The organism is Micromonospora sp. NPDC005194 (assembly GCF_040608335.1).
Taxonomy (GTDB): domain Bacteria; phylum Actinomycetota; class Actinomycetes; order Mycobacteriales; family Micromonosporaceae; genus Micromonospora.
The window spans coordinates 1-99,267 of sequence record NZ_JBEXIA010000024.1 but is presented as its reverse complement, the minus strand read 5'-3'; the positions used below and the strand labels follow the sequence as shown (position 1 = coordinate 99,267).

98 protein-coding genes and 1 riboswitch are annotated in these 99,267 nt (G+C 72.6%); of the genes, 34 read left to right on the top strand and 64 right to left on the bottom strand.

Annotated features, from left to right (window positions below):
- Nucleotides 1-505: 505 nt before the first annotated feature.
- The 4 genes from dusB to ABZU53_RS20895 form a co-directional block, all read right to left on the bottom strand.
- Nucleotides 506-1,678, bottom strand: a complete 1,173-nt coding sequence (dusB, locus tag ABZU53_RS20910) for a tRNA dihydrouridine synthase DusB (RefSeq protein ID WP_355067077.1) — start codon at nucleotides 1,676-1,678, stop codon at nucleotides 506-508.
- Nucleotides 1,679-1,742: 64 nt separating this feature from the next.
- Entirely contained in the window at nucleotides 1,743-3,122 is a 1,380-nt protein-coding gene (locus ABZU53_RS20905; RefSeq protein ID WP_354854648.1) for a glycine--tRNA ligase, read from the bottom strand.
- A gap of 115 nt (nucleotides 3,123-3,237) precedes the next feature.
- Complete coding sequence (locus ABZU53_RS20900; RefSeq protein ID WP_354854650.1) at nucleotides 3,238-3,717, bottom strand: hypothetical protein; 480 nt, start codon at nucleotides 3,715-3,717, stop codon at nucleotides 3,238-3,240.
- A 24-nt stretch (nucleotides 3,718-3,741) separates the two neighbouring features.
- Nucleotides 3,742-4,083: an antibiotic biosynthesis monooxygenase gene (locus ABZU53_RS20895; protein WP_355067076.1), complete on the bottom strand. Its 342-nt coding sequence runs from the start codon at nucleotides 4,081-4,083 to the stop codon at nucleotides 3,742-3,744.
- A 27-nt stretch (nucleotides 4,084-4,110) separates the two neighbouring features.
- Here ABZU53_RS20895 and ABZU53_RS20890 point away from each other — a divergent pair, with 27 nt between their 5' ends.
- The 8 genes from ABZU53_RS20890 to ABZU53_RS20855 all read left to right on the top strand — a co-directional run bounded on the left by ABZU53_RS20890 (nucleotide 4,111) and on the right by ABZU53_RS20855 (nucleotide 8,877).
- Nucleotides 4,111-4,368 carry a hypothetical protein gene (locus tag ABZU53_RS20890; RefSeq protein ID WP_355067075.1) on the top strand — a complete coding sequence of 86 codons (258 nt, stop codon included), beginning with the start codon at nucleotides 4,111-4,113 and terminating at the stop codon, nucleotides 4,366-4,368.
- A gap of 54 nt (nucleotides 4,369-4,422) precedes the next feature.
- Complete coding sequence (locus ABZU53_RS20885) at nucleotides 4,423-5,373, top strand: metal ABC transporter substrate-binding protein (RefSeq protein WP_355067074.1); 951 nt, start codon at nucleotides 4,423-4,425, stop codon at nucleotides 5,371-5,373.
- Nucleotides 5,370-6,131 (top strand): metal ABC transporter ATP-binding protein, encoded by a 762-nt coding sequence (locus tag ABZU53_RS20880; protein WP_354854657.1) that lies wholly within the window; start codon nucleotides 5,370-5,372, stop codon nucleotides 6,129-6,131. The genes ABZU53_RS20885 and ABZU53_RS20880 overlap by 4 nt, the downstream gene beginning before the upstream one ends.
- A 2-nt stretch (nucleotides 6,132-6,133) precedes the next feature.
- Nucleotides 6,134-7,000, top strand: a complete 867-nt coding sequence (locus ABZU53_RS20875; protein WP_354854658.1) for a metal ABC transporter permease — start codon at nucleotides 6,134-6,136, stop codon at nucleotides 6,998-7,000.
- Nucleotides 7,001-7,042: 42 nt separating this feature from the next.
- Complete coding sequence (locus ABZU53_RS20870; protein WP_354854660.1) at nucleotides 7,043-7,342, top strand: metalloregulator ArsR/SmtB family transcription factor; 300 nt, start codon at nucleotides 7,043-7,045, stop codon at nucleotides 7,340-7,342.
- The gene (locus ABZU53_RS20865) at nucleotides 7,339-7,737 is read left to right on the top strand and encodes a Fur family transcriptional regulator (protein ID WP_203150761.1); all 399 of its coding nucleotides are present in this window, start codon (nucleotides 7,339-7,341) and stop codon (nucleotides 7,735-7,737) included. The genes ABZU53_RS20870 and ABZU53_RS20865 overlap by 4 nt, the downstream gene beginning before the upstream one ends.
- 204 nt (nucleotides 7,738-7,941) lie before the next feature.
- The gene (locus tag ABZU53_RS20860) at nucleotides 7,942-8,550 is read left to right on the top strand and encodes a hypothetical protein (RefSeq protein WP_355067073.1); all 609 of its coding nucleotides are present in this window, start codon (nucleotides 7,942-7,944) and stop codon (nucleotides 8,548-8,550) included.
- Between the two features lie 159 nt (nucleotides 8,551-8,709).
- Nucleotides 8,710-8,877: a hypothetical protein gene (locus ABZU53_RS20855; RefSeq protein ID WP_234587259.1), complete on the top strand. Its 168-nt coding sequence runs from the start codon at nucleotides 8,710-8,712 to the stop codon at nucleotides 8,875-8,877.
- 174 nt (nucleotides 8,878-9,051) lie between these two features.
- Here the strand turns inward: ABZU53_RS20855 and ABZU53_RS20850 are convergent, their stop codons facing one another.
- The 5 genes from ABZU53_RS20850 to ABZU53_RS20830 all read right to left on the bottom strand — a co-directional run bounded on the left by ABZU53_RS20850 (nucleotide 9,052) and on the right by ABZU53_RS20830 (nucleotide 13,853).
- On the bottom strand, nucleotides 9,052-11,058 hold the full coding sequence (locus ABZU53_RS20850; RefSeq protein ID WP_355067072.1) for an acyl-CoA dehydrogenase family protein: 2,007 nt from the start codon (nucleotides 11,056-11,058) through the stop codon (nucleotides 9,052-9,054).
- Between the two features lie 121 nt (nucleotides 11,059-11,179).
- On the bottom strand, nucleotides 11,180-11,683 hold the full coding sequence (locus tag ABZU53_RS20845) for a DUF6328 family protein (protein ID WP_354854666.1): 504 nt from the start codon (nucleotides 11,681-11,683) through the stop codon (nucleotides 11,180-11,182).
- Between the two features lie 253 nt (nucleotides 11,684-11,936).
- On the bottom strand, nucleotides 11,937-12,686 hold the full coding sequence (locus ABZU53_RS20840) for an SIS domain-containing protein (protein WP_354854668.1): 750 nt from the start codon (nucleotides 12,684-12,686) through the stop codon (nucleotides 11,937-11,939).
- Nucleotides 12,683-12,952, bottom strand: coding sequence for an AAC(3) family N-acetyltransferase (locus tag ABZU53_RS20835; RefSeq protein WP_354854670.1), 270 nt, complete (start codon nucleotides 12,950-12,952; stop codon nucleotides 12,683-12,685). Before ABZU53_RS20835 ends, ABZU53_RS20840 begins: the two co-directional genes overlap by 4 nt.
- Nucleotides 12,953-13,022: 70 nt before the next feature.
- On the bottom strand, nucleotides 13,023-13,853 hold the full coding sequence (locus ABZU53_RS20830; RefSeq protein WP_355067071.1) for an alpha/beta fold hydrolase: 831 nt from the start codon (nucleotides 13,851-13,853) through the stop codon (nucleotides 13,023-13,025).
- A 107-nt stretch (nucleotides 13,854-13,960) separates the two neighbouring features.
- Nucleotides 13,961-14,065: riboswitch (TPP riboswitch) on the top strand.
- A 77-nt stretch (nucleotides 14,066-14,142) separates the two neighbouring features.
- On the opposite strand from ABZU53_RS20830, the gene ABZU53_RS20825 reads away from it, so the two are divergent.
- The 3 genes from ABZU53_RS20825 (at nucleotide 14,143) to ABZU53_RS20815 (ending at nucleotide 17,105) form a co-directional block, all read left to right on the top strand.
- On the top strand, nucleotides 14,143-14,730 hold the full coding sequence (locus tag ABZU53_RS20825; RefSeq protein ID WP_355067070.1) for an ECF transporter S component: 588 nt from the start codon (nucleotides 14,143-14,145) through the stop codon (nucleotides 14,728-14,730).
- Between the two features lie 147 nt (nucleotides 14,731-14,877).
- Nucleotides 14,878-16,308 carry an ABC transporter ATP-binding protein gene (locus tag ABZU53_RS20820; protein WP_354854675.1) on the top strand — a complete coding sequence of 477 codons (1,431 nt, stop codon included), beginning with the start codon at nucleotides 14,878-14,880 and terminating at the stop codon, nucleotides 16,306-16,308.
- Nucleotides 16,305-17,105, top strand: coding sequence for an energy-coupling factor transporter transmembrane component T (locus ABZU53_RS20815; protein WP_355067069.1), 801 nt, complete (start codon nucleotides 16,305-16,307; stop codon nucleotides 17,103-17,105). The genes ABZU53_RS20820 and ABZU53_RS20815 overlap by 4 nt, the downstream gene beginning before the upstream one ends.
- 118 nt (nucleotides 17,106-17,223) lie before the next feature.
- On the opposite strand, the gene ABZU53_RS20810 is transcribed toward ABZU53_RS20815, so the two are convergent.
- A complete protein-coding gene (locus ABZU53_RS20810) occupies nucleotides 17,224-17,604 on the bottom strand; it encodes a hypothetical protein (protein WP_355067068.1) in 381 nt (126 codons plus the stop codon).
- 291 nt (nucleotides 17,605-17,895) lie between these two features.
- On the opposite strand from ABZU53_RS20810, the gene ABZU53_RS20805 reads away from it, so the two are divergent.
- A complete protein-coding gene (locus tag ABZU53_RS20805) occupies nucleotides 17,896-18,192 on the top strand; it encodes an MTH1187 family thiamine-binding protein (protein ID WP_354854679.1) in 297 nt (98 codons plus the stop codon).
- 145 nt (nucleotides 18,193-18,337) lie between these two features.
- Nucleotides 18,338-19,780 (top strand): NADP-dependent phosphogluconate dehydrogenase, encoded by a 1,443-nt coding sequence (gndA, locus tag ABZU53_RS20800; protein ID WP_355067067.1) that lies wholly within the window; start codon nucleotides 18,338-18,340, stop codon nucleotides 19,778-19,780.
- Between the two features lie 137 nt (nucleotides 19,781-19,917).
- Here gndA and ABZU53_RS20795 read toward each other — a convergent pair whose 3' ends face one another.
- The 5 genes from ABZU53_RS20795 to recO form a co-directional block, all read right to left on the bottom strand.
- Nucleotides 19,918-20,679: a pirin family protein gene (locus ABZU53_RS20795; protein WP_355067066.1), complete on the bottom strand. Its 762-nt coding sequence runs from the start codon at nucleotides 20,677-20,679 to the stop codon at nucleotides 19,918-19,920.
- Nucleotides 20,676-20,876, bottom strand: a complete 201-nt coding sequence (locus ABZU53_RS20790) for a thioredoxin reductase (RefSeq protein ID WP_354854685.1) — start codon at nucleotides 20,874-20,876, stop codon at nucleotides 20,676-20,678. The genes ABZU53_RS20795 and ABZU53_RS20790 overlap by 4 nt, the downstream gene beginning before the upstream one ends.
- 276 nt (nucleotides 20,877-21,152) lie before the next feature.
- Nucleotides 21,153-21,338, bottom strand: coding sequence for a hypothetical protein (locus ABZU53_RS20785; RefSeq protein WP_121655421.1), 186 nt, complete (start codon nucleotides 21,336-21,338; stop codon nucleotides 21,153-21,155).
- Nucleotides 21,339-21,406: 68 nt separating this feature from the next.
- Nucleotides 21,407-22,207 carry an isoprenyl transferase gene (locus ABZU53_RS20780; RefSeq protein ID WP_354862036.1) on the bottom strand — a complete coding sequence of 267 codons (801 nt, stop codon included), beginning with the start codon at nucleotides 22,205-22,207 and terminating at the stop codon, nucleotides 21,407-21,409.
- Between the two features lie 8 nt (nucleotides 22,208-22,215).
- Nucleotides 22,216-23,091 (bottom strand): DNA repair protein RecO, encoded by an 876-nt coding sequence (gene recO / locus ABZU53_RS20775; protein WP_355067065.1) that lies wholly within the window; start codon nucleotides 23,089-23,091, stop codon nucleotides 22,216-22,218.
- 102 nt (nucleotides 23,092-23,193) lie between these two features.
- Between recO and ABZU53_RS20770 the strand changes: the two genes are divergently transcribed.
- Nucleotides 23,194-24,000 carry a DUF4097 family beta strand repeat-containing protein gene (locus ABZU53_RS20770; protein ID WP_355067064.1) on the top strand — a complete coding sequence of 269 codons (807 nt, stop codon included), beginning with the start codon at nucleotides 23,194-23,196 and terminating at the stop codon, nucleotides 23,998-24,000.
- On the opposite strand, the gene ABZU53_RS20765 is transcribed toward ABZU53_RS20770, so the two are convergent.
- The 8 genes from ABZU53_RS20765 to ABZU53_RS20730 form a co-directional block, all read right to left on the bottom strand.
- Nucleotides 23,987-25,123, bottom strand: coding sequence for an acyltransferase (locus ABZU53_RS20765; RefSeq protein ID WP_354862023.1), 1,137 nt, complete (start codon nucleotides 25,121-25,123; stop codon nucleotides 23,987-23,989). The genes ABZU53_RS20770 and ABZU53_RS20765 overlap by 14 nt on opposite strands.
- A 163-nt stretch (nucleotides 25,124-25,286) precedes the next feature.
- Complete coding sequence (gene era / locus ABZU53_RS20760; protein ID WP_354862025.1) at nucleotides 25,287-26,192, bottom strand: GTPase Era; 906 nt, start codon at nucleotides 26,190-26,192, stop codon at nucleotides 25,287-25,289.
- Entirely contained in the window at nucleotides 26,189-26,575 is a 387-nt protein-coding gene (locus ABZU53_RS20755; protein ID WP_234587216.1) for a cytidine deaminase, read from the bottom strand. The genes era and ABZU53_RS20755 overlap by 4 nt, the downstream gene beginning before the upstream one ends.
- Nucleotides 26,568-27,992, bottom strand: coding sequence for a hemolysin family protein (locus ABZU53_RS20750; protein WP_354862038.1), 1,425 nt, complete (start codon nucleotides 27,990-27,992; stop codon nucleotides 26,568-26,570). Before ABZU53_RS20750 ends, ABZU53_RS20755 begins: the two co-directional genes overlap by 8 nt.
- Nucleotides 27,968-28,441: an rRNA maturation RNase YbeY gene (gene ybeY, locus ABZU53_RS20745; protein WP_007463954.1), complete on the bottom strand. Its 474-nt coding sequence runs from the start codon at nucleotides 28,439-28,441 to the stop codon at nucleotides 27,968-27,970. The genes ABZU53_RS20750 and ybeY overlap by 25 nt, the downstream gene beginning before the upstream one ends.
- A 15-nt stretch (nucleotides 28,442-28,456) precedes the next feature.
- A complete protein-coding gene (locus ABZU53_RS20740) occupies nucleotides 28,457-29,515 on the bottom strand; it encodes a PhoH family protein (protein WP_354862027.1) in 1,059 nt (352 codons plus the stop codon).
- A gap of 131 nt (nucleotides 29,516-29,646) precedes the next feature.
- Entirely contained in the window at nucleotides 29,647-31,032 is a 1,386-nt protein-coding gene (locus ABZU53_RS20735; RefSeq protein WP_355067063.1) for a serine hydrolase domain-containing protein, read from the bottom strand.
- Entirely contained in the window at nucleotides 31,029-31,388 is a 360-nt protein-coding gene (locus ABZU53_RS20730) for a histidine triad nucleotide-binding protein (RefSeq protein ID WP_354862031.1), read from the bottom strand. The genes ABZU53_RS20735 and ABZU53_RS20730 overlap by 4 nt, the downstream gene beginning before the upstream one ends.
- Nucleotides 31,389-31,435: 47 nt before the next feature.
- Here ABZU53_RS20730 and ABZU53_RS20725 point away from each other — a divergent pair, with 47 nt between their 5' ends.
- A complete protein-coding gene (locus tag ABZU53_RS20725; protein ID WP_355067062.1) occupies nucleotides 31,436-32,197 on the top strand; it encodes an SDR family oxidoreductase in 762 nt (253 codons plus the stop codon).
- A gap of 201 nt (nucleotides 32,198-32,398) precedes the next feature.
- On the opposite strand, the gene ABZU53_RS20720 is transcribed toward ABZU53_RS20725, so the two are convergent.
- The 3 genes from ABZU53_RS20720 to hrcA form a co-directional block, all read right to left on the bottom strand.
- Nucleotides 32,399-33,133 carry a 16S rRNA (uracil(1498)-N(3))-methyltransferase gene (locus ABZU53_RS20720; RefSeq protein WP_355067061.1) on the bottom strand — a complete coding sequence of 245 codons (735 nt, stop codon included), beginning with the start codon at nucleotides 33,131-33,133 and terminating at the stop codon, nucleotides 32,399-32,401.
- A gap of 1 nt (nucleotide 33,134) precedes the next feature.
- Nucleotides 33,135-34,280 (bottom strand): molecular chaperone DnaJ, encoded by a 1,146-nt coding sequence (gene dnaJ, locus ABZU53_RS20715; protein WP_172899204.1) that lies wholly within the window; start codon nucleotides 34,278-34,280, stop codon nucleotides 33,135-33,137.
- A gap of 73 nt (nucleotides 34,281-34,353) precedes the next feature.
- Nucleotides 34,354-35,376, bottom strand: a complete 1,023-nt coding sequence (hrcA, locus tag ABZU53_RS20710) for a heat-inducible transcriptional repressor HrcA (protein WP_354862040.1) — start codon at nucleotides 35,374-35,376, stop codon at nucleotides 34,354-34,356.
- A gap of 226 nt (nucleotides 35,377-35,602) precedes the next feature.
- On the opposite strand from hrcA, the gene ABZU53_RS20705 reads away from it, so the two are divergent.
- Nucleotides 35,603-36,241 carry a DUF4870 domain-containing protein gene (locus ABZU53_RS20705; RefSeq protein WP_355067060.1) on the top strand — a complete coding sequence of 213 codons (639 nt, stop codon included), beginning with the start codon at nucleotides 35,603-35,605 and terminating at the stop codon, nucleotides 36,239-36,241.
- A 113-nt stretch (nucleotides 36,242-36,354) separates the two neighbouring features.
- Here the strand turns inward: ABZU53_RS20705 and hemW are convergent, their stop codons facing one another.
- Nucleotides 36,355-37,578 (bottom strand): radical SAM family heme chaperone HemW, encoded by a 1,224-nt coding sequence (gene hemW, locus ABZU53_RS20700; protein ID WP_355067079.1) that lies wholly within the window; start codon nucleotides 37,576-37,578, stop codon nucleotides 36,355-36,357.
- Nucleotides 37,579-37,597: 19 nt separating this feature from the next.
- Here hemW and ABZU53_RS20695 point away from each other — a divergent pair, with 19 nt between their 5' ends.
- From ABZU53_RS20695 to ABZU53_RS20685, 3 genes are all read left to right on the top strand, one after another.
- On the top strand, nucleotides 37,598-38,407 hold the full coding sequence (locus ABZU53_RS20695; RefSeq protein ID WP_355067059.1) for an enoyl-CoA hydratase-related protein: 810 nt from the start codon (nucleotides 37,598-37,600) through the stop codon (nucleotides 38,405-38,407).
- A 259-nt stretch (nucleotides 38,408-38,666) separates the two neighbouring features.
- Nucleotides 38,667-39,527 (top strand): hypothetical protein, encoded by an 861-nt coding sequence (locus tag ABZU53_RS20690; RefSeq protein WP_355067058.1) that lies wholly within the window; start codon nucleotides 38,667-38,669, stop codon nucleotides 39,525-39,527.
- A 220-nt stretch (nucleotides 39,528-39,747) separates the two neighbouring features.
- On the top strand, nucleotides 39,748-40,650 hold the full coding sequence (locus tag ABZU53_RS20685; protein WP_354857982.1) for a phytanoyl-CoA dioxygenase family protein: 903 nt from the start codon (nucleotides 39,748-39,750) through the stop codon (nucleotides 40,648-40,650).
- Nucleotides 40,651-40,818: 168 nt separating this feature from the next.
- Here the strand turns inward: ABZU53_RS20685 and ABZU53_RS20680 are convergent, their stop codons facing one another.
- The 8 genes from ABZU53_RS20680 to ABZU53_RS20645 form a co-directional block, all read right to left on the bottom strand.
- Complete coding sequence (locus tag ABZU53_RS20680) at nucleotides 40,819-41,460, bottom strand: MOSC domain-containing protein (protein ID WP_355067057.1); 642 nt, start codon at nucleotides 41,458-41,460, stop codon at nucleotides 40,819-40,821.
- Between the two features lie 91 nt (nucleotides 41,461-41,551).
- Nucleotides 41,552-42,382, bottom strand: coding sequence for a carbohydrate ABC transporter permease (locus ABZU53_RS20675; RefSeq protein ID WP_355067056.1), 831 nt, complete (start codon nucleotides 42,380-42,382; stop codon nucleotides 41,552-41,554).
- Complete coding sequence (locus ABZU53_RS20670; protein WP_355067055.1) at nucleotides 42,379-43,365, bottom strand: sugar ABC transporter permease; 987 nt, start codon at nucleotides 43,363-43,365, stop codon at nucleotides 42,379-42,381. Before ABZU53_RS20670 ends, ABZU53_RS20675 begins: the two co-directional genes overlap by 4 nt.
- Nucleotides 43,362-44,648 carry a sugar ABC transporter substrate-binding protein gene (locus tag ABZU53_RS20665; RefSeq protein ID WP_355067054.1) on the bottom strand — a complete coding sequence of 429 codons (1,287 nt, stop codon included), beginning with the start codon at nucleotides 44,646-44,648 and terminating at the stop codon, nucleotides 43,362-43,364. The genes ABZU53_RS20670 and ABZU53_RS20665 overlap by 4 nt, the downstream gene beginning before the upstream one ends.
- A 224-nt stretch (nucleotides 44,649-44,872) precedes the next feature.
- A complete protein-coding gene (locus ABZU53_RS20660; RefSeq protein WP_344360793.1) occupies nucleotides 44,873-45,157 on the bottom strand; it encodes a GlsB/YeaQ/YmgE family stress response membrane protein in 285 nt (94 codons plus the stop codon).
- 382 nt (nucleotides 45,158-45,539) lie between these two features.
- Nucleotides 45,540-45,824, bottom strand: a complete 285-nt coding sequence (locus tag ABZU53_RS20655; protein WP_053656080.1) for a transglycosylase — start codon at nucleotides 45,822-45,824, stop codon at nucleotides 45,540-45,542.
- Nucleotides 45,825-46,207: 383 nt separating this feature from the next.
- Entirely contained in the window at nucleotides 46,208-48,082 is a 1,875-nt protein-coding gene (lepA, locus tag ABZU53_RS20650) for a translation elongation factor 4 (protein ID WP_355067053.1), read from the bottom strand.
- A gap of 117 nt (nucleotides 48,083-48,199) precedes the next feature.
- Entirely contained in the window at nucleotides 48,200-48,736 is a 537-nt protein-coding gene (locus tag ABZU53_RS20645; RefSeq protein ID WP_354857963.1) for a DUF4240 domain-containing protein, read from the bottom strand.
- A gap of 61 nt (nucleotides 48,737-48,797) precedes the next feature.
- Between ABZU53_RS20645 and ABZU53_RS20640 the strand changes: the two genes are divergently transcribed.
- Together ABZU53_RS20640 and rpsT are read left to right on the top strand one after the other, a co-directional pair.
- Nucleotides 48,798-49,784: a phosphotransferase gene (locus ABZU53_RS20640; RefSeq protein ID WP_355067052.1), complete on the top strand. Its 987-nt coding sequence runs from the start codon at nucleotides 48,798-48,800 to the stop codon at nucleotides 49,782-49,784.
- A 206-nt stretch (nucleotides 49,785-49,990) separates the two neighbouring features.
- On the top strand, nucleotides 49,991-50,257 hold the full coding sequence (gene rpsT / locus ABZU53_RS20635) for a 30S ribosomal protein S20 (RefSeq protein WP_007464006.1): 267 nt from the start codon (nucleotides 49,991-49,993) through the stop codon (nucleotides 50,255-50,257).
- A 132-nt stretch (nucleotides 50,258-50,389) separates the two neighbouring features.
- Here the strand turns inward: rpsT and ABZU53_RS20630 are convergent, their stop codons facing one another.
- The 4 genes from ABZU53_RS20630 to ABZU53_RS20615 form a co-directional block, all read right to left on the bottom strand.
- Nucleotides 50,390-50,803, bottom strand: coding sequence for a hypothetical protein (locus ABZU53_RS20630; protein ID WP_355067051.1), 414 nt, complete (start codon nucleotides 50,801-50,803; stop codon nucleotides 50,390-50,392).
- Nucleotides 50,800-51,780 carry a DNA polymerase III subunit delta gene (gene holA / locus ABZU53_RS20625; protein ID WP_355067078.1) on the bottom strand — a complete coding sequence of 327 codons (981 nt, stop codon included), beginning with the start codon at nucleotides 51,778-51,780 and terminating at the stop codon, nucleotides 50,800-50,802. The genes ABZU53_RS20630 and holA overlap by 4 nt, the downstream gene beginning before the upstream one ends.
- A gap of 201 nt (nucleotides 51,781-51,981) precedes the next feature.
- Nucleotides 51,982-54,390 carry a ComEC/Rec2 family competence protein gene (locus tag ABZU53_RS20620; RefSeq protein ID WP_355067050.1) on the bottom strand — a complete coding sequence of 803 codons (2,409 nt, stop codon included), beginning with the start codon at nucleotides 54,388-54,390 and terminating at the stop codon, nucleotides 51,982-51,984.
- Nucleotides 54,387-55,241, bottom strand: coding sequence for a helix-hairpin-helix domain-containing protein (locus ABZU53_RS20615; RefSeq protein WP_355067049.1), 855 nt, complete (start codon nucleotides 55,239-55,241; stop codon nucleotides 54,387-54,389). The genes ABZU53_RS20620 and ABZU53_RS20615 overlap by 4 nt, the downstream gene beginning before the upstream one ends.
- Before the next feature lie 395 nt (nucleotides 55,242-55,636).
- On the opposite strand from ABZU53_RS20615, the gene ABZU53_RS20610 reads away from it, so the two are divergent.
- A complete protein-coding gene (locus tag ABZU53_RS20610) occupies nucleotides 55,637-57,115 on the top strand; it encodes an arabinofuranosidase catalytic domain-containing protein (RefSeq protein ID WP_355067048.1) in 1,479 nt (492 codons plus the stop codon).
- Between the two features lie 66 nt (nucleotides 57,116-57,181).
- Here the strand turns inward: ABZU53_RS20610 and ABZU53_RS20605 are convergent, their stop codons facing one another.
- The 5 genes from ABZU53_RS20605 to nadD form a co-directional block, all read right to left on the bottom strand.
- Nucleotides 57,182-57,955, bottom strand: a complete 774-nt coding sequence (locus ABZU53_RS20605; protein WP_354857946.1) for an SDR family oxidoreductase — start codon at nucleotides 57,953-57,955, stop codon at nucleotides 57,182-57,184.
- 4 nt (nucleotides 57,956-57,959) lie between these two features.
- Nucleotides 57,960-58,814, bottom strand: coding sequence for a DegV family protein (locus tag ABZU53_RS20600; protein ID WP_355067047.1), 855 nt, complete (start codon nucleotides 58,812-58,814; stop codon nucleotides 57,960-57,962).
- Between the two features lie 72 nt (nucleotides 58,815-58,886).
- The gene (locus ABZU53_RS20595) at nucleotides 58,887-59,516 is read right to left on the bottom strand and encodes a histidine phosphatase family protein (protein WP_354857940.1); all 630 of its coding nucleotides are present in this window, start codon (nucleotides 59,514-59,516) and stop codon (nucleotides 58,887-58,889) included.
- Nucleotides 59,513-59,920: a ribosome silencing factor gene (rsfS, locus tag ABZU53_RS20590; RefSeq protein WP_354857937.1), complete on the bottom strand. Its 408-nt coding sequence runs from the start codon at nucleotides 59,918-59,920 to the stop codon at nucleotides 59,513-59,515. The genes ABZU53_RS20595 and rsfS overlap by 4 nt, the downstream gene beginning before the upstream one ends.
- A 110-nt stretch (nucleotides 59,921-60,030) precedes the next feature.
- Nucleotides 60,031-60,627, bottom strand: coding sequence for a nicotinate-nucleotide adenylyltransferase (nadD, locus tag ABZU53_RS20585; RefSeq protein WP_203178711.1), 597 nt, complete (start codon nucleotides 60,625-60,627; stop codon nucleotides 60,031-60,033).
- 129 nt (nucleotides 60,628-60,756) lie between these two features.
- On the opposite strand from nadD, the gene ABZU53_RS20580 reads away from it, so the two are divergent.
- Together ABZU53_RS20580 and ABZU53_RS20575 are read left to right on the top strand one after the other, a co-directional pair.
- Nucleotides 60,757-61,416, top strand: a complete 660-nt coding sequence (locus ABZU53_RS20580; protein WP_355067046.1) for a PadR family transcriptional regulator — start codon at nucleotides 60,757-60,759, stop codon at nucleotides 61,414-61,416.
- A gap of 159 nt (nucleotides 61,417-61,575) precedes the next feature.
- Nucleotides 61,576-62,790 carry an FAD-dependent monooxygenase gene (locus ABZU53_RS20575; RefSeq protein WP_355067045.1) on the top strand — a complete coding sequence of 405 codons (1,215 nt, stop codon included), beginning with the start codon at nucleotides 61,576-61,578 and terminating at the stop codon, nucleotides 62,788-62,790.
- Between the two features lie 92 nt (nucleotides 62,791-62,882).
- Here the strand turns inward: ABZU53_RS20575 and pepN are convergent, their stop codons facing one another.
- Complete coding sequence (gene pepN / locus ABZU53_RS20570) at nucleotides 62,883-65,399, bottom strand: aminopeptidase N (RefSeq protein WP_355067044.1); 2,517 nt, start codon at nucleotides 65,397-65,399, stop codon at nucleotides 62,883-62,885.
- 68 nt (nucleotides 65,400-65,467) lie between these two features.
- On the opposite strand from pepN, the gene ABZU53_RS20565 reads away from it, so the two are divergent.
- Complete coding sequence (locus ABZU53_RS20565; protein WP_007464035.1) at nucleotides 65,468-65,686, top strand: DUF397 domain-containing protein; 219 nt, start codon at nucleotides 65,468-65,470, stop codon at nucleotides 65,684-65,686.
- 51 nt (nucleotides 65,687-65,737) lie between these two features.
- On the opposite strand, the gene ABZU53_RS20560 is transcribed toward ABZU53_RS20565, so the two are convergent.
- Nucleotides 65,738-66,127, bottom strand: a complete 390-nt coding sequence (locus ABZU53_RS20560) for a hypothetical protein (RefSeq protein ID WP_354857924.1) — start codon at nucleotides 66,125-66,127, stop codon at nucleotides 65,738-65,740.
- Nucleotides 66,128-66,345: 218 nt separating this feature from the next.
- On the opposite strand from ABZU53_RS20560, the gene ABZU53_RS20555 reads away from it, so the two are divergent.
- Both ABZU53_RS20555 and ABZU53_RS20550 read left to right on the top strand, forming a co-directional pair.
- Entirely contained in the window at nucleotides 66,346-67,590 is a 1,245-nt protein-coding gene (locus ABZU53_RS20555) for a cytochrome P450 (protein ID WP_354857922.1), read from the top strand.
- Between the two features lie 92 nt (nucleotides 67,591-67,682).
- A complete protein-coding gene (locus ABZU53_RS20550; RefSeq protein ID WP_355067043.1) occupies nucleotides 67,683-68,717 on the top strand; it encodes a glycosyltransferase in 1,035 nt (344 codons plus the stop codon).
- A gap of 108 nt (nucleotides 68,718-68,825) precedes the next feature.
- Here ABZU53_RS20550 and ABZU53_RS20545 read toward each other — a convergent pair whose 3' ends face one another.
- Genes ABZU53_RS20545 through ABZU53_RS20535 form a run of 3 tightly spaced genes read right to left on the bottom strand, consistent with a single transcriptional unit; the run spans nucleotide 68,826 to nucleotide 70,844 of the window.
- Nucleotides 68,826-69,476 (bottom strand): DUF3618 domain-containing protein, encoded by a 651-nt coding sequence (locus tag ABZU53_RS20545; RefSeq protein ID WP_355067042.1) that lies wholly within the window; start codon nucleotides 69,474-69,476, stop codon nucleotides 68,826-68,828.
- Nucleotides 69,473-69,940 carry a phage holin family protein gene (locus ABZU53_RS20540; RefSeq protein ID WP_354857914.1) on the bottom strand — a complete coding sequence of 156 codons (468 nt, stop codon included), beginning with the start codon at nucleotides 69,938-69,940 and terminating at the stop codon, nucleotides 69,473-69,475. Before ABZU53_RS20540 ends, ABZU53_RS20545 begins: the two co-directional genes overlap by 4 nt.
- Nucleotides 69,941-69,971: 31 nt before the next feature.
- Nucleotides 69,972-70,844 carry a hypothetical protein gene (locus tag ABZU53_RS20535; protein ID WP_355067041.1) on the bottom strand — a complete coding sequence of 291 codons (873 nt, stop codon included), beginning with the start codon at nucleotides 70,842-70,844 and terminating at the stop codon, nucleotides 69,972-69,974.
- Between the two features lie 232 nt (nucleotides 70,845-71,076).
- On the opposite strand from ABZU53_RS20535, the gene ABZU53_RS20530 reads away from it, so the two are divergent.
- Complete coding sequence (locus tag ABZU53_RS20530; protein WP_354857909.1) at nucleotides 71,077-71,568, top strand: DUF4383 domain-containing protein; 492 nt, start codon at nucleotides 71,077-71,079, stop codon at nucleotides 71,566-71,568.
- 52 nt (nucleotides 71,569-71,620) lie between these two features.
- On the opposite strand, the gene ABZU53_RS20525 is transcribed toward ABZU53_RS20530, so the two are convergent.
- From ABZU53_RS20525 to ABZU53_RS20490, 8 genes are all read right to left on the bottom strand, one after another.
- The gene (locus ABZU53_RS20525; RefSeq protein WP_354857907.1) at nucleotides 71,621-72,070 is read right to left on the bottom strand and encodes a GNAT family N-acetyltransferase; all 450 of its coding nucleotides are present in this window, start codon (nucleotides 72,068-72,070) and stop codon (nucleotides 71,621-71,623) included.
- 70 nt (nucleotides 72,071-72,140) lie between these two features.
- Entirely contained in the window at nucleotides 72,141-73,616 is a 1,476-nt protein-coding gene (gene obgE, locus ABZU53_RS20520; protein WP_355067040.1) for a GTPase ObgE, read from the bottom strand.
- A 95-nt stretch (nucleotides 73,617-73,711) separates the two neighbouring features.
- Nucleotides 73,712-73,966: a 50S ribosomal protein L27 gene (gene rpmA / locus ABZU53_RS20515; protein WP_007464062.1), complete on the bottom strand. Its 255-nt coding sequence runs from the start codon at nucleotides 73,964-73,966 to the stop codon at nucleotides 73,712-73,714.
- A gap of 11 nt (nucleotides 73,967-73,977) precedes the next feature.
- Entirely contained in the window at nucleotides 73,978-74,292 is a 315-nt protein-coding gene (gene rplU, locus ABZU53_RS20510) for a 50S ribosomal protein L21 (protein ID WP_007464063.1), read from the bottom strand.
- Nucleotides 74,293-74,458: 166 nt separating this feature from the next.
- Nucleotides 74,459-74,971, bottom strand: coding sequence for a hypothetical protein (locus ABZU53_RS20505; protein WP_355067039.1), 513 nt, complete (start codon nucleotides 74,969-74,971; stop codon nucleotides 74,459-74,461).
- Nucleotides 74,972-75,089: 118 nt separating this feature from the next.
- A complete protein-coding gene (locus tag ABZU53_RS20500) occupies nucleotides 75,090-78,128 on the bottom strand; it encodes an Rne/Rng family ribonuclease (protein ID WP_355067038.1) in 3,039 nt (1,012 codons plus the stop codon).
- Nucleotides 78,129-78,259: 131 nt separating this feature from the next.
- Nucleotides 78,260-78,979 (bottom strand): TIGR03936 family radical SAM-associated protein, encoded by a 720-nt coding sequence (locus ABZU53_RS20495; RefSeq protein ID WP_354857991.1) that lies wholly within the window; start codon nucleotides 78,977-78,979, stop codon nucleotides 78,260-78,262.
- 178 nt (nucleotides 78,980-79,157) lie between these two features.
- On the bottom strand, nucleotides 79,158-81,134 hold the full coding sequence (locus tag ABZU53_RS20490) for a TIGR03960 family B12-binding radical SAM protein (protein ID WP_354857897.1): 1,977 nt from the start codon (nucleotides 81,132-81,134) through the stop codon (nucleotides 79,158-79,160).
- 155 nt (nucleotides 81,135-81,289) lie between these two features.
- On the opposite strand from ABZU53_RS20490, the gene ABZU53_RS20485 reads away from it, so the two are divergent.
- The gene (locus ABZU53_RS20485; RefSeq protein ID WP_355067037.1) at nucleotides 81,290-82,672 is read left to right on the top strand and encodes a hypothetical protein; all 1,383 of its coding nucleotides are present in this window, start codon (nucleotides 81,290-81,292) and stop codon (nucleotides 82,670-82,672) included.
- 421 nt (nucleotides 82,673-83,093) lie between these two features.
- Here the strand turns inward: ABZU53_RS20485 and ABZU53_RS20480 are convergent, their stop codons facing one another.
- The 3 genes from ABZU53_RS20480 to ABZU53_RS20470 form a co-directional block, all read right to left on the bottom strand.
- Nucleotides 83,094-83,783 carry a lysophospholipid acyltransferase family protein gene (locus tag ABZU53_RS20480; RefSeq protein WP_354857892.1) on the bottom strand — a complete coding sequence of 230 codons (690 nt, stop codon included), beginning with the start codon at nucleotides 83,781-83,783 and terminating at the stop codon, nucleotides 83,094-83,096.
- Between the two features lie 98 nt (nucleotides 83,784-83,881).
- Nucleotides 83,882-87,028 carry an isoleucine--tRNA ligase gene (ileS, locus tag ABZU53_RS20475; RefSeq protein WP_355067036.1) on the bottom strand — a complete coding sequence of 1,049 codons (3,147 nt, stop codon included), beginning with the start codon at nucleotides 87,026-87,028 and terminating at the stop codon, nucleotides 83,882-83,884.
- A gap of 393 nt (nucleotides 87,029-87,421) precedes the next feature.
- Nucleotides 87,422-88,972, bottom strand: coding sequence for an alkaline phosphatase D family protein (locus ABZU53_RS20470; RefSeq protein WP_355067035.1), 1,551 nt, complete (start codon nucleotides 88,970-88,972; stop codon nucleotides 87,422-87,424).
- 174 nt (nucleotides 88,973-89,146) lie between these two features.
- Here ABZU53_RS20470 and ABZU53_RS20465 point away from each other — a divergent pair, with 174 nt between their 5' ends.
- From ABZU53_RS20465 to sigJ, 3 genes are all read left to right on the top strand, one after another.
- Entirely contained in the window at nucleotides 89,147-90,316 is a 1,170-nt protein-coding gene (locus ABZU53_RS20465; protein ID WP_354862405.1) for an acyltransferase, read from the top strand.
- 79 nt (nucleotides 90,317-90,395) lie between these two features.
- Nucleotides 90,396-90,839 (top strand): carboxymuconolactone decarboxylase family protein, encoded by a 444-nt coding sequence (locus ABZU53_RS20460; protein ID WP_354862407.1) that lies wholly within the window; start codon nucleotides 90,396-90,398, stop codon nucleotides 90,837-90,839.
- Nucleotides 90,836-91,711, top strand: coding sequence for an RNA polymerase sigma factor SigJ (gene sigJ / locus ABZU53_RS20455; RefSeq protein WP_355067034.1), 876 nt, complete (start codon nucleotides 90,836-90,838; stop codon nucleotides 91,709-91,711). The genes ABZU53_RS20460 and sigJ overlap by 4 nt, the downstream gene beginning before the upstream one ends.
- A gap of 18 nt (nucleotides 91,712-91,729) precedes the next feature.
- Here sigJ and ndk read toward each other — a convergent pair whose 3' ends face one another.
- Nucleotides 91,730-92,155: a nucleoside-diphosphate kinase gene (gene ndk, locus ABZU53_RS20450; protein WP_354862410.1), complete on the bottom strand. Its 426-nt coding sequence runs from the start codon at nucleotides 92,153-92,155 to the stop codon at nucleotides 91,730-91,732.
- A gap of 142 nt (nucleotides 92,156-92,297) precedes the next feature.
- On the opposite strand from ndk, the gene ABZU53_RS20445 reads away from it, so the two are divergent.
- Nucleotides 92,298-93,836 carry a VOC family protein gene (locus tag ABZU53_RS20445; RefSeq protein WP_354862412.1) on the top strand — a complete coding sequence of 513 codons (1,539 nt, stop codon included), beginning with the start codon at nucleotides 92,298-92,300 and terminating at the stop codon, nucleotides 93,834-93,836.
- Nucleotides 93,837-93,878: 42 nt separating this feature from the next.
- On the opposite strand, the gene ABZU53_RS20440 is transcribed toward ABZU53_RS20445, so the two are convergent.
- Genes ABZU53_RS20440 through ABZU53_RS20430 form a run of 3 tightly spaced genes read right to left on the bottom strand, consistent with a single transcriptional unit; the run spans nucleotide 93,879 to nucleotide 98,313 of the window.
- Nucleotides 93,879-94,367 (bottom strand): DUF4233 domain-containing protein, encoded by a 489-nt coding sequence (locus ABZU53_RS20440; RefSeq protein WP_355067033.1) that lies wholly within the window; start codon nucleotides 94,365-94,367, stop codon nucleotides 93,879-93,881.
- Nucleotides 94,364-95,698, bottom strand: coding sequence for a folylpolyglutamate synthase/dihydrofolate synthase family protein (locus tag ABZU53_RS20435; RefSeq protein WP_355067032.1), 1,335 nt, complete (start codon nucleotides 95,696-95,698; stop codon nucleotides 94,364-94,366). Before ABZU53_RS20435 ends, ABZU53_RS20440 begins: the two co-directional genes overlap by 4 nt.
- Entirely contained in the window at nucleotides 95,695-98,313 is a 2,619-nt protein-coding gene (locus ABZU53_RS20430) for a valine--tRNA ligase (protein ID WP_355067031.1), read from the bottom strand. The genes ABZU53_RS20435 and ABZU53_RS20430 overlap by 4 nt, the downstream gene beginning before the upstream one ends.
- A gap of 69 nt (nucleotides 98,314-98,382) precedes the next feature.
- Here ABZU53_RS20430 and ABZU53_RS20425 point away from each other — a divergent pair, with 69 nt between their 5' ends.
- Nucleotides 98,383-99,069 carry a hypothetical protein gene (locus ABZU53_RS20425; protein ID WP_355067030.1) on the top strand — a complete coding sequence of 229 codons (687 nt, stop codon included), beginning with the start codon at nucleotides 98,383-98,385 and terminating at the stop codon, nucleotides 99,067-99,069.
- The last annotated feature ends 198 nt before the right edge of the window (nucleotides 99,070-99,267 follow it).

The following is a 99,267-nucleotide window of genomic DNA, read 5'->3' as shown; positions in this document are numbered from 1 at the left end:
CGCCACCCGCGGCTACGCCACCAGCTGACCCCACCCCAGCACCACCACCGACAAGGGCCGGACCCCACCACGGGGCCCGGCCCTTTCGGCATGCCGTCAGCTGGCAGCGAGGTAGGCACGAAGGGCCCCTCCGCCCCCAGCACCGAGTAATCCGACAAGGACCGGACCCACCACAGGGCCGGCCCTTTCGGCATGCCGTCAGCCGGCAGCGAGGCAGGCACGAAGCGCGCCTCCGCGCCGAGTGGCCCGGTTCCTCAGCCCACCTGCCTTAAGACATGAGCAGATCTTGGACAGTTTCCGTTATCGGCTAACGGAAACTGTCCAAGATCTGTGCGTTCAGGCTGCGGCGGTGCGGTCGGAGACGGGTGAGAGGCGGGTGAGGCGGCCCCTTGGCCGCTCCGAGCCACGTCGGCGTCGGCGTGGGCGTCGGCACGCACGACCGGCGGCTCTGGCGCATGGTCCGACGCGGCTACCGCGCGCCATGGCGCACACAGCCGGTTGCGGGTCAGCCGCCGGAGTCGTCCATCTCGGCGCCCTCGGGGACGGTGTCGTCGTCCCGGCTGGCCAGCCAGCCGTCCGGGAGAAAGACCTTGCCCGGCGAGTTGGTACGCCCGCGCGGCTGACCCAGTGCGGCCACCGGAAACGGCTCCGCCGGGTCGAGCTTGCCGAGCAGGTCGTCGAGCTGGGCCAGGCTCTCGATCATCGCCAGCGAACGGCGCAGCTCGCCGCCCACGGGGAAGCCCTTCAGGTACCAGGCGACGTGCTTGCGGAAGTCGGTGCAGCCGTCGCGCTCACCCCGGGCGGGGTTGCGGGCGCCCGCCACGAACTGGTCGACGAGCAGCTCGGCGTGCCGGCGCATGGTCACCGCCACCTCGCCGAGGCTGGGCAGACGCCGTTCGGGCCGACCGTTGAAGGCGGCCTCCAGGTCGGCGAAGAGCCACGGCCGGCCGAGGCAGCCCCGGCCGACCACCACGCCGTCGACCCCGGTGTGGGCGACCATCCGCAGCGCGTCGTCGGCCTCCCAGATGTCGCCGTTGCCGAGGACCGGCACGTCGAGGGCCTGCTTCAAGGTGGCGATCGCGTCCCAGTCGGCGGTGCCCGAGTAGCGCTGGGCGGCCGTCCGCCCGTGCAGGGCCACCGCGGCGACGCCGGCGTCCTGGGCGGCGAGCCCCGCTTCGACGTACGTCAGGTGGTCGTCATCGATGCCCTTGCGCATCTTCACGGTGACCGGCACCCCGGAGGGTGCGGCGGCGTCCACCGCGGCCCGCACCAGGCGGGCGAAGAGCCGGCGTCGCCACGGGAGCGCCGCGCCGCCGCCGCGCCGGGTGACCTTGGGTACGGGGCAGCCGAAGTTGAGGTCGATGTGGTCGGCCAGGTTGCGCTCGACGACGATCCGCACGGCGGCGGCGGTGACCTCCGGGTCGGTGCCGTAGAGCTGGAGGCTGCGCGGCTGTTCGTCGTCGCCGAACGCGATCATGCGGAGCGTCTTCGGGTTGCGCTCGACCAGCGCACGGGTCGTGATCATCTCGCAGACGTAGATGCCGCCGCCCTGCTCGCGGCAGAGCCGGCGGAACCCGACGTTCGTGATCCCGGCCATCGGCGCGAGCACCACCGGCGGCGACACCTGGTACGGCCCGAGGGCCAACGGGCGCAGCGCGGGAACGGTCGAGGCGGTCACCGCACAAGTGTACGGGGCCCCGACCGGCGCTTTCCGCGTCGGCCGGGACCCCGTGCCCACCGTCTCAGCAGCCGGGGAGGCGCTCGATCAGGTAACGCTCGACCTGGTCCAGCGAGACGCGCTCCTGGCCCATGGTGTCCCGGTTGCGCACCGTCACGGCGTTGTCGTCCAGCGTGTCGAAGTCGACGGTCACGCAGAACGGGGTGCCGATCTCGTCCTGCCGGCGGTAGCGGCGGCCGATCGCCTGCGAGTCGTCGAACTCCACCACCCAGCGCTTGCGCAGCAGCGTGGCGAGGTCCTTCGCCTTGGGCGACAGCGCCTCGTTGCGGGACAGCGGCAGCACCGCCACCTTCACCGGGGCCAGCCGAGGGTCGAACCGCATCACCGTGCGCTTGTCGACGCCGCCCTTGGTGTTCGGCGCCTCGTCCTCGTCGTACGCCTCCAGCAGGAAGGCGAGCACCGCGCGGGTCAGACCGGCGGCCGGCTCGATGACGTACGGCATCCAGCGCTCGCCCTTGGTCTGGTCGAAGTACGACAGGTCGACGCCGGAGTGCTTGCTGTGCGTGGAGAGGTCGAAGTCGGTGCGGTTGGCGACACCCTCCAGCTCGGCGAACTCGGTCCCGCCGAACTGGAAGCGGTACTCGATGTCGACAGTGCGCTTCGAGTAGTGCGAGAGCTTCTCGGCAGGGTGCTCGTACAGGCGCAGGTTGTCCGCCGACAGGCCGAGGTCGAGGTACCAGTTCCAGCGCTCCTGGAGCCAGTACTCGTGCCACTCTTCGTCGGTGCCCGGCTCGACGAAGAACTCCATCTCCATCTGCTCGAACTCGCGGGTCCGGAAGATGAAGTTGCCCGGGGTGATCTCGTTGCGGAACGACTTGCCGGTCTGCGCGATGCCGAACGGCGGCTTCTTGCGGGCGACCGTCTCGACGTTCTTGTAGTTGACGAAGATGCCCTGCGCGGTCTCCGGGCGCAGGTAGTGCAGCCCTTCGTCGCTCTCCACCGGGCCGAGGTAGGTCTTCATCAGGCCGTTGAACATCTTGGGCTCGGTGAAGGTGCCCTTGTTGCCGCAGTTGGGGCAGTTGATCTCGGCGAGCGAGGCCGGCGGGTGGCCGTGCTTGGCCTCGTACGCCTCCTCCAGGTGGTCGGCCCGGAACCGCTTGTGGCAGAACTGGCACTCGGTGAGCGGGTCGACGAACTCGGCGATGTGGCCGGACGCCTCCCACACCTTGCGGGCCAGGATCACCGCGGAGTCGAGGCCGACGACGTCGTCGCGCTGCTGGACCATGGTCTTCCACCACTGCCGGCGGACGTTCTCCTTCAGCTCCACACCGAGCGGACCGTAGTCCCACGCCGATCGGGTGCCTCCGTAGATCTCGCTGGAGGGGAAGACGAAGCCTCGGCGCTTGGCGAGGCTGACGACGGCGTCGATACGGTCGACTGGCATGTTTCCTCCTACGCCGGCTGGCGGTCGGCGGGGGCGAGATGTGGATGGATCGGGTCGGTTCGGGACAACGGTACGACCACCGGCGTCCCGAGCCCAGCAGAATACCGGGGGCGGGTCAGCTCACCCCGCACACCTCCATGCCGCCGGTCTGACCGTCCTGGCCCAGGCTGACCTGCTGTCGCTCCCGGTCGCCGCCGTCGAGGGTCACGTCGACTCCGACGGTCAGGTTGGTGGTGTCCACCTCACCCACCCGGAACGCGGTGACCTGCGGCTCGGCGGCCGCCCGCCGCTCGAACTCGGGGCGGGACTCGCGCCGCTGCGCGTCGTCGCAGAGCTGGTCGTACGCCCGGCCGTAGTTTCGCTCGACGAGCGCCTGGTAGTAGTCGCCGGTCACCGTGCGGCCCTGCTCGCGTACCGCCTGCACGCCGCTCACGGCCAGGCCGACGACGGCCGCGCCTCCTCCGCCACAGCAGAGCAGCACGGCGAGGGCGCCGACGCCGAGGCCGATCCAGAGCCGGGTCCGGCGGCCCTCGGTGGGCGGCGCGGCGAACGGCGGAGCCACACCGGGACCGGGCGGCGGGGCGGGTGCGGTCATAGGAGCAGGGTAGTGCCCGGCGGCTCAGCGGTAAGGACCAGCAGCCCGATCACTCTCGGCGACCACCACGGCTCCCCCGGGCGCGGCGCTGGCCAGCGCCTCGTACGCGGACGGCTCGTCGACCGACTCGGCGAGCAACGGCACCGCGGTCACCTTGACCTCGAAGGCGCCCAGCGCCCGCCGGTAGGTGCCGACCGACTCCCACTCGGTGACGAGTGACCAGTACCGGGGGTCGTCCAGGGCTCGGACCAACTGGCCACGCAGGTAGCCGCGGCAGGCGGCCAGCGCGGTGAGGGCGGCGTGCGCCCGTTCGGTGAAGCCGTCGGCGACATCGACGTCGACCACGAACCGGTTGGTCACCAGCACGGGGTTCCTCCTCGTAGAGTCTGAGGGATGCAGCGTACGCAGCGCCCTCTGCTGGCCCGGTTGGCCGTGGCGAACCCGACGTCGGTGTTCCTGCTCACCCTTGTGGTGGTGCTGGTGGCGTTCTTCACGCCGGGGGTGGTCGGCGGGCTGCTGACGCTGGCCCTCGCCGCCGCCCTGATCGCCCTGTTGGCGACCACCTGGCCGGTTCAGGCCCCGCAGACCCGGCTGATCCGGCTGCTGATGCTGACCCTGCTGGTCACGGTGGGCCTCGCGAAGCTGCTCTGACATGCAAGCATGCGTTTTTGACAATCATTGTCGTTACCACGGACAGTTGGGGACATGACCAACCGCACCACGTCCCGCGTCCTGGCCGCCGCGACCGCCCTGCTCGCCCTGGGCGCCGTCGCCGGCTGCTCCACCGGCGGCGCGGCCGGCGCCGATCCCCAACGGGTCGACGTGGTCGCCGCGTTCTACCCACTCCAGTTCATCGCCGAGCGCGTCGGCGGTGACGCGGTCCACGTGACCAACCTGGCCAAGCCCGGCGCCGAGCCGCACGACCTGGAGCTGAGCCCTCGCCAGGTCGGCCAGGTCACCGAGGCCGAGCTGATCGTCTACCTGAAGGGCTTCCAGCCCGCGGTGGACGAGACGGTCGCGCAGGACGACGACGCCCGGGTGTTCGACGTGGCCGGCGTGCAGCCGCTGTTGGACGCGAGCGCCGGCGGCCACAACCACGAGGGTGCGGAGGAGCAGGGCGAGGAGCAGCACGCTCACGCCAAGGACCCGCATGTCTGGCTCGACCCGACCCGGCTCGCCGCAATCGGCGACCAGCTCGCCCAGCGGCTCGGCGAGGTCGACGCGGACCACGCCGTCGACTACACCGCCCGGGCCACGGCGCTGCGCGCCGACCTGACGGCCCTCGACGGCGAGTTCACTAAGGGCCTCGCGACCTGCCAGCGGCGGGAGATCGTGACCAGCCACACCGCGTTCGGCTACCTGGCTGACCGCTACCGGCTCGAACAGGTCGGCATCACCGGGTTGAGCCCGGACGTCGAGCCCTCGCCGCAGCGGCTCGCCCGGGTCATCGAGGATGCGGAGGCGCACCACGCCACCACGATCTTCTTCGAGGCGCTGGTCAGCCCGAAGGTCGCCGAGACCATCGCCGGTCAGGTCGGCGCGAAGACCGCGGTGCTCGACCCGATCGAAGGACTCGCCGCGGGCAGCGGCTCGGACTACCTTTCGGTGATGCGTACCAACCTGCAGACCCTGCGGACGGCGTTGAGCTGCTCGTGAGCACCCCCGTCATCACCGTCGAGCACGGCGCGGTCGGCTACGACGGCCGCCCGGTGCTCCGGGACGTCTCGCTCACCGTGACCGCCGGGGAGGTGGTCGCGGTGCTCGGCGCCAACGGCTCCGGCAAGTCCACGCTGATCCGCGCGATCCTCGGCCTGGTGCCGCTCACCGCCGGCTCGATCACCCTCTTCGACCGGCCGTTGCGCCAGTTCCGCCAGTGGCAGCGCATCGGGTACGTCCCGCAGCGCCTCGGCGCCGGCGGAGGCGTGCCCGCCACCGTCCGCGAGGTGGTGGCGTCCGGCCGACTGGCCCGCCGCGGGATCCTGCGCCCGCCCGGCGCGGCCGACCGGGCCGCCGTCGACGCGGCCCTGCGCGCGGTCGGGCTCGCCGACCGGGCCACCGACCCGGTGTCCACCCTCTCCGGCGGTCAGCAGCAGCGCACCCTGATCGCCCGTGCGCTGGCCGGCCGGCCGGAGCTGCTGATCCTCGACGAGCCCACCGCCGGGGTGGACGCGGCCAGCCAGGAGGCGTTCGCGGGCGCGCTGCGCGACTTCGTCGCCGACGGCGGGACGGTGCTGCTGGTGGCACACGAGCTGGGCCCGCTGCGACCGGTGATCAGCCGGGCGGTCGTCGTCCACCAGGGCGGCGTCTGTCACGACGGCCCGGTTCCGGACCCGGCCGGCCACCACGCGGAGCCCGACCACGACCACGTGCACCCGCACGGTCCCGACGAGCCCGCCGGGCTGTGGAGCAACTGACCATGGAACTCTTCCAGTACCCCTACATGCAACGCGCCCTGATCGGCGCGCTGGTGATCGGCCTGGCCGCGCCGGCGCTCGGCATCTACCTGGTGCAGCGCCGACTGACGCTGATCGGCGACGGCATCGGCCACGTGGCGTTGACCGGCGTCGGCGCAGGCCTGCTCCTCAACCGCTCGCCGGTGCTGGTGGCGGTGATCGTCGCCACGGTCGGCGCGATCGCCATCGAGGTGGTCCGCGCGCGCGGGCGGACCTCCGGCGACCTGGCCCTGGCGCTGCTCTTCTACGGCGGCATCGCCGGCGGCGTCCTGCTGGTCGGCCTCTCGGACGCGACCAGCGCCAACCTCAACGCCTACCTGTTCGGGTCCCTGCTCTCCACCTCGACCACCGACCTGATCACCGTCGGCGTGCTCGGCGCGGCGATCCTGCTCACCATGATCGTGCTGCGGCCGGCGCTCTTCGCGATCAGCCACGACGAGGAGTACGCCCGCGTGTCCGGCCTGCCGGTGCGCACCCTCAACCTGCTGATCGCGGTCACCACAGCGGTCACGGTGACCATCGCGATGCGGGCCGTCGGAGTGCTGCTGATCAGCGCGCTGATGGTGGTTCCGGTGGCCACCGCCCAGCAGGTCACCCGGGGCTTCCGCAGCACGATGGCCGCCGCGATGGCGCTCGGGTTCTTCGCTGCCGGCTCCGGCGTCTGGGTGGCGGCCACCGCCGACACCCCGCCCGGCGCCTCGGTGGTGCTGCTGGCGATCGCCTCGTTCCTGGTGGTGGCCGTGGCTGGCGCGCTCTGGCGGGCGGTACGCCGCCGCACCGCGCCGGCCCCCGTACCGGCGCCGGAACCGCACGAGGTCGTCCTGCACTGAGCCCGATCGGCGGATGTCGGTGGTATTGGTTACCGTTGCAAGATGACCAGCGCAACAGGCTACGAGGGTTTCGACGGAGCCAGCGAGTTGCTCCGGGCCCTGTCGGCGCCCATCCGGCTGGCCATCGTCAGCGAGCTGGCCAGCGGCGAGCGGTGCGTGCACGAGCTGGTGGAGAAGCTGGGCGCGGCACAGCCGCTGGTGTCCCAGCACCTGCGGGTGCTGCGCGGGGCGGGCGTGGTGCGGGGCTCCCGCCGGGGCCGGGAGATCGCCTACAGCCTGGTCGACGAGCACGTCGCGCACATCGTGGCGGATGCGGTCAGCCACGCCGGGGAGGGATCATGAGCGAGAGCGGCGCCGCGGTGCGCAACACCCGGCAGCGCTCGGCGGTGAGCGCGCTGCTGGGCGAGATGGAGGGCTTCCACAGCGCCCAGGACCTGCACGCGATGCTCCGGCAGCGCGGTGAGCGGGTCGGCCTCACGACTGTCTACCGCACCCTGCAGGGGCTGGCCGACGCGGGCGAGATCGACGTGATGCGCCCGCCGGGCGGCGAGCACCTCTACCGCCGGTGCAGCGAGGGGCACCACCACCACCTGGTCTGCCGGGCCTGCGGGCGTACGGTCGAGGTGGCCGGCCCCGCGGTGGAGAGCTGGGCCGACCGGGTCGCCGCGCAGCACGGCTACGCCGACGTCAGCCACACCCTGGAGATCTTCGGCACCTGCCCGGCCTGCGTCCGCTGACCAGCGTGGCCGACCTTCGGTTCCGCCCGGTCCAGCCGGTGGGCGACACCGTCGCGTTCGGGGGCCTGCGGCTCGCCTGATCGCCGATCCCCCGGCCGGGCGTCGGTGGCGGGGAGCGGAGCCTGCGGCGCCCCCGGGCCGGGGTCACCCCGGCCACCGATCGACGGGTGCCGGGCGGGGACCGTTCGTGGCACGCTGTCCGGCGTGAAGATCTACGCCGATCGGTTTCCGACCGCCGTCCGCCAGTTGCTCACCGACCTGCTCGTCGTCGCCTGGGTGTACGTCGCGATCCGCGCCGCGCTCTGGCTGCACGACCTGGTGCAGAAGCTCGCCGTACCCGGGCAGAAGCTGGAGGGCGCCGGCAGTGGCCTCGCCGACAACCTCGCCGACGCCGGCGGCAAGGTCCGGCGGGTGCCGCTGGTCGGTGACGAGCTGACCGCGCCCTTCCAGCGGGCCGCCGACGCCGCCCGGGGTCTCGCCGACGCCGGCCGCGACCAGCAGCACCTGGTCGACCAGCTCGCCCTCGCCCTCACCGTCGCGGTGCTGATCTTCCCGCTCGGCCTGGTGCTCTTCGGTTGGCTGCCGCTGCGGCTGCGCTGGATGCGCCGGGCCGGATCGGCCGCGAAGCTGGCCGCCGGGCCGGCCGGGCGGGATCTGCTCGCGCTACGCGCGCTGGCCACCCAGCCGCTGGGCCGGCTGACCCGGATCGCGCCGGACGTCGCCGAGGCGTGGCGACGTGGCGACGACGACACCGTCGAGGCCCTGGCCGCCCTGGAGCTACGCCAACTCGGCCTGCGCAGCAGAGGCCGCTGAACCTGCGGTACGCCCCTGGCTTGATCCACACCAGATCGCCGATGTGGGTCTGTCCGGGCCGCCGGATGCCCCCACCTCGGCGACCTGGTGTGGATCGACCACCAGCTGCCGTCGCGTGCCACAACCTGCGTGCGGCACGCCGGCCGTTAAGGTCTTCGGGTGTTCTACTTCCTGATCGTCATCGCCGTACTGCTGCTCGGCTACGCCGCCGTCCTGGTCTCCCTCGTCCGTCGGGGCAGGAAGATCCCACCCGCGGCGTACCTCGCCCTGGCCGGGCTCAACGGTCTGATCCTGGCGGGGGTGCTGGCCTGGGCGGTCGCCCGCTGACAGCGCGCCGGGCAGCCAGGCCACGCCGCGGCGGCACGGCACGCGCAAACGCCGGCACGGCAAGCGCGGCCGGCACGGCAAGCGCGGCCAACGCGACCAGTCCGGCCGGCGCGAACAGCGGCGAGGGGCGGCCCGGCGGGCGGGCCGCAGGGGGTCAGGCCGCGGGGTCGGAGGTTACGGCTTCGGCGGGATGCGGCGGCGGACGTCCTCGGCGGTGGACGGGCCGGGCGACCAGCGGGCCACCCAGGGCAACTCGTCGGACGGGGTGACGACCCCCTCCTCCAGCCCGGCGTAGCGACCGGCGAGGATCCGCTTGGCCGCGGCGGTGTCGACGGAGTCGGTGTTGTCCCAGAGTGCCGTGAACAGCGCGTCCACCCGGACCAGGGCCTGCCGGCAGAACAGGTCGGCCAGCTCGACGTTCTCCGGCCGCGTGTCGCGCTCGGCGGACGCCCGGACGCAGACGGCGGACATCGCGAACAGCTCCGCGCCGATGTCCACGACGCGCCCGAGGAACGCCTGCTTGCGTTCCATTTTTCCCTGCCAGCGGGACATCGCGTAGAACGTCGACCGGGCCAGCTTGCGCGACGACCGTTCCACCTGGCGCAGGTGCGCGGCCAGGGGCCCGAACTCGGCGTACGCCGACGGGCTCTGGCCCTTGCCGACCGCGAGGGTGGGCAGCCACCTCGCGTAGAACGCGCCCGCACGGGCGCCGGCGCGGGCCTTGCGGCCGAGCCCCGCCTCCGGGTCGATGATGTCGCCGGCCACCGAGAGGTGGGCGTCGACCGCCTCCCGGGCGATCAGCAGATGCATGATCTCGGTCGAGCCCTCGAAGATCCGGTTGATCCGCAGGTCGCGGAGCACCTGCTCGACGTTGGCCGGGCGTTCGCCGCGGGCGGCCAGCGAGTCGGCCGTCTCGTAGCCGCGCCCGCCCCGGATCTGGATCAGCTCGTCGGCGATCTTCCAGGCCATCTCGCTGGCGTACAGCTTGACCAGCGCCGCCTCGATCCGGATGTCGTTGCGGTCATCGTCGGCGAGCAGGCAGCACAGGTCGAGCATGGTCTCCATGGCGTACGTGGTGGCGGCGATGAAGGAGAGCTTCTGGGCGACCGCCTCGTGCTCGCCCACCGGCCGGCCCCACTGGACGCGGTCGGCGGCCCACCCCCGGGCCACGTTCAACGACCACTTGCCGGCGCCCACGCACATGGCCGGCAGCGAGAGCCGACCGGTGTTCAGCGTGGTCAGGGCGATCTTGAGCCCCTTGCCCTCACCGCCGATGACGTTCTCCGCCGGCACGAACACGTCGTGGAACCGGGTCAGGCTGTTCTCCAGACCACGGAGGCCGACGAACTCGTTGCGCCGCTCCACGGTGATGCCCGCGCTGTCGCCGTCCACCACGAACGCGGTGATCCCGCCGCGCCGACCCTCGGCGGCGGGCACCCGGGCCATCACCACCAGCAGGGTCGCGACGATGCCGTTGGTGGCCCAGAGCTTGACCCCGTTGAGTCGGTAGCCGGTGCCGTCCTCGGTCGGCTCGGCGGTGGTGGCGAGCCGGGCCGGGTCGGAGCCCACGTCCGGCTCGGTGAGCAGGAACGCGGAGACCTCGCCCGCGGCGAGCCGGGGCAGGAAGCGCTGCTTCTGCTCGGCGGTGCCGAACATCTTCAGCGGCTGCGGCACCCCGATCGACTGGTGGGCCGAGAGCAGCGCGCCGATCGCCGGGCTGACCGAGCCGGCCAGCATCAGCGCCCGGCAGTAGTGCAGGTTGCTCAGCCCGAGGCCGCCGTACTTGCGGTCGATCTTCATGCCGAACGCGCCGAGGTCGGCCAGCCCGTGGAACACGGCGTCCGGAATGGAGGCGTCCCGTTCGATGGCCGCGCCGTCCACCTCGGAGGTGAGGAAGGCGCGGAACCGACCAAGGAACTCCTCGGCGCGGGCCACGTCGTCCGGGTCGGAGCGGGGCCAGGGATCGATCAGGTCGAGCCGGAACCGCCCGAGGAACAGCTCCTTGCCGAAGCTGGGCCGATCCCAGGTGGACTCCCGGGCGGCCTCGGCGACCTGCCGGGCCTCCTTCTCGGAGACCTGCCCCGCCTCCGCCGGCAACGGCCCGGTGCTGCCCGGTGTGACGCTGCCGGCTTCGGAGTCGGGGCCGTCCGGTGCCGGTCGGCCATTCTGCGTCGTGGTCACGGCTGCCCCCTCGAACCTCGGTTGCGGCTGCGTCGACGTGCGCGACTACCGTCACGCTACCCCCGGTTGTTACCCAGGGGTAGCGCTGCGTGCGGATCGTCTGCTCGCTGCTCCGGCGGGGTCAGCGGCCGCTGAGCGTGTCCGGGTCGTCATCGTCGTCGTCGATGTCGTCGTCCCCCCAGTTGCGGCGGGCGAACGGCAGGATCACCCAGAACAGGAGGAACCAGAGCCCGGCCAGCGCGCTGAGCAGGAACGCGATCGGCCGGTCCAGCACGAAGTCGGTGATCAGCAGGACCGCGCTGACCATCGCGATCAGCATGAAGGCGAGGCCGCCGGTGGCCATCCGGTGCGCGAACCGCACCAGCTCCGGCTTGCGCCCCTGACGGAACAGCGCCCGGTGGAACGCCACCGGCGAGATGATCATCGCGGTGGCGGCGGCCGCGGCGAGCAGCGCGACGATGTAGACGTCCCGCTGGAACTCGCTGGTCCGGGTGAACCCGTTGCTGAACGGCAGGGTGAGCAGGAAGGCGAAGAGGATCTGCACGCCGGTCTGGGCGACCCGCAGCTCCTGCAACAGGTCGGCGAAGTTGCGCTGCCAACGCTGCTTCTCGGTCTCCTTGGACACGCGCTACCTCCGGTCAGACGGTACTGCCGGCGGTCCCAGCCGCCGGCAGCAACGCCAATGCCCCACACGGCCGAGCGCGAAACAGGCTCACGACACGTTCCGGCCATCTCCCCGTCGCCCGCCGGTCATCGCCCGGTCGCCACGCCGTCGCCCGCCCGCCCCAAGCCGAGCCGCCCGCGCCACCCGCCGTGCCGTCGCCCGCCCGCGCCATGCCGAGCCGCCCGGGTCGCGCCATCGCCCGCGCCGCCGGGGGTCAGGAGCCGCGGCGGATCCGGCCGGCGTATCTGGCCTCCAGGGCCGTGTTGTGCGCGTCGCCGTCCGGGATGTTCGCCGACAGGTAGACCGGGGGCCGCTCCCCCGCCGCCAGCAGCCGGGCGACGACCTCCACGGTGATCTGCTGCGCCAGCAGCGCCGCCGTGATCGAGGAGACCGCGCCGACCGCGCCACCGCCGGGCAGCGGCAGGGTCGCGTCGCCGTACGGTGCGCCGTTGTCGAGCACCACGTCGGCGAGGTCGGCCAGCTTGCGCCCGGACGGGTGGCGGGACGTCATCCGGCCGGAGTGCTGCGCCGAGGTGATCGCCACCAGCGGATGACCATGCTCCTTGACCAGCGTGGCGAACTCGACCATCGCGCCGTTGACCCCGGAGTTCGACGCGAGCACGAAGACGTCGGCAGCCTGTACGGGGGCCAGCTCCCAGAGCCGGTGCGCCACCGCCGGGTCCCGCTCCAGCAGCGGCCCGAGACGATCGGCCGGTTCGCCGCCGAGCAGCACCAGGTCACGCAGCGCGATCCGGTTGGTGGGCACCAGACCACCCGCCCGACCGGCGATCTCCATGGCGAGGGCCTCCGAGTGCCCGGTGCCGAAGGCGTGCACCACCCCGTCGGCGCGTACCGCTTCGGCGATCAGATCGGCGGCCCGCCCGACCGCATCCCGCTGGCTGGCGGCCACCCGGCCGATCGTCTCGGTCACCACGGCCAGGTAGTCCTCGGCGCTCACACTCATGCGTCCTCCGTCGTCCGGTTGCGGGCCATCCACTGCACCGCGAAGTCGACCGCCGCCCGCTGGCGTACCAACCTCCCCGTCCCCGCGCCCACCGGGCCGCAGCGCACCGCCCCGGTGGCCTCCAGGTCCCGACCCAACGCGCCGAAGTCGCCCGCGTCGAGCCGGGGCGTACACCCAGCAGGCGCAGCTGCGCGGCGAGCGAGCGACGGGTGTCCGGCCCGCCGGCAGGTGCCGTCACGGCGCTCCTCCGCCCGGCGCCGGCCCACCCGGCGCCCGTCTGCCCGGCGTTCGTTGGCCCGGCGCTCGTTGGCCCGGCGCGTCTCGGCACGGCACGGCTCAGGCCGTCCCGGCGATCCGGGCCAGGACCGCCTCGGCCAGCGCGGCGGGTGCGGCGTCCGGAATCCAGTGGCTCACCCCGGGCAGCGGTACGAAGCGGTAGTCACCTGTGACATTGGCCTCGCACGCCTCGGCGGCGGTCCGCCCGATGGCGACGTCCCGGTCGCTCCAGACGTAGGTGGTGGGTACCGCGACCGGGCCGACGCCGGCCAGGTCGGCACGGGACATGGCCCGGTACCAGTTCAGGGCGGCGGTGAGCGCACCCGGCTCGCGCATCGGGTCGGCGTAGCGGTCCACCCGGGAGGCGTCACCCACCCCGCCGAGCATCTTGCGCAGCGCCGTCGCGTGCCACGCCAGCAGCACCTTCTCGGCCTTGCCCGGCTTGCGGAACAGCGCGATGTACGACGAGCGCGCCTTCTGCTGGCCGTCGGTGGCGAGAGCGTGCGCCATGGCCGCCGGATGCGGCACGGACACCGCGGTCAACGTACGGACCCGCTCGGGGTGCGCGGCGGCCACCGCCCAGGCCACGATCGCGCCCCAGTCGTGGCCGACCAGGTGGACGGCGTCCACATCGAGCGCGTCGAGCACCGCCACCACGTCGGCGACCAGTTCCGGAATCCGGTACGCGACCACCGCCTCCGGCCGGGCACCCGGCGAGTAGCCCCGCTGGTCCAGCGCGTACGTGCGCAGCCCGGCGGCGTGCAGTGCCGGCACGACGTCGTCCCACTCGCCGCTGTGCTGCGGGAAGCCGTGCAGCAGGAGGACGGGAATGCCGTCGGCCGGGCCGCCGGTGCCTATCTCGAACGTGAGACCTCGCGCGTCGACCTGCATGATCGGCAGCCTACCCAGCCGGCCGAGCGCCGGCCCTGATGCGCGGGCGGCCGAATGCCCTGCTGGGCCGTTACCCCTGGTCGGTGCTAGCGTCACCGAGACAACTTCACATCCGACAGGGGAGCGCACAGCGCTGAGAGTGCGGGCACGCCCGCAGACCCTCGAACCTGATCTGGGTAATGCCAGCGCAGGGAGTTCGGTCGACCTCCAGCCGCGCCGTGAGTCCGGTGCCACCGGGCGCGCGGCGTGCGTCTTCTCCTGGTTCGTTCCACTGAACTGGGAGCACAGCATGGACAACACCACCAGCCGTTGGCGCACCATCGACATCGTGGTCGCCTCGGTGATCGCGGTCGCCTTCGGCGTCATCTTCTGGGCCTGGGGCCTGGTCTGGAGCGCCACCGAGGGCGCGTTCGCCTTCTTCCCGCCCGCGCAGACGCTGATCTACGGCGTCTGGCTGCTGCCGGCCGTCGTCGGCGGCCTGGTCATCCGCAAGCCCGGCGCCGCGCTCTACTGCGAAACGGTGGCCGCGGTCGTCTCCGCGCTGCTGGGCAGCCAGTGGGCCGGCACGGTGATCCCCCAGGGCATCGTGCAGGGCATCGGGGCCGAGCTGGCGTTCGCCGCTTTCCGGTACCGGTCGTACCGGCTGCCGACCGCCGTGCTGGCCGGCGCGCTGACCGGTCTCAGCGCGGCGCTGTTCGACTTCTTCGTCTGGAACGTCGACTACGCGCTGGGCGACTACCGCATCCCGTACGCCCTGCTCACCATCGTCAGCGCCACGATCATCGCTGGCGTGGGCGGCTGGCTGCTCACCCGCGCCCTGGCCAACACCGGCGCGCTGGACCGCTTCCCGGTAGGCCGAAACCGCGCCCTCATCTGAGGGCGCGACTGTCCCCGTGATCAAGAGGTTTGCGTCAACGGAAGCCGGAATTCTGACGCAAACCTCTTGATCACCGGCGGGGAGACGGCGGGGAGACGGCGGGAGGACGGCCGGGAGTGGCAGGGAGTGGCAGGGAGGGGGTGTTGGGTGGGCGGGGTACTGCTGCGGGGGTTCGGGTGGCGGCATGCCGGGCGGCGGGCCTGGGCTGTGCGCGGGGTGGATCTGCGGGTCGAGGCCGGAGAACGGGTGCTGCTGCTCGGGCCCTCGGGGGCCGGTAAGAGCACCCTGCTCACCGCGCTGGCCGGGCTGCTGCCCGAGGATTCCGGTGAGCAGGAGGGCACCGTCGAGATCGACGGGCTCGACCCCCGTAAGGCGCGGGAACGGGTCGGCATCGTCTTCCAGGACCCGCAGACCCAGCTGGTGATGGCGCGCAGCGGCGACGATGTCGCGTTCGGGCTGGAGAACCGGGGCGTGCCGACGGACGAGATCTGGCCCCGGGTCGACGAAGCGCTGCGGCGGGTCGGTTTCCCGTACCCTCGCGACCGCAGCACTGCCGCGCTCTCCGGCGGCGAGCAGCAACGCCTGGCCCTGGCCGGCGCGCTTGCCCTGCGGCCCGGCCTGCTGCTGCTCGACGAGCCGACCGCCAACCTCGACCCGGACGGGGCCGCCCTGGTCCGGGGCGCGGTGGCGGGCGCGCTGGACGCCGACACCACAGTGATCCTGGTCGAACACCGGGTCGCCGAGGCGCTGCCACTGGTCGACCGGGTGGTCGTCCTGGAGCCCGGCGGCGGGGTCCGCGCGGACGGGACGCCCGAGGCGGTCTTCGCCGCGCACGGCGCTGCCCTCGCCGCCGAGGGCGTCTGGGTGCCCGGTCACCCCATCGCGCCCCGCACGGCCACCGCGGCCCCCGGCGACCTGCTGCTCACCGCCGACCGGCTCGGCCTGCCGCCCCGGCTGGGCCCCACCGACCTGGCGGTACGCGCCGGAGAGGCACTCGCCGTACGCGGACCCAACGGCGCCGGCAAGTCCACCCTGGCGCTGCTGCTCGGCGGCCTGCTCAAACCGGGCGCCGGCCGCGTCACCGCCTCGGCCGAGTTGGCCGGCGCCGACCACCGCGCTCCCCCGCACCGCTGGCGAGCGCCCGCGCTGGCCCGACGGATCGGGTCGGTCTTCCAGGACCCGGAGCACCAGTTCGTCACCGGCACCGTCTTCGACGAGCTGGCGCTGGGGCCACGCCGGACGGGTCAACCCGAGGCTGCCGTCCGGGAGACCGCCGCGGGGCTGCTGGACCGGCTGCGGCTGACCCGACTCGCGGCCGCCAACCCGTACACCCTCTCCGGTGGGGAGGCGCGGCGACTGAGCGTGGCGACGGCCCTGGCCACGGCGCCCCGCCTGCTGATCTGCGACGAACCGACCTTCGGGCAGGACCGGCGGACCTGGCGGGAGCTGGTCGACCTCTTCGCCGACCTGCGGGACGCCGGGCACGGCGTGGTCACGGTCACCCACGACCTCGACTTCGTCGCCGCGCTCGCCGATCGCACGGTCACCCTCCAGCGGGCACCGGACGGCGCCCGGTGATCAGCATCGAGCCGATCGCCGCGCCCGGCGCCCCGCTGGCCCGGCGCAACCCGGTGGCGAAGGTGGCCGCCGCGCTGGTCTTCTCGTTCACCCTGCTGGCGACGCTCGACCCGGTGGCGCCGGCGATCGCCATCGCGGTCGAACTGGCCGTCCTGCCGCTGTTCGGCGTCCGCTACCGGATGCTGGCCCGGCGGGCCCTGCCCCTGCTGCTCAGCGCCGCCGGCATCCTGGTCACCCTGGTGCTCTTCGCCGCCGACCAGTCCGGCCGGATCCTGCTGGACGCCGGGCCGGTGCTGGTGAGCACCGGCGTGCTGCGCACCGCTCTCGGCCTGGTGCTGCGGGTCTTCGCGGTGGCCCTGCCCGGCGTGATCGTCTTCGCCACCACCGACCCGACCGACCTGGCGGACGCGCTGATCCAGAACGCGAAGGCGCCGGCGCGGTTCGCCGTCGGGTCGCTGGCCGCGTTCCGGCTGGTGCCGCTGCTCGGTCAGGAATGGCAGATGATCAGCATGGCCCGGCGGGCACGCGGCGTCGACGCCGGACGCAACCCGGTGGCGAAGCTGCGGCTGTTCGCGTCCACGGCGTTCGCGCTGCTGGTCGGGGCGATCCGCCGGGGCACCCGGCTGGCCGTCGCCATGGACGCGCGCGGCTTCGACGGCGACACACCCCGTACCGTCGCCCGACGCCAGCGCTTCGGCCTCGCCGACGCGCTGCTGATCGCCGGGGCGGCCGCGCTGGCCGGAGCAGCCCTGACCACAAGCGTGCTCCTCGGCACCTTCCGCCCGCTGATCGGCTGAGCGGGCCGCTCAGCCAGTCGAGACGATCCGCACCACCTCGGTGATGCGGTGGTCTCCTGCACTGCGCAGGCCACCACATCACCGACATTGGTGCCACCGCCCCGACGGGTCGGGTCGGTCAGCTCCGGCGGAAGGCGTACCGGCGGGGCTGGCCGGCCCGTTGGCTGCGGCCACCGCCCGAGCGGTTACCGCCGGCCTGCGGTGGCCCGGCCGTCGGTGCCGTCGGTCGCCCGGCGGTCTTCGGCAGATCGTCCACCGTCGGCGCGTCGACCGCCGCCGGCACGTCGACGGCCAGCGCCGGCTCGACCAGCGCCGCAGGCAACGCGGGCTCCACCGGCGCCGCCGGCTCGGTCAGCACGGCTGGCAGCGCCGGCTCGATCGGTTCGACCGGGAGGTCGGGGCGGGTGGGTGGGAGCGGGCCGTGGCCGGCCGCCGGGTCGGTGCCCAGCGGCGTCGGCGCGGGCGTACGGGTCTTCTTCGGATTGCGCCTGGCGGGCATCCGGGCCTCCTTCGGTGCCGACCTTCCCGGCGGTCCCGCGCTCCCGCGGTCGGTCGGATCGGCTGGTGACCGTGGCAACGCGACGGTCGAATGGGAAGGGACTGCTCACCGGGGATCGGGCTGGGTCAACACCGCCGAACGGTGGACGGAGACGCGCGACGCCCGGGAGCGCACGGACCGCGATCGCGGGGCGGCGGGCCGGCTCGGGAAGTGGGGCGTCAGTTACGCATGCCCGAACCCTAACCACCGCCCGATGAGACGCGCACCCGAATTTCCTGGCACGATCGGCGCATGCTGATCGCGTTCTCGATCACTCCGCTCGGTGCCGGCGACTCCGTGGGTGACCTGGTTGCCGAGGCGGTACGGGTGGTCCGCGAGTCCGGGTTGCCCAACCGGACCGATGCCATGTTCACCACCGTCGAGGGCGAGTGGGACGAGGTGATGGCGGTGGTGAAGCGGGCGGTCGACGTGGTGGCCGCGCAGGCGCCCCGGGTGAGCGTCGTCCTGAAGGCCGACGTTCGGCCCGGGGTCACCGATGCGCTCACCGCGAAGGTGGCGCGTGTGGAGGATCGACTGGCCCAGGGGTGAGCGTGGCTGCCGGTCGAGGTGTGGACGCGCCGGGCGAACGGGCCGCGACCAGGCGGTGACCCGCCGTGGGACGACCCGCCCACGATGCCGCGCGCCGCGATACGGTCGCAGCAGGATAGTTCGACGGCGAGAGGTGGCGGCACGAATGGCTGAGCAGGCGACGGCGCAGATCGGCGTGACCGGGCTGGCGGTGATGGGCCGAAACCTGGCCCGCAACCTGGCCCGCAACGGCTTTACCGTGGCGGTGCACAACCGGTCGCCGGAGCGCACCCGCAGCCTCGTCGCCGAGCACGGTGACGAGGGCTCCTTCGTGCCCGGTGAGTCGATGGCCGACTTCGTGGCGTCGCTGGAACGGCCCCGCGCGGTGATCGTGATGGTCAAGGCCGGTGCGCCCACCGACGCCGTGATCGACGAGCTGGTGCCGCTGCTGGAGGAGGGCGACATCATCGTCGACTGCGGCAACGCCCACTTCGCCGACACCCGTCGCCGGGAGGAGTCGCTGCGCGCGCAGGGGCTGCACTTCAGCGGCACCGGCGTCTCCGGTGGTGAGGAGGGCGCGCTGCTCGGGCCGAGCATCATGCCGGGCGGTTCCGCCGAGTCGTACGCCAAGCTCGGGCCGATGTTCGAGAAGATCGCCGCCCACGTGGACGGCGTGCCGTGCTGCATGCACGTCGGGCCGGACGGCGCCGGGCACTTCGTCAAGATGGTGCACAACGGCATCGAGTACGCCGACATGCAGCTCATCGCCGAGGCGTACGACCTGCTCCGGTCCGGCCTGGGCGCGAAGCCGGCGGAGATCGCGGAGATCTTCCGCGACTGGAACAACGGCGAGCTGGAGTCCTTCCTCATCGAGATCACCGCCGACGTGCTCGCGCACACCGACGCGGCGACCGGCCGCGCGTTCGTCGACGTCGTGCAGGACCGGGCCGAGCAGAAGGGCACCGGCCGGTGGACGGTGCAGAGCGCCCTCGACCTGGGCATCCCGATCACCGGGATCGCCGAGGCGACGTTCGCCCGCTCGCTGTCCGGGCACGTCGACCAGCGCGAGGCGGCCCGGCGGGCGTTCCCGGACGCCGGTGAGAAGTGGCAGGTCGCCGACCGGGACGCGTTCGTGGAGGACGTGCGCCGGGCGCTGCTCGCTTCCAAGATCGTCGCGTACGCGCAGGGCTTCGACCACATCCGGGCCGGCAGCCAGGAATACGACTGGGACATCGACCTCGGCGGCACGGCGACCATCTGGCGGGGCGGCTGCATCATCCGCGCCCGCTTCCTGAACCGCATCCGCGAGGCGTACGACGAGCAGCCCGACCTGCCGACGCTGCTCGTGGCGCCGTACTTCGCCGAGGCGGTCGCGGCCGGCGTGCCGAGCTGGCGGCGGGTCGTGGCCGACGCGGCCCGGGCGGGGGTGCCGACGCCGGCGTTCTCGTCGTCGCTGGCGTACTTCGACGGGCTGCGCGCCGAGCGGCTGCCCGCCGCGCTGATCCAGGGCCTGCGGGACAACTTCGGCGCGCACACCTACCAGCGCGTCGACCGCGAGGGCTCGTTCCACACCACCTGGGCCGGCGAGAAGACCGAGTCCCCGGCGTAGCCGGAATCGCCCCGCGCGCCGCGCCCCGCAAGATCGTGCTCGATCCATGATGTGGTGGCCTTCCGACAACGGGAGGCCACCACATCCATGTTCGAGCATGATCATGGGACCAGACGGCAGGTACGCGCGGGCACCCGTCAGGCGACAGTGGCGTGCATCTCCCAGACGAGGATCTCGGCCGGCTCGTCGGCGGTCACCCGCCGGCCGCCGGTCATGGTGAGCCGGGCGGCGTCGCCGGTGCCGAGCGGGCCGCTGTCCTCCAGGGTCACCGTGCCGTTCGGCACGTACAGGTGCACGAAGGGCGCGTCCGGGAGGGTGACCTCGTCGCCGGGGCCGAGTCGGGCGGCGTGCAGGGTCGCGTACCGGTTGCGGATCCGGATCGCGGACGCGCCGTCGTAGCGGTCCATCCCGGACGCGATCGGCACCAGGCCGCCGCGCAGCAACTCGTCCTCGATCTCCAGCTGCTCGTAGCCGGGGTCGACGCCCTGTTCGTCGGGGAGCACCCACATCTGCACGAAGTGCACGGGGTCGCTGTGCGGCTCCTGGTTGTTGAGCCGCCAGGCGTCGTTCTTCTCCGAGTGCAGGATGCCGGTGCCGGCGCTCATCCGCTGCGCCAGGCCGGGGTAGATCACCCCGGAGTGGCCGGTGGAGTCCTGGTGCACGAGTGAGCCGCGCAGCACCCAGGTGACGATCTCCATGTCCTCGTGCGGGTGGGTCTCGAAGCCGGCGCCGGGCCGGACCACGTCGTCGTTGTTCACCAGCAGCAACCCGTGGTGGGTGTTGGCCGGGTCGTAGTGCCGGGAGAACGAGAAGGAGTGCTTGGAGTCCAACCAGGAGATCCGGGTGGCGAACCGGTCCTCGGCCCGACGCAGGTCGACCGACGGCGCGGGTGCGGTCACCAGGCACGCTGCCCGGCGTCGGGGGTCGACGGCGCCCAGGTCAGGGCCGGTTCACCGGTGACCAGTTCGGCGATCTCACCGGTGCGCAGCTGCGGCGTGTGACCGAACTCCGCGCAGTGCTGCTCGGCGATCTCGGCGCAGATCTCGGCGACCTGTTCGCAGATCGGGTCGCCCAGATCCGCCGCGTTCAACGCCATGATCATTTTGTACCGGAGATCCCGCATATCCACCCCCAGCCGCCGATTCCCGCCGAGTCCCGCCACCTCCGGACCCTACCTGCCCCCACCTCCCCGAACCCCGAAACAACCAACCCAGACCCCCCACCCCGGCCGCGTCGATCATGGAGTTGTGGCGGTGAACGAAAGTCGTGAATGCGACCGAACCGGCCACCACAACTCCATGATCGACAGGGTGAGACGCCGGCGCCGCCCCGCACGTCGTGTGCGGGGCGGCGCCGGGAGGGTGGTCTCGCGTTACCAGAACCGGCGGCGCTTGGCCTTCTGCGGGCGGATCAGATCCGCGCCCCTGGTCAGCAGCCGGGTCGCCCCGGAGGGACCACGCCGGGCCTCCAGGGTGTGGCTGAGCCGGCGGGCGCCGGCCGCGGCCAACGGCACCGCGATCGCCATCACCGCCCACTGGGCAATGCGCTTCTGGATCATGTGGGTTCACCTCCGTCAGTGGCTTCTGACGTTCCTGATACCCAGCGTGACGGGTGGATAAGCCTCGCTCAGACCGTCGGGGCGACCGGGTTGGGCAGCGCGCCGCCGAACCGCCGGTCCCGCTGGGCGTACAGCTCGCACGCGTACCAGAGGTGGCGGCGGTCGAAGTCCGGCCAGAGGGTGTCCAGGAAGACCAGCTCGGCGTACGCGGTCTGCCAGAGCAGGAAGTTGGAGATCCGCTCCTCGCCGGAGGGCCGCAGGAACAGGTCCACCTCCGGGATCTCCGGGTGGTACAGGTATTTCGCGACGGTCTTCTCGGTGACCTTCGACGGGTCCAGTCGACCGGCCGCCACGTCCCGGGCGATCGCCGCGGCGGCGTCGCCGATCTCGGCCTGCCCGCCGTAGTTCACACAGAACTGCAGGGTCAGCGTCGAGTTGCCCCGGGACATCTCCTCGGCGGTCTGCAACTCGGAGATGACGCTCTTCCACAACCGCCCCGGCCGCCCCGACCAGACCACCCGGACGCCGAGGTCGACCAGCTGGTCGCGGCGTCGACGGATCACGTCCCGGTTGAACCCCATCAGGAACCGGACCTCGTCGGGCGAGCGCCGCCAGTTCTCGGTGGAGAACGCGTACGCCGACAGGTAGGGGATGCCCATCTCGATCGCGCCCTCGATGGTGTCGAAGAGGCTGTGCTCCCCCGCCTCGTGGCCCTTGGTGCGGGGCAACCCGCGCTCCTTGGCCCACCGGCCGTTGCCGTCCATCACGACGGCCACGTGCTTCGGCACCGCCTCGCTCGGCAGCGCCGGCGGCCGGGCACCGGACGGGTGCGGCGTCGGTGGCGTCGGCTCCCGCCGGCCGGACCTCATCGATCGGATCACTCGGCTCTCTCCCTGCTCGTGCCGTCCGCACCGGCCTCGACGTCACCGCGCGGCCGGAGCATCGCAGCCCCACCGCCGCCCGGCGGCGGGACCGTGCCGGCGACCGAGGGCCCCCGGTCGACCAGCGGCAGCGAGCGTAGCGCGCGTTCCAGATGCCACTGGAGGTGCGCCGCGACCAGCCCGCTGCACTCCCGACGTACACCGGTCTCGGTGGCGTCGGCGACCACCCAGTCGCCGGTGGTCAGCGCGGACATCAGGTCGATGGTGGCCGGCGCGGGATGGGCCGCGCCGGGCGGCCGGCAGTCCGGGCAGACCGCGCCGCCGGCCGGCACGGAGAACGCGCGGTGCCGCCCGGGGGTGCCGCAGACCGCGCAGGCGATCAGCGCCGGAGCCCAGCCCGCGAGAGCCATCCCGCGCAGCAGGTACGCGTCGAGCACCAGCGTGGTCGCGTGTTCGCCCCGGGACAGCGCCTTCAACGCCCCCACGGTGAGCTGGAACAGCCGCAGCGACGGCTCCCGCTCGACCGGCGTCAGCCGCTCGGCGGTCTCGGCGATCGCGCTGGCCGCCGTGTAGCGGGGATAGTCCCCGAGGAACCGCTTGCCGTACAGCTCGATGCCCTCGACCTGGCTGACCGTGTGCAGCGAGCTGCCGTGGTTGCCCTTGGGGTCACCGGCGAGTTGGAGGTCGACGTGACCGAACGGCTCCAGCCGGGCGCCGAACTTGCTCATCGTGCGCCGGACCCCCCGGGCGACCGCCCGCAGCCGGCCGTGCCGGCGGGTGAGCAGCGTGATGATCCGGTCGGACTCGCCGAGCTTCTGCACGCGCAGCACCACCGCGTCGTCGCGGTAGAGCTGTCGGCGGTACCCGGCCATCGGACCATTCTCCCTCGGGGTGTGAAATCAGGGTTGGTTCGGGGTGGACGCGCGGACGAACCCCGATGCGCCCGGCTCGTCACCGGCCGTAGCGTGCTCGCCATGGCACTGCACGAGACCACCGCCGCCCGTCGTCGCCACGCCACCGCGCCCGTCGCGTTGGGGCTGGCCACCGCCCTCATCCTGCTCGCCGGGTGCGACAACCTGTCCTTCCGCCGGCTCGACTACGACAACACCGAGGCGGTGAAGATCAGCACCATCCGGGTGCAGGGGGGCTCCGGAGACGTGATCGTCCGAGGCGGCGGCACGGCGGGCGAGGCACGGATCAAGCGGGTCGTGCGCTATCAGGGCGGCGAACCCAAGGCCCGGTACGAGATCAAGGACAGCGAGTTGGTGCTGGACACCGACTGCGGCGACCGGTGCAGCGTCTCGTACGAGGTGACCGTCCCCGAGGGCGTGACCGTGCAGGGCGAGAGCGGCTCGGGTGACGTCGAGCTGACCAGGGTTGGCGCGGTGAAGCTGCGACTGGGCTCGGGCGACGTGCGGATCAGCGACGTCGCCGGTGCGATCGACGTGGAGACCGGCTCCGGCAACATCGAGCTGAGCGAGGCCCGTTCGGCCGTACGACTGCGCGCCGGCTCCGGCGACATCACGGCTCGCCGCGTGGGCGGAACGACGGACGCCGAGGCCGGCTCCGGCAACGTCGTCGTCGAGCTGGAGACCGCCGCCTCGGCGCGTCTGCACGCCTCCAGCGGGGACGTCTCGCTGGTGGTGCCGGCCGGCAGTTACCGGGTCCGCTCCAACACCGGCTCCGGCGACGCCCGGATCACCGTCGCCGACGACCCGGCCGCCTCCCTGGTGCTCGACGGCTCGGCCGGCAGCGGCGACGTGTCGATCAGCCAGCGTTGATCTCGACGGTCGCCGCCGCACCGGACACCCGCTGCGCCGGTACGGCCGCCCGTCCGACGGTCTCGCCGACTCCGAGACGACCCGCCGGGCCACCGTCGGAGGGGGCCGGCGGGACGGTCGGGCGGGGCGGCCCGCCCGGGATCAGCTCCGGGCGGCGACGGGCGGCGACGTCCTCGACCCAGCCGACGGCCAGGGTGACCAGACCGACAAGCGCGAAGACCAGCAGCACCCGGACAGCCAGCCCCACCGGGTCCTGGTGCGACCAGCCGACCACGTCGACCAGCGGGGTGAGCGCCACCACGAACGGCATGTGCCAGAGATAGATGGTGAGCGCCCGCCGGTTGAACACGGTCACCACCCGTTCGGCCAGCCGGCTGCGCTCCAGCCAGGCCACCCCGGCCGGCGCCCGACCCAGCACGACCAGGATGAACGCGGCCGACCAGAGCGCGTTGCCGAGGTGGTTGTCGTTGAGGTCGTACCCGCGCGGGCCGGGATGCGTGACGATCCAGGCCCCACCGACGACCGCGAGGCCCAGCGACAGCGGGTACAGCACCCGGCCGGTGAGTCGACGCAGCATCCCGGCGTGGTGGGCGAAGCCGAGCAGCCACGCGCCGAAGTACAGGCCGAACTCGCGCACCACCGGCGGCGCCGGGTAGATCCCCACCTCGATCGTCACCAGCACCACGTACGGGGCGAGCAGGGTGGGCAGCGGGGCCCGCCGGAACAGCCAGAGCGCGACCGGCGAGGCGAGCACGAACCACAGGTAGTCCCGCAGGTACCAGATGATGCTCAGCGCCAGGGCGCCCCAGTTGTTCGCCGGCGGGTCGGTGATCGGGAACAGCCACAGCAGCACCCGGGGCGACAGCGCCAGCCCGGTGAGCAGCATGGCCGGCACGAAGACGGCCGCCAGCACCCACAGCGACGGCAACAGCCGGCGCAACCGGCGGCCGACCGCCACCGGGCCGGACCGCGCGAGCGAGGCGGCCATCAACGAGCCGGCCAGCGCGAACATCACCGACATGGCGGGGAAGACGAGGGTGAGGGTCGCCCAGCCGGTGACGTGGTAGACGACCACCCGGACGATGGCGAGGAAACGGAGCAGATCGAGGTATCTGTTGCGCATCAGCCTGCATCTGGATCGGGGACGCGGTGCTTTCTCCCCTACCCTTCGCGGCCCGCGCGCCAAACGACGCCGACCCCGGCCGATCGTGAGGCTGCCCATGGGGCCGACCGGAAACGATCAGGCCGACCGGCACCCGCCCCTCAGCAGGGCCGCCGGATGACGCTCAGAAGCCCAGCTTGCGCAACTGCCTCGGGTCGCGCTGCCAGTCCTTCGCGACCCGCACGTGCAGGTCGAGATAGACCCGGCTGCCCAGCAGCTCCTCGATCTGCCGGCGGGCGTTCGTGCCGACCTCCTTGAGCCGGCTCGCCTTGTGACCGAGGACGATGGCCTTCTGGCTGGGCCGTTCCACGTACAGGTCGGCGTAGATCTTCATGACCTGACCCTCGGGGATCATCTCCTCGACCACCACGGCGATGGAGTGTGGCAGCTCGTCGCGGACGCCCTCCAGGGCCGCCTCCCGGATCAGCTCGGCGACCATCACCTGCTCCGGGTCGTCGGTCAGCATGTCGTCCGGGTAGAGCTGGGGCGACGGCGGCAGGTATTTGGTCATCACGTCGACGAGCGTGTCCACCTGGTGCCCCGAGACGGCGCTCACCGGCACGATCTCGGCGAACTCGCCCAGCTCGCTGACCGCGAGCAACTGCTCGGCCAGCCGGCGCTTGTCCACCAGGTCGGTCTTGGTGACCACCGCCAGCACGGTCGCCTTCAGCTCGGCCAGCTCGCCGGTGATGAACCGGTCGCCGCGCCCCACCGGCTCGTCCGCCGGGATGCACAGGCCGATCACGTCGACCTCGGTCCAGGTCGAGCGGACCAGGTCGTTGAGGCGCTCACCGAGCAGCGTACGGGGGCGGTGCAGACCCGGCGTGTCCACCAGAACCAGCTGCGACTCCGGACGGTGCAGCACCGCCCGGATGACGTGCCGGGTGGTCTGCGGCTTGTTCGAGGTGATCGCGATCTTGGTGCCGACGATGGCGTTCGTCAGGGTGGACTTGCCGGCGTTGGGCCGGCCCACGAAGCAGCCGAACCCGGCCCGGTACGGACGCGGCTCCGGATCCCGGACGGGGCTCACTGGGTCACCGTGCCGAGCACGGTGCCGTCCGGGGCGGCCACGTGGATCGGCGCGTCCACGGCGAGGTCGCGTACCGCGGCGTGCCCGGCGCCGTCAAGCGTCGACGCCTCGGTCACCACCACCGCCGCCTCCAACCGGCCCGCACCGGCGGCCACGGCAGAGGCCACCGCCAACTGCAGGGCCGTGAGAGTCAGCGAGGGCAGCGCGACGCTGGCCGCCGCGTACGTCCGGCCGTCGGAGTCCCGGACCGCGGCCCCCTCCACGGCACCGACCCGCCCGCGGGCGCCCCGGGCCAGGACGACGAGCTTGCCGTCCTCGGCGCTCAGCGGTCCCGGTGCGGTGGGGGTGGGCCGGGCGGCGGGCGCGGCGGGTGTCTCAGGCATCGGCGGCTTGCCTCTCCTCGTCTCGGTAATGATCCGGGTCGTCCCCGGGGCCGGCATGGTCGCCGCGCCCGGTGCTGTCCTGCTCGTCGCCCGACTCCACCCTGCTGACCAGGACGGTGTCGATCCGGTTGCGCCGGCCCGTGGTGCCCTCGGCGACCAGCCGGAGGCCGGCCACCTCGGCCTGCGCTCCGGGGATCGGCACCCGTCCCAGCGACTGGGCGAGCAGGCCACCGACCGTCTCCACCTCGTCGGTGGGCAGATCGGCGCCGAACATCTCGCCCAGGTTCTCCACCGGCAGGCGGGCGGTCACCCGCACCGAGGAGTCCGCGAGGCGTTCGACCGGCGGGCGTTCGACATCGTACTCGTCGGTGATCTCACCGACGATCTCCTCCAGGATGTCCTCGATGGTGACCAGACCACCGGTGCCGCCGTACTCGTCGACCACGATGACCAGGTGGTTGCGGGCCGCCTGCATCTCCGACAGCAGATCGTCGACCGGCTTGGACTCCGGGACGAAGGTGGCCGGGCGCATCAGCTCGGCCACCGGCAACTGCTCGGCGTCCGGGTCGCCGCCCCGCGACCGCCGGATCAGGTCCTTGAGGTAGAGCACCCCGAGCACGTCGTCGACGCTCTCCCCGATCACCGGAATGCGGGAGAAACCCGACCGCAGGAAGAGCACCAACGCCTGGGCGAGGGTCTTGCCCTCCTCGATCCACACCATCTCGGTACGCGGGACCATCACCTCGCGGGCGATGGTGTCGCCGAGCGCGAAGACCGAATGGATCATCTGACGCTCGCCGTGCTCCACGACGCCGCGCTGCTCGGCCAGGTCCACCAGCTCACGCAGCTCCACCTGGCTGGCGAACGGCCCCTCCCGGAAGCCGCGCCCCGGGGTGACCGCGTTGCCGATCAGGATGAGCAGCGACGCGAGGGGGTTGAGCGCGCGGCCCAGCCAGCGGACCAGCGGCGCGACCGCCCGGCCCACCGCGTACGCGTGCTGCCGGCCGATGGTGCGCGGCGCGACACCGACCACCACGAAGCTGACCACGGTCATCGCGCCGGCGGTGACCAGCGCGGCACGCCAGCCGGCGCCGAAGCTGTCCACCGCGACCAACGCCACCAGCGTGGTGGCGGTCAGCTCGGCGAGCAGCCGCAGCAACAGCAGCAGATTGAGGTGCCGGACGACGTCCGAGGCCACGACCTGGAGGGTCCGGGCGCCGCGCACACCGTCCCGGGCCAGCTCGGCGGCCCGGGCCGGCGAGACCGCGGCGAGCGCCGCCTCGGTCATGGCGATCACACCGCCCAGCACCACCAGGCCCGCCGCGAAGACGATCAGTTGCAGGTCGGGAAGGCCGGCCGTGGGGCCGACCGCGAGTAACGAAGGAGTGGACATCACTGGGTGCGGGTCGACCGCCAGCTCGCCAGCAGTCGAGCCTGCAGAGCGAACATCTCGCGCTCCTCCTCCGGCTCGGCGTGGTCGTAGCCGAGCAGGTGCAGCACCCCGTGAACGGTGAGCAGGTGCAGCTCGTCGGCTGAGGCGTGCCCGGCGGTCGCCGCCTGCTTGGCCGCGACCTCGGGGCAGAGCACGATGTCACCGAGCAGGGCCGGCTCGCCGCCGGCGGGGGCGCTCTCGCCCGGACCGTGGTCGACGCTTCCCTCGTCCATCGGGAAGGCGAGCACGTCGGTCGGGCCGTCCCCACCCATCCAGCGGTGGTTCAGCTCGGTCATGTAGTCGATGTCGACCAGCAGCACGGAGAGCTCGGCGAGGGGGTTGACCCCCATCTCGTCGAGGGCGTGCCGGGCGACGGCGAGCACGGCGTCGGTGTCGACCTCGACACCGGACTCGTTGGCGATCTCGATGGACAACTGCTTTCCTCTGCTTTAGCGGCGGCGGCCGGACCGGCCGCCCTGGGCGGGTCGCCCGGGAACGGCGTGGACGCCCTGCGCCTGCTGGGTCTCCCGCTCGGCGTCCCAGCGGGCGTACGCGTCGACGATTTCCCCGACCAGCCGGTGGCGAACCACGTCGGAGCTGGACAACTGGGAGAAGTGCACGTCGTCGACGTTCTCCAGGATCTCCCGGACCACCCGCAGGCCGCTGCTCGTCCCGCCGGGAAGGTCCACCTGGGTGATGTCACCCGTCACGACGATCTTGGAGTTGAAGCCGAGTCGGGTGAGGAACATCTTCATCTGCTCGGGCGTCGTGTTCTGCGCCTCGTCCAAGATGATGAACGCGTCATTCAACGTCCTGCCCCGCATGTACGCCAGGGGCGCGACCTCGATCGTCCCGGCGGCCATCAGCTTCGGGATCGACTCCGGGTCGAGCATGTCGTGCAGCGCGTCGTAGAGCGGGCGCAGGTACGGGTCGATCTTCTCGTTGAGCGTGCCGGGCAGGAAGCCCAGCCGCTCCCCCGCCTCGACCGCCGGTCGGGTCAGGATGATGCGGTTGACCTGCTTGGCCTGGAGCGCCTGGACGGCCTTCGCCATCGCCAGGTAGGTCTTGCCGGTGCCGGCCGGGCCGATGCCGAAGACGATGGTGTTCGAGTCGATCGCGTCGACGTACCGCTTCTGCCCGAGCGTCTTGGGGCGGATGGTGCGCCCGCGACGGGAGAGGATGTCGAGGGTCAGGACCTCGGCGGGCCGCTCGGCGCTGCCCTGCTCGAGCATGCCGACGGTACGCCGGACGGCGTCAGTGGTCAGGGTCTCGCCTTTCTCGATGAGTTCGAGCAGCTCACTGAAGACCCGCTCGGCGAGGGCGTTGTCCGCGGGGGCGCCGGTGATCGTGATCTCGTTGCCCCGGACGTGCACGTCACTGGCGACCGAGCGTTCGACGAGTCGCAGGATCTCGTCGCCCGCGCCGAGCAGATTGACCATGATCTTGGAGTCGGGCACGGTGATCCTGGTCTGCACCCGGGGCGGGCCGGGAGGTGGGGTGCCGGTCATAGGTCGGGCCGAAGGGCCCTGCGCACCTGCTCTCGATCTCGGCGCCGGCCCTGCTGGCACGGCGTGCGGACGTTACACCCATCGTATCGGGTCAACGCGGGCCGCATCGCGCCCATTTCCGCTGGCCGCGATCAACTCCCGGCCCGGAAGTCGTACCGGTCGAAGGTCTCCTGGTGGCGGGTGAACCGGTAGGTCGCCCAGTGCATCCGGACCACCGTCTGAGCTTCGTCCCGGGTCAGCCGCAGCAGCTCGCCGACCTCCCGGCCGGAGACGGTCCGGAACACGTCCGGCCGGTCCGGCAGCGGTGCGAAGACCGCCGGGGGGCGGCCGGCCGCATCCCCGGCCCCGCGCGCCCGCAGGGCGCCGTCGTGCCAGGAGAAGACGTACTCGAAACCCTCGCCCCACCAGCGGCCGAGCACCCCCCGCAGGGCCGCCGGAGCGGGTGCGCCGGGCGTCCACGGCTCGATGTCGGCGGGATCGTGCTCGACCGCCTCGGTGAGCAGCCGGTGCGGCAGTTCGAGCAACTCGGCCGCTGTGCCGGACGAGCCGAGCACCGCGGCGCCCATCGCGCCGGCCGTGCCGTCGCCACCCCGCCGGCCGTACACGCCGGCCAGGAAGCCGGGCATCGCCCCGTCGTGCCCCACGTGCACCACCCGCTCGCCCTGCGGGACGAGGATCAGGCCGAGCCCGAAGCCGGCGCCCCAGAGCGTCTCGTCGGTCGTGGTCAACGGCCAGCGCATCTCGTCCAGGGTGCCCGGGGCGAGCACCGCGCCGGCCGGGTCGAGCGCCGCCGGGTCGGCGAGGAACGCCGCCCAGCGGGCCATGTCGGTCGCGGTGCTCCAGAGCTGGGCGGCCGGGCCCACCGCGCCGAAGTCGGTCGGCGGCTCCGGGTGCGCCTCGTCGGAGTACGCGTCGACCAGGTAGCCGGTGGCCGCCGAGGGCCGAGGGGTCACGGTCGTGTCGGTCAGCCCCAGCGGCGTCAGCACCCGCTCGGCGAGCACCTCCGCCCAGCTGCCCCCGCGCAGCCGACCGACCAGCAGGCCGAGCACGGCGAGGCCCAGGTTGGAGTAGTGGAAACGCCGGCCGGTGGGCAACACCCGCTCGGCGCGGTCCAGCCCGGCCACCAACTGCTCGGCGTCCGGCGCGTTCAGGGTGTCCCAGACGTCACCGAACGGCTCGCGTTGCAGGCCGCCGGTGTGCGACAGCAGCCGGCGCACGGTCAGCTCGCCGTGTGCGGGAAGGTCCAGGTGCCGGCCCACCGGGTCATCCAGGTCCAGCAGCCCGTCGTCGCGGCACTGGAGGGTGAGCACCGCCGTGAAGGTCTTGGTGACCGAGCCGATCCGGAACTGGGTGCCCGGACCCAACGGGCTGTCGGTGCCGGTGCCCCCGACAGTGCAGCTCCACAGCGGTCGGTCGGCCCGGTGCAGCGCCGCCGACACCGCCGGCACCCGGGCGTCGGCCTGCACCCGGCGGACCAGCCGGCCCAACCGGTCGTGCGCGTACGGGCCGGCCGTCACGCCAGGTCCCGGGCGAGCATCGGGCCGAGCGGCGCGCCACCGAGCAGGTGCGCGTGCGCGTGGAACACCTCCTGCCCGCCGTACACCCCGGTGTTGAACATCAGCCGGAACCCGTCGCCGAGCAGCCCCTCGTCATCGGCCACCGCGGCGGCCGTGGCGAGCACCGCACCGGCCAGCGCCGGGTCACCCTCGGCGAGCGTGGCGACGTCGGCGTAGTGCTCCTTCGGAATGACCAGGACGTGCACCGGGGCCTTCGGGTCGATGTCGCGGAAGGCGAGCGTGGTGGCGGTCTCCCGGACCACGGTGGCCGGAATCTCCCCGGCGACGATGCGGCAGAACAGGCAGTCGGATCCCATCGGGGCAGTGTAAGGACGCGGGGCACGGCTGAGGCAGGATGGCCGGCATGACGGATCGGGCGGTACTGGTGACTGGTTCCTCGCGTGGCATCGGCCGCGCGGTGGTGGAGGCGTTCGCCGCCAGCGGCGACCGGGTGGCCATCCACCACCGCGACTCCGGCGACGCGGCCGAGGAGCTGCGCGCGGGGCTGCCCGGCTCGGGGCACGTGGTGGTCCGCGCCGACCTCACCGACCCGGACGCCGTCCGGGCCATGGTCGACCGGGCCGCCGAACTGCTCGGCGGGCTGGACGTGCTGGTCAACAACGCCGGGACGTACGGCGACCGGGACGACCCGCACCCGATCTTCGGCGCCTCCTACGAGCAGTGGCAGCAACGCTGGCGGCAGGTGCTCGAGACCAACCTGACCGGCGCCGGCAACGTCATCTGGTGCGCCGCCCAGCACATGCGTGAACGCGGCGGGCGGATCGTCAACGTCTCGTCCCGGGGCGCGTTCCGCGGCGAGCCGCACCAGCCGGCGTACGGGGCCAGCAAGGCGGGGCTCAACGCGCTGGGCCAGTCCCTCGCCGTGGCCCTCGCGCCGTACGGCATCACGGTGGCCACCGTCGCGCCGGGCTTCGTGGCGACCGACATGGTCACCGAGTACCTGAGCGGTGCGGAGGGCGCGGCGATCCGGGCGCAGAGCCCGTTCGACCGGGTGGCCCGGCCGGAGGAGATCGCCGCCGCGGTGCACTGGCTGGCGTCCCCCGAGGCCGAGTGGGCCTCCGGCACGATCGTCGACCTCAACGGCGCCTCCTACCTGCGCACCTGACCACCCGCCAGCCCGCGCCGCCACCGGCCAGGGCCTCCCGCCTGCTCATCACGTCCTTTGCTCTGCTTCAACCACGGCAACACTCAACGGCCGAAACTGTTGCGTCGGTTGAAGCAGAGCAAAGGACGCGGACAAGGTGGGATGCCTGGGTCGGGGCACGAGTCACCACAGCTACACGAGTCACCACAGCTAGCGGTGGGACTACCAGCGGCCGAGGCGGGTGGCGAGCACGCTGAGCGCGGCCACGCCGGCCGTGGAGGTCCGCAGCACCTCCGGCCCGAGGCGTACCGGCCGGCCGCCGGCCTCGCGGAAGGCGGTCAACTCGGCCGGAGCGATGCCGCCCTCGGGGCCGACGACCAGGACGATCTCACCGATGGAGGGCAGGTCGGCGGTGGTGAGCCGCTCCTCGGCCTCCTCGTGCAGGACGAACCCGGCGGCGGCGCCGGCGATGCGGCGGGCGACCGTCGCGGTGGACTCGTCGGGCGCGCCGGCCACCACCGGCAGCCAGGGCCGGCGGGCCTGCTTCGCCGCCTCGCGGGCGGTGGCGACCCACTTCTCGCGGGCCCGTACGCCCCGGTCGCCGCGCCACTGGGCCACCGAGCGCGACGCCGCCCAGGGCACGATCTCGTCCACCCCGACCTCGGTCATCGCCTGCACGGCCAGCTCGCCCCGGTCACCCTTGGCGATGCCCTGCACGGTGACGATCCGGGGTACGGGCGCGTCCGCGTACCCCCGGGAGGTGACGGCGACCTCCAGGCTGCCCCGGCCGACGGCGGTGACCACGGCGGCGGCCGTGCCGCCCCGCCCGTCGGCGAGCAGCAGCTCCTCGCCGACGCGCAGCCGCTGCACGGTGGCGGCGTGGTGCCCCTCGGGCCCGTCGAGGGTCAGCGCGTCGCCGGTGGGCAGCGCGTCGACCAAAAAGAGCGGCGCGGACACGTCAGGCGTGGCCGTTGAACGCGTCGCGCATCCGGGAGAAGAAGCCGCCCTGCTTGGTCAGCTCGGCGACCTCCTCACCCCGGGTCTTGGCGAAGTCGCGCAGCATCTTCTCCTGGTCGGGGTCGAGCTTGGTGGGCGTCCGGACGTCGAGGTGCACGTAGAGGTCACCCCGGCCGGTGCCGCGCAGGTGCGGCACACCCCGGGCGCGCAGCCGCAGCGTGCTGGCCGGCTGGGTGCCGGCCTTGACGTCGACGGTCTCCTCGCTGTCCAGCGTCTTGATGGTGAGCCGGGTGCCCAGCGCGGCGGCGGTCATCGGCACGGTGACCCGGCAGTGCAGGTCGTCGCCCTTGCGGGAGTAGACGTCGTGTGGCCTCTCGTGGATCTCCACGTAGAGGTCACCGGCGGTGCCGCCGCCCGGGCCGACCTCGCCCTGCTGGGCCAGCCGGATCCGCATGCCGTCCTCGACACCGGCCGGGATCTTGACGGTGAGCGAACGGCGGGTGCGCACCCGGCCGTCGCCGGCACAGGTGGGGCAGGGGTGCGGGATGGTCGTGCCGTAGCCCTGGCAGACGGTGCACGGCCGGGCGGAGACCACCTGGCCGAGGAAGGTGCGCTGCACCGACTGCACCTCGCCCCGACCGCCGCACGCCTCGCAGGTGGCCAGGTGGGTGCCGGCCGCCGTGCCGGCGCCCGAGCAGGTGGTGCAGAGCACCGCGGTGTCGACGGTGATCGGGGCCTCGACGCCGAACGCCGTCTCGTGCAGGTCGAGTTCGAGCCGCAGGATCGCGTCGGCGCCCGGCCGGGTCCGCGGCCGTGGGCCACGGGCGCCACCTGCCGCGCCGCCGAAGAACGCGTCCATGATGTCCTGGAAGCCGACGAACGGGCCGGCTCCGCCCGGGCCACCCGGGCCGCCCGCGCCGCCGCCTCCCGGGGCGAGCGGGTCGCCACCCAGGTCGACGATCTGCCGCTTGCGGTCGTCCGAGAGGACCTCGTACGCGGCGTTGATGTCCTTGAACTTCTCCTGGGCCTCCGGGTCCGGATTGACGTCCGGGTGGAACTGGCGTGCCAGCTTGCGGTAGGCGCGCTTGATCTCGTCATCGGAGGCTTCCCGGCTGACACCGAGGATGCCGTAGTAGTCCCTGGCCACTGCGTTCCGTGTCCTCATGTTCGTCTCGCGTTACGCCGACCGGCGGCCGCAGCCGGCCGTCGGCCCTGACTGGTCAGTTCTGGGCCAGCAGCTCGCCCACGTAGCGTGCCACGGCGCGCACCGTGGCGATGGTGCCGGGGTAGTCCATGCGGGTGGGCCCCAACACGCCGAGGCCGCCCACGATGGTGGCACCCGGGCCGTACCCGGTGCTGACCACCGAGGCGGCGCGCAGGTTGTCGAACTCGTTCTCGTCGCCGATCAGGACCCGGGTCGTGCTGGGCTCGGTCTCGCCGATGAGCTTGAGCAGCACGACCTCCTCCTCCAGCGCCTCCAGGATGGGTCGCAGCGAGCCCTGGAAGTCGAGCAGGCCGCCCCGGGTGAGGTTGGCGGTGCCGGCCAGGGCGATGCGTTCCTCGTGCCGCTCGACAAGCGTCTCCAGCAGGACGGTGGAGAGGGTGGTCATCGCCGGACGCAGCTCGGCCGGCGCCTCCTCGACCAGCGCCTGCACCAGCGGCGGGGTCTCGGACAGCCGGGCGCCGGCGAGCTTCTCGTTGACGAGCCGGCGCAGGTCGGTGACGTCGTCGGCGGGGACCGGGCCGGGCAGCTCCACCAGCCGCTGCTCGACCCGCCCGGTGTCGGCGATCATGACGAGCATCAGCCGGGTGGTGGAGATCGGCACCAGCTCCAGGTGCCGCACCGAGGAGCGGGCCAGGCTCGGGTACTGCACGACGGCCACCTGCCGGGTGAGCTGGGCGAGCAGGCGTACGGTGCGGTGCACCACGTCGTCGAGATCGACCGCGCCGACGAGGAAGCGCTCGATGGCCCGACGTTCGGCGGGACTGAGCGGCTTGACCCGGGACAGCCGGTCGACGAAGAGGCGGTAGCCGCGGTCGGTGGGCACCCGGCCGGCACTGGTGTGCGGCTGCCGGATGTAGCCCTCCTCCTCCAGCACGGCCATGTCGTTGCGGACCGTCGCCGGGGAGACCCCGAGCTGGTGGCGCTCGACCAGCGCCTTGCTGCCGACCGGCTCCTGGGTGGAGACGTAGTCCTCGACGATGGCGCGGAGCACGGCGAGCTTGCGGTCGTCCAGACCCATCCTCCGCACCTCCTGTCGCACGTCGGCCGGCGGCCCACCCGGGGCCGACGGCCGTCCTGGCACTCGACTGTAACGAGTGCCAGTCTACGTCGGCACCCCCACCGACGCGATGATCAACGACAGGCCGTGGGTGCGGCCCGCGCCACCTTGCGCGGGCCGATCGGCCCGCGCGGCCGGGCGGTATCGCTCTGGTGCGACGTTGCCGCCGACACCTACCGTGACAGTCATGACTGAACCACCTCGCCCTCCCGGCGCGGGAGACCCCGGCAGTTACCCGCCGGAGCCGACTCTCCCGGGCTCGCCCTCCGCGGCCGAGCCGCCCACCGCACCACTGTCCGGGGCACCCGGCCCGGCCGGCTATCCCCCGGCCGGTGGCTATCCGCCGCCCACCGGTGACCAACCGCCGTCGGGCGGCTACCCTCCGCCAGGTGGTTACCCCCCGCCGGGCGGTTACCCCCCGGGCAGCCCGACTGGCGGCTATCCGACCGGCGGCGCCTTCGGCGGCCCCGGCGGCGGCTACGCCAACAACGAGGACAAGACCTGGGCGCTGGTCGCGCACTTCGGCGGCGCGGCCGGCATGATCATCAGTGGGGGCGTGCTCGGCTGGGTCGCCCCGCTGGTGGCGATGCTGGCCCGGGGCAACCAGTCCCCGACGGTCCGGGCGCACGCCGTCGCCGCGCTCAACTTCCAGCTCATCTGGTCGATCGTCGGCCTGGTCGGCTGGGTGCTCTCGTGCATCCTGATCGGCTTCATCGGCGTCGGGGCGGCCATCATCCTCGGTGCCGTGTTCGGCATCCTCGCCGGCATCAAGGCCAACGAGGGCAGCCTCTACCGCTACCCCCTCTCGGCCAACCTCGTCAAGTGATCCGGGCCGGCCGCTCCCCCGGCCGGTCCGGCGCACCGCCCGCACGGCCGGCCGGGGCGCGGGCTGACCGGCGACGGTCGGTCGCACCTGCCGGCCGGGGCGGCGCGTCCGGGTCAGGGCAGCAGGTCGCGGACGACCGCGTCGGCGAGCAGCCGGCCGCGCAGCGTGAGCACCGCTCGGCCGGCGGCGTAGTCCCCGGCGGCCAGCAGGCCGTCGGCGAGGGCCCGCTCGGCGCCGGCCCGGCCGGCCGCGTCGAGCACCGCCAGCGGCAGCCCGCTGGCGAGCCGCAGCCGGAGCATCACGTCCTCCATGTGGGCCTCGTCGACGGTGAGCACCTCGCGGGCCAGGCCGGGTGACGCGCCGGAGGCCAGCCGCTGGGCGTACGTCGTGGGGTGCTTGACGTTCCACCAGCGCACCCCGCCGACGTGGCTGTGCGCCCCCGGGCCGAGCCCCCACCAGTCCGCGCCGGTCCAGTAGAGCAGGTTGTGCCGGCACCGGGCCGCGTCGGTGCGCGCCCAGTTGGACACCTCGTACCAGGACAGGCCGGCCGCGTCGAGGGCGGCCTCCGCGGCCAGGTAGCGGTCCGCGGCGACGTCGTCGCTGGGGTACGCCAGCTCGCCGCGCCGCATCCGGGCGGCGAGCCGGGTGCCGTCCTCGACGATGAGGGCGTACGCGCTGACGTGATCGACCCCGGCGGCGACGACCTGCTCCAGGGTTGCGGCGAAGTCCTCGACCCGCTCCCCCGGCGTGCCGTAGATCAGGTCCAGGTTGACGTGCTCGAACCCGGCGTCGCGTGCCTCAAGGGCGGCGGCGGTGGCCCGACCGGCGCTGTGTTTGCGGTCCAGGATCGCCAGCACCCCCGGGGAGGCGGACTGCATGCCCAGCGAGATCCGGGTGTAGCCGGCTGCCCGCAGCCGCCGCAACGACTCCGGGGTCACCGACTCCGGGTTGGCCTCGGTGGTCACCTCGACGTCGGCGGCGAGCCCCCAGGTGCGGTCGATGCCGTCGAGGATGCGGGCCAGGTCGTCGGCGGGGAGCAGGGTCGGGGTGCCGCCGCCGACGAAGACCGTGTCGACCCGGGGCGGCGGACTGTCGCCGAGCACCCGGGCGGCGAGCGACAGCTCGGCCAGCACGGTGTCGGCGTACGCCTCGCGGCTGGCGCCCCCGCCCAGCTCGGCGGCCGTGTAGGTGTTGAAGTCGCAGTAGCCGCAGCGACTGGCGCAGAACGGCACGTGGACGTACACGCCGAAGCCGCGCGCGCCGACCGCCGAGGTGGCGGTGGCGGGCAGCGATCCGTCGACGGGGACGGTCTCACCATCTGGAAGGACGCCGGGCATGGCCACTAGTGTGCCCGGCATGACCTCTCCCGACGTCCTCGTGCGGGTCGCCACGGCCCGTGGGGTGACCACCCTCACCCTGGACAGCCCACACAACCGCAATGCGCTCTCCACCGCCCTGATGACCCAGTTGCTGGCCGGACTGGCCGACGCGGTGGCCGACGACGCGGTCCGGGTGATCGTGCTGGACCACACGGGCCCGGTCTTCTGCGCGGGCGCGGACCTGAAGGAGACCGCTGCGGCGTACGCCAGCGGCACGGTGCCGGCCGGGATGCTGGGGGACGTGCTGGCGGCGCTCTGGGACTGCCCGAAGCCGGTGCTCGCGCGGGTCGCCGGGCCGGCTCGGGCCGGCGGGCTGGGCCTGATCGCGGCCGCCGACCTGGCGGTCTGCGCCGACGAGGCGACGTTCGCCTTCACCGAGGTGCGGATCGGGGTGATCCCGGCGGTGATCTCGGCAACCGTGCTGCCCCGCCTGCACCCGCGTGCCGCCGCCGAGCTGTACCTGACCGGCGACACCTTCGACGGCCGCCGGGCGGCCGAGATCGGCCTGGTCACGGCCGCCGTGCCGGCCGACGGGCTGGACGACGCGGTACGGCGCTACTGCGACTCGCTGGTGCGCGGCGCGCCCGGCGCGCTGGCCGGCGCGAAGGAGCTGCTGCGCCGACCGGGCACCACCGAGCTGCGGGCTGACCTGGCGCGGCTGTCCGCCCTCTCGACCGGTTACTTCCTCTCCGACGAGGGGCGCGAGGGGGTCCTGGCCTTCCGGGAAAAGAGATTGGCTCGATGGGTGGCCGCTCTGGACGGTGGTTCCGCTGATCATGCCGGGTAGGGGCGGGACGCGCCGCTGAACGTGCCGGGTAGGGCCGGGACGTGTCAATCGGTCAAGTCCTTGACCGGTCAATCGCTTCCCGGCGTCCAGGTCGGGTGACGTGGCAGACAACCCAGAGCCCGGTCGGCGCGGCAGGTGAGTTCGGCGCCGGAGCGGGAACGTCCCGATCGGTACGCGGCGGCAGCGCGGACCCCGAACCGGTCGGACGACCCGGACGACGCCACCGGGGACGTACGCTTGTCGAACTGTCGATCAGGGGGTGTGGGTGCGAACTCGGGCAACCGTGGCGGGTGGAGTGGTGCTCATCCTCGTCGCTGTGATCGCGATCTGGCTCGTCGTCCGGCAGGTCGGGGATCAACTGCGACTGCCGCGGGCGGGACGCACCTGCACGGTCCAGGCCGACGGCCGGGTCGCGCTGGACGTCGAGCAGATGGCCAACGCGGCGACCATCGCGGCGATCGGCGCCCAGCGCGGGATGCCGGAGCGGGCCGTGGTGATCGCGCTGGCCACCGCCTACCAGGAGTCGGGGCTGCGCAACCTCGCCGACGGCGACCGGGACTCGGTCGGCCTGTTCCAGCAGCGCCCGAGTCAGGGCTGGGGCACGTCGGCGCAGATCCGCGACTCCCGCTACGCGGCGAACAGGTTCTACGCCGCGCTGAAGAAGGTGCGCGGCTGGGAGAAGATGCGGGTCACCGATGCCGCCCAGCGGGTGCAGCGCTCGGCGTTCCCCGAGGCGTACGAGAAGTGGGCCGACGACTCCGAGGTGCTCAGCAAGGCACTGCTCGGCGACGTCACCGGCGCGGTGGCCTGCACGGTGGGGCGTACCCCGGTGATGCACGGCGCGGCGGCGACCGCCCAACTGACCCGCAACCTGGTGCTGGACTGGGGCGTGTCGAGCGCCGGCCCGGCCAGCCAGACCGGGCTGGCGGTGACGGCGGACGACCAGCGCGACGGTTGGCGGTACGCGCACTGGCTGGTCTCGCACGCCCAGGACCACGGGGTGAAGCGGGTCCGCTTCGGCGACCTGGAGTGGACCGCCCGCAACGGCACCTGGGGCCGGGTCACCGGCGAGCAGGGCCCCGCCGGTCAGGTGGTGGCCGAGGTCTTCGCCGAGGGCTGACGACCCGGATCTCTTAACCGGCAGTCACCGCACAATCGGGCACGGCACCACATGATGCCCAATTCACCACAGAAATCTCACTGTCCGCAGCAGTACCGCTGCACATGGTCTGGTCCGGGTCCGCCCGCGCCGCACGCCCTCCCCGATGTCTGGACAGTCGCGTTACGATCGGCGGCCTGTGCCAGAAATGGTTTCACCTCATGGGGAGGGGTACGACGCGGTGTTCGATTACGGCGACCGGACCGGCTACGAACCGATCAGCGACACTGACCGCAAGGAGTTCCACGAGCAGGGCTTCCTCCTGCTGCGCAACGTCCTGACGGAGGACCACCGGGCGGCGCTGGAGGCGGCTGTCGACCGCGTCTACGCGGAGGAGCAGGCCAAGGGCAACACCAAGAAGGACGGCACGCTGCACCTGCTGGGCTTCCTGGAGCGTGACGAGCTCTTCGGCGAGCTGCTCACCCACCCGATCGCCTTCCCGTACATGTGGGGGCTGGCCGGCTGGAACATCTACACCCACCACAACCACCTGGACGTCACCCCGCCGGCCGCCGAGCCGGAGAAGCCGTACTGGGGCTGGCACCAGGACGGGTACCGGCAGAACTCCGACCCGGAGACGATGGACCCGAACCTGCCCCGGCCGATGTTCTCGCTGAAGGTCGCGTACGTGCTGTCCGACCTGTCGCAGACCGGCCGTGGCGCCACCAAGGTCATCCCGGGCAGCCACCTGTGGAACTCGCTGGACCGGCCCAAGGACCTCAGCGTGCACAACCCGGACCCGGAGGGCACGGTGGAGATCACCGCGAACCCGGGCGACGCGTTCATCTTCGACCGTCGGCAGTGGCACTCCCGCTCGACGAACCTGTCGACCATCACCCGCAAGATGCTCTTCGTCGGCTACACCTACCGCTGGATCCGGCCGCTCGACGAGCTGCACCCGGACCTGAACGGCGAGTGGTACCGCAACCGCACCCCCGTGCAGCGCCAGCTGATCGGTGAGGGCACCCACACCGCCAACTACTGGGGCATCAACTGGGACGGGTACGTCGACGACGAGATCCCGCTGCGCAAGGAGCTCAAGGAGCGCGGGCTGCTGGACCGCAACATCCCCTGGCTGCGCTGATCACCTGCGTCTGCGAACGGCCCCCCGCCACCGTCGGCGGGGGGCCGTTCTCGTATCCGCTTCCGGGCCATCCGGTGCCGCGCTGTCGGTAGCGTGACGGCCGGCTACCCAACGCTGGCGTGTCGTCTCGGCACCGCGCTCAGCCGTGCGTTCCTCGCGGCGGCGCGGTCAGCCGCGCGAGGCCAGGCGGCGGCGGGCCTTCTCCCGGATCGGCTCCGGCAGGTCGTCCGCGTCGAGCAGGCGGGGCAGCAGCTCCGGCTCCAGGCTGGTCGCCCGGAACACCTCGCCGATGGTCACCCCGTGCGCGGGCCGCTCCACCACCTCGACCGGGTCGCCGGCACCCACCTCGCCCTCGCGCAGCACCCGCAGGTACGCCCCCGGGGAGGCCCGCACGGTGAAGCGCCGGATCAGGTCGGGCACACCCCAGAAGCCCGCGAACGTCGTGCAGGGAGTACGCGGCATCGTCACCTGGAGCACCGCTGTGCCCACCGCCCACTGTTCGCCGATGACCGCGCCGGTCACGTCGACGGCGTAGGTGGTCAGGTTCTCCCCGCAGCCGCCCGGGCGGACCGACCGGCCGATCTCGGCCGACCACCACGCGGCGTCCTCCTCGGCGTACGCGTAGACGGCCTTGTCCGGCCCGCCGTGCACGGCCCGCTCGCCGATGAAGTCACCGGCCAGGCCACCGGTGAGCACCGCCACGGGCCCGTCGACCGGTCGCTTGTCGATGCCGCTGCGACCGCTCGCGTCGCCCGCCCACGCCGCCTCGGTCACGATGCCGAGGTTCACCGCTGCCACCCTGCCCGTCATGACGGACAGCCTAGGTGAATCCGCGGTCCGGGCTTGACCTTGACGCTGCGTCAACCCCCCCGACTGACCGCCGGGGGTCGGGTCCGACCGGTCAGCCCTTGACGGCGCCGGCCACCAGGCCGGAGACCATCCGCCGCTGCACCAGCAGGAAGAAGATGATGACCGGCAGGGTGAACAGGGTGGAGGCGGCCATGACCGGCCCCCAGTTGGTGTCGTCGCGGCCGAAGAAGAACGTCATCGCCACCGGCAGCGTGTAGCGACCCTGGTCGTTGATGAACATCAACGCGAAGATCAGCTCGTTCCACGCGGTGATGAAGGAAAAGATGCTGGTGGCGACCAGGCCGGGCGCGACGAGCGGGAACAGCACCCGACGGAACGTCTGGGCCCGACTCGCGCCGTCGATGGCCGCCGCCTCCTCCAGCTCCTTGGGCACTGCGGCGACGAAACCGCGCAGCATCCAGACCGCGAACGGCAGCGAGAAGCCGAGGTACGTGAGGATCAGGCTGGGCAGGGTGTTGTAGAGCCCGAGCCGCTGGATCATCAGGAACAGCGGGATGACCAACGCCTCCAGCGGGATCATCTGCACCACGAGCAGCATGATCAGGAAGCTGGTCCGCAGCGTGAAGCGGAACCGGGCCACCGCCGTCGCGGCGAGCAGGGCGACCAGGCCGCTGAGCACCACAGTGGAGACGGCGACGATCGCGCTGTTGAGGAAGAAGTCCAGAAAACTGACGCCGGGGATCAGGTTGCCGGTCAGGATCTCCCGGTAGTGCGCCAGCGTCGGGTGGGCCGGCACCGGCTGCGGGGTGGACGAGAAGATCTCGCTGCTCGGCTTCAACGAGGTCGAGATCATCCAGTAGACCGGGAACGCCGCGAAGAGCGCGACCAGCAGCCCGGCGGCGTTGAGGGCCACCTTCTTCACGACTCGTCCTCCTGCCTGAGCACCATCCGTACGTAGAAGCCGGTCACCACGAGCAGGATCAGCGTGAGGATCACCGCGATGGCCGCGCCGAGGCCGTACTTCGGTGGCGGAGAGAAGGCTTCGGCGTACGAGTAGATGGAGAGCATGAACGTCGGCCGGTCCTGGGTGCCGCCGGCCAGGACGAACTGCTGGGTGAAGACCTTGAAGTCCCAGATGGTGGAGAGCACGATCAGGATCCCGAAGACCGGGCGCAGCAGCGGGAACGTGATCTTCCAAAAGACCCGCCACGGGCTGGCACCGTCCACCCGGGCCGCCTCGTGCAACTCACTCGGCACGCTCTTCAGGCCGGCGAGCACGCTCACCGCGATGAACGGGAACGAGTGCCACACGACCACCAGGGTGAGGATGGCGAAGAAGAGCAGCGGCGAGTTGAACCAGCCGTAGCCGGTCCAGTCGCTGCGGCCGAACAGGGCGTGGGAGAACCCGTCCGGCAGCGCGTTGAACAGCCAGGTGACCAGGCCGCTGGTGTCGTCGAAGATCCACTTCCAGACGATCGTGCCGGTGAGCGCCGGGGTGGCCCAGGCGAGCATCACGCAACTGGCGACGAAGGTGGCCATCTTGCGGCCGAGCCGGTTGAGCAGCAGCCCGACCAGGGTGCCGAGCACCATCGTGAGCAGCACGTTCGCCGCGGCGAACAGCACCGTGTTGCGCAGCACCGTCAGGAAGAACGGATCGGAGAGGATGTCGGTGTAGTTGCCGAGCCCCACCCACGGCCACTCCCGGTCGCCGCGCAACTGCCGGACGCTGTTGAGCCGGTAGAAGGACATCGCCACCACCTGGCCGAGCGGCCAGAGCAGCAGCACCCCGATGATGACGAGTGCGGGCAGGAGAAGCAGGTACGGCAGGCGGTCCACCGGGCGACGCCGCCGCGCGGGGGTCTCCCGCGCGGCGGACGTCTCGGCGCTCTTGGTCAGTGAGCTCACTTGCTGTTCAAGATGCCTTCCATCTCGGCGGCCGCGTCGGCGGTGGCCTTCTCGACCGTCTTCTGACCCTTCATGACCGAGCTGTTCATCGCCTGGGTCACCGTCTTCGTCCGGCTGACCTCCACCCACTTCGGGGTGAGCGGCGTGAGCTTGGTGTTCTGCATGGTGGTGGCGAACGCCGCCATCACCTTGTCGTTGGCGTACGTGTCACCGGCGACCAGATCCTGGTAGACCGGGAAGAAGCCGAGGCTGCTCGCGAAGCTCTGCGAGTTCTTCTTGTTCAGCAGCACCGTCAGGTAGTCCCAGGCCAGATCCTGGCGCTCGCTGTCCTTCCAGATCGCCACGTCCGAACCGCCCGCGAAGCCGGGCGCGGCCTTGCCGTCCGGGCCGGGGATCGGGAACGTACCCCAGACCTTTTCGATCTCGGGGTTGTCCTTCTTGATGGCGGCCTGCTGCCAGCTACCGGCGAACGCCATGGCGGCCTTGCCGGTGGCGAACTGGGTGCGCGCGTCGATCTCGTTCCACCCGGCGGCGGCCGGCGGGGCCACCTTGTGGACGGTCACGAGGTCGGTCCAGTACTTGACGGCCCGCTGCGCCTCCGGCGTCGTGTAGCCGGACTTCCAGGCGCCGCCCTGGTTGGTCGCGATCTCCGCGCCAGCGCCCCAGAGGAAGGAGTAGAAGGGCAGCTCGGAGTTGCCCGGCAGCGCGATGCCGTAGGTGCCCGGCTTCTTCGCCTGCACGGTCTTGGCCACCGTGACCAGGTCGTCCCAGGTCTTCGGCGGCTGGACGCCCGCCTCGGCGAACCAGTCGGTGCGGTAGTAGATCGCCCGCACGCCCGCGTACCAGGGGACGCCGTACTGCTTGCCGTCGAGCTGCGCGTTGCGGACCAGGTCGGGCAGCAGGTCCTTGCCGTCGGCCCAGCCGCCCATCCGGCCGCTGACGTCGGCGAGCGCCTCCTGCGCGGCCCAGCCCTGGGTCTCGGTGTTGCCCAGCTCGGTGATGTCCGGTCCCTCACCACCGGCGAGCGCGGCCTGGAACTTCTTGGGCGCCTCCAGCCAGGGGATGTACTGCACGACCACATCGGTGTCGGGGTGCTTCTGGCGGAACTCCGCCTCGACGCCGTCGAGGAACGTGTTCTGCGCGTCGCCGCCCTCGCCCATCATCCAGACCGTGAGCTTGCTGTCGTCGCCCGCCTTGTCGTCGGAGCCTCCGCAGCCGGTCAGCACCATCGCGGCCGAGGCCACCACGGCGGTGACCGGGGCCAGCCGCTTCCACCTGTTCACGCCACTTCTCCCCTCGCGCCGCCTGGAACTTACCTTCTCCGCCGCACCTTAGTACGAAGAAATCCTTTACGACAGTGGGCGGGCAGGCCGAAGCGTCGCGACCGTACCGCAGGGAACCGACCCGACGGGCCCGTGGCATCGGGCCGAATCCGGGCACTTCACCACGAAAGAGCGCCCGACCAGTGGTCGGGCGCTCTTTTCCGTGGTGCGGTGATGCCAGGTTGTTACCGGGTGACGCTGCGGCGGCGACCCACGCCGGCCACCAGCGCGACCGCGATCGCGGCCACCACGACCTGCACCAGCAGCTCCGTCCAGTCGATACCGGCCGTCTCGGTCGCGATACCCATCGCCCGCGCCAGCACCGTGCCCAGCAGAGCCGCACCAACACCGATCAGCAGGTGCAGCCACATCGGCATGTTCTGCCGACCCGGAACAACCAGGCGGCCGAGCGCCCCGACGATGAGACCAACAACGATGGCAGTGATGATGCCCCACACGGTGAGCTCCACGGTCGCCCTCCTTCTAAGAATGTCTGACACACAATGTGTGCTTCCTGTCGTGACGACTAAGTTCCCGACCCACCGAAAAACCAAACCGACTTCGCGGCTCAGAGGATCACGATTTGGTCAACAGCGGCACGTTCCACCGGGCCCCCGGGCGGCGCGGACCGGGACACCGCGATCGACTGAGCCTGGCCGGGAGGTGCGCTGGCTGCGCACGGGCATGATCGACTCCAGTGCCCCGATGTGGCGGTGTCTGGCGAACCGAATGCCGGCCACGTCGCCGCAGTGGAGAGCGGCCCCACCCACCGGCCCGGCGAACGCCGAGGGGCGCCCGGCCTGTCGGCCGGGCGCCCCTCGGAAGTGGTTCGGTGTTACGGGTGTGCTGGTGTTATCGGGTGACGCGGCGGCGGCCACCCACGCCGGCCACCAGCGCGACCGCGATCGCGGCCACCACGACCTGCACCAGCAGCTCCGTCCAGTCGATACCGGCCGTCTCGGTCGCGATACCCATCGCCCGCGCCAGCACCGTACCCAGCAGAGCCGCACCAACACCGATCAGCAGGTGCAGCCAGATCGGCATGTTCTGCCGACCCGGAACAACCAGGCGGCCGAGCGCCCCGACGATGAGACCAACAACGATGGCAGTGATGATGCCCCACACGGTGAGCTCCACGGTCGCCCTCCTTCTAAGAATGTCTGACACACAATGTGTGCTTCCTGTCGTGGCGACTAAGTTCCCGACCCACCGAAAATCCAAACCGACTCAACCGCAGAGAAGTTGTCGGCGTCGATGCCGAAGGGCTGCGTCGATTGAGCTGGGAGCGCGTCCACACAGGTCAGGCAACATGTTGCCCAGGGCGACGACCTCATCCACGCCCCCAAAAATTCCTCCAACCCCACCCCCCAACCACCCACCCGGGCGGGCTTGCGCCCCCACCCGACGCCGGTGATCAAGAGGTTTGCGTCAGAATCCGGGCTGCGGCCGACGCAAACCTCTTGATCACCGGGGCATGGGAGGCGGGCCGGGCGGGACCCGGGGGCGGGGGCCGGAGGGGGTTACTTCTTGGGGGCTTTGCTGTCGCCGGAGTCGGAGGACAGGGCGGCGATGAAGGCTTCCTGCGGCACCTCGACGCGGCCGACCATCTTCATCCGCTTCTTGCCTTCCTTCTGCTTCTCCAGCAGCTTGCGCTTACGGCTGATGTCACCGCCGTAGCACTTGGCGAGGACGTCCTTGCGGATCGCGCGGATGGTCTCCCGGGCGATGACCCGGCTGCCGATGGCCGCCTGGATCGGCACCTCGAACTGCTGGCGCGGAATGAGGGTGCGCAGCTTGGCGGCGATCGTGACGCCGTAGTTGTACGCCTTGTCCTTGTGCACGATGGCGCTGAACGCGTCCACCGGCTCGCCGTGCAGCAGGATGTCCACCTTCACCAGGTCGGACGCCTGCTCGCCGGACGGCTCGTAGTCGAGTGAGGCGTAGCCCTTGGTCCGGCTCTTCAACTGGTCGAAGAAGTCGTAGATGATCTCGGCGAGGGGCAGGGTGTAGCGCAGCTCCACCCGGTCGGCGGAGAGGTAGTCCATTCCGAGCAGGCTGCCGCGCCGGCCCTGGCAGAGCTCCATCACCGCGCCCACGTAGTCGTTGGGCGTCAGCACGGTGGCCCGCACCACCGGCTCGTACACCTCGGCGATCTTGCCGGTGGGGTACTCGCTGGGGTTGGTGACGACGATCTCGGCACCGTCGTCGGTGATCGCCCGGTACACCACGTTGGGTGCGGTGGAGATCAGGTCGAGGTTGTACTCGCGCTCCAGCCGCTCTCGGATGATCTCCAGGTGGAGCAGGCCGAGGAAGCCGCAGCGGAAGCCGAACCCGAGCGCGCCGGAGGTCTCCGGCTCGTAGTCCAGGGCGGCGTCGTTGAGCTTGAGCTTGTCCAGGGCCTCACGCAGGTTCGGGTAGTCGGACCCGTCGATCGGGTAGAGGCCGGAGTAGACCATCGGCTTCGGGTCCTTGTAGCCACCCAGCGCCTCGGCCGCCGGCCGGGCGTTGATGGTGACCGTGTCACCGACCCGGGACTGCCGGACGTCCTTCACACCGGTGATCAGGTAGCCGACCTCGCCGACGCCGAGCGCCTCGGCCTTCACCATCTCCGGTGAGATGACGCCGATCTCCAGCAGCTCGTGCACCGCCCCGGTGGACATCATCTTGATCCGGTCGCGGGCGCTGATCCGGCCGTCGATGACCCGGACGTACGTGACGACGCCGCGGTAGACGTCGTACACCGAGTCGAAGATCATCGCCCGGGCGGGCGCCTCGGCGTCGCCGACCGGCGGGATGAACTGCCGGACGATCTCGTCGAGCAGGTACGGCACGCCCTCGCCGGTCTTGCCGGAGACCCGGATGCAGTCGGCGGGGTCCCCGCCGATGAGGTGGGCCAACTCCTCGGCGTACTTCTCCGGCTGGGCGGCCGGCAGGTCGATCTTGTTGAGCACCGGAATGATGCGCAGGTCGTTCTCGAGCGCCAGGTAGAGGTTGGCCAGGGTCTGCGCCTCGATGCCCTGCGCGGCGTCGACCAGCAGCACGGCGCCCTCGCAGGCGGCCAGCGACCGGGACACCTCGTAGGTGAAGTCGACGTGCCCCGGGGTGTCGATCATGTTGAGCACCGCGTGCTCACCGGCCCGCTCGCCGTCGCGGATGGTCCACGGCATCCGGACGGCCTGGCTCTTGATGGTGATGCCGCGCTCGCGCTCGATGTCCATCCGGTCCAGGTACTGCGCGCGCATCTGCCGGGGGTCGACCACGCCGGTGAGCTGCAACATCCGGTCGGCCAGGGTCGACTTCCCGTGGTCGATGTGGGCGATGATGCCGAAGTTCCGGATGCGACCGGGGTCGGTGGCACCAGGGGCGTTCGCGCCGGGATCGAGCTTCGGTGGCACAGCGGTCCGTTCTGGTCGGCTGACGTGAACAGGCCGGCGCGCCGCCGACCCCCTCCATGTTCCCACGCCGCCGGGGTACGCCCGCTGCGCGGGCGACGGATCGGCCCCGGCGACCTCTCACTCCATGGGCGGCTCGACGAACAGCGCGGCCAGCCGGGGCAGGCGGCGGCGGGCCTCCTCCTCGTCGTCGAAGTCCCAGAAGTCGTTGAGGTCGGGCGTACGCACCGGCTCGCGGTCCTCCGGCAGCTCCGACGCGGTGGCCTTGCGGTACGCGTCCCAGGGCACCGTGAGCATCTGCTCGGCGGAGAACTCCTCTCCGCTGAGCGAGGCGGCCCGCACCTGGGGCAGTTCGGCCAGCGAGTCGGGGTCGCTGACCGCGCGGGCGAAGACCGCCCGCCCCTGGGTCATCAGCCAGCCCCGGAAGTGCTCGAAGCCGTCCGCGGAGGCTCCGCCGTTGATCAGGTACGCCGCGCCCCACAGGTCCGCCTTGTGCGAGGCCGCCAGCACCCTGCGCTGGTGGTGGGCGTACCCGACGATGTCCTCCGGGTCGCGCTCGGCGAGCAGGGCGACGGCCCGCGCGGCGACCGGCCCGGGCTCTCCCCCGCCCCCGGCGCGGGCCTGGTCGATCAGCTGCCAGAAGTCCTCGGTCCTCATGGCTTGGCAGTCTGGCAGTGTCGCCGCGCGCCGCGCACGTACCCCGGGGCAGCATGGTGGGGTGTCCTCCCCGCCGCTGCCCCCGGTGCCGTACCACGCGGGTGCGCTGCGCCCGTCGTGGCCGGCCCTGCCGGCGGCGCTGCGGGCCGCCATCGCCGGGCGCCTCGGCGCACCGGTGGTCACCGCCCGGATCGCCGCCGCCGGCTTCACCCGGGGGTTCGCCGCCGTGCTCGACACCGCCGACGGTGGTCGGGCCTTCGTCAAGGCGGCACCCGCCGTCGAGCAACCGCGCCTCGTGCAGGGGTACGCGCGGGAGGCCGCGATCCTCGACCGGCTGCCGGCCGGCCTGCCGGCGCCCCGCCTGCGGTGGACGCTGGACGAGGCCGGCTGGTTCGCGCTCTGCACCGACGCGGTCGACGGCCACACCCCGCGCCTGCCCTGGACGCGGACCGAGCTGGACGCCACGCTCGCCGCGTACGCCGAGGTCGCCGCCGCCCTGGCCGCCCCGCCGGCCGGGCTGACCGCGCTCGGCCTGCCACATCTCGCCGAGCTGGCCCGCTCGGACATCCTGTGGTGGGAGGAGGTCGCCGCCGGCCGGGAGCCGCTCCCGGCGCTGCCCGCCGCCGCCCGGGGCCGACTGCCCGAGCTGGTGGCGCTGGAGTCCCGCCTCCCCCGGTACGCGGACGGCGCGACCGGCATGATCCACGGCGACCTGCGGGTGGACAACGTGCTCATCGGCGGTGACGGTCGGGCCTGGTTCTGCGACTGGACCTGGGCCTGTTCCGGGCCGGCCTGGTTCGACCTCGTGAGCCTGCTGCTCACCGCGTACGCCAGCGGGCTGGACACCGACCGATTCTTCGCCGGACACCCGGCGTCGGCGGGCGCTCCCCCGGACGCGCTGGACGCCACCCTGGCCGCGCTGGCCGGCTACTACCTCACCGGGGCGGACGCGACACCGGCGACGGCCTCACCGCACCGGTCGGCGCACCAGCGGTGGAGCGGCGAACAGGCCCTCGACTGGCTCGCCCGCCGACAGGGCTGGCGGTGACACGGCTCCGGCCTGCCGGGGAGGCGGGGCCGGTCTGCCGGGGGCGTAGTCTGGTGGTCGTCGGGCCGGGATGGGCCGCACGTTGACCGAGCCGTTTTGGCTCGTCCCGGGCGACCTGGTAACCTGGCTCTTCGCGCAGCGATGACGCATGTTCGTCATCACGCGCATAAGCTGACCAACCCGAGCTATCAAGACGAGGCTGTCGCGTGGCGAACATCAAGTCCCAGATCAAGCGCAACCGGCAGAACGAGAAGGCCCGGCTGCGCAACAAGTCGGTCAAGTCGTCGCTGAAGACCGCCGTCCGGAAGTTCAACGAGGCTGCCGAGGCCGGTGACGTCGAGAAGGCCACCGCCCTCATGCTGGACGCCTCTCGCAAGCTGGACAAGGCCGTCAGCAAGGGCGTGATCCACTCCAACCAGGCCGCGAACCGCAAGTCCGCGATCGCGAAGCGCGTGGTGGCACTCTCCGCCTGACGACTCCGTCAGACTGATTCGGAAAGCCCCGGACCCCCGGTCCGGGGCTTCCGTGTGTCCACGGACGGGTCGACGTGCCGGCGTGGCGTCGGCAGGCCGATCGGCGTGCCCGTGTCGTGGCCTCGGCGGCGGTCAGTCCGACGGGTCGGTGCGGCGGGTCGGCCGCACCGGGTCGGTCGTGACCACCACCGCGGTCACGACGTTCGAGACCCGGGCCCGGCCGACGACCGGCTCCATCTGCCGACGGAAACGGTCCCGCTCCTGCTCGGGCACGAGCGCGGCGGAACGGACCACCACGGCGGCCACCATGTCGTTGAGCTTGACCATCGCCGCCACCACCACGGGCAGCACCAGCACCGCCCACCAGGTCACCAGCTCCGCGAGGGCGAGCAGCACCGCCAGGGCGATGGCGCCTTCGAAGAAGAGGAAGCAGAGCACCCCGCCGGGGTTGACGAACCGCAGGCCGAGGAGCCGGGCGTAGAGCGGCCGGTACCGCTCCTCGTCGGCGGGCATGGTGGCCCACGCCGTACGGTTCGGCCCCGTCACCGGCCGCTGCCCTGCCGGGCGGCCGCCACCGAGAAGACCGCGCGCTCCAGGGCGTACGCCCGGTCGTCCGAGCCGCCCTTGACGGCCGCGTTGCACTCGGCGGCGACCTGCATGGCCCGGACCAGCCCCTCCGGCGTCCAGCCGCGCCCCTGCCGCTGCGCCCGCTCGATCTTCCAGGCCGGCATTCCGAGACTGCTGGCGAGCTGGTACGGGTTGCCCCGCCCGGCCGACGCCACCCGGGCCACCGTACGCACCCCGTCGGCCAGGGCGTCGGCGATGGGCACCGGGTCGACACCGACGTGCAGGGCCCAGCGCAGCGCCTCCAGGGCGGCCGGCACATCGCCGACCATTGTGGCATCCGCCACCGTGAAGCCGGTCACCTCGACCCGGCCCCGGTAGTAGCGGGCCACCGTCTCGGCGCTGATCCGCCCGTCGGTGTCGGCGATGAGCTGGGAGCAGGCGGCGGCCAGCTCGCGCAGGTCGTTGCCGACCGCCGCGATCAGCGCCTCGGCGGCGTCGTCGGTGCACCTGCCGCCGGCCCGGCGGATCTCGTCGCGGACGAAGGCGACCCGCTCGCGGTGCCCCTTGAGCTTGGCCGCCGGGATCACCGTCGCGCCTGCCGACCGCAGCCCGTCGGCGAACGCCTTGCCCTTGGCCCCGCCCAGGTGCAGCACCAGCAACTGGACGTCCGGGTCGGGATTCTTCGCGTACGCCAGCAGCGCGGCGACCAGGTCCTTGCGGGCGTCCTGACCGGAGCGCAGGATGAGCAGCCGCCGCCCACCGAACAGCGATGGGCTGAGCATCTCGGCGATCTCACCGACGGTGAGCGCACCTGCCTGGTACTCGCGAACGTCCGCCTCGGTCTCGACGCTGCGGACCCGCTCGACAGCTTCGGTCACGGCGCGCGTGGCGAGCAGCTCCTCGTCGCCGAGGACGAGCAGAATGGGGGCGAGGCTGGCGGGGGTCACGTCGCCCATATTCGCACGGCCCATGGCGGGTACGGGCCTGCTCATTCGCCGACCGGTCGGTGCAGCCCGCACTAAGCGCAAATCCAGACATTTATCTCGGTTCGTCATCTAATCCGCAAGACGGTCACCATTTCCTCCATAACGCTGCAATTTCCACGGCAGAGCCGCCTTTCCCGCGACGGCAGAGCCGGGCCGCCCCGCGGTCGACTCTCACGGTGGTCGTCCGGGTTGCACCCCTCGGCGGGCCACCGCCAGTCCGTGGCCGGTCCGGATCGCTGCCAGGTCACCATCGGTGTCGGTCCGCAGGACCCGGGCGCCGCCCCTGCTGAGCCGGGCCAGAAGCGCCGGGCTCGGGTGCCCGTAGGTGTTGCCCGCGCCGACCGGCACCAACGCGATGGCCGGCCGTACGGCGGCCAGGAAGCCGTCGTCCTGATACGCCGAGCCGTGGTGGGCGACCTTCAGCACGTCCGCCCTCAGCTGTCCCGACGCCGTCCGGGCCAGCACGGCGTGCTGCTCCTCGGTCTCGGCGTCGCCGGGCAGCAGGATCTGCACGCCGGCGACCGTGGCGCGCAGCATCAACGAGTTGTTGTTCGGATCGGATCTGGTGCCGGCCAGCGGGTACGGCGGACCGAGCACGAGCAGGTCGACACCGCCGACCCGGTGCAGCGCCCCGGCGGTGGTGCCGAGCAGCGTGGCCCGTCCGCTCGTCGCCGCCGCGCGGACCGCGTCCCGGCCGCTCGCCGGATCCGTCGATGGCGGGGTCAGCACGGCGCCCACCCCCCGCCCCCGGAACACGCCGGCCACCCCGCCCACGTGGTCGGCGTGGAAGTGGCTGACCACGAACAGCGGCACCTCCCGGATGCCGAGCCGTCGCAGGCACGCGTCCACCGCGCCCGGGTCCGGGCCGGCGTCGACCACCACCGCCCGGCCGGGGGCGACGGGCAGCACCAGGGCGTCACCCTGCCCCACCGCACAGGCCACCACCACCCAACCGGGCGGCGGCCAGCCGGTGGCGATCAGCCGGACGCCGAGGGCGCCGAGCAGCGCGGCGACGGCGACGACCGCCACCACTCGGCGCACCAGCGGTCGACGCGCGGCGACCAGCAGCGCCACGGTCAGCCCGGCCAGCAGCAGTGCGCCCCACGCGCCGCCCGGCCAGGGCAGGGTGCCGGCGGGGAGGCGGGCGCCCTGGCGGGCGATGACGACCAGCCACCAGGCCGGCCAGCTCGCCAGCCACGCGACGAACCCGGCCCCGGCGGGCCAGACCGGCGACAGCACGGCGGCCGTCACGCCCAGCACCGTCGCGGGGGCGATGGCCGGCACCGCCAGCAGGTTGGCGGGCACGGCCACCAGGCTGACCGTGCCGGAAATGCCGGCGACGACCGGCCCGCAGGCCACCTGGGCGGCCGCCGGCACCGCCAACGCCTCGGCCAGTCCGGCCGGGACACCCCTGCGGCGCAGCCCGTCCCGCCAGCGCGGCGCGAGCAGCAGCAGACCCCCGGTGGCCAGCACGGACAGCGCGAACCCGGCGTCACCGGCCAGCTCGGGGTCGACCAGCACCAGCACCGTGACGGCGGCGGCCAGTGCGGGCAGCGCGGCCCGCGGTCGACCGGCGGCCAGCGCGACGAGCCCGATCGCCCCCATCGTGGCGGCCCGGACGACGCTCGGCGACGGGCGGACCAGGATGACGAACCCCACCAGCGCCACCCCGCAGAGCAGGCCGGCGAGCCACGGGCCGGCGCGCGCCCAGCGGGCCAACAGCAGCACCGCGCCCAACACGATCGCGACGTTGCTGCCCGAAACAGCGTTGAGGTGTGTCATTCCGGTCGCCCGGAAGTCTTCCTCGACGGCGGGCGGCAGGCGGCTCGTGTCCCCCACCACCAGCCCCGGCAGCAGGCCACCCGGATCGTCGGGGAGGGGCACACAGGCCCGTTGCAGGCCGGCACGCAGCGTGCCGGCTGCGCGCTGCGCCCAGGACGGCGCACCATGACGCTCGGGGGGCCCGGTGGCGCCGAGCACCGCAGCGGTGAGGTCGCCGCCGCGCGGAAGGCCGAGGCGACCCTCGGCGGTCACGCGCTGACCGGGCAGCAGACCTCGCCAGCCCGGGTCGGTGGCCAGGACCAGCAGCCGCGCCGACGCCCGAACCCGCTGGCCGTTCGGACCGGTCAGCCGGATCAGCTCGCTCGACACCAGCAGCATGCCGGGACGGCCGGCGGATCGGATCGGGCGCGGATCGTCCCGGACGACCAGCTCGGCGGTGACCGGAGCGCGCTGCTCGGCCAGGACGTGGATCGGCGGCGCGTCCCGGACAGCCAGGCGGCCAGCGGTTGCCGCCGCGCCACAGAGCACGCCGAGGCCGACCGCGACGGCGATCCAGCCGTGCCGACGGGCGGGAGCCCGGGGGTGGCCGAGTCGGCCGAGCAGGTGCAGGGCGCTGAACGCCGACAGCACGGCCGCTGTCCCGCCCACCAGCAGGAGCGGGCGGACGCCGACGTGCAGGCCGGTGAGCGCGGTGAGCCACGCGGCCACGGCCAGCCCGGCGAGCCGGAGATCCGGCGGCGGGGTCCGGGGTTGGGCGAGGTCCGGGTGGCTCGACGGCGCGGGATGAGCGCCGCTCACACCGTCACCAGATCCTTGAGCTGTTCGTAGCGCGCATCACCGATCCCGTCGACCTGGCGCAGGTCACCGACGCCCTTGAACCCGCCGTGCTGATCCCGGTAGGCGAGGATCCGCTGGGCGAGCACCGGCCCCACCCCGGGCAGCGCGTCGAGCTGGGCCAGCGTCGCGGTGTTGAGGTTCAGCGGCCCGCCGGCGGCCGGTGCCCCGCCGGCCGCCGGGTCGGCCCCACCCCCCGGCACCGGTGGTGGCGTCACCCCGACCACGATCAACTCGCCGTCGGTGACCTTGCGAGCGGGGTTGAGCAGCGCCACGTCGACACCGGGCAGCGGGCCGCCGGCCGCCTGCACGGCGTCGGCGAGCCGGGCCCCGGCCGGCAGGCGCACCAACCCGGGCCGGCGCACCTTGCCCGCGACCGCCACCACCAGCTCGCCGGCCGGCGACGCGCTCCCCTGCTCGGCCGAGATGGCCGGGGCCGCCGCGCCGGTCGACGGGGCGACCGGTTCCGCGTGTGGCCGGGACCGCCAGGCCCAACCAGCGGCGGCCAGCACCACCACGAGGGCGACCACCGCCAACGCCCGCACGCCGCGCCGCCCCGGATCGAACGCCCCCGGGCCGGGCAGCCGTGCGGCGCCGCCGTCGGAATCGGGGGGCCCGTGCGCCGCCGGGTCGGTCGACGGCGCACCGACCCGGGGCAGCGGCACGCCGAACGGAAGCGCCCCCGCGAGCGGCACGCCAGCTCGGGGTGGCGGCACGCCGAACGGGAGCGCCCCCGCGATCGGCACGCCGCCACCCGTCGGGGCCGTCAACCGGCGCAGACGCTGGCGTACCTCTGTCTCCTCGTCCTGCGACACACCGCGACGCTAGGGCCGACGGGCGGCACGCCGGGGCGCTCCGGCGTCGACCTGTGGACAACCGGCGCCACTGTGGACAACGCCCTGATCATGTCCCGATCTGCTATTGGGCCGCCCGGGGCGACGAGCAGTCGCGGCGCACCCGCGGCTGGGCACGGGAGGTAGCGCGCACGCATGGACGACTATTAATGTTACAGGTATGACGTGTGACGTCACGATGGGCCAGCGCCCGACGGACCGATCCCGCACCGCGCCCGTCCACCGAGGACGGGCCACGCGGCACGTCCCGTCCCGCTGAAGTGCGCCCACACGACGGACACCCGCCCTCCGTCGGCGTCCGTGGGATCCCTGACCGCCACCCATTCCCATCACCCTCCACCACCGAAGAGGAATCCATGGACGTGAAGAGAAGGCTGAGCCGTTCGCTGGCCGCCGCGGGGACCCTGCTGGTCCTCGTCGCCGGGGCCGGCGTCTACGTGGTCTCCGAGACGCCCGGCGTCGCCCGGGCCGCCGGCACCGGCCCGTGCGACATCTACGCCTCCGGCGGCACGCCGTGCGTGGCCGCGCACAGCACCACCCGAGCCCTGTACGGGGCGTACAACGGCCCGCTCTACCAGGTCCGCCGCTCGTCGGACAACACCACCCGCGACGTCGGCGTGCTCACTGCCGGCGGCGTCGCCAACGCCGCCACGCAGGACACGTTCTGCGCCAACACGAACTGCGTCATCACGGTCATCTACGACCAGTCCGGCCGCAACAACCGCCTGACCCAGGCGCCTCCGGGCGGCTTCACCGGCCCCGCCGCCGGCGGGTACGACAACCTCGCCGACGCGAAGGCGGCACCGGTCACCATCGGCGGTCAGAAGGCGTACGGCGTCTACATCGCCCCCGGCACCGGCTACCGCAACAACAACACCAACGGCGTCGCGACCGGCGACCAGCCCGAGGGCATCTACGCGGTCGTCGACGGCACGCACTACAACCAGTGGTGCTGTTTCGACTACGGCAACGCGCAGACCAACGTCCAGGCCGACGAACGCGCCATCATGGAGACCGTCTACTTCGGCGCCAACAAGCAGTGGGGCTACGGAGCAGGGGCGGGCCCCTGGATCATGGCCGACCTGGAGTGGGGGCTCTTCTCCGGGGTGAACGCGGGCTACAACAACATCGCGTCCATCAACCACCGCTTCGTCACCGCCATGGTCAAGGGCGAGCCGAACCACTGGGCGATCCGGGGTGGGAACGCGCAGTCGGGCGGCCTGACCACCTACTTCGACGGTCGACGCCCCAACGGCTACAACCCCATGAAGAAGGAGGGGGCCATCCTGCTCGGTATCGGCGGCGACAACAGCATCACCGGCCGGGGCACCTTCTTCGAGGGTGTGTTGACGTCCGGCTACCCGTCGGCCGCCACCGAGGACGCCGTGCAGGCCAACATCGCCGCTGCCGCCTACACCCCCGCCACCGGCGGCAACCCGCAGCAGAACGTCCAGGTCGTGGGCGCGCAGTCCGGCCGCTGCGTCGACGTACCGAACGGCACCACCACCAACGGCACCCAGGTGCAACTGTGGGACTGCATCAGCAACAGCACCGCCCAACGCTGGACCTACACCGCCGCAAAGCAGATCCAGGTGTACGGCAACAAGTGCCTCGACGCCAACGGCCAGGGCACCACCAACGGCACCCAGGTCATCATCTGGGACTGCCACGGCGGCACCAACCAGCAGTGGAACGTCAACGCGAACGGTTCCATCACCGGCGTCCAGTCCGGGCTCTGCCTCGACGCCAACGGCGCCGCCACCGCCAACGGCACGAAGGTCATCCTCTGGGCCTGCAACGGGCAGCAGAACCAGCAGTGGGCCCTGCGTAGCTGATCAGGCCGCCTGTCGGGCCGTCTCCGGGTCGTCACCACGACCCGGAGGCGGCACGCTCGCGCCGGGTCAGCGGGCCTCCGGGTCGAGGCCGAGTACGGCTCGTCCGCCGTCCACCGGCAGCGTCACCCCGTTGACGAAGCTCGCCGCCGGCGACAGCAGGTACGCGACCGCCTCCGCCACCTCGTCCGCGCGCCCGATCCGGCCCACCGGATGCAGCCGGGTCAGCTCGGCGTCGATCCACTCGGCCTGGGACGGCTCCTGCGCGGCGAGGAACTCGGCGTGCCGCTCGGTGGCGATCGAGCCGAGCGCGACGGCGTTGGCGCGGATACCGTGCCGCCCGTACTCGACGGCCAGCGCCCGGGTCAGCCCCTCCACGGCGGCCTTCGCCGTGGCGTACGGCAGGGCGCCCGACACCGGCCGGCGGGCCTGGTGCGACGAGACGTTCACGATGGCCCCGCCCGTGCCGGCGGCCAGGAACCGGCGGACCGCCACCGCCGCGCCCACCACGGCCGGGCGCAGGTTCAGCCCGATCAGGTCCAGGACGGTGTCGGCCGACGCCGAGTGCAGCGCCGCGTCCCGGAACACCGCCGCGTTGTTCACCCAGCCGGTGAGACGGCCGGCGCGCTCCGCCACCTCGGCGGCGTGCTCGGCCACCCGCTCGTCGCCGGCGTCGCCGACCACCGGCAGCAGGCGGTCGGCGGCCGGGTGCCCGGCCAGCCAGTCCACCGCCTCGGCGTCGCGCTCCACGACGACGACTGTGACGCCGGTCGTCACCAGCCGTTGCACCACGGCCCGGCCGACGCCACGGCCGCCACCGGTCACCACGCACGTGGTGGCCACCGGCTCAGCCGTCCGATCGGCGGTGCACGACCACGCACGCCAGCCCCGGCCCGGCGTGCGCGGCGACCACCGCGCCCGCCTCGGAGACGTACGTGTCGTGCAGCCGTGCACCGAGTCGCTCGGTGAGCGCGGCGAGCAGCGCCTCGGCACGTTCCGGCGCGGCCAGGTGGTGTACGCCGAGGTCCACGTCGTCGTCGCCGGCGGCCTCGACGGCCAGGTCGACGAGACGGGCCACTCCCCGGCTGGCGGTACGCACCTTCTCGCGCAGCACGATCGCCCCGTCCGGCATGTGCATGATCGGCTTGACCGACAGGGCGGTGCCGAACAGCGCTTCGGCCGCGTTGATCCGGCCACCCCGGCGGAGGAACTCCAACGTGTCGACGTAGAACCAGACGGTGGTCCGGGCGACGCAGGCGAGCGCCGCGTCGCGTACACCGGCGAGGTCTGCCCCGGCCTCGGCGGCCGCGGCGGCCGCGATGGCCGGGAAGCCGAGCCCCATGCCGGCGGATCGGCTGTCGACGACCTCGACCCGACCGTCGAAGTCGGCAGCGGCCAGCCGGGCCGCCTCGACGGTGCCGGACAGGCCGGCGGACAGGTGTACCGAGACGACGCCGTCGGCGCCGTCGTCCAAGAGGCGGCGGTACGTCCGTGCGAACTGCTCGGGGGCCGGGCGGGAGGTGCTGGCCGAGACCCGCCGCTCGCGCAGCGCCCTGGTGGCGTCGGCGGGCTGGGTCTCCACCCCCTCCAGACCCTCCGCGCCGTTGAGCACGACGGTCAGCGGAACGACGGTCAGCCGGTGCCGCCGCACCAGCTCGGGCGGAAGGTAGGCGGTGGAGTCGGTGACGACCGCGACGGGCATGCCCGGCACGCTAGCCGATCACGACGGGATACGCCGAGGCGCGAGCGCGCCGGCCGCGGGCGGGAACGGCGCTCAGACCGCGTCGACGACGGCCGGGGCGGTGACCAGGCCGACGTTGTGCCCCCGTAGCTGCCAGCCTCGAACGTCGTCGTGCCGCAGCTCGGACCAGTGGCAGTTGGCCAGCGAGCCGATGGTGCGCAGCACGCCGGAGGGCCAGCCGAGCAGGTGGCCGACGCCCTGGCGGGAGCCACCGCCGTGGGTCGCGATGACCACGGTCCCGCCGGGGGCCACGTCGGCCGCCGCCAGGAACGCCGCGGCGACCCGCTCGCCGAGGGCGTCCAGCGGCTCCAGGTCCGCCCCCGGGGCGGGGTCGCCAGCCCGCCAGCGGGCGTACTCGGCGGGGAAACGCTCGGCGACCTCGGTGAGGTGCAGGCCCTGCCACTGGCCGAAGTGCCGCTCGCGCAACCGGGCGTCGGTGCGGACCGGCAGCCCGGTCAGCGCGGCCAAGGCCGCCGCGGTCTCCGCGGCGCGGCTCAGGTCGCTGGACACGATGGCGTCGGGACGCAGCGACGCGAGCAGCGGGGCGGCGACGCGGGCCTGGTCGCGGCCCAGCTCGTTGAGGGGTACGTCGGTCTGCCCCTGGACGCGGTTGGCGGCGTTCCAGTCGGTGTTGCCGTGCCGCCAGACGATCAGCCGGGTCATTCGGCTGCGGCGGTCCCGCCGGCGTCGGCCTCGACCAGGTCGCGGTCGACGAACGGGATGGTGGGGCAGTCCTTCCAGAGGCGGTCGAGCCCGTAGAACTCGCGCTCCTCGGTGTGCTGGACGTGCACCACGATGTCGACGTAGTCGAGCAGCACCCAGCGGCCGCCCCGCTCACCCTCGCGCCGGATCGGCTTGGCCTTCTCCGGAAGCTCCAGCAGGCGCTCCTCGATGGCGTCGACGATGGCGAGCACCTGACGCTCGTTGGGGGCGGCGGCGAGCAGGAACGCGTCGGTGATGGCGAGCTGGTCGCCGACGTCGATGATCGCGATGTCCTGCGCCTTCTTGTCGGCGGCGGCCTGGGCGGCTGCCATTGCCAGCTCGTGCGCGCGTTCGGAAACTGTCACCGTTCTCCTTCGATCAGGCGTGCGATCCACCAAGCGTCTCACACCCGGCGAGGTCACGACCCGTCAGTTCTGGTCGATTAGACGTACGGAACGGTGCATACCGGACGTGATCAGGGCTGATAGAGGCGTCGCTTGGCGATGTACTGCACCACACCGTCGGGCACCAGATACCAGACCGGTTCGCCCCGGGCGACCCGGGCGCGGCAGTCGGTCGACGAGATGGACATCGCGGGCACCTGGATCAGGCTGACCGTGTCCGCCGGAAGGTGCTCGTCGGTAAGCGGGAAGCCGGGGCGGGTCACCCCGATGAAGTGGGCCAGCTCGAAGATCTCGTCCAGGTCCTTCCAGGACAGGATGCGTTGCAGCGCGTCCGCGCCGGTGATGAAGAACAGCTGCACCTTGGGGCCGTACTCGGCCTGAAGGTCGCGCAGGGTGTCGACGGTGTAGGTGGGCCCGCTGCGGTCGATGTCGACCCGGCTGACCTGGAACCGGGGGTTGGAGGCGGTGGCGATGACCGTCATGAGGTACCGGTCCTCGGCGGGGCTGACCGGTTCGTCAGCCTTCTGCCATGGCTGCCCGGTCGGGACGAACACCACCTCGTCCAGGCCGAACCGGTCCGCCACCTCACTGGCCGCGACGAGGTGCCCGTGGTGGATCGGGTCGAAGGTGCCGCCCATGATCCCGATCCGCCGGATATCTTCCTCCACCCCGTGATCGTAGGCCGGGCATCGTGGCCGGCCACTCCGGCCCGGTGCCGGCGCACGAGGGGGTCGCCCGGCGACCGATCCCATGCATATACTCGTCTACGAGTAATTGCGAGCGAGTAAGGGGACGTCATGCCCAAGCGGCGCAAGGTCGGCAACCTGCTGGCACTGGCCGTGCTCTCCGCCCTCGTCCAGCGGCCCATGCACCCCTACGAGATGGCAAGCACCCTGCGCGCCTGGGGCAAGGACCAGGACATGGAGATCAAGTGGGGCTCCTTCTACACGGTCATCCGCAACCTGGACAAACACCAGTTGATCGCCGCGGTGGAGAGCGTCCGCGAGGGCCGACGCCCGGAACGCACCGTCTACCGGATCACCGACGCGGGGCGGGCCGAGCTGGTCGACTGGGCGCGCGAGCTGGTCGCCACGCCGATGCCGGAGCATCCCCGCTTCCGGGCCGGCCTGTCCGTCCTCGCCGCCCTGCATCCCGACGAGGCCACCGACCTGCTCCGGCAGCGACTCGACCGGCTGGACGACGCGCTCCGCCGGGACCGCGAGACGCTCGACGCCCACCTGCGGGAGATCCCCCGGCTGTTCCTGGTGGAGTCGGAGTACGACCTGGCCATGCGAGCCGCTGAGGCGACCTGGCTGCGGGCCCTGCTCGCCGAGCTGACCTCGGGCAGCTACCCGGGGCTGGACACGTGGCGGGCCTTCCACGAGACCGGCGAGATGCCGGCCGAGCTGATCGAGCTGGCCGAGAGGACCAGCAGCGACCCCGACAACGCCGACTGAGAAGACAGCTCCGGCGGGGTGCGCCAACACCCCGCCGGAGCCCTACCTCGAACCGACACCTGAGCAGGCACCCGGCCCGAAGCGGCAGTCATGAGGATAACCGGGTTCCCTCCCAGGTCGGTTCGCACGCACGCACCCGACGACACCCAGGGAGAGAGCATGACAACGGCACGAACCGCGATCGTCATCGGCGGCGGCATCGCCGGCCCGGTGACGGCGCTCGCGCTACACCGCGCCGGCATCACCGCCACCGTTCACGAGGCGTACCCGGCGACCGCCGCCGGGGTGGGCGGCATCGGCGGCACCCTCGCGCTCGCGCCCAACGGCGTGGCGGCCCTGCGGGCGGTCGGCGCGGACGAGGCGGTGACGGCGATCGCCACCCCGATCGACCGCACCGTCATGGCCGTCGGCCGTCGGCGCATCGACCTGCCCACCTTGGCCGGAGTGCCGCCGCTGCGCGTGGTGCACCGGGCCGAGCTGCACCGGGTTCTGCACGACCGGGCGGTCGCCGAGGGCGTCGCCTTCGCGTACGGCCGGCGGCTGGTCGCCGTCGAGCAGACCGACAGCGGCGTGACCGCGCGCTTCGAGGACGGCAGCACGGCCACCGCCGACGTCCTGGTCGGCGCGGACGGCATCCGGTCCACGGTTCGTGGCCTCATCGACCCGGCCGCGCCCGGCCCCCGGTTCACCGGGCTGCTCGGCTTCGAGGCGGTCGCCCGGCACGAGGTGGGCGCCGAGGCGGGCACGATGACGTTCGCGTTCGGGCGACGTGGCTACTACCTGTACTGGCCGGAGCCCGGCGGCGGCACCCGCTGGGGGGCCAACCTGCCGCAGCAGCGGCCGATGAGCCTCGTCGAGGCCCGCACGGTGCCGGTGGAGCAGTGGCTGGACACGCTGCGCACCACCTACGGCGACGACGACCCGGGCGGTGAGCTGATGGCCACCAGCAGCGCCGACGAACTCCAGGTCGTCGGGTCGTTGCAGATCATGCCGCCCGTGCCGCACTGGCACCGGGGGCGGATGGTGCTGGTCGGCGACGCGGCGCACGCGCCGTCGAACAGCTCCGGGCAGGGCGCCTCGCTCGCCATCGAGAGCGGGGTGCAGCTCGCCCGCTGCCTGCGGGACCTGCCCGACGTGGCGTCGGCGTTCGACGCGTACGTGCGGCTGCGCCGTACCCGGGTCGAGAAGGTCGCCGCCCGCGCGGCGCGGATCAACCACACCAAGGCCCCGGGACCGGTCGCGCGGACGCTGATGCCGCTGCTGATGCCGCTGCTCGTGCGCACGGCGATGGACCCGGAACGGACCATCGCCCACGAGCAGCGCCACGTCATCGACTTCGACGCCCCGGTGACGGCGGAGCCCGCGCTGCGCTGACCGCAGGGCGCGGGGTGGCCGGGCCGCCCCGCGCCCTGCCGGCACCGGATCGTCTCGGCGGCCCGGCCTCAGGCTGCCGCCGTGACCCCGCCTCAGGCTGCGGCGGCGGCCACCGCCGTCCGGGCGACGAGCGCGCGCCGCAGGTCGTCGTCCGTGTCGGTGACCACCCGGCGCAGGCCCGGGGTCAGGTCGTCGCGGGCCAGCAGCGCCGCGGCCGCCTCCCGGGTCGGCTGCGCCACGGCGTAGTGGGGAAACGCCAGCTTCGCCACCCGGTCGGCCGTCCACGCGGTACGCCGACGCGCGGCGGCCGGCATCTCCGTGAAGTACCGCTCGACGTACGCGGCGGTCAGGTCGGCCTGCTCGGGCTGCCAGAACCCCTCGGCCGTCGCCTCCAGCAGCCGGTTGGACAGCTCGGTGTCGCGCACGATGATCTCCCATGCCGCCTGCTTGGCGGCCGGGTCGGGCAGAGCGGCCCGGCAGCGGGCGGCCCGTTCCGCGCCGGTGGAGCTGACGTCGGCGGCCGCCTCGGCGGCGATCTCCGCCTCCCCGGCCGCGCCCAGCACCACGAGCCGGCGCAGCACCGCCCACCGCAGCTCGGCGTCGACCTTCAGCCCCGGCGGTACGTCCCGGCCGGCGAGCCAACCGACGAGCAGGTCCGTGTCGGTGGTCGCGGCGATCCAGCCGCGCGCGGCGGCGAGCTGCAACGACTCCCCCGCCGTGGCGCCGTCCAGCAGCTGTCGGCAGGCCAGGGCGACCCGGGCCAGCGCCGCCGAACGGGCCAGCGGGTCGAGGTAGCGGTCCACCAGGGACCGGCTGAGGGTCAGCACGTCCTCCGCGATGATCACCTCGGTCTCGGCCGGCAGCGCCGCGACCATCAGGTCGACGAGGCCGCTGACCGGTCGCTCCCCGTCGGTCACCGCGTCCAGTGCCTCGCTCCAGAGCACCGCCCGGGTGAGCGGGTCGGCCAGGCCCGGCAGGACCAGCGCGACGGCGTCCGCCGACGCCGGGTCGAGGCGCACCTTGGCGAAGGTGAGGTCACCGTCGTTGAGCAGCAGCACCCGGGCCGCCGGCTCGCCGGTCAACGCGCCGAGCACGGTCCGACCACCGTCGACGGCCGGGTCGAGATCCACCTCGTCGCGCCGCACCGTGCCATCCGCCGCGTACCGGCCCACGCCGATGCGGTGCGGACGCAGCACCGGATGCGACTCGGGCGCGGTCTGCACCACGGCGACCTCGGTGTAGCGGCCGTCGGCGTCGACGGCGACCTCGGCGCGCAGCGTGTTGACCTGCGGCTGGCGCAGCCACAGCTCGGCCCATTCGGACAGGTCCCGGCCGCTGGCCGTGCTCAGGCTGGCCAGCAGGTCGGCGAGGGTGGCGTTGCCGAAGCGGTGCGCGGCGAAGTGCGCGTTCAGGCCGGCGAGGAACGCCTCGTCGCCGAGCCACGCCACGAGCTGCCGCAGCACGGAGGCGCCCTTGGCGTACGAGATGCCGTCGAAGTTGAGCAGGGCCTCGTCGGCGTCGGCCACCTCCGGCGGGGCGACCGGGTGGGTGGAGGGGCGCTGGTCCGCCGCGTACCCCCAGGCCTTGCGGCGCATGGCGAACGTGGTCCACGACTGGTCGAAGCGGGTCGCCCCGGCGGTGACCCGGGTGCCCAGGTACTCGGCGAACGACTCGTTGAGCCACAGGTCGTCCCACCAGCGCATGGTGACCAGGTCACCGAACCACATGTGCGCCATCTCGTGGGCGATGGTGGTGGCCCGCAGCTCGCGCTGGGTGTCGGTGACCGCCGAGCGGAACACGTAGTCGTCGCGGAAGGTGACGATGCCCGGATTTTCCATCGCCCCGGCGTTGAACTCGGGGACGAACGCCTGGTCGTACTTGCCGAACGGGTAGCGCTCGGTGAAGAGCTGGTGGAACCGGTCCAGGCACTGCCCGGTGACGGTGAAGATCTCCTCGGCGTCGGCGTCGAGGTGCTCGGCGAGCGACCGTCGACAGTAGAGGCCCAGCGGCACACCGTCGTGCTCGGCCCGCCGGACGTGGTACGGCCCGGCGATCAGCGAGAAGAAGTACGTCGCCAGCGGCGCGGTCGGGGCGAACTCCCAGCGCCCCGGGGCCGGGGTGGCGACCACCTCGGCGTTGCCGGAGACGGTCCACTGCGGCGGCGCGGTGACCGTGAGGGTGAACGGGGCCTTGAGGTCGGGCTGGTCGAACGCGGCGAAGATGCGCTGGGCGTTGTCGAGGAACGACATCGCGTAGAGATAGGTCTCGCCGTCGGCCGGATCGACGAAGCGGTGCAGCCCCTCCCCGGCGTTGGAGTACGCCATCTCCGCCTCGACGAACAGGGTGTTCGTCGTGTCGAGGTCGGCCAGCGGCAGCCGGTTGTCGGTCAACGTGCCGGGGTTGACGTCGCGGTCGTTGAGGCGTACCGCGAGGAGGTTGGCGGGCTTGACCTCGGCGAAGGTCGCGGTGCCGGGGGTCGCCCGGAACCGGATCTCGACGCGGGAACGGAACAGGTCCCCGTCGCCGGTCAGGTCGAGGTCCACCTGATAGGACTCGACAGTAATCGCCGCGCCACGCGCGGTCGCCTCTACACGGGTCAGGCTCGGCATCCGCTTATCCTGCCCGATGGGGATCGGCACGCGGTCCCCAGACGGCCCCCGCACTGGAGGAAAGAACCATGGCGCAGCACCCCAAGGGCGATTTCGACCTCTCCCGGGCCGTCTGGCAACGGGCCGAGGGGGACACCTCGGAGAGCGCCGTCGAGGTCGCGTTCGTCGACGATCTGATCGGGATGCGCAACTCCGCCGAGCCGGAGGGCCCCGTGCTCGTCTTCACCCAGGCCGAGTGGGACGCGTTCGTCGCGGGCGCGCAGGACGGCGAGTTCGACCTGGACTGATCGCCCGGCGGTCGCGGGTGGCGAGGAACGACCGCCACCCGCGACGCCAGGTCAGGCATCACCGTCGCCCCAGCCGAGACCGCCGGGACCCGGCGCGTGGTGGAAGCCGGGATGCTCGGCGACATCGACGCAACGCTCCCCGTCCGGGCCGACCGCGCCACAGAACAGCCGCTCGGCCCGGTGCCACGCGTCGGCCGGTGACAGGGCCGCCGCACCGAGGGCCACCTCCGGGCGAAGCAGGCTCAGCGCCTCCGCGTACGCCACCGCCTGCTCGCGGGCGTCGGCCGCGCCCGGCGCGGTGAAGCCCAGGTGCACGGTGAAGAACCGGCGCGGCCGCAACGGCCGACCGGGCGGGCCGATCAGTGGGCGCAGGGCACGACCCGCGCCCGTCGCCGCGACCGCCCGCCGTTGCCGCCAGTGCGGCGACCTGTTGTCGTGCATTCGCCCTCCCCGTGGTCGTGGCCATCGGCCCACCGAGGGCCGCACCGGCCGACCGGTGCTGCCGGCTCACGGTGGCCCCACCAGCTGAGCAAACCAGGTTCCGCCGCCCGTGGGAGGGGCCAGCCGACGCGCTGTCGCCGCGGGGATTCAGCGGCGGCAACACGGGTAGACGCAGCGCGACGGCGACGCCGGCCACCGCTCGCACCCGAGGAGACCCGATGGCGACCATGCCGGCCGACCGCACGCCGGACAGCACCCTCGCGCTGCTCCGCGCCGGCTACCGGTTCATCGGTGAGCGCTGCGAGCGGTACGGCAGCGACGTCTTCCAGGCCCGCATCCTGCTCGCACCGACCATCTGCCTGCGGGGCCGGCCGGCCGCGATGCTCTTCTACGACAACGAGCGCTTCCAGCGCGACAGCGCGATGCACCTGCGGGTGCAGCGGACGCTCACCGGCCGGGGTGGCGTGCAGGGGCTGGACGGATCGGAGCACTCCGACCGCAAGGCCATGCTCATGTCGATCATGACGCCGACGGCCATCCAGCGCCTCGGGCAGCTCTTCGACGACGAGTGGCGGGCGCGGATCCCCGCCTGGGAGGCGGCCGGGCCGGTGCCGCTCTACGACGAGTTGGGCCGCCTGCTGACCCGGGCGGTCTGCGCCTGGGCCGGGGTGCCGCTGGCCACGTCGCAGGTCACCCGCCGCGCCGTCGAACTGCACGCCATGATCGAGGGCCCGGCGGTCGTCGGCCCACGGCACTGGCGGGGCCTGCTCGCCCGCCGTCGCGCCGAACGCTGGCTCGGCGACCTCGTCGAACGGGCCCGGACCGGCATCCACCCGCCGCCGGCCGGCAGCCCGCTTGAGATCGTGGCCGAGCACCGCGACGCGCGCGGGGCGCTGCTCCCCCGCCGGGCCGCCGCCGTCGAACTGCTCAACCTGCTGCGCCCGGTGGTCGCCGTGGACCGGTACATCGTCTTCGCCGCGCTCGCCCTGCGCGACCATCCCGGCTGGCGGGAGAGGGTCCACGGTGACGACGAGGCCACCGAGCAGTTCGTCCAGGAGGTACGTCGCTACTACCCGTTCTTCCCGATGGCCGCCGCCCGGGTCCGGCGCTCGTTCGACTGGGAGGGCCACCACTTCCCCCGAGGACGGCGGGTGCTGCTCGACCTCTACGGCACCAACCACCACCCGGCGCTCTGGCCCGAACCGGAGCTGTTCCGTCCCGAGCGGTTCGCCGGCCGCCGTGTGGACCCGTTCGAGCTGGTCCCGCAGGGCGGCGGCGACCACACCACCGGGCACCGCTGCGCCGGCGAGTGGATCACCATCGACCTGATGAAGCGGGCGGTCACGAACCTGACCGGCGGTATGCGCTACGAGGTCCCGCCGCAGGACCTGACCCTGGACCTGCGGCGCATGCCCGCGCTGCCGCCCAGCGGCCTGACCCTCACCAACATCCGCCGCGCCTGACCCCGTCGCCGGTTTGGATCGAGGCAGGGCGGGCACGTGCAGCGGGCGGCCCGCCCACCGCCGGCCGCGGACCGCCTGCCCAGGAGGCGCCGATGCCCTTCCCGGCCGCCGGTGACGCCGCCCGGCGAGCCGGGCACGACAACACCGGCACACCGCCGACCACCCTGCCGCCGGCCGTCCTGCCGATGGCGTACGTGCTGCCGCTGCGCTGGCACACCGACAGCGGTCTGGACGAGCTGACCGGCTACCTGCGCCGGCTGAGCGGCCTCGTCGAGGTGCTCGTCGTCGACGGGTCACCGCCGGAGCTCTTCGCCCGGCACGCGGTGGCCTGGCAGGGGCTGGTCCGGCACCTGCCGCCCGATCCCGCCGGGCGAGGGCACAACGGCAAGGTGGTCGGGGTGCACACCGGCGTCGACGCGGCACACCACGAACACGTGGTCATCGCCGACGACGACGTCCGGTACGACGAGGCCGGGCTGCGCGCCGTGCACCGGCTGCTGGGCCGGGTCGACCTGGTCCGGCCGCAGAACTACTTCGACCCACTGCCCTGGCACGCCTGGTGGGACACCGGGCGGACGCTGCTCAACCGGGCGCTCGGAGACGACTATCCCGGCACCCTCGCGGTGCGCCGCAGCACGTTCCTCGCCATGGGCGGGTACGACCCGGACGTGCTCTTCGAGAACCTGGAGCTGATCCGCACCGTACGCGCGTACGGCGGTGTCCAGGTCGCGCCGCCCTGGCTGTACGTACGCCGGCTGCCGCCGGACGCGACGCACTTCCGGGGCCAGCGGGTCCGCCAGGCGTACGACGATCTGGCCCAGCCGGCCCGCCTGCTGACCGCGCTCGCGGTCCTGCCGGCGCTGGCCGCGGCGGTCGCGGCGCGGCGGCCCCGGCTGCTGCTCGGCACGGCGGCAACTGTCGTCGCCGTGGCCGAGGTGGGCCGCCGCCGCGCCGACGGCGGGACCGTCTTTCCACCGAGCACCTCGCTGGCCGCCCCACTCTGGCTGCTCGAACGTGGCATCTGCAGCTGGCTGGCGGTCGCCCAGCGCCTCCTGCTCGGCGGAGTCCGCTACGGCAACACCCGTATCCGCCAGGCCGCTCGCCGACCGGGCCGACGCGGGCGCTGATCAGGCGTCCGCGCCGCCGCTGCACCGCGACCGCGTCGGGGCGCGGGTGGACATGCGACAGCTCGCGGCCACCGGGGTGAACGCGAGCTGTCGCCGATTGCGGTGGGCTCAGGAACTGACCTGCTGGCGGGCCTGCTGGGCCTGGTCCTTGACGTCCTGGGCGGCCGACCGGCCGTCGTCCTTGACCGCGTGCACGGCGTCCTGGGCGGTGGACTTCACCGACTCGGCGGCGTGCTGGGCCGGCTCGCGCAGCTCGTTCTTGAGCTCGCTGGCCACCTCGCCCAGCTTCTCCTTCACGGCGCCGCTGTGCTCGCTGACCTTGTCCTTGACCTGAGCGGCGGCCTGCTGCTCCCGGCGGGAGGCCGGGATCAGCGAGGAGGCCAGCCAGCCGACCCCGAAGGCGATCAGGCCGGCGGCCAGCGGGTTGCCCTGCGACTTCTGCCGGATGACCCGGGGCGCGCTGTGGGCGGCGTCGCTGACCGAGGAGGCCGCCGAGTGCGCGGCGTCGCTGACGCTGGAAGCCGCCGAGGAGGCACGGTCACCCACCGAGTGGGCGGCGTGGCCGGTGCCGTGGCCGAGGTCAGACGCGGTTCCCATGACCTTGTCCCTCACATTCTGCAGCGCGGAACGGGCCCGCTGCTTGCGGTCGTCGACGATGCGGCTCGGGCTGACCTTGTACGCCAGCGCGTCCACATCGGAGCTGAGGCTGTTGCGGGTGGCTTCGATCTCCCGGCGGATCTGGTCGGGATCGGTGCTCATCGGGTGACTCCCTCCGGGTGGGGCTTGAGCGCGTCGGGGATCCGCTGCACGCTGTCGTTGGTCTGCTTGAGCCCGCGTACGTGCTGGGCGTTCTTCTTGGCCATCGAGTAGAGGACGGCGGCGACCACGGCCCAGATGACGGCCACGATCAGCGCGGCCAGGCCGGAGTCCATGACGTTGTCCAGGAACTGCCACACGGCGATGGAGACGAACAACGCCACCATGTAGCCGCCGAAGCCAGCGCCGCCGAAGAGGCCCGCGGCCTTGCCGGCCTTCTTGCCCTCCTGGCGGATCTCGGCCTTGGCCAGCTCGACCTCCTGGCGCATCAGCGTCGACAGGTCGGTGGTGACCTGACGCATCAGGTCACCGAGCGAGCTGCCCTTCACCTCCGCCGCGGTGTGCGGGGCACCCGCGTCGGGGTGGTAACCGGAGTCCAGGCCGGACCCCTGCGTCGGCATGGTCATGCCGTCGCCTCCCTTCGGATGACTCGGCGCCTCACGGGCGGGGGCTGCCGCTGGACGGCACGCCCGGCAGCGGGTCGGTCTGGGTCACCGGCGGCAGCGGCTGACCGGTGCTGGCCGGCTCGGTGTAGCCGTCCGGACGGGTCGGGTCGCTGTAGCCGCCGGGCGTCGGGTCGCTGTAGCCGCCGGGCGTCGGGTCGCTGTAGCCGCCGGGCGTCGGGTCGCTGTAGCCGCCGGAGGTCGGCTCGGTGTACGTCCCGGGGGTCGGGTCGAGGTAGCCGCCCGCCGGGGTGGTGTCCGCGGTCGTGCGGGGTGCCGGCGGCGGCGTGGGGATCACCGCGGTCTGCTCCGGGTCGTACGCCCCGTTGCCGCGGTAGCCCGCGGAGCCGTTGCCGGAGTGGTCGCCGGAGTCGGAGATGCCGCGGGTCAGGCGGCCGGCCAGCACGCCGAGCACCGCCGCGCCGACCAGGAAGGTGCCCGGGTTGCGCCGCGCGTAGTCGCGTACCTCGTTGATCAGGTCGCCCGGCTCGCGCTCCTCCAGCCAGCCGGCCACACCGTGCACCCGGTCGGCGGCCTGGCGGGCCAGCTCGCTCACCGGGCCGGCCTGGCCACCCTGCTCGGCCATGGTGCGCATCTCGTCGGCGATCGACCGCAGTCCGCCGGCGGCCCGGCGCTGCTGCTCACCGGTCTGGCTGGCGAGCTGAGTGCGGGCCTCGCCGTAGAGGTTGCGGGCCTGCCGGGCGGCCTCGCGGCCGACCTCGGTGCCCTGCTCCTTCGCGGTCTGGGCGACCGCGCCACCGGCGTGCGCCGCCTCGGACCCGACGTGCCGGGCCTGCTCGCGGACGCCGCCGCCGTTGGTGGACTCGTGCCCGTACGTGGAAGACGTGGGTGACACTTCGTAAGTCATGATTTCCCTTCCGCTCGGAAAGTCGTCGCGGTTGTGCTGGGGGGATGCGGCCGTGACGCAGTGGCCGCTGACAACTCACCTACCCTGCGTTTCGGCTTCCATACCTGTTCGTGCATTTCTCTGCGCGGCCGGTGGGATCGACTTCAAAATGGAGGATCGTCGGGCTGCGTCACGTCGGCGCTGCGGACAGCGAGGTTCGCGGGACCGGCAGATCCACAAAAAGGGGGCAGGGATGGCACGAGACGCGCGAGGTGGCCGACCTGCTGCCTCCCGACCCCGGGTGCAGGTGGTCGCGCTTGTCGTGGCCGGGGTCTTCCTGCTGATCGGAATCCTCGGCTACATCCCCGGCATCACCACCGACTACGGCGAGCTGACCTTCGCCGGGCACCACTCGGACGCCAAGCTGCTCGGGCTGTTCCAGGTGTCGATCCTGCACAACGCGGTGCACCTGCTGTTCGGGCTGGTGGGCCTGGTGCTGGCCCGCAGCGTCGCCGGCGCCCGGCTCTTCCTGGCCGGCGGCGGCGCGATCTACCTGGCCCTCTGGCTGTACGGCCTGGGGATCGAGGCGGTCGACCCCGAGGCCGGAGCGAACATCCTGCCGGTCAACGACGCCGACAACTGGCTGCACCTCGCCCTCGGCTTCGGCATGCTCGCGCTCGGGCTGCTGCTGTCCAACCAGGTGGGCACCGGTGGGCGCCTGGACACCCCGATCGACCGGCCTTGACCTGCCGATTCACGGCGCCTGACCGCCACCGCGGGCGAGCGACCCGTCGCCGTCAGGCCGCGACCGGGAGCCGCTTGGCGAAACAGACGCTGTACGGGTTGCCGACGTACTCCCCGTACACCGGGACCGGCTCGTAGCCGCACGAGGTGTACAGCCCGATGGCCGCCGGCAGGTACGTGCCGGTCTCCAGGCAGACCACCGTGTGCCCCTGCCGGAACGCGCACTCCTCCAACGCGGCGAGCAGTTGGCGGGCGATGCCCCGGCCCCGGTACGCGGGCCGGACGTACATCCGCTTGACCTCGCCGGTGACGGCGTCGAGCGACTGGAGCCCGCCGCAGGCGACCGCCCGACCGTGCACCACCACCGCCAGGTAGCGGATGTCGTCGTGGGCGACGGTCACCTGCCCGTCCAGCCCACCGTCGGCCTCGCGCAGCTCACGCTGCTGGGCGACGACCAGGGCGGCGATCTCGGGATCGGTGGCGGGCCGCGACTCGATCAGCATCACCCCACGCTAGGCGGGGTGGATTTCGCGCAGGTTTCCGGCAGTCGTCCCGATCACGGAGAGCAACGGGCTACTCGGCGTCGTCCTCGTCCTCGATGTCCTCGACGTCGTCGTCGGACGAGTCCGCGCCCACCTCGTCCGCCGAGCGCACCCGGCGGGCCTTGCGGGCGGCGAGCCGCTCCGCCGCCGAGGCCCGGTTCGACTTCTCCTCCAGGCGGACGTCGGTGCCCCGGTTGCCGGGCGCGAACTCCACACCCGCGTACAGCGTCGGCTGCCAGTCGAACTCGCGCTCACCGATCCGGACCAGGTCACCGGGCTGGGCGCCGGCCTTGGCGAGCTTGTCCTCCACGCCGAGCCGGGCCAGCCGGTCGGCGAGGTAGCCGACCGCCTCGTCGTTGTCGAAGTTGGTCTGCTTGACCCACCGCTCCGGGCGTACGCCGCGGACGGTGAACGAGCCGTCGGCCTCGGCCGTGATGGTGAAGCCGGCGTCGTCCACGGCCATCGGCCGGATCACGATCCGGGTCGGCTCGGCCGGCGGCGCCGCCTTGCGCTCCGCCTCGACCAGCTCGGCCATCGCGTACGTCAGCTCCTTGAGCCCCTCCCGGGTGGCCGCGGAGACCTCGAACACGCGGTAGCCGCGCTCCTCCAGATCCGGGCGGACGATCTCGGCGAGGTCCCGGCCGTCCGGCACGTCGACCTTGTTCACGGCCACCAGCCGTGGGCGGTCGGTCAGCCCGCCGTACTGGCTCAGCTCGGCCTCGATGGCGTCGATGTCGGCGACCGGGTCGCGGCCGGGCTCCAGGGTCGCCGAGTCGATGACGTGCACCAGCACCGCGCAGCGCTCGATGTGCCGCAGGAACTCCAGGCCCAGGCCCTTGCCGGTGGCCGCGCCCGGGATCAGGCCCGGCACGTCGGCGACGGTGAAGGTGTGGTTGTCCATCCGGACCACACCGAGGTTGGGCACCAGGGTGGTGAACGGGTAGTCGGCGATCTTCGGCTTCGCGGCGGAGATCACCGAGATCAGCGACGACTTACCGGCCGACGGGAAGCCCACCAGGCCCACGTCGGCGACGCTCTTCAGCTCCAGCACGATGTCCAGCTGGTCGCCGGGCTCGCCCAGCTCGGCGAAGCCGGGAGCCTTGCGCTTGGCGTTGGCCAGCGAGGCGTTGCCGCGCCCGCCGCGCCCGCCCCGGGCCACCTCGAAGGTGGTGTCGGCGCCGACCATGTCGGCCAGCACGGTGCCGTCGGTGGTCTGGACCACCGTGCCGTTGGGCACCTTCAGCACCAGGTTGTGGCCGTTGGCCCCGTCCCGGTTCGACCCGGCGCCGCCCTTGCCGTTGTCGGCCTTGACGTGCGGGTGGAAGTGGAAGTCGAGCAGCGTGGTCACCTGCGGGTCGACCACCAGCGACACGCTGCCGCCGTGCCCGCCGTTGCCGCCGTCCGGCCCGCCGAAGGGCTTGAACTTCTCGCGGTGGATCGAGACACAACCGTGCCCACCATCGCCGGCCTGCAGATGCAGGACGACCCGGTCAACGAACGTCGCCACGGCGTCAATCCTTCCAGCGAGGTCCACCTCGCACTTCGTGAAAAAGGCTAAGCGGGCCGGGACCCGGAGGTCCGCGGCCCGCTTAAGCCCGAGAGCTACTGCTGCGGAACGATGCTGACGGTCTTGCGACCGCGCTTGGTGCCGAACAGGACCGCACCGGCGGACAGCGCGAAAAGCGTGTCGTCGCCGCCACGGCCGACCAGGTCACCGGGGTGGAACTTGGTGCCACGCTGCCGGATGATGATCTCACCGGCGCTGACGACCTGACCACCGAAGCGCTTCACGCCGAGTCGCTGGGCCGCGGAGTCACGACCGTTACGCGAGCTGGACGCACCCTTTTTGTGAGCCATTGGAGGACGACCTACTTCCCGCTGGAGATGCCGGTCACCTTGACCTGGGTCAACGGCTGGCGGTGACCCTGGCGCTTGTGGTAGCCGGTCTTGTTCTTGAACTTGTGGATCCGGATCTTCGGGCCCTTGGTGTGCGCGGCGATCTCGCCGGACACCGCGACCTCGGCAAGCTTCGCCGCGTCGGTCACCAGGTCGTCACCGTCGACGAGGAGCACCGCGGTGAGCTTCACCGCGTCACCGGGGGCACCGGTGAGCTTCTCGACCTCGATCACGTCGCCCTCGGCGACCTTGTACTGCTTGCCGCCGGTCTTGACGATCGCGTACATCGGAGGCGGACTCCCTGTCGTTGAGGCTGCTGGCGGTCGTCCCCGCGGCGGCTCGCCGGGTAGCAGTGCACGGCGGCGCGGGCACACGGGAACTCGGCACACCAAAGGTGGGCCGCAGGCAAGAGTACGCCATTGCCGGCCCGGACCCCAAACCGGCCCGCCCTGGTCAGCGGGCGCAGAGCTGGTCGAGGCGCTGCTGGAGCCGGTCCAGCTCGGTCTCGTCGATCGACTCGACGTCCGCGCCGAGTGCGGCGACCTCCGTGCCGAGGTCACTGAGCAACGTCTTGAGCTGCGGATCGGTGGACCGCGCCGACTGCTCCCGCAGCGCGGCCCGCCAGCCGGCCAGCGCCGTCTGCGCCCTCGTGCGGGCCGCATCGGCGGTGGCGGTGTCCCCCGCACCCACCGCCGCGACCATCCGGCCCAGCTCCGCCACGTACTCCCGGACGGCGGTGGCGCCGGCCTGCTGCGCCTCGGCGCACACCTGCCGATTGTCGCCCGCGACACCGCCACCCACCGGCGTACCGGTCGACCCGCCGGGAGCGCCCCCGGACCCGGCGGCCGGGCCGGAAGCCCCGGCGGTCGCGCCGGTCGGGCCCGCATCGACCGACCGGTCGGCGGAGCAGCCGGCTCCGACGGCGAGCACGGCTACCAGCACGGTGACGGCGAGCAGGCGACGCATCTTCTACTCCTGACCGGGGCCGACCGCTCCCGGCCCGGGGTGACCGGAACGGCGAGGTCCCTCCCGGAGTCACATTGCCGGGAAAGGGACCTCGCCAAACACCGGGCCGGTCAGGCCGTCAGGGGCGGGTCCGCCGACGGGCGCCACCGCGACGGGAGCGGCGACGCCCCGCGCCACCGGCCTCCTCGTCGGTGTCGCCGTCGGCGAGCGCGTCCGGGTCGTCCGCCGCGGCCAGCCGGGCCGACTCGCCCTGCAGGCTGTCGGACACCGCCGGCGCCGCCTCGGTCTCCGCCTCGTAGCGGGACAGGTCGTACCCCATGGTGTCCTGGTAGTCGGCGTCCGGTTCGACGCTGGTGTCGGTGTCGACGACCTCGACCACCGCGCGCTCGGCCGGGGCGCTCTTGCGCGCCCGGCGGCGGGACGACGCGGTGCCGGCCTCGACGGCCGGAGCGGCCGGCGCCGACGAGGCGACCGCCTTGACCTTCTCCGCGGCCCCACCGGTATGCGGCTTCTCCGGCACCGGCTCGGTGTGGATGATGACGCCCCGGCCCTTGCAGCACTCGCAGGTCTCGCTGAACGCCTCCAGCAGGCCCGCGCCGATCCGCTTACGGGTCATCTGCACCAGACCGAGCGAGGTGATCTCGGTGACCTGGTGCTTGGTCCGGTCCCGGCCCAGGCACTCGGTGAGTCGGCGCAGCACCAGCTCCCGGTTCGACTCCAGCACCATGTCGATGAAGTCGATCACCACGATGCCGCCGATGTCGCGCAACCGGAGCTGGCGGACGATCTCCTCCGCCGCCTCCAGGTTGTTGCGGGTGACGGTCTCCTCCAGGTTGCCCCCGGAGCCGGTGTACTTACCGGTGTTGACGTCGACGACCGTCATGGCCTCGGTCTTGTCGATCACCAGCGAGCCGCCGGAGGGCAGGAAGACCTTGCGGTCCAGGCCCTTGATGATCTGCTCGTCGATCCGGTACTCGGCGAAGACGTCGCTCGTCCCGACGTGCCGGCGCACCCGGTCGACCAGGTCCGGAGAGACGTGCGACAGGTACGACTCGACGATGTCGTACGACTGCTCGCCCTCGATCACCAGCTCGCGGAAGTCCTCGTTGAACAGGTCCCGGACCACGCGGATGACCAGGTCCGGCTCCCCGTAGAGCAGCGCCGGGGCGCCACCCTCGGCGGCCTTGGCCTGGATGTCCTCCCACTGCGCCTGGAGCCGCTTGACGTCGCGGGCCAGCTCGTCCTCGCTGGCGCCCTCGGCGGCGGTGCGGACGATCACGCCCGCGCCGTCCGGGACCAGCTTCTTGAGCACGTCGCGCAGCCGCTTGCGCTCGGTGTCCGGCAGCTTGCGGCTGATCCCGGACGCGTTGCCGTTGGGCACGTAGACCAGGTGCCGGCCGGAGAGGGCGATGTGGCTGGTCAGCCGGGCGCCCTTGTGCCCGATCGGGTCCTTGGTGACCTGGACCAGCACCGAGTCGCCGGAGCGCAGCGCCTGCTCGATCGAGCGGGCACGCCCCTCCAGGCCGGAGGTGTCCCAGTTGACCTCGCCGGCGTACAGCACCGCGTTGCGGCCCCGGCCGACGTCGACGAACGCCGCCTCCATGCTGGGCAGCACGTTCTGCACCTTGCCCAGGTAGACGTTGCCGGCCATGGTGCCCGAGGAGTTTCGGGTGACGTAGTGCTCGACCAGCACACCGTCCTCCAGGACGGCGATCTGGGTGCGGTCACCGCGCTGCCGGACCGCCATCACCCGGTCGACCGCCTCCCGGCGGGCCAGGAACTCCGACTCGCTGAGGATCGGCGGCCGCGTACGCCGCTGCTCCCGCCCGTCCCGGCGACGCTGGCGCTTGGCCTCCAGCCGGGTCGAGCCGGACACGCCCTGGACCTCGTCGACCGTGCGCCGCGGCTCGCGGATCTTGACCACGGTGGGCACACCGTCGTCGGCGGCTCCCTCGGTGTCACCGGCGCCGCGACGGCGGCGACGACGGCGACGACGGGTCAACCCGTCCCCGCCCTCGGACTCCTCGTCCTCGTCCCCCTCGGCCTCGGCCTCGGCGGTCTCCTCCTCGTCGGCCTGCGCCGCCTCGTCGGACTCCTCGTCCTCGGCGTCGTCGGCACCGCCCTTGCCCCGGCCCCGACCCCGGCGGCCACGCCGACGGCGGCGACGCGCGGCGGCGCTGTCCTCGTCGTCCTCGTCCGCCTCGATGGCCTCGTCGGCCTCCTCGGTCGGCTCCTCCTCGGCCTCGACCGGCTCCACCGGCTCGAGGTCGCGGCGACCGCGCCGCCGTCGACGGGACGGCTCGGCCTCGACGGCCGGCTCCTCGGCCACCGGAGCGGGCTCCGCCGGCCGGGTCACCGGCACGGCGTCCGGCTGGGGTGCCATGAACAGCACTGTGGGTGCGGAGAGCGCGGCCCGCCGACGGCGGGTGCGCGGCTGCTCGGCCTCGACGACCTCGGCAGGCTCGATCGGCTCATCGGCCACGTTCGCCACGGCGACACCGGGCGCCACCTCGCCGGAGCGCTCCCGCGCGTCACCGAACGCCTGCTCGGCGCCGGTTCCGTCCGGCGGGGTCTGCGCCTCGTTCAGCTCGGCTTCCGCCTGACGCAGGTCGGACTCCGCCGACGTCTCAGCGGCGTCCCCCTCGGCGGAGGGCTCCTCGACGGCGGGCTCCTCGGCGGCGGCGGGCTCCACGACGGCCGGCGGCTCCTCGACGGCGGGCGTTGCCTTCTTGCGCCGGGTGCGGGTCACCTTGACCGGAGGAACGACCTCGGGGGAGGCCAGCTCCGCGCTGGCGGCGACCAGCGGCTCCTCGGCGGTCGTCTCGACGGGGGCCGCCTTGCGCCGGCGTCGGGGGGTCTTCGGGGCGACGTCCAGGTCACCGGAGACCGGGGCGAAGACCTCCGCCTGCGGCGACTCGACGGCGCCGGACCCGCCGGCGGACGCCTCGACGGGCGCCTCGGCCTGCTCCGGCTGGTTGAGCGGGGCGGCCCGACGCCGGGTGGCCCGCGCCCGCCGTGGCGGTGCGGCAGCCTCGGCGCTCTCCGCGCCCGCCTGCTGGGCGCCGGCGGCGCCGTCGGTGGTGGTGCTCTGGTCAGCGGTGTCGCCGGCCGGCTGTGAACCGGTCCGTTCGCCGCCCTCGGGCTCGTTCTCGAGCATGGACGTTCTCCAGTTCTGGCTGCCCCGGGCGCGGGTGAGCGCTGCCACGCAGGGTCGCCGCAAAAGTGTTTCCGCCGGGCGCGCGTGGTGCGCGACCGCCGAAGTCTGCCTGCAAGAGCGCTGACCGTCGGTCAGTGCCCAACGATGGCTGCCCCGCCGCGATCCGCATCCAACGGATCCACGATCGCACCCTGCGCGGTCAGCGTGCCCTGAGCCAGCCGGGTCACCCTCGGCGAGACCGGCGGCTCCAGGTCGGCCACCACGCGGAGGCCGGAAAGGACGTCATCGGGCCGTACGGACGGGGTGACCTGCCGCACGACCAGTTCGAGTATCGCACACGGTACGGCCGGCGCCCCGGAAGGCGTCTGCGTCGGGGAGAGGACATCGATCGACATAACCGCTGCACGGGCATCGAAGGTGCGTCGCCCCTGCTTGGTCATCCGCTCGACCAGCACCTCGTCGGCAGCGGTGAAGGCGTCCACGGCGGCGCGCAGCGTCTCCGTGTCGACCTCGGGCAGCTCGATGTGCCAGTGCGACGCCTCGATGCGGTCCGCCAGGCTGCCGCCCTCGGCGATCACCACCTCCAGCACGTCCAGCCCGGGTGAGAGCGCGGCGTCGAGCGCGGCGCGCAGCGCCTCCGGCTCGACCGGCGCCTGAAGGCCGATCTCCAGGTACTCCGCCTCGCTCGCCACCCCGGTGGGCGCGGCGCTGGCGTAGGAGATCTTCGGGTGCGGGGTGAAGCCCTGGGAAAACGCGATCGGTACGGCGGCACGGCGCAGCGCACGCTCGAACGCCCGGGCGAAGTCCCGGTGCGAGGTGAACCGCAGCGGCCCGCGCTTGGCGTACCGGATGCGGGCGCGCTGAACGACCGGCGCCTGCCCACCCTCCGGCTGGTTTTTCTTACTGATCGTCTCGCTCCTCGGAACTCAGCACCGGTTGATCATGAAGTTATTGTCGGCGACACGCGGTGTTCCGGGCAACAACTTCATGATCGACGCGGGCGACGGGCGGGGCCGGGAGGGCCGGGGGTCAGGGCGTGGGGGTTTTCAGGCCCTTGATCGGCGTCAGGGGCAGGAGCTTCTTGCCGGTGGGGCCGATCTGGATCTCGGTGTCCATCGAGGGACAGACGCCGCAGTCGAAGCACGGGGTCCACCGGCAGTCGTCCTGCTCGAACTCGCTCAGCGAATCCTGCCAGTCCTGCCAGAGCCAGTCCTTGTCCAGGCCCGAGTCCAGGTGGTCCCAGGGAAGGACCTCCAGCTCGTCGCGCTGGCGGGTGGTGTACCAGTCGAGATCCACCCCGAACGCCGGCAGCGTCTCGGCCGCCGCGTCCACCCAGCGCTGGTAGGAGAAGTGCTCGCTCCACCCGTCGAACCGGCCGCCGTCCTCCCACACCTTCCGGATCACCGAGCCGACCCGGCGGTCACCCCGGGAGAGCAGGCCCTCGATCAGCGACGGCTCGCCGTCGTGGTAGCGGTAGCCGATGGCCCGGCCCAGCGAGCGGTCCGAGTTGATGGCCTGCTTGAGGATCTTGAGCCGGTGGTCGATGACCTCCGGGCGCTCCATGGCGGCCCACTGGAACGGGGTGTGCGGCTTCGGCACGAACCCGCCGATGGAGACCGTGCAGCGGATGTCCTTCGAGCCGGTCGCGGCCCGACCGGCCTTGATCACCTCGTGGGCCATGTCGGCGATCTCGAGGACGTCCTCGTCGGTCTCGGTGGGCAGGCCGCACATGAAGTAGAGCTTCACCTGCCGCCAACCGTTGCTGTACGCGGTGACGACCGTCCGGATCAGGTCTTCCTTCGACACCATCTTGTTGATGACCTTGCGGATCCGCTCCGACCCGCCCTCCGGGGCGAAGGTCAGGCCGGTACGCCGCCCGTTGCGGGACAACTCCTGCGCGAGGTCGATGTTGAACGCGTCGACCCGGGTCGACGGCAGCGACAGCGACACGTTGGTGCCCGCGTACTGCTCGGCCAGGCCGGAGCACATGTCGCCGATCTCGGAGTGGTCGGCCGAGGAGAGCGACAGCAGGCCCACCTCGGAGAAGCCGGAGAACTCCAGGCCCTCGCGCACCATCTGCCCGACGGTGGTGATCGACCGCTCCCGCACCGGACGGGTGATCATGCCCGCCTGGCAGAACCGGCAGCCCCGGGTGCAGCCCCGGAAGATTTCCACCGCGTACCGCTCGTGCACCGTCTCGGCGAGCGGGACGAGGGGCTTCTTCGGGTACGGCCACGCGTCCAGGTCCATCGTTGTGCGCTTGTGCACCCGGAACGGCACGTCTGCCCGGTTCGGCACGACCCGCTGGATCCGCCCGTCCGGGAGGTAGTCCACGTCGTAGAAACGCGGGACGTACACGCTCTCGGTGCGGGCCAGCCGCAGCAGCAGCTCGTCGCGGCCACCCGGGGAGCCCTCGGCCTTCCACTCCCGGACGATCGCGGTGATCTCCAGGACCGCCTCCTCGCCGTCGCCGAGAACGGCGGCGTCGATGAAGTCGGCGATCGGCTCCGGGTTGAAGGCGGCATGCCCACCGGCCACGATCACCGGGTCGGCGTCGGTGCGGTCGGCGGCCAGCATCGGGATGCCGGCCAGGTCGATCGCGGTGAGCATGTTGGTGTAGCCCAGCTCGGTGGAGAAGGAGATGCCGAAGACGTCGAAATCGCGTACCGGCCGGTGCGCGTCGACGGTGAACTGCGGCACGCCGTGCGTGCGCATCAGGTTCTCCAGGTCGGGCCAGACCGCGTACGTCCGCTCGGCGAGGGTGTCGGGCAGCTCGTTGAGCACCTCGTAGAGGATCTGCACACCCTGGTTGGGCAGGCCCACCTCGTACGCGTCGGGATACATGAGCGCCCAGCGCACCGTCGCGGCGTCCCAGTCCTTGACCACCGCGCCCAGCTCACCGCCGACGTACTGGATGGGCTTGGAGACCTGAGGGAGCAGCGGCTCGAGCCGGGGCCAGACGGAATTGGTCGCGGCCGCGCGCGGCGTCGTGGACGGGGCACTCATGATGCCCAAGGGTACGCGCCCGCCCGCCGGTGACCGCGCGCACGCCACGATGCCGCCCGACCAACCACCTGTGCACGCACTCCGCCTGGATGCCCGGGCGGCGGCGGTGGCGACGCGGTACTAACCTCGGACCGGCGCGAGAGGAGATTGCCGCGATGCCGGAGCCCCAGCCGGGAGCACGGCCGGCCGACGGGCGCACCCCGGGCCCGGAGCCGGACGACGCTCCGGCGGTCGCCGACGAGTCGACCTCCCCACCCGTACCACCGGACCACCCCACCGCCCCCGACCAGCCGGAACCCACGGTCCAGAAGCCCGCGGCCCAGGAAGCCGCGGCCCAGCCGGAACCGACGGCCCAGGAGCCCGCGGCCCAGCCGGAGCCAACGGCCCAGGAGCCCGCGGCCCAGCCGGAGCCAACGGCCCAGGAAGCCGCGGCCCAGCCGGCCGCGTCCGCGGACTCCCCCGCGCCGCGGTGGAGTGGGTCCGCGCCGGTCCCTCCCCCGCTGCCGCGCAGGCGTGCCTGGGGTGAGTCGGCCGAGCCGACCCCGCCGCCGCCCCTGCCCGAGCAGCCGCCCGAGCACCGCACCCCGGTCGACCCGTGGGCCGGGGTGGACACCGGCGGCTGGGACCTGCCCTCCGCCGAACTGCCCCCGCTGCCCCCGACGTTGGACTACCCAGCGCCCCCGTCGACCCGGCAGTGGTCCGGGCCGCCGATCGGGATGCACCCGGTGTCGCCGCCACCCGCCCACCCGACGTCGCCCGCATACCCGACGTCGCCCGCCTACCCGGCGCCACCGGCCCACCCGGCGCCGCCCGCCCGGCCGCCCACCCTGCCGGCTCAGTCCGGCCGACCCACCGCGCCGGTGCGGCCGGCGCCGCCCGCCCGGGTGCCGAAGCAGCGGCGGGGCCGGCGCTCGGCCACGCCACCGCCTGTGACGCCACCGCCGGGCTGGGAGGCCCCGAAGGGGTACGTGCCGGTCCCGGTCCGCCGTCGGCGTCGCTGGCCGTGGCTTCTGCTGCTCACCCTGGCCTGCTGCTGCGGATGCCCCGCCTACTACGGCCTGCCGATCTCGTCGCAGTACCCGGCCCGCGCCGCGCTGCCCGAGCAGGTCGCCGATCTGAGCCTGCGTCAGGACGACGGCAGCGCCGCGGCGGCCCGACAGCTGGAGAACGAGGTACGCCAGGAGAACTGGCTGGCCGAGGACACCTTCGCCGGCGTGTACGCCACGGCGGACGGCAAGCGGGTGACGGTCTTCGGCGGGACCGGCTTCCGGCTGAACCCGGAGGCGGACGCGAACGCGGAAATCACGCGGCTCAAGGAGCGCTACGCGCTGGAGTCGCCCGAGACGGTGCAGACCGGCGTACGGGGTCGGCACGAGCGTTGCGCGATCGGCCGGCCGGCCGACGGCGACGTGGTGGTGTGCACCTCGGTCGACCACGGCAGCATCGCCACCGGAGTGTTCACCCGACTCTCCGTCGTCGACAGCGCCGACCTGCTGAAAACCTTGCGCGGCCAGATCGTTCAGCCCGAGCGGGGCTGAGCCGCGCCCCGGCCACAGGAGCGACGCCGCACCGTCGACGGCGGGGCGGGCCGGGCCGCCGGCGGATCGCGGGGCCGGGCCGGGCCGGGCGGCGGATCGCGGACCCGAGTGGGTCAGCGGAACCGCGACCACCGGCGGCCCCGTTACGCCCCGTGACGTCACGCGGACGAAGCGGGCCGGAGACCGGCATTCCTGTGAGTCATCTTTATGACTCACAGGAATGCCGCTTCGAGGAGCGAGTGCCCCGGACGAAGGGTCCGCCGTGGGCGGCCAGACGCGCGGGAAGGAACCGAGGCCCCGGCCCGGCGCGGTTCAGACGCCGCAGTCCCGGCGCCGCGCCACACATCGCGTGGTCAGCGCGGGCCAAGCGCCGCAGATCCCGGGGCAACACGACCCCGGCCCGCGGATCAGGCGTCGCCGGTCAGACGTCGCCGGTCGGGTCCGGGTGGGCGCGCGGCGGGGCGTAGCGCGGGACGTACTCCTGGCCGGTGAGCTTCTGGATCTCGCTCATCAGCTCGTCGGTCATCTGGCGCAGCGAGGCGCGGTCGTCCGGGCGACCGGTGAAGTCCAGCGGCTTGCCGAACCGGACGGTGATCTTGGCGCTGCCGGGGCGGGGCACCCGGGCGCCGATCGGCTGAGCCTTGTCCGTGCCGATCGTGCCGACCGGGATGATCGGCACACCGGCGGAGATGGCCAGCCGGGCCGCCCCGGTCCGCCCCCGGTAGAGCTTGCCGTCCGGGGAGCGGGTGCCCTCCGGGTAGACCACCACCAGGTCACCACCCTGCAACGCCGGGATGGCGGCGTCGAACGCGGACAGCGCGGCCCGCCCACCGGCCCGCTCGACCGGGATCGCGCCCAGACCCGTGAGGACGAACTTCGAGAACGCGCCCTTCACGCCGGTGCCCTTGAAGTACTCCGACTTGGCCCAGAACGCCAGGTGCCGGGGCACCACCGTGCCGAGGAACAGCTCGTCGGCCACCGAGAGATGGTTGCCGGCGAAGATCGCGCCGCCGGTCTCCGGCACGTGTTCCAGACCCTCCACGGTCGGGCGGAACGCCAACCGCAGCGTGGGCGCCACGGTGAGCTTGCCGATGGTGTAGAGCAGGGGCACTGGTCCTCCGGCAGATGAGGTGCGAGCAGGCGGTGTCACGGTAGCGGACGCCTCCACACCTCCCGGACGGAGGTGGGGAGGCGTCCGCTACCCGCGCGTTACACCCGGCGGACGACGACCGTAACCCGCTCGCCCTCGCCCACCTCGCCGGCGAAACCGTCGAGGCCCTCGGCGAAGTCGATCGAGTCGGCCAGCACCTCACCGGCGACGAAATCGACGTACGCGCTCACCGCCGCGCGCACCTCCTCGGACGCCGACACCGACACCACGATCCGGTCGGAGACGTCCAGGTCGGCGTCGCGGCGGGCCTGCTGCACCACCCGCACCACGTCGCGGGCCAGGCCCTCGGCGGCCAACTCCGGGGTGACCTCGGTGTCCAGCACGACCACGCCCTCGCCGCCGGGCAGCGGCGCGGAGTGCTCGGCGTCGGCGGCGACCAGGCGCAGCTCGTACTCGCCCTCGGCCAGGGTGATGCCGGCGGCCACCGGGGCGCCGTCGACCAGCTCCCACTCGCCCGCCTTGACCGCCTTGATCACCTGCTGGACCTGCTTGCCGACGCGCGGGCCGAGCGCCCGGGGCACCACGGTCAACACCTGCTCGCAGTACGCGGCCAGCTCGGCGCTGAACTCCACCGCCTTCACGTTGACCTCGTCGGCGATCAGATCGGCGAACGGTCGCAGCTGCTCCGCCGCCGGCGAGGCCACGGTCAGCTTCGACAGCGGCAGCCGTACCCGCAGACCCTTGGCCTTGCGCAGGGACAGCGCCGCCGAGGCCACGGCCCGCACGTTGTCCATGGCGGCGACCAGGTCGTGGTCGGCCGGGAACTCGCTCGCCTCCGGCCAGTCGGTCAGGTGCACCGAGCGCTCCCCGGTCAGCCCGCGCCAGATCTCCTCCGCGGTCAGCGGCGCCAGCGGCGCCACCACCCGGCAGAGCGTCTCCAGCACGGTCGACAGGGTGTCGAACGCGTTGGCGTCGCCGGACCAGAACCGGTCCCGCGAGCGGCGCACGTACCAGTTGGTCAGCGCGTCCAGGTAGGACCGCACGGTGGCGCAGGCGCCGGAGATGTCGTACGCGTCCATCTGCGCGCTGACGGTCGACACCAGCTCGTTGGTCTTCGCCAGCACGTACCTGTCGAGCAGGTGCGTCGAGTCGGTGCGCCGCCGCGCCTGGTACCCGTCCGCGTTGGCGTAGAGCGAGAAGAAGTACCAGACGTTCCACAACGGCAGCAGCACCTGCCGGACGGCGTCACGGATGCCCGCCTCGGTGACCGCCATGTCACCGCCGCGCAGCACCGGCGAGGACATCAGCATCCACCGCATCGCGTCCGAGCCGTACGCGTCGAAGACGTGGTAGACGTCCGGGTAGTTGCGCAGGCTCTTGGACATCTTGCGCCCGTCCGAGCCCAGCAGGATGCCGTGGCTCAGGCAGTTGCGGAACGCCGGCCGGTCGAACAGCGCGGTGGCCAGCACGTGCATCGTGTAGAACCAGCCGCGGGTCTGCCCGATGTACTCGACGATGAAGTCACCCGGGTAGTGGTGCTCGAACCAGTCCGCGTTCTCGAACGGGTAGTGCACCTGGGCGAACGGCATCGACCCGGACTCGAACCAGCAGTCCAGCACCTCCGGCACCCGACGCATCATCGACTGACCGGTCGGGTCGTCCGGGTTGGGGCGGACCAGGTCGTCCACCGCCGGCCGGTGCAGGTCGCTCAGGCGTACGCCGAAGTCCCGCTCGATGTCCGCGAGGGAGCCGTAGACGTCCAGGCGCGGGTAGTTCGGGTCGTCGGACTTCCACACCGGGATCGGGGAGCCCCAGAACCGGTTCCGGCTGATCGACCAGTCCCGTGCGTTGGCCAGCCACTTGCCGAACGAGCCGTCCTTGATGTGGCCGGGCGTCCAGTTGATCTCCTGGTTCAGCTCGACCATCCGGTCCCGGAACTGCGTCACCGCGACGAACCAGGACGACACCGCCTTGTAGACCAGCGGGGTGTCGCAGCGCCAGCAGTGCGGGTACGAGTGGGTGTAGGTGTCCTGCTTGAGCACCACCCCCCGGTCCTTCAGCTCGCGGATCACCGGCTTGTTGACGTCGAAGACCTGCTCACCCTGGTACGGCGGGACCAGCGCGGTGAACCGGGTGTGGTCGTCCACCGTGACGATGGTGGGGATGCCGGCGGCGTTGCAGACGTTCTGGTCGTCCTCGCCGAACGCCGGGGCGAGGTGCACGATCCCGGTGCCGTCCTCGGTGGTGACGAACTCCGCGCCGAGCACCTGGTAGGCGTTCTCGCCCGCCTGCTCGACGAGGAAGTCGAACAGCGGTGTGTAGCGGCGCCCGACCAGGTCCCGGCCGTACACCGTGCCGACCTGCTCGTACCCCTCCAGCTCCTTGGCGTACGCCCCGAGCCGCGCGGCACCCACCACGAACCGCTCGCCGTCGCGTTCCAGCACCGCGTACTCGATGTCGGGGCCGACGGCGAGCGCCAGGTTCGACGGCAGGGTCCACGGCGTGGTGGTCCAGACGCCCAGCTTGACCGGCCCGCGCACCAGTTCCGGCGCGGACTCGTCGGCGGTCAGCCCGAACCACACCGACAGGGTGGGGTCGTGCCGGTCCCGGTAGACGTCGTCCATCCGGGTCTCGGTGTTCGACAGCGGCGTCTCGCAGCGCCAGCAGTACGCCAGCACCCGGAAACCCTCGTAGATCAGACCCTTGTCGTGCAGGGTCTTGAAGGCCCACATGACGCTTTCCATGTAGTCCAGGTCGAGGGTCTTGTAGTCGTTGGCGAAGTCGACCCAGCGGGCCTGCCGGTTGATGTACCGCTCCCAGTCCTGGGTGAACTCCAGCACCGAGGTGCGGCAGGCCTCGTTGAACCGGGCCACGCCCAGGTCGATGATCTCCGCCTTGCTGGTGATGCCGAGCTGCTTCTCGGCCACCACCTCGGCGGGCAGGCCGTGGCAGTCCCAGCCGAAGCGGCGCTCGACGTGCCGGCCGCGCATGGTCTGGTAGCGCGGCACCACGTCCTTGACGTAGCCGGTGAAGAGGTGGCCGTAGTGCGGCAGGCCGTTGGCGAACGGCGGGCCGTCGTAGAAGACGTACTCGTTCTTGCCGTCGGTGCCGGCGGGGCGGGCCTCGACCGACGCCTCGAAGGTCTTGTCGGCCGTCCAGTGCTCCAGCACCCGGCGCTCGACCGCGGGCAGGTCCGGGCTCGCCGGCACACCGGCGGCGGTCGGGTCGTGCAACGGATAGGCCATCGCCTGTCGCTCTCCTCGCAGCTCACTCAACGTGGGTCTGCGAGGACGAACCTTCCGGGTACGCCGACGACGGCGCTCCCGGGTGGCCCGCGGTACCACCCCGCTTGGCGGTCAGGATCGACCGCCCGCTCATTTGCCGGCTGTGACGGGCCGCACCCGTCCGGTTCTACTGGGCCGGTTGCCCGGCTGTTCTTCCGGAGGCTCACCGGTGATGGCCGGGTCATCGCCTTACGGTGCTCAACGATACAAGACCCGCCCATCACTCCGCCGCCGAGTAATCCCGCGTGCACCCCACCCCGGCGGATGCTTCCGTTGATCAAGAGGTTTGCGTCAACGTCGCGCCAAATCCTGACGCAAACCTCTTGATCAACAGGGGACGGCGGGGAGGGTGGGTTAGGGGGCGGGGAGGGTGGTGTTCCAGAGGGAGGCGCCGTCGCGGTCGCGCAGGTGAACTGTCAGGGCCGCCGACTCGCCGTCGATCGACACCTCGCCGAAGTGCTGGAAGCCCTCGGCCGGCGAGGTGTTGGCGCGCGGCGGGGCGTGCACGAAGACCGCCTGCGGGCCGAACGTGCCGTCCAGGGCGTTCGGGCCGAACGCGCCGGCGTGCGCCGGACCGGAGACGAACTCCCAGAACGGCGTGAAGTCACCGACCGCCGCCCGGGACGGGTCGTAGTGGTGCGCGGCGGAGTAGTGCACGTCGGCGGTGAGGAAGACCATGCCGGTCACCTGAGCCCGGTGGGTGGCCCGCAGCACCTCGGCGAACTCCAGCTCACGACCGAGCGGCGCACCGGGGTCGCCCTGCGCGACGCCCTCCTGCGCGCCCGGACCGTCCGGCACCACGACCCCGATCGGCAGGTCGTTGGCGATCACCTTCCAGGTCGCCGTGGAGCGCTTCAGCTCCCGGATCAGCCACTCCCGCTGCTCGCGGCCGAGCAGGCCACGCTTCGGGTCGGCGTACGTGTTGCCGTCGTTGGGGTCCTTGTGGGTACGCATGTCGAGCACGAACACGTCCAGCAGCGGCCCGTACGAGATCCGCCGGTACAGCGGCCCGTCGTCCGGCACGGGCAGCCACTCGTGGAACGCCTGACTGGCCCGCGCGGCGAGCACGTCGACCCGCTGCTCGGTGTAGCGCGGGTCGTCCAGGATCTCCCCCGGGTACCAGTTGTTGAGGACCTCGTGGTCGTCCCACTGGTTGATCTGCGGCACCGCCGCGGCGAACTCCCGCAGGTGCGCGTCGAGCAGGTTGTAGGCGAACTGTCCCCGGTACTCGGTAAGCGTCTCGGCGACCTTGCTCTTCTCGGGGGTCACCAGGTTGCGCCAGATCCGCCCGTCGGGCAGCGTCACCGACTCGACCAGCGGGCCGTCGGCGTACACGGTGTCGCCGCTGCACAGGTAGAAGTCCGGACGGGCCTCCCGCATCGCGCGGAAGATCGACAGTCCGCCGTAGTTGGGGTCGATCCCCCAGCCCTGCCCGACGATGTCCCCGGTCCAGACGAACGTCACGTCGCGCCGCCGGTGCCGGCCCGGCGCGGTCGTCAGCGACCCGGTCAGCGGCTCGCTGACCACCCCGTGCCGCTCCAGACTCTCCACCCGGACCCGGTAGTGCAGCCGCTCGGCGTCCGGCAGGCCGCGCAGCCGCACCTTGCCGGTGAAGTCTCCGCTCGGGCCGAGCACCGGGCCACGCAACTGCCGCGCGCCCCGGAAGTCGGGCCGCCGGCTCACCTCGACCAGCATCCGGCCCGGGCGGTCGGCCCGCGCCCAGACCAGCGCCGAGTCGGCGGTCACGTCGCCGCTCTGCACGCCGTGGGTGAGCACGGGGCGTCCCGCCGGGCGCCAGGCCGGGGCGGCGTTCGCGCCAGCGCCGCCCAGCAGCGCGCCGCCGGCGACTCCGGCCCCGGCCACCAAGCCGGCCCGCAGCAGGGTACGTCGATCAAGCTCGGTCATGCTTCCTCCCGGTCATGGGTTGACCCCGTCGGTCTACCGGGCGGAGATGACCGCGATCGGCGGCCCGGATGACCGGGGTCCGAACGCCGGTTGTCCGGCCGGAACGGCCGCACGCTCCGCTCTGGACGACAGTCGCCGCTTGACCCCGTTGGCGGGCTCGCGCAAACTTCGCCGGTGCGTCCGCTCGATTACGACGAGTTCCAGGCCATGCGACGCTTTCCCGCCCTGGACGGCCTGCGGGCCGTGGCGGCCGTCATGGTCTTCGCCTTCCACTTCGGTGGCCCGTCCTGGGCCTGGCTGACGGGCTGGATCGGCGTCCACCTGTTCTTCGTGCTCTCCGGTTTCCTGATCACCACGCTGCTGCTGCGGGAGGAGCACCGGTACGGGCGGGTCTCACTGCGCGCGTTCTACCTGCGGCGGTTCTTCCGGATCATGCCGGTGTACCTGCTGGTGCTCTTCCTGACCTGGGCACTGGCCCGGCTCAGCGGCACGGCCGACGCGCTGGAACGCTCGCTGGCGTACTACCTGCTCCTGCTCAACGACTTCCTGCCGGCCGGCGCCCCGTACCTGCACTCCTGGACGATCGGGATCGAGCAGAAGTTCTACCTGTTCTGGCCGGCCATCGCGTTCGTGCTGGTGACCACCGTCTTCCGCCGCCGACTGGCCGTCACTCTCGGCCTGCTCGTGCTCCTCGTCGCGTTGATCCCGCCGGAGATCGCGTGGCTGAGCTGGCCGATCCACTACGTGGCGATCCTGCTCGGCTGCCTCATCGCCGTGATCATGCAGCACCCCCGGGGCTTCGCCCTGCTCCGGCCGCTGACCCACCCGATCACGGCCAGCGCGGTGATCATGGCCTTCGTCGCGGTCCAGGTGGCCGTGCGGTACTGGCCGGCCCGGCTCGGCCCGGAGGCGCTGATCGGCAGCTACGCCGCGGCGGCCGCCCTGCTGCTGCCGGCCCTGCTGTCACGCAGCCTCCTCGCGCGCGTACTGGCGCTCCGTCCACTGGTCTTCGTCGGCGAACGGTCGTACTCGATGTACCTGGTCCAGTCCATCGCGGCAGGGGTGGCGATCGGGTTGCTGCCCACGAGGGGGCGCCACGGCACCGTCATCTTCGTGGGCGCCGTGGTGGTGGGGCTGATCCTCGCGGACGTGCTCTACCGGTGGGTCGAGCTACCCGCGATCGGGGTGGGGCGGCGGCTCGCCGCCCGCGTCGCGCGGCCCGCGTCGCGCGACGACGACCGACCGGTGGACACCGTCGATGACAGCCCCCGGATCCCCCGCCCGCGCGAGGTGCTGGCCGACACCGTTCCGACGGCCTCCGGCCGGGCCCACCGCCACGCGTGACCGGGGTCACCACCGCGGTTGTCACGGCACGCCCCGGTCGAACCGTCGTTGCGGTGTCGGATCGAACAGGGAGTTGGTCATGCAACGAATGAGGCTCTTCGAGGTCGCGCCGCAGGGATACCAGGCCGTGTCGGGCCTGGAGAAGTACGTCCAGGCGAACGTCGACCACACCGTGCTGGAGCTGGTCAAGCTGCGGGCGTCGATGCTGAACGGCTGCGCGTTCTGCGTGGACATGCACAGCCGCGACGCCCTCGCCGCCGGCGAGTCGAGCCGGCGGCTGTTCGCGGTGGCCGCCTGGCGGGAGGCGCTGTCGTTCTTCGACGAGCGGGAGCAGACCGCGCTGGCGCTCACCGACGCGGTGACCCGGCTCGGCGAGCACGGGGTGTCGGACGAGGTGTGGGACGCCGCAGCGAAGGTCTGGCCGGAGAAGGAACTGGCCGATCTGGTCCTCGCGATCGCCACAATCAACGTGTGGAATCGTATCGCCGTGACCACGCACACGGAGCCCCCGGCGCAGGTGTGACGACCGAGGCGGCAGAGGCGGCCGGTGCGCTCCAGACGCACCGGCCGATGCTGCTCGGGCTCGCCTACCGCCTGCTCGGCAGCCGGCACGACGCGGAGGACGTGCTCCAGGAGGCGTACCTGCGGTGGCTGGGCGTGGACCGCGCCACCGTGGCCGAGCCGCGCCGCTACCTGTCCCGGGTGGTCACCCGGCTGGCGATGGACCGGCTCCGGGCCCGGCAGGCGGCCCGCGAGACCTACGTCGGGCCGTGGCTGCCCGAGCCGGTGCCGACCGAGCCCTCGCCGTTCGGCCCGCTGGACCGCGCGGAGCTGCGCGACTCGCTGTCCACCGCCCTGCTGCACGTGCTGGAGCGGCTCACCCCGCCGGAGCGCGCGGTGTACGTCCTGCACACCGCGTTCGACCTGCCGTACGCCGAGATCGCGGAGATCCTGGACCGGACCCCCGAGGACTGTCGACAGCTGCACCACCGGGCGGCCACGCGGGTACGCCAGGAGCGCCGCCGCTTCACCGCCAGCCGCTCGGAGCGTGAGCGGCTGCTGGAGGCGTTCCTCGCCGCCGCCCGGAACGGGGACCTGGCGACGCTCACCAGTCTGGTGGCCGCGGACGTCACGGCGTGGAACGACGGCGGCGGCCGGGTGCGTTCCGCCCGCAACCCGCTGCGGGGCGCGGACCGGGTCGCCCGGTTCTACGCCGGGATCTACGGCCCACGCCGCGAGTGGGCGGCGCGTCGGCTGGAGTTGAACGGCGAACCCGCCATCCTGCTCACCCGCTCCGACGGCGGCCGGTACACGCTGACGGTCACCGCCGCAGCCGGCCGGATCACCGGGATCTACGTCGTGGGCAACCCGGAGAAGCTGCCGCCGGTCGACTGAACCCCCGGCGCCGTCAGCTCAGCTCAGCTCGGGGAACCAGAGCCCGATCTCGCGCTTGGCGCTGTCCGTCGAGTCGGAGGCGTGTACCAGGTTCTCCCGGTTGGACAGCGACAGGTCGCCCCGGATCGTGCCGGCGGCGGCCCTGCGGCCGTCGGTCGCGCCGACCAGCCCACGGACCACGTCGATGACCTGGTCGCCGGAGAGCACCAGGGCGACCAGCGGGCCACCGGTCATGAAGTCCTTCAGCGGCGGGTAGAACGCCTTGTCGACGTGCTCGGCGTAGTGCGCGTCGGCCAGCGCGGCGTCCATCGTCCGGTGCACCATCGCGTCGATCCGCAGCCCCTTGCGCTCGAAGCGGGAGAGGACCTCGCCGACCAGGCCGCGGCGGACCGCGTCGGGCTTGATCAGCACGAGGCTGCGCTCATCCGGGCTGTTGCTGGACACGCTGGGTTCCTCCTGTACGCGCGGAACGCTTGGGATCGGTACGGTCAGCCTATCGACCCGGTCCCGGCGCCGGCGCGGCGGCCGGTCTTTCCCCCGGTGGCCGATCCGGCCTAGCCTGGCCCTGACCCCCGGGAGGTCCACTGTGGCGAATGGCGGGAACCGGCCCATCGCGCCGGTACGCAAGCTCATCGGCACGGTGCTCGGCACCGTGGCCACCTTCGTCGTCCTCTTCGGGCTGGGCATGACCAGCTGGGCCATCGTGGCCCTCGGGGTCGCCCTGCTGGTGCTGGCGATCGCGCTGGCTACCGTACGCGGCGGCGGGCGCACCTGGGTGGTCGGCGTGGCGCACGTGCACAGCGCCTCCGAACCACCCACCCAGTACGCGTTCGGCCGGTGCGAGCTGCAACTGGTCATCGACGCGCCCGGTCTGCCGCCCCGATCCAAGAAGATCATCGAGCCGCGGGTGCCGGTCTCGAAGTGGCCGTCGCTGGGTCAGACCCTGCCGATCCGGGTCGCGTTGGACGACCAGCGGCACGTCAAGGTTCTCTGGGACGAGGTGCCCACCCACGCCGAGACCGCGGCGGCCGTCGCCGACCTCCCACCGGAGTTCGGCGACATCGACGCCGTGGACGACGTGCTCATCCAGCAGGACGCCCCGCCGTGGGCCGACCGCGCGACGGACGACGACTTCCGGGACGCGCGCGACAGCGAGGGGTTCCTCGACCCGCGTGGCCGCGACGGCGACCCCTTCCGCGACGCCCGCGACGGTGACCCGTTCCGTGACCCACGCGGCCCCGAGGTGTTCCGTGACCCGCGCGGCCCCGACCCGCTGCGCGACGACCCGGCGGTCGCGCCCGACGAGCGCGAGCCGGTGGTGATGAGCCAGAGCCCGGGCGGCCCGGTGGTGCTCGAAGGCGTCGTCGTCGAGCCGCAGCCCGGCGCGGGGCTGCCCCGACGGGCCACCCCCGCACCGCGCCCACCGGCGGAGGAGCACTTCGACCAGCCCGGCGCGGACCCGCTCGCCCCGATCGACGACCGCGTCGACCAACCCGACGACCGCGTCGACCCGGCGCCCGACGACCGGCCCGCGACCGCCGAGGCCCGCCTCGACCCGCCCGCCGCGCCGCGCGTCGATCCACCTCCGGCGCAGCGCACCGGCCCGGTCGCCATGGATCCGCTGGACCCGCTGGACCTGCCGCTGGACGATCCGGCCCCGACCGGAAAGGCCCGCGAGACCGTCACCGCCGAGGACCTGGACGAGGCGATCTTCGGGTACGACGGCGCGTCCGCGACTGATCCGGCCGGCCCGATCAGCGGTGTCGGCCTGACCCTGCTGGTCACCGACCTGTCCCGGTCGCTCGGCTTCTACCGCGACATGCTCGGCTTCAGCGAGGTCGACCAGGGCGCCGGCAACGCCGTGCTCGCCTTCGGCACGACCCGGCTGGTGCTGCGCGAGGTGACCGGGGCGGCGCCGATCAGCCGCCGACTGGTGCACGTCAACCTCGAGGTGGACGACATCGAGGCGGCGTACGGCCGGCTGCGCGACTCCGGGGTCCGCTTCACGTACGCGCCCCGGGTGGTCAACCGGGGCAGCAGGCTGGAGGTGTGGGCGGCTGCCTTCCGGGACCCGGACGGCCACGGCATCGCCCTCACCCAGTGGCGCGAACGCGCCGACGCCTGACCCGGCCGGTCCTCCCGGAGCATCGCCGGACGAGTCGGCGTGTCAGCCGAGGATGACCCGGCGGACGTGCAGCGCGTACGCCCAGACCAGGGCGAAGATGATGCCCAGCACGAACAGCGACCAGTGCAGCAGACCGGCCAGCATCAGCAGGCCCTGCAGCACGGTGCCGGCGTGCCAGGCCCAGGGGCGGCGCATCATGCCGGCGAGCAGGACGGCGGCAACCGCCAGGGCCACCACCGCCGCGATCGCGGCCCCGCCGAGGTCGCCACCGACCACCCGGATCGGCTGGATGGCCAGCAGCAGCACCAGCGCCTCCAGGCTGAGCGTCCCAGCGCCCAGGCCGCGTACCGCCCGCTCCGGGTTGCGCAGCCCGGAGCGCCGCGGCTGCCCGGCCTCCGGCTCCCCCACTGACGATCCGGCCGCGCCCTGCTCGGTAACCGAGCCCGCCTCGCCGCGCGACGAGCCCGCCTGGCCGACCGACGGGCCGGCGGGGCCCTCGGTGGCGCGCGGGTCCTGTTCCGGGCCGGTCATCGCTTCAACAGCCGGCGGGCGTCGGCCACCGTGACCACCGAACCGGTCACCAGGACCCCGACGCCGCTGAGCTCTCCGGGGACGTCCTCCTCGGCCAGTGCGACCGCCAGCTCGATGGCGTCCGGCATCTCCTCGGCCGACTCCACCCGCTCCTCGCCGAAGACCTCCTCGGCCAGCGCGGCGAGCTCCGCCGTCGGCATCGCCCGCGGCGAGCTGTTACGGGTGACCACCACCTGGTCGACCACCGGCTCCAGCAACTCCAACAGGGCTTCCGCGTCCTTGTCGGCGAGTACGCCGACCACCGCCACCAGCTTGCTGAACGCGAACTCCTCCTGGAGTGCGGTCACGGTGGCGGCCATGCCGTGCGGATTGTGCGCGCCGTCCAGCAGGATGGTCGGCGCGTTGCGTACCCGCTCCAGCCGCCCGGGGGAACTGGTCGAGGCGAAGGCCTCCCGGACCGCGTCGACGTCCAACTGCCGTCGGCTCCCGGCGCCCAGGAACGCCTCCACGGCGGCGAGCGCCACCGCGGCGTTCTGCGCCTGGTGCGCGCCGTGCAGCGGAATGAAGATGTCGTCGTAGATGCCGCCCAGGCCTTGGAGGCTGAGCACCTGCCCGCCGACCGCGACAGCCCGGCCCAGCACGCCGAACTCGGCGCCCTCCCGGGCGATGGTGGCGCCCACCTCGGCACAGCGGTCGAGGAGTGGCCGCGCGGCCTCCTCCTCCTGCGCCGCCGCGATCACCGTGGCGCCCGGGTGGATGATGCCGGCCTTCGCCAGCGCGATGTCCTGGAGGGTGTCGCCGAGCCACTCGGTGTGGTCCAGGCCGATCGGGGTGATCACGCACACCCCGGCCTGGATGACGTTCGTGGCGTCCTCGGCGCCGCCGAGTCCCACCTCGACCACGGCGATGTCGACAGGCGCGTCGGCGAACGTGGCGAACGCCAGCGCGGTGGTCATGTCGAAGTACGTCAGCGGCTCGTCCGACCGGGCGTCGACCAGCTCCGCCAGCGGCTTGATCTCCCGGTACACCGCGGCGAACCGCTCCTCGCTGACCGGCTCGCCGTCCAGGCTGATCCGCTCCCGCACGGTCTCCAGGTGCGGGCTCGTGTACCGGCCGGTGTGCAGCCCGAACGCCCGCAGCAGCGAGTCGATCATCCGCGCGGTGGACGTCTTGCCGTTGGTGCCGGTCAGGTGGATCGCCGGGTACGCCCGCTGCGGGCTGCCGAGCAGGTCGAGCAGCGACTCGATGCGGTCCAGCTCGAAGACCATGCGGGTGAAGCCGCGGGCGTTCAGCTCGGCTTCGGCGGCGGCGAAATCGGTACGGTCGGTCACGAGGGCAGTGTCTCCAGAGCAGCGTCGATCCGGACCAGGTCGGCCTCGGCGGTGGCGAGCCGGTCGCGGATCTTCGCGACGACCGGCTCGGGGGCCTTGCCGATGAAGGCAGGGTTGTCGAGCTTCGCTCGGGCCTGCGCGACCTCCTTCTCGGCGGCCGCGCGGTCCTTGGTCAGCCGGGCCCGCTCGGCGGCCACGTCGATCGACCCCCGGGTGTCCAACGCGACACCGACCGCGCCGGGCATGGCCAGCGTCGCGCTGGCCTGGAAGTCGTCACCAGCCGCGTCCAGCCGGACCAGCGACCTGATCAGCGGCTCGTGGGCCGCGATGCCAGCTCCGGCCAGCCCGTCCAGGCGGGCGGCCACCCGCTGCGTCGGGCGCAGCCCCTGGTCGGAACGGAACCGGCGGATCTCGGTGACCACCCGCTGCACGGCGGCCAGCTCAGCCTCGGCGGCGTCGTCGACCAGCGACCGGTCGGCCACCGGCCAGGCGGCGGCCTGCACCGTCTCGCCGCCGGTCAGCGCGAGCCACAGCTCCTCGGTGACGAACGGGATGACCGGGTGCAGCAGCCGCAGCAGCTGGTCGAGCACGTGCCCGAGCACCCGCCGGGTGGCGTCGGCCCGCTCGCCGCCCTCGGCGAGCACCGGCTTGCTCAGCTCGACGTACCAGTCGCAGACGTCGTCCCAGGCGAAGTGGTAGAGCAGGTCGCACACCTTGGCAAACTCGTACGCCTCGAACTGCTCGTCGACCTCGGCGGTGACGTGCGCCAGCCGGGACAGGATCCACCTGTCGACGGTGGAGAGCTGCTCGACCGGCGGCAGGTCGCCCGTGGTGTGCGCGCCGTTCATCAGGGCGAACCGGGTGGCGTTCCAGAGCTTGTTGCAGAAGTTGCGCGAACCCTGGCACCACTCCTCGCTGACCGGCACGTCCTGGCCGGGGTTCGCGCCCCGCGCCAGGGTGAACCGGGTGGCGTCAGCGCCGTACCTGTCGATCCAGTCCAGCGGGTCGACCACGTTGCCGAACGACTTCGACATCTTCTTGCCGAACTGGTCACGCACCATGCCGTGCAGCGCGACCACGTCGAAGGGCGGCCGGCCGTCCATCGCGTACAGGCCGAACATCATCATCCGGGCGACCCAGAAGAACAGGATGTCGTACCCGGTGACCAGCACGCTGGTCGGGTAGAACTTCGCCAGGTCCGGGGTCTCTTCGGGCCAGCCCAGGGTGGAGAACGGCCACAGGCCGCTGGAGAACCAGGTGTCCAGGACGTCCTCGTCCTGGTGCCAGCCCTCCCCGGTCGGGGCCTCCTCGTCGGGGCCGACGCAGACGATCTCGCCCGCCGGGCCGTACCAGACCGGGATGCGGTGCCCCCACCACAGCTGGCGGGAGATGCACCAGTCGTGCATGTTGTCGACCCAGGCGAAGTAGCGCTTGGCCAGCTCGGCCGGCTCGATGCGCACCCGGCCGTCGCGGACCGCGTCGCCGGCGGCCTGCGCGAGCGGGGCGGTGTTGACGAACCACTGCAGCGACAGCCGCGGCTCGACAGTCGTCTTGCAGCGCGAGCAGTGCCCGACCGCGTGCACGTACGGCCGCTTCTCGGCGACGATCCGGCCCTGCTCCCGCAGCGCGGCCACGATCGCCGGCCGCGCCTCGAACCGGTCCAGCCCCTCGAACGGGCCGGGCACGGTGATCACACCGCGCTCGTCCATCACGGTCAGCGCGGGCAGGTCGTGGCGCTGGCCGATCTCGAAGTCGTTCGGGTCGTGCGCGGGCGTCACCTTCACCATGCCGGTGCCGAAGCTCGGGTCGACGTGCGCGTCGGCGACGATCGGGATCCGCCGGCCGGTGAGCGGCAGCTCGACCTCGGTGCCGATCAGGTGCTGGTAGCGCTCGTCGTCGGGGTGCACCGCGACGGCGGTGTCGCCGAGCATCGTCTCGGCCCGGGTGGTGGCCACCACGACCTCGTCGCTGTAGCGGATGGAGATCAGCTCACCGTCGTCGTCGGTGTGCTCGACCTCGATGTCGGAGAGCGCGGTGAGGCAGCGCGGGCACCAGTTGATGATCCGGTTGGCTCGGTAGATGAGGCCGTCGTCGAAGAGCTTCTTGAAGATCGTCTGGACGGCGCGGCTCAGCCCCGCGTCCATGGTGAAGCGCTCACGGTCCCAGTCCACGGAGTCGCCGAGGCGGCGCATCTGGCCGAGGATGGCGCCGCCGGACTCGGCCTTCCACTGCCAGACCCGCTCGACGAACTTCTCCCGGCCGAGGTCGTGTCGGGAAAGGCCCTCGGCGGCGAGCTGACGCTCGACCAGGTTCTGGGTGGCGATGCCGGCATGGTCCATGCCGGGCAGCCACAGCGCCTCGAAGCCCTGCATCCGCTTTCGCCGGGTCAACGCGTCCATGAGCGTGTGCTCGAACGCGTGGCCCATGTGCAGCGAGCCGGTGACGTTCGGCGGCGGGATGACGATGGTGAAGGGGGGCTTGTCGCTGTCGGCGGAGGCCCGGAAGTGCCCAGCGGCTACCCACTGCTCGTACCGTCGCTGCTCTACCTCGCCGGGCTGGTACTGGCCGGCGAGGGTCGGGGCGTCGGGGCGTCGGGCATCCAGTCTCTCGGTCACCTGACAAGTCTACGGAGGGCTTCCGCGGACCTGACGTGCGCCACCTGCCGTTCGCGTACGGTGTCGGCTATGTCCGACGCACATCTCACCGAACGTTCGCTCGACGACAGTCGCGAGCCGGTCGAACTGACCGAGGAGCCCATCCAGCTGAGCACCCGGGACACCGGGGGCGACCCCGACGAGCGCTCCGACGGCTGGTCCCGGCGCCGCAAGATCGGTTGGGCGGTCGCGCTGGTCGTGGGTCTCGCGGGTGCCGGCGTGCTGGGGGTCGGCGGGTGGCGCGTGGCGCAGCAGAAGGACACCCGGCTGAGTTCACCCGATCAGGTGGCGGGGTTGACCCGGGACGACAGCGAGCGGGCCAAGAGCACGGCGGACTATCTGCGCAGCGGCCTGGCCGCCGACATCGAGCTGGACCGCAGTTTCGGCACCGTCTACCGCGACCCCGCCGACGACAAGCGCTCGGTGCTGATCTTCGGCGGCACCACGCTGCTGTGGCAGCCCGAGCGCGACCTGGACAGCCTCTTCGGCCTGATGTCCGACGAGACCGGCGCGGTGACCGGCCTGCGCGAGGTGCCCGCGGGCGACCTGGGTGGCGTGATGAAGTGCGGCAGCACCAGTGGCGACGGCGGCGACTTCGCGGTGTGCGGCTGGGCGGACCACGGCAGCGTCGTGATGGCGATGTTCCCCGGTAGGTCGGTGACCGACGCCGGCGCCCTGTTCCGCGACCTTCGCGGGGACATGCAGACCCGCGACTGATCCGGGCCCGTCCGGCGGTGTGACCTCGTTGAGCGACGTGCTCTCCGGGATATCGGGATGCCCACGACCGCGGAAGCGCCCGATACCAGCGGCGCGGAGTCGGGGAAACGCAGAAAAGGCCACCCCTGTTGGGGGTGGCCTTTTCTGGAAGATTGTCCGGCGGTGTCCTACTCTCCCACACCCTCACGAGTGCAGTAC

Excerpts from the sequence above, each read along its gene's own strand:
- ABZU53_RS20905 (WP_354854648.1), bottom strand. The coding sequence starts at position 3,122 with ATGCCAGTCGACCGTATCGACGCCGTCGTCAGCCTCGCCAAGCGCCGA.
- ABZU53_RS20900 (WP_354854650.1), bottom strand. The coding sequence starts at position 3,717 with ATGACCGCACCCGCCCCGCCGCCCGGTCCCGGTGTGGCTCCGCCGTTC.
- ABZU53_RS20890 (WP_355067075.1), top strand. The coding sequence starts at position 4,111 with ATGCAGCGTACGCAGCGCCCTCTGCTGGCCCGGTTGGCCGTGGCGAAC.
- ABZU53_RS20885 (WP_355067074.1), top strand. The coding sequence starts at position 4,423 with ATGACCAACCGCACCACGTCCCGCGTCCTGGCCGCCGCGACCGCCCTG.
- ABZU53_RS20875 (WP_354854658.1), top strand. The coding sequence starts at position 6,134 with ATGGAACTCTTCCAGTACCCCTACATGCAACGCGCCCTGATCGGCGCG.
- ABZU53_RS20870 (WP_354854660.1), top strand. The coding sequence starts at position 7,043 with ATGACCAGCGCAACAGGCTACGAGGGTTTCGACGGAGCCAGCGAGTTG.
- ABZU53_RS20865 (WP_203150761.1), top strand. The coding sequence starts at position 7,339 with ATGAGCGAGAGCGGCGCCGCGGTGCGCAACACCCGGCAGCGCTCGGCG.
- ABZU53_RS20840 (WP_354854668.1), bottom strand. The coding sequence starts at position 12,686 with ATGAGTGTGAGCGCCGAGGACTACCTGGCCGTGGTGACCGAGACGATC.
- ABZU53_RS20830 (WP_355067071.1), bottom strand. The coding sequence starts at position 13,853 with ATGCAGGTCGACGCGCGAGGTCTCACGTTCGAGATAGGCACCGGCGGC.
- ABZU53_RS20825 (WP_355067070.1), top strand. The coding sequence starts at position 14,143 with ATGGACAACACCACCAGCCGTTGGCGCACCATCGACATCGTGGTCGCC.
- ABZU53_RS20810 (WP_355067068.1), bottom strand. The coding sequence starts at position 17,604 with ATGCCCGCCAGGCGCAATCCGAAGAAGACCCGTACGCCCGCGCCGACG.
- ABZU53_RS20805 (WP_354854679.1), top strand. The coding sequence starts at position 17,896 with ATGCTGATCGCGTTCTCGATCACTCCGCTCGGTGCCGGCGACTCCGTG.
- gndA (WP_355067067.1), top strand. The coding sequence starts at position 18,338 with ATGGCTGAGCAGGCGACGGCGCAGATCGGCGTGACCGGGCTGGCGGTG.
- ABZU53_RS20790 (WP_354854685.1), bottom strand. The coding sequence starts at position 20,876 with ATGGCGTTGAACGCGGCGGATCTGGGCGACCCGATCTGCGAACAGGTC.
- ABZU53_RS20785 (WP_121655421.1), bottom strand. The coding sequence starts at position 21,338 with ATGATCCAGAAGCGCATTGCCCAGTGGGCGGTGATGGCGATCGCGGTG.
- ABZU53_RS20780 (WP_354862036.1), bottom strand. The coding sequence starts at position 22,207 with ATGAGGTCCGGCCGGCGGGAGCCGACGCCACCGACGCCGCACCCGTCC.
- recO (WP_355067065.1), bottom strand. The coding sequence starts at position 23,091 with ATGGCCGGGTACCGCCGACAGCTCTACCGCGACGACGCGGTGGTGCTG.
- ABZU53_RS20770 (WP_355067064.1), top strand. The coding sequence starts at position 23,194 with ATGGCACTGCACGAGACCACCGCCGCCCGTCGTCGCCACGCCACCGCG.
- ABZU53_RS20765 (WP_354862023.1), bottom strand. The coding sequence starts at position 25,123 with ATGCGCAACAGATACCTCGATCTGCTCCGTTTCCTCGCCATCGTCCGG.
- ABZU53_RS20755 (WP_234587216.1), bottom strand. The coding sequence starts at position 26,575 with ATGCCTGAGACACCCGCCGCGCCCGCCGCCCGGCCCACCCCCACCGCA.
- ABZU53_RS20740 (WP_354862027.1), bottom strand. The coding sequence starts at position 29,515 with ATGACCGGCACCCCACCTCCCGGCCCGCCCCGGGTGCAGACCAGGATC.
- ABZU53_RS20730 (WP_354862031.1), bottom strand. The coding sequence starts at position 31,388 with ATGGGATCCGACTGCCTGTTCTGCCGCATCGTCGCCGGGGAGATTCCG.
- ABZU53_RS20725 (WP_355067062.1), top strand. The coding sequence starts at position 31,436 with ATGACGGATCGGGCGGTACTGGTGACTGGTTCCTCGCGTGGCATCGGC.
- hrcA (WP_354862040.1), bottom strand. The coding sequence starts at position 35,376 with ATGGGTCTGGACGACCGCAAGCTCGCCGTGCTCCGCGCCATCGTCGAG.
- ABZU53_RS20705 (WP_355067060.1), top strand. The coding sequence starts at position 35,603 with ATGACTGAACCACCTCGCCCTCCCGGCGCGGGAGACCCCGGCAGTTAC.
- hemW (WP_355067079.1), bottom strand. The coding sequence starts at position 37,578 with ATGCCCGGCGTCCTTCCAGATGGTGAGACCGTCCCCGTCGACGGATCG.
- ABZU53_RS20695 (WP_355067059.1), top strand. The coding sequence starts at position 37,598 with ATGACCTCTCCCGACGTCCTCGTGCGGGTCGCCACGGCCCGTGGGGTG.
- ABZU53_RS20680 (WP_355067057.1), bottom strand. The coding sequence starts at position 41,460 with ATGACGGGCAGGGTGGCAGCGGTGAACCTCGGCATCGTGACCGAGGCG.
- ABZU53_RS20645 (WP_354857963.1), bottom strand. The coding sequence starts at position 48,736 with ATGAGGACCGAGGACTTCTGGCAGCTGATCGACCAGGCCCGCGCCGGG.
- holA (WP_355067078.1), bottom strand. The coding sequence starts at position 51,780 with ATGGGCGACGTGACCCCCGCCAGCCTCGCCCCCATTCTGCTCGTCCTC.
- ABZU53_RS20610 (WP_355067048.1), top strand. The coding sequence starts at position 55,637 with ATGGACGTGAAGAGAAGGCTGAGCCGTTCGCTGGCCGCCGCGGGGACC.
- ABZU53_RS20600 (WP_355067047.1), bottom strand. The coding sequence starts at position 58,814 with ATGCCCGTCGCGGTCGTCACCGACTCCACCGCCTACCTTCCGCCCGAG.
- ABZU53_RS20595 (WP_354857940.1), bottom strand. The coding sequence starts at position 59,516 with ATGACCCGGCTGATCGTCTGGCGGCACGGCAACACCGACTGGAACGCC.
- ABZU53_RS20580 (WP_355067046.1), top strand. The coding sequence starts at position 60,757 with ATGCCCAAGCGGCGCAAGGTCGGCAACCTGCTGGCACTGGCCGTGCTC.
- ABZU53_RS20575 (WP_355067045.1), top strand. The coding sequence starts at position 61,576 with ATGACAACGGCACGAACCGCGATCGTCATCGGCGGCGGCATCGCCGGC.
- pepN (WP_355067044.1), bottom strand. The coding sequence starts at position 65,399 with ATGCCGAGCCTGACCCGTGTAGAGGCGACCGCGCGTGGCGCGGCGATT.
- ABZU53_RS20565 (WP_007464035.1), top strand. The coding sequence starts at position 65,468 with ATGGCGCAGCACCCCAAGGGCGATTTCGACCTCTCCCGGGCCGTCTGG.
- ABZU53_RS20560 (WP_354857924.1), bottom strand. The coding sequence starts at position 66,127 with ATGCACGACAACAGGTCGCCGCACTGGCGGCAACGGCGGGCGGTCGCG.
- ABZU53_RS20555 (WP_354857922.1), top strand. The coding sequence starts at position 66,346 with ATGGCGACCATGCCGGCCGACCGCACGCCGGACAGCACCCTCGCGCTG.
- ABZU53_RS20550 (WP_355067043.1), top strand. The coding sequence starts at position 67,683 with ATGCCCTTCCCGGCCGCCGGTGACGCCGCCCGGCGAGCCGGGCACGAC.
- ABZU53_RS20545 (WP_355067042.1), bottom strand. The coding sequence starts at position 69,476 with ATGAGCACCGATCCCGACCAGATCCGCCGGGAGATCGAAGCCACCCGC.
- ABZU53_RS20540 (WP_354857914.1), bottom strand. The coding sequence starts at position 69,940 with ATGACCATGCCGACGCAGGGGTCCGGCCTGGACTCCGGTTACCACCCC.
- ABZU53_RS20535 (WP_355067041.1), bottom strand. The coding sequence starts at position 70,844 with ATGACTTACGAAGTGTCACCCACGTCTTCCACGTACGGGCACGAGTCC.
- ABZU53_RS20530 (WP_354857909.1), top strand. The coding sequence starts at position 71,077 with ATGGCACGAGACGCGCGAGGTGGCCGACCTGCTGCCTCCCGACCCCGG.
- ABZU53_RS20525 (WP_354857907.1), bottom strand. The coding sequence starts at position 72,070 with ATGCTGATCGAGTCGCGGCCCGCCACCGATCCCGAGATCGCCGCCCTG.
- rpmA (WP_007464062.1), bottom strand. The coding sequence starts at position 73,966 with ATGGCTCACAAAAAGGGTGCGTCCAGCTCGCGTAACGGTCGTGACTCC.
- rplU (WP_007464063.1), bottom strand. The coding sequence starts at position 74,292 with ATGTACGCGATCGTCAAGACCGGCGGCAAGCAGTACAAGGTCGCCGAG.
- ABZU53_RS20505 (WP_355067039.1), bottom strand. The coding sequence starts at position 74,971 with ATGCGTCGCCTGCTCGCCGTCACCGTGCTGGTAGCCGTGCTCGCCGTC.
- ABZU53_RS20500 (WP_355067038.1), bottom strand. The coding sequence starts at position 78,128 with ATGCTCGAGAACGAGCCCGAGGGCGGCGAACGGACCGGTTCACAGCCG.
- ABZU53_RS20490 (WP_354857897.1), bottom strand. The coding sequence starts at position 81,134 with ATGAGTGCCCCGTCCACGACGCCGCGCGCGGCCGCGACCAATTCCGTC.
- ABZU53_RS20485 (WP_355067037.1), top strand. The coding sequence starts at position 81,290 with ATGCCGGAGCCCCAGCCGGGAGCACGGCCGGCCGACGGGCGCACCCCG.
- ileS (WP_355067036.1), bottom strand. The coding sequence starts at position 87,028 with ATGGCCTATCCGTTGCACGACCCGACCGCCGCCGGTGTGCCGGCGAGC.
- ABZU53_RS20470 (WP_355067035.1), bottom strand. The coding sequence starts at position 88,972 with ATGACCGAGCTTGATCGACGTACCCTGCTGCGGGCCGGCTTGGTGGCC.
- ABZU53_RS20460 (WP_354862407.1), top strand. The coding sequence starts at position 90,396 with ATGCAACGAATGAGGCTCTTCGAGGTCGCGCCGCAGGGATACCAGGCC.
- ABZU53_RS20440 (WP_355067033.1), bottom strand. The coding sequence starts at position 94,367 with ATGACCGGCCCGGAACAGGACCCGCGCGCCACCGAGGGCCCCGCCGGC.
- ABZU53_RS20425 (WP_355067030.1), top strand. The coding sequence starts at position 98,383 with ATGTCCGACGCACATCTCACCGAACGTTCGCTCGACGACAGTCGCGAG.